The sequence below is a fragment of the Winogradskyella aurantiaca genome, from assembly GCF_003362725.1.
Classification (GTDB): Bacteria; Bacteroidota; Bacteroidia; order Flavobacteriales; family Flavobacteriaceae; genus Winogradskyella_A; species Winogradskyella_A aurantiaca.
Map to the genome: position 1 here is coordinate 230,687 of NZ_QKTV01000004.1, position 82,026 is coordinate 312,712.

Genomic DNA, 82,026 nt, shown 5'->3' on the forward strand with positions numbered 1-82,026 from the left:
CTCTCTTACATGAGGCTCTAATTCACTCATTTCAGCAACACCCCCTGCGTTATCAGCAATTGGTCCAAAAGCATCAATAGCCAATTGCATCGCCGTTGTTGCCATCATTGCAGAAGCTGCTAGTGCTACACCATAGAATCCAGCTAAAGCATAGGATCCAAAAATTGCCGCAGCAAATAATATAACTGAAGCAAATGTTGATTTCATTCCAACAGCCAAACCAGCTATAATGTTGGTCGCTGCACCAGTAGAACTATTCTGAACAATATCCAGTACAGGCTTCTTCCCTAGAGATGTATAATGAGCTGTTACCATGGAAATTAAGGCTCCTACGGCTAATCCTATCATGGCGGCATAGAACACATGACGCGAGGGAATTTCCTTGATTCCCTCACCAAAGAAATTCATTTGCATAGTTTCAGGTAGCATCCAGCTGATTAAAAACCAACTAGCAATGAGCGTAATGATAATGGCAGCCCAGTTTCCTGTATCCAGTGCTTTTTGAACTTGCGCTTCCTTAGCGTCATTACTTGATATTCTCACCATAAATGTACCAATAATTGACGCTAGAATTCCAACTCCGGCAATGACCAATGGTAATAAAATTGGACCCATCCCATTAAAAGACTCTAACACGGTTCCACTGTCAGCCATATCCTTAATGATATAGTTACCTAATACCATTGCGGCTAATACAGTAGCTACATAAGAACCAAACAAATCAGCACCCATACCAGCAACATCACCTACATTGTCTCCTACGTTATCTGCAATGGTAGCAGGATTTCTCGGGTCGTCCTCTGGAATACCAGCTTCTACCTTACCTACTAAGTCGGCACCAACATCCGCAGCTTTGGTATAAATACCTCCACCAACTCTAGCAAATAAAGCAATTGACTCTGCCCCTAATGAGAACCCTGCTAGAGCCTCAAGAGCAATCGTCATTTCATTATAAAAACTTGCCTCACCAGTCACAAACATTTTTAAGAACAGGAAGAAAAATAAACTAAGGCCTAATACGGCTAATCCAGCCACACCAAGTCCCATAACTGTTCCTCCTCCAAATGACACTTTTAAGGCTTGTGGCAAACTTGTTTTTGCTGCCTCTGCAGTTCTTGCATTGGCATCAGTAGCAATGCGCATACCAATGTTCCCTGCAAGTGCCGAAAAGAACGCACCAAAAATAAAAGCTATGATTATAATCCAGTGTGTTGTTGGCACTATGTAAGAGATTACACCTAAAGCAACAGCTGCTATAACCACAAAAACAAGCAACAATCTGTATTCGGCCCCAAGGAATGCCAAAGCACCCTCCTTAATCGCTTTTGAGATGTTTTGCATTTTTTCATTTCCACCATCTTGCTTTTTTACCCAAGACATTTTAATAAACATAAAAAGCAATCCTAAAATTGCTAATGCCATTGGAACAAAAATCATGTTTGATTCCATATTCTGTTGTTTGATTTGATTTATAAATTTTGCTGCGCAAAAGTAAGCATTTGAACCTTAATAGAAAAACCCTTTCAATATCGTATTGAAAGGGTTTTTAATATGCTGTAATTGACATTACTAAATAGTAAAATGACCTTTATTTTTATGCTCACTATTTTCATAGCGTTCAATACATTTCTTTACAATTTCAGTAGCTTCCTTAGCATTACCCCAACCTCCGACATCTACTTTTTTCTTTTCTAGATCTTTATATACCTGAAAAAAATGAGTGATCTCATCCAATCGGTGTGGGTTTAAATCTCCAATATCTTTTTTCAGACTCCATATTGGATCTGAAACAGCAACACACACAATCTTTTCATCAGGTCCTTTTTCATCAGCCATATGAAACACACCTATGGGCTTCACCTCCATAACGCACATTGGAAAGGTGGGTTCATGTCCAAGCACCAAAACATCTAACGGGTCACCATCTAAGGCTAAGGTTTTTGGAATGAATCCATAATCCCCTGGATACATCATCGATGAGAAAAGCATTCGGTCAAATCGAATCTTCCTTAAATCAAAATCGTATTCGTATTTATTTCTACTTCCCTTTGGGATCTCAATTAAGACGTCAAATGTAATATGTGCGCTCATAGTAGTTGGAAATTTGTGGGGTAAAGATAGGATTAAAAGCTAAATCCAAAACCGAGGGTCATCCCAAATTTCCGTGCATTTGGATTGTCCAAATAGTTCCCTCTAAAATTAAAGTCAATTCTGAAAATTTTAAAAATATTGTCAATACCTACACTGTATTCGTAATAAATATCCTGATCAGGAGCTTGTAAATCAATTTGCGCTGGATTATCTGTTGTATTTAAAGCAATGTTCTCATCGGATAACTGCCCCCAAACTCCTCTAAAACCAACAACAGTTCTCAAGTTCCATTTTTTAATAAAAGGTATCCTTGAAAATAGACGTCCATTAAAGTTGTGTTCAATATGGAAGGACCCATAGGTATCTGTCACAAACTCATAAAAATCCAATTGTGGAAAGCTGTTATAAATACTGAAGTAGGTCTGATTACCAGGAACCACACTTAACAAAGCTAAGGACACCGGGCCAAATGTTTTACCAATTTCAACAGATGACGTTAACCGACCAAAACCACCAACTTGCCAAGGTTGGAAATAGGAAAACTGAAGTTTTGTATAGTCGAAATTACTATCAAACACACCCCTAAACCCTTGACTTATTTGAAAAAACAATCGTGCGTAGTCAAAGTTTTTTTCCTTGCGCTCCACTCCATACCCTGTCATTTCTCTTTTAGGTAAAAAGGCAAATGAAAGTCGTGTTTCGAATTGTCGTGTTTCAGAAGATACTCCAGTGGGTGAAAACGGATCATTATAATCCAGACTAAATGTTGGAGAAGCAGAACTAATAGTTCTGTAACTGGAGTTGAATCTAAATCCAAAGTTCTTGACGGGCTCCATTTCAAACCCTAAAGTGCCTAAATTTATATTAGAAAGTTTATCGTTAGTATTGGCCGTAAAGACTGCATTAGAAGCAATGGACCTCCCCAGGACATCATTAGAACTCGTTAAATTGGCACCAAGCTGCTCGATATCGCGCCTTTGACCCCCAAAAATGATCAAACGATTCTTTTTGTTTAACAACCATTTCCCAGAAACACCATACTTAAACTTCTGGTCCTTAAACCCATAAGCGACAAAACCCTCAAGTCGCCATAAATCATTTTGACCAAAGTATGTTCTTCCTCCTACTCTTAATCGTAGTCCTTCAATATCATTATAACCCCAGGTATTAAATATTGGACCATAGTCCAGATTAAGCTCAGGAAATTCATAATAACCAGAAGATAAAACGGATCCAATATTATAAAGGCGACGAAAAGCTCTAACAGTAGTCAAGGTATCTAGCATCTTGTAAACTCCCTGTTCATCCTTGTTTAAAGCTTCCAGTCTGTTAACATCCCAAAAGTCATCATCTCTATTATAAACACTTTCGTCATAGTCAAAGACCTTTTCATCATAGAACTCGGGATCTTTGGGTTGATCAAATATATAATTGTCATATAAGGTTGTTCGCTTTCCATAAACACCTCTGGATTTCTCACGTTTATTCAGAGCAAAATCTGACAAGAAATAGTCTCGTTTTAGCAAAAAAACTGAGTCATTTAATACTTCAAATTCTTGCTCAATATAAATCTCTTTTACCCAATTGATATTAGCACTTTTGGTTGCCTGAAGATTGATTTCCTTGATAGCAAATGTGGAGTCATTTACCCAAAAGTCACCCTTAAAGGTTAATTCGCTCTTTCGTCTTGGGTAATAGACTATGTTGTAACACCATTTATTATCAATGAAGGCACTGTCTACTAAAACGTAGTTATAGGTGTTTATTCCTGTACGACCAATTGGACTCACGAAACTCTTATCAAAGAATTCTAAATAATTATTGTAGACATCATAATCAGAATATAAATCGTCTATGAAATCAATAATAGTCTGATTATTACTAAAGCCTGAATTTTTATTACCAAGTAGTTGCTCTCGTTCTTTATTAATTAAATTATCCCCAGAGACTCTATTAACCGACTCATTTAAGAAAATTGGTAGATAGGTTTTTCCAGTGATTCTCGAGGTATCTATTTCCTCAAAAATAAATTCCATACCCTTAAAAATCCTGCTCTTGATAACAGAACTATCTATGGTATTAAGATCAAACTCTACCTTTTCGTATTTATCATACTGATACTGCTTGAATTGTTTGAGACCATTCTGCCGTTTTCGAGACCAGATTTTCTTAAGGATTGCAATAGCAGGGTTCTCAGATTCTTTCTTAGATTGTTTCCCAGACACAATAACCACCTCATCCAGTGATGCTGCTTGCTCAGGAAGTATAATATTTAAATCGTAATTTACCTTTTTGGTCAGTGGTATTTCCTTAGTCTCATATCCGATAAAAGAAATAACAAGAACATCCCAGCGATTTTCGGATTCCAAATAGAAACGTCCATTCTCATTAGTGGTAGTCCCCTCCGTAGAACCTTTGAAAAGCACATTGGCGAAAGCAACAGGCACATTATTCTGATCGAAAACGTATCCACCTACTTTCGTCTGAGCTAAGCTCACCGGTGCCAGTAAAAGGAAGAATAAAAAAGAATAAATCAGTTTCATAACAAAAAAGCCTCATCAGATACCACATTCTCAAATCATGGTATCAAATGAAGCTTTAATAACGTAAAAATACGTGCAATATTTACTTATACATCACTTTTTTAACGGCTTTAATCACGTCATTTGAGTTTGGAAGCCATTCTTCAAGAAGTACCGGTGAATATGGAGCTGGTGTATCAGCTGTATTTAGTTTTACAACAGGCGCATCCAAGTAATCAAATGCTTCGGACTGCACCAAATAGGTGATCTCTGTTGCCACGTTACCAAATGGCCAAGCTTCTTCAAGGACTACTAAACGATTTGTCTTTTTTACCGACTCAACTATGGCTTTTCTATCCATGGGTCGAACAGTTCTAAGATCAATAATTTCACAAGAAATACCTTCTTTCTCCAATTGATCAGCTGCCTTATAAGCCTCTTTGATAATTTTACCAAATGATACTATGGTAACATCTTTACCTTCACGTTTAATCTCGGCGACACCGATAGGAAGCGTATATTCTCCTTCAGGAACCTCCCCCTTATCACCGTACATTTGCTCACTCTCCATAAAGATAACAGGATCGTCATCCCTAATTGCAGATTTTAAAAGACCCTTAGCATCATATGGATTTGAAGGCACTATCACTTTCAGCCCTGGTGTATTAGCAAACCAATTTTCAAATGCCTGAGAATGGGTCGCCGCTAACTGACCTGCTGAAGCCGTTGGACCTCTAAATACAATTGGACATTTAAACTGGCCACCTGACATTTGGCGGATTTTTGCAGCATTATTAATAATCTGATCGATCCCAACTAATGAGAAGTTAAATGTCATGTACTCCACAATGGGTCTATTTCCGGTCATTGTTGATCCAATCGCAATACCTGCAAATCCAAGCTCGGCAATTGGCGTATCAATAACGCGCTTCGGTCCAAACTCATCCAACATGCCTTTGGATGCCTTGTAGGCACCGTTATATTCAGCTACTTCTTCACCCATTAAATAAATGCTCTCATCTCTGCGCATTTCTTCACTCATAGCCTCAGCTATAGCTTCTCTGAATTGAATAGTTTTCATTGATTCATTTTTAAGCGTAGCAAAAATAGGAATAATTCATTAGTCTTATAGTAAAAAAATAGCTGTAATAATGGTGAATCTTACTAGTCCTAATCCTTGACTGGTCTAACATTGGCATTAAATGAATCTACTCAAGATATAGGGTATGGATTGCCTTCCAATATATTTAGATATTCTTAATTTTAGCGGTTTAAATTTTTAATTCTGCAATTCAAATAGGTATTTTTAACGAATATGAAAAAAATACTATGCGTGCATAGTAAAATCGAAATAAAATATTTAACTTCGTATCCGCTAAAAAATTAAGTAAATAAACAAGAAAACATATGAAAATTTTAGTCTGTATAAGTCATGTTCCTGACACCACGTCTAAGATTAATTTTACTGAAAATGACACCAAATTCGATACGAATGGAGTTCAATTTGTAATTAATCCAAACGACGAATTTGGTCTAACAAGAGCTATGTGGTTTAAAGAAAAACAAGGTGCCTCAGTTGATGTTGTTAATGTAGGAGGGCCTGAAACGGAACCAACATTAAGAAAAGCGTTAGCGATTGGCGCTGATACAGCCATAAGAGTTAATACACCAGCAACCGACGGATTTGCAGTAGCAAAACAACTTGCTGAAGTTGTTAAAAACGGTGGCTATGATTTAGTCATTGCAGGAAGAGAATCTATAGACTATAATGGGGGTATGGTTCCAGGAATGTTAGCTGCCATGATAGATGCCAACTTTGTAACCAATTGTATAGGGCTTGAAATAGACGGTAATTCGGCTAATGCCGTACGTGAAATTGATGGAGGTAAAGAGACGGTCTCCACATCGCTACCTTTGGTAATTGGAGGTCAAAAAGGATTGGTAGAAGAGTCTGATCTTAGGATTCCAAATATGCGTGGTATTATGATGGCCAGAAAAAAACCTCTATCAGTTGTTGAGCCTGCTGCGGCTTCAGACGAAACTTCTGTTCAAAGCTTTGAAAAACCAGCCCCAAAAGGTGCTGTAAAGTTAGTGGATGCAGAGAATATTGATGAACTAATTAATTTACTGCATAACGAAGCAAAAGTCATATAACCTCAATTTTAAAAAAATATCATGTCAATTTTAGTATATACCGAAACAGAAAAAGGAAAGTTTAAGAAAGCTGCTTATGAAGCAGTGTCTTATGCCAAAGCTATTGCAGATAAAATGGGTTCAACAGTAACGGCTGTTGCTGTTAATTCAGAAAATCCAGAAGAGTTGGGGACTTATGGAGCAAGCAAAGTACTTAACGTGGTTAATGATTCACTGAACACCTTTAACGCCAAACCATATGCAAGTGTTGTTTCCAGTGCAGCGCAGAATGAAAATGCACAAGTAGTTGTCATTAGTTCTAGTGCAGACAGTCGCTATCTAGCGCCTCTTTTAGCTGTGTCGTTGGAAGCTGGCTATGTCTCTAACGTGGTAGAAGTCCCGTCAAGTACTTCTCCGTTTGTTGTTAAACGAACAGCATTTACAAATAAAGCCTTTGCAAACACAGAAATTACCACAGCAACCAAATTAATTGGTCTGTCCAGTAACGCCTTTGGTTTAGTTGAATCTTCAACAAGCTGCGAGGTTGTTGAATTTAATCCAGAAGTACCTAGTTCAGGAATAACTGTAGAATCAGTAGATAAAGCAACGGATAAGGTTACCATTGCAGATGCTGATATTGTAGTTTCAGGAGGACGCGGATTAAAAGGTCCTGAAAATTGGGGTCTCGTTGAAGATCTTGCCGAGGTTCTTGGAGCGGCCACGGCTTGCTCAAAACCAGTGTCTGATCTTGGATGGAGGTCTCATAGCGAACACGTTGGTCAAACGGGTAAACCAGTGGCATCCAACCTATATATTGCCATTGGGATATCAGGTGCTATTCAGCACTTGGCTGGTATCAATTCCTCAAAGGTTAAGGTGGTTATTAATACAGATCCTGAAGCACCATTTTTCAAAGCAGCTGACTATGGTATTGTTGGTGACGCCTTTGAAGTAGTGCCTGTTTTAACGGAGAAATTAAAAGCTTTTAAGGCCCAGAACGCTTAGCAAATATTTTGTGATACTTAGTAGAACTGCTTAAATTAGCATTAAGTCGAATAAGGATGAATTCGATTTGGTAAAGTCCTAATTTAAGCAGTTCTTTACGTTTTATTGTTTATGAGCTTGGTAAGATTAAATATTAAAGGCATCTCCTACAGCCAAACCCAAAATGGTGCTTATGCCTTAATCTTAAATGAAGTTGACGGAGATAGAAAACTTCCAATCGTTATTGGGGCTTTTGAGGCGCAATCAATTGCTATTGCTCTTGAAAAAGAAATAAAGCCACCCAGACCCTTAACACATGATTTATTTAAGAGCTTTGCTGATAGATTTGAAATTATAGTGAAACAGGTTATCATCCACAAACTAGTGGATGGTGTATTTTACTCAAGTTTGATTTGCGAACGCGATGGTGTTGAAGAAATTATTGATGCCAGAACGAGCGATGCTATAGCTTTAGCACTACGGTTTAAAGCACCAATTTTCACCTATAAAAATATATTGGATAAGGCAGGTATCTATCTTAAGGTAAATCCTAAAAAAGACGAAGACGAAGAAGATACAATTTTGGTTGATGATATTGTTGCTGAAGAAATTGAATCAGCAACAGCTCCTGAGGCCAATTATAGCGATAAGACTATAGACGAACTACATCAGTTACTTGAAGAAGCCGTGTTAAATGAAGATTACGAAACGGCTGCGAAAATTAGGGATGAAATTTCCAAACGCTAATCTCTACTCATGACGCGATTTCTAACAGCTTTTTGTCTATCCCTATTTTGGTTTCAAGTTAGTAGTGGACAAAACATTGAAGGAACGTGGAATTTTGAATCTATTACCGATAGTTCTGATATTGAGCTGTATCCCATAACCTCAAATGATTCACTTGTTATAAATGCCGGGAATTTTATCTATCATTTAGATTCTAAAAATCTCAACGCCAAGGGTCACTACCTTTATCAAAATAAGTTACTTGTATTTTACTATACCGAACCTAAGGATACAGTAAGAACCTATGTGGTTGATCAGCTTTCCGAATCGTCTCTAGTTTTGAGAGAAAACTCGATAAGTTATGAGTTCAAAAAACCGGAAGTTATTCTGAGTAATCAAACAGAAACTATCCCAGATAATAGTATTATTAAAAGCAAGGGCTTTTCAATGACTTCTTTATGGAGGGGTGGGTTAGGCATGGTTGTTTTAATTCTCATCGCCTTTCTGTTAAGTGCCAATAGAAAAGCTATTAATTGGAGAACGGTTAGCTTAGGCTTACTCACTCAGTTAATCCTAGCCATTGGAGTATTAAAGGTCCCGGCTGTTCAGGTTGTTTTTGAATGGATTGGTCAGAGATTTGTTGACATTCTTGATTTTACTATGGCGGGTACAAAATTCTTATTTGCCTCTTTTAGCACAAATGAAATAGCAGATTCCCTTATAACCTTTGCAATTTCAATTCTACCGACCATTATTTTCTTTTCTGCTTTAACTTCGGTTCTGTTCTATTTAGGAATCATTCAAAAAGTTGTAAAGGCTATGGCCTGGTTGCTGACCAAGCTACTTCATATTTCAGGTGCCGAAAGTCTAAGCGTGGCTGGAAATATTTTTTTAGGTCAAACTGAATCGCCATTGATGATTAAAGCCTATTTAGAAAAAATGACCAAGTCAGAAATTCTTTTAGTCATGATTGGTGGTATGGCTACTGTGGCTGGCGGAGTTCTGGCAGCATACATTGGCTTTTTAGGGGGTGAAGATGAAGCGATGCGCGTTTTTTATGCCAAGCATCTACTAACAGCATCTGTGATGGCAGCACCAGGAGCTGTAGTTATTTCTAAAATGCTATACCCTCAACAAGAGCCCATTGAGTCTGATGTGGAGGTGAGTAAAGAGTTAATTGGATCCAATATTTTAGATGCCATAGCTAACGGCACCACTGAAGGATTGAAGTTAGCCGTAAATGTCGGAGCCATGTTGTTGGTGTTTCTCGCATTTATCGCCATGATAAATGGCATTTTTGGATGGATTGGTGGTGTATTTGGAATCAACTCCTGGATTGCTAATAATACGTCGTTTGATAGCCTATCTCTCGAGTTTTTGCTGGGTTATTTATTTGCCCCATTAATGTGGCTGATTGGAGTAGCCAAAGAAGATATCACCTTAATGGGTCAGCTTATAGGTATAAAACTGGCCGCAAGTGAATTTGTAGGTTACATACAATTAGCGGAGTTAAAAGACATCTCAAATGGAATCCATTTAAAATACGAGAAGTCCATAATTATGGCTACATATATGTTATGTGGGTTTGCCAATTTCGCCTCCATTGGAATTCAAATCGGGGGTATTGGATCGCTAGCTCCCGGACAACGTAAAACTCTTTCGGAATTCGGTATCAAAGCGCTGATTGGAGGTACAATGGCTTCTTTACTTTCAGCTACTATTGCAGGAATGATTATTGGCTAATTTACCAACAGATAGTTAATAACTTTTCTTCTCCTTGCCGCCACTTAAGAAATTAATGGAGGGCTTTTTTTCTATTTTCGCTATACTGATATAAATGAAATTCTTCACAAATTTTATACAATAATATGCAGCAGTATCATGATTTAGTGCGCCATGTCTTAGAACATGGAAATCAAAAAGGAGATCGGACAGGTACAGGAACACTAAGCGTTTTTGGTTATCAAATGCGTTTTGACTTGAGTGAAGGCTTTCCTATGGTAACTACTAAAAAACTTCATTTAAAATCCATTATTCATGAGTTGTTATGGTTCTTAAACGGTGATACCAACATAAGTTACTTGCAAGAAAACGGAGTAAGAATATGGAATGAATGGGCCGATGACAATGGAGACCTAGGTCCTGTTTATGGCTACCAATGGCGCAATTGGAATGGTGAAGAAATAGATCAAATCAAGGAAGTCATTTCTAGCTTAAAAAACAATCCAAATAGCAGACGCATGTTAGTGTCGGCCTGGAATCCATCTGTATTGCCTAATACCGGTATCTCATTTTCTGAAAATGTAGCCAATGGCAAGGCGGCCTTACCTCCCTGTCATGCATTTTTTCAATTTTACGTTGCCGATGGAAAATTATCATGTCAATTGTACCAGCGCAGTGCAGATATCTTTCTTGGAGTTCCCTTTAATATAGCTTCTTATGCGTTGCTAACGATGATGATGGCTCAGGTCTGTGGTTACCAAGCAGGTGATTTTATTCACACCTTTGGTGATGCACATATTTACAACAATCATATCGAGCAATTGGAGTTGCAACTGTCCAGAGACATTCGTCCACTTCCAACCATGAAAATAAATCCTGAGATCAAAAGTATTTTTGATTTTACTTTTGATGATTTTGAATTACTTAATTACAACCCACATCCACACATTAAAGGAGCGGTTGCCGTGTAGTATGATTCGAGCTATTTCATTAGTTCTATTTTTTCTTTCTTTCGGCTTCTCATTCAGTCAAGATAATGTACCCCTAGTTTTTAAAGGATGTGAGACTGCTGAAAATCAAGAAAATTGTAGTATTCTGCAACTTGCAAAAATAATAAGAAGTCATCTGAATTCTGCGATTCTACCTTATGAGTTAGCAGAGAATGAAGACCTTACTTTATCCTTACGCTTAGCTTTTTACGATGACGGAAGCATTAGAGATAATTGGTCTATCATCTATAATTCAGTTGAAAATAGTCATGAAGAATTTGAACCAATACTTACCATGATTCCGGTAACCTTGACTGCTATTAAATCTAAAGATGAAAATAGATTAAGTAGTTTTTCAGGATTCTTCACATTTAAAAAAAATAATGGCCGCTATAAAGTGACAGCGGTTTCAAATGAAGCACAAGAACAATTCAAGATCATTGAAAAAGTGCCTATTGTAAAAGGTTGCAAGCCTAAATGGAGTAATGAAAAAATAGTTAAGTGTAATAATAAAAAAATCAATACCTATTTTGAGTCAAATTTTAAATTAGAGAATTTGGATTTCAAATACTATGTTGAAGGTGAAATTATTAGTGCTAAGGTTTACTTTTTTATCGAAACAGACCGCAGTATTTCAATTTCAAAGATTGAGGCTCCAGAGGAAACTTTTACCAACGAAATTCGTCGTGTTATAGAAAATTACAAGGCAATTGAAACACCTGGATTCATTGGTTCTAAAGGGGTCAGGGTACCTTACAGCCTCCCTATTCAAATGGTCTATCATAAATGATTATTTTTGGTATTCCACTCCATTTCAGATGAATCGAAAAACTACCAGAACTAGACATCTTATATTACTCTTTCTTTTAATGAGTGTTGGTACTGTCTTAATAATCCAAACCAAATCAGATGTCATTTCCATTGATATCCCAAGTGTTAAAAACGCCAAATCACTTTATGAAATATCCGAATATAATACAGAACGTTACCTCTACGAATATTACCGTCAAGCCAATACGCAAACCGGAAAGATTCCTTATGATCAAAAAGAATTAGAATTAACGGAAGCACAGTTTCGTTTAAACACCCCTTCAACGAATAGACAGGCCATTTCTATCGATTACCAATCCAGAGGTCCTTCGAATCTAGGTGGCCGAGCGCGAGCCTTGGTCATAGATAAAAGTGATCCCTCTGAAAATACAATTCTCGCCGGGGGTGTCAGTGGTGGTGTATTTAGAACAACTGATGGCGGTGCCAATTGGGTCAAGGTATCCCCTAATGATGCTGTATTTAATGTTACAACCATTGCACAGGATCCCAGAAGTGGTTTCGAAAACATCTGGTATTATGGAACTGGAGAATTTATTGGAAACAGTGCCAGTCTCAGTGGGGCCATATATAGAGGTCAAGGAATCTGGAAATCCATAGATGGTGGAATCACCTGGAACCAAATGCCTGGAACCAATTCAGATTTCACCGCTTTTGATTCCGATTTTGATTATGTGTTTAGATTAGCGGTTCATCCAGTGACAGGTGATCTTTATGCAGCCTGCTTAAAAAATATATTACGCTATAATGGTGCTTCATGGGTATCTGAACTAGAGGACCCATTAAGCAGTACTAACCTCAACCAATCCTCCGATGTAGTTATTACCGGTTCGGGACGGGTGTATCTGTCTTATGGTGGTGGAAATAGCTCCAACGTAGAAGGAGTGTGGACTTCCTCAAACGGCATTGGTAATTGGACACGTATCAATAATGGCAGCTTTACTCCAACCGGTAGACTAATTCTAGGTTTGGCCCCATCTAACCAAAATAAATTATACTGCTTTTATTATAACGGTAACGGTCCAGATTCTAATAACTTCAACAATAATTGCCCAGTTACCCCAGGACAGGAAGTAGACCTATGGCTTTGGGATCAGAGTACTGAAGATTTTACAAATTTCTCAGATCGATTGGCATATGAAGGGGGCTGCTCGATCTTTAATGACCCTTTTACTACATTTTCTGGTTACACTATGAGTATTGCAGTTAAACCAGACGACGAAAATTTTGTGGTAATTGGAGGATCAAATGCCTATAAAATTGGAGATATTACAAACACCAATACCCGTTTTCAACGAATCGGTGGCTATGTCAGCTCAACTTCTTATGGCTTATATGATTTAGCTGGGGATCCTCACCATCCCGATTTGCATGTATTTGCCTTTAGCAATAACAATCCTAATATTATGTATTCTGCATCTGATGGCGGCATTCATAAAACAAACAATATCCTTGCCTCTACTGTTGGATGGGAAAATTTAAATAATAGCTTTCAAACCTATCAGTATTATCATGTGACTCTTAATCAGCAAGCAGGGTCCGACTTAGTTCTAGGTGGGACACAGGATAATGGTACATCTGTAGGTGGGACTGACTTTAATTTTGGAACCATTTCGGATCTAACAAGTCAGATTCAGTTTCTTTCTGGAGACGGAGTAGCTGTTGCCATTGCAAATGATGGCTGTGGTGGAAACCCCACATACTATATGGGAGTACAAAATGGCACGATCTATAGGGTTTGTAATCAATTTGATCTTATTACTCCCAACAACTCCCAAAGTCAGTTTGTGACATATTTCTACATGGATGAAACGGCCGATAATGTTCTGTATTACGCTGGTCTTGGAAATCTATTTCGCACAACTGACGCAGCCAATGTAACACCTAATTCATGGGTCAATTTAGGTTCATTGGCAGTCATAGGTGCTAATGATCGCATCCAGCGACTAGCAGCATCTTTGGGTACATATAACCCAACAAATAGCTATTTATTAATTGGTGGTGATGAAGGACGTATATTGCGACTTGACGATCCAAGAAATAGTATCACCATTGGATCTGCCATTGATATAACACCAGAAGGTGCGGCCATTGGTTTTCCTTCAATAGTCACAGGGTTAGCCGTGCATCCCAGCAACAATGATATTGTTATGGCCACTTACTCCAATTACGGAAACGAAAGTATATTTATTACAACAAACGCCACTAGCCCCAATCCAAGTTGGACCTTGGTTGAACGGAATTTAGCTGCATTTTCTATCCGATCTGCTGCCATCATTGAAAATGAAGGTGACGTTCTTTATCTGGTAGGTACAGCAAGAGGTCTTTATAGCTCAACTGATCCCTTTTCCACAGATTGGCAATTGGAAGCTGCTAACGATATTGGAATAGCCTTAATCAGCGATTTGGATTACCGAGATACAGATAGTCATTTTTTAATTGGAACTCACGGAAATGGGATGTATGAAGGTATCCCTTCGCAGACTTTAGGTACTGCCACACTAGAGCCCAACCAATGGGCTGTGTATCCAAACCCAACCACTGATCTGATTCATTTTAAGGGTAAATCCGATCTGACTGGGTCAAGCTTTGTTATATACGATATCAATGGAAGGCAAGTGGATCAAGGTCAAATAAAAGACAATTCTATCGTGGTTTCTCGTCTTAAGGAAGGTCTTTATTTTATCGACGCCGAAGTATCTACTGGAAAATTCCAGACAAAATTTATTAAGCAATAAAAAACGCCCATGAAACATGGGCGTTTAAAAGCTTTTCCTCAGAGTACTTACTATAGATTCAATACTCCGTTTTCTGCAGCTGCAAAGTCATTCCAAGCAAAAGCATCTGCCTGCTCATCATTGATGTAGTTACCATCAACAACATACCTAAACTCATAAGAAGCTTCACTTGCTAAATCAACGGTTCCTTTAAACGTCCCATTCTTTAACTTTTTTAATTCTGTAGCTTCTGTATCCCACTCGTTAAAAGTTCCAACAACGGCTACACTGTTAGCCTCTTTTGCAGGTACAGAAAATGTAACTTTACATACTGGCTTGCTCTTTAAATACTGCTTTTTAATTGCCATAATGATAGATTTAATTATGGGTTAAATGTATAAAAGAAAATATCCAAGAAAGACCTTGAATTACCTTAAAATGAAAGAATTATCAATTTGGTAAAATATGGCTTACTTTTATTTAAAGATGGTAAAAAAAGGAGTGCTTTTTTAGAGTGTTCTTAATGAAAAAACAATGGTAAAATAGCTGATTTTCAACTACATCGTTTGCGATATTTTGAAACATTTATAAGCTTTATTCCTAGCAATCGTTTTAGTGAAAAAAACTTACCTTTAAAATTAAAATAGAAGCATGTTTGGACGTAAAAAAAAGACTCCAGAAATAGACAAAGAACAACTCGAACTTATCGAATACGCTCAAAAAAGGATCCGTAAAAAAAAGCGTGTCTACAGTCATTTTATTTTGTTCTTAATAGGGTCCATTTTTGTAATATTAGCAAATACTGTTTTAGGGATAGGCAAGGACTTTAAGATAGCAGGTGTTGATTGGTTTGTCCTTGTAATTATCGTATGGCTATTCTTTTTAGCTTATCACATCTTTAAGGTTTTTGTTACCAATCGATTCATGGGTAAGGACTGGGAAAAAAAACAGCTAGAAAAGCTAGTCGCAAAACAACAACGTCGCATTGAAAAAATCAAAACAAGACTTGAAAAAGAGGCCACTGTTATCGCTGAAAGCGAATTTAATGACGAACAAAAAACGATACCTGAATCTAATGCTTTAAATAAAAACCTTACCCTGATTGCAGCAGCCGGTGAGGACAATTCTCTGGGTAAAGACAATGACCTCATTTGGCATTTAAGTGATGATCTTAAACGATTTAAATCTTTAACTAATGGGCATACCATCATTATGGGAAGAAAAACATTTGAAAGCTTCCCTAAACCTTTACCTAATAGAACACATATTGTTATTACTAGAAACAAAGATTATGCCGTTCCTGATGGAGTTCTTATTACTCACTCATTAAAAGAAGCCATTGAACTCATCGGGGCCGACGAACAGCCCTTTGTTATTGGTGGGGGTGAAATTTATAAGCAAGCGCTACCCTTGGTGGATAAAATCGAATTAACACGAGTCCACCATGAATTTGAGAATGCCGATACTTTTTTACCGGTGATTGATGAATCTATTTGGAAAGAGGTCAATAGAACCACGCATGATGCCGATGATAAGCATGAATATGCCTTTTCTTTTATAACATATGAACGTAGGTAGGCATACATTGATTTTATTTCTATTTTTACCGACCAAAATAGCATTGACATGAAGTCATACATTTTTCCCGGTCAAGGGGCACAGTTTTCTGGAATGGGGCTTGATTTGTACGAGCAATTCCCATTAGCTCAGGAACATTTTGAAAAAGCCAATAGCATACTTGGTTTTAATATTACAGACGTCATGTTTGAAGGGTCTGCTGAAGATCTAAAAGAAACTAAAGTCACTCAACCGGCCATATTTTTACATTCAGTGATACTGGCCAAAGTATTAGGAGAGTCTTTTCAACCAGAAATGGTTGCAGGGCATTCTTTAGGTGAATTCTCTGCTCTTGTAGCCAATGGAGCTTTAACTTTTGAAGATGGCTTAAAATTAGTCTCTCAAAGAGCACAGGCTATGCAGAAAGCATGTGAGCTCAAACCAGGAACCATGGCAGCCGTTTTGGGATTGGATGACGCCATTGTTGAAGAAGTTTGTGCCAACACACCAGGCATCGTTGTTGCCGCTAATTACAACTGCCCAGGTCAACTCGTTATATCAGGTGAAGTTGAAGCTATTAATTCAGCTTGTGAGACTCTTAAAGAAAAGGGGGCTCGACGTGCATTGGTACTTCCTGTTGGAGGTGCTTTCCACTCCCCTTTGATGGAGCCAGCAAGAGAAGAATTGGCTGCTGCTATTGATGGGACAGAATTTAGCACACCAAATTGTCCTATTTATCAAAATGTTACTGCCAGTGCCATTTCAGACCCTGATGCTATAAAGGCCAATTTAATAAGTCAGTTAACCGCACCTGTTAAATGGACACAATCAGTTCAGCAAATGATTGCAGATGGCGCCACCCTTTTCACCGAAGTCGGACCTGGTAAAGTGCTGCAAGGATTGGTCAAAAAAATAGAGCGCTCCGCTGAAGTAGCGTCAGCTCAAATTGAATCTTAAATTTTAGAAGTTGAATAGAACTTTATTTATTGGACTCCTTGTAATTCTCAACATAGCTATTGATCAAATCTCGAAAGTGTGGGTACGGGCCAATTTTGCCTATGGAGAAACTAAATCCATTATTGGAGATGCCTTTATTATGCAATATGTAGAAAATAAAGGCGCATTTCTTGGTATGGGATCGGACCTTAATCCAACGCTTCGATTAGTATTTCTCTTAGTCCTACCAATTTTAGTGTTGGGCTATGTCGCCTACTACATTTTAAAACACAAAGAGTTAGATAGAATGAGTTTGATTGCCTTTTGCTGTATCATAGGAGGCGGTATTGCAAATGTCTTTGACAGAATTGTACTAGGATCTGTTACCGACTTTTTCTACATCGATCTTGGTGGTGTTTTTAGAACGGGCATTTTCAATATTGCCGATATGTCCGTGACAGCTGGTATGATTATGCTACTAATCGCCAGCTTTAGATCTGGCAAAAAAAAGAGTCTTCAATCTGAAGACTCTTAATAAATCATTTTGCTTGCTAGAGGATTAGCGTTAATTCTTATATACCATTCCTTCCTTCATAACAAAGGTTACTGATTCCATAGTTGTTATGTCCTTTGTTGGATCAGTGTCCACTGCGACGATATCTGCAATAAAACCTTCTTTAATTTGTCCAATCTGGTCTGCCATATTTAAAATTTCAGCATTAACAATAGTAGCACTTTGAATTGCCTCCATCGCCGGCATTCCAGCTTCTACCATATACTTAAACTCCCTTCCATTTTCACCATGTTTAAACACACCTGCGTCAGTACCAAAAGCAATGGCCACACCTTTTTCGTAGGCTCTACTGAATGTCCCCTGTATTTGTGGGCCAACCGCTAAGGCCTTTGGCACCACTATCTCTGGATAGAAGCCTTTAATTTTTGCCTTTTCCTCAACCTCTTTTCCCGCCGTAATAGTGGGCACTAAAAAAGCCTTATTTTTAATCATTAAGGCCATGGTTTCATCACTCATATAAGTACCGTGCTCAATGGTCTTTACCCCACCAATAACAGCGCGTTGCATACCTTGATCGCCATGAGCATGTGCAGCCACATGCATCCCATAGTCCTTTGCGGTTTTACAGATTTCCTCAATTTCTTCAATGGTGAACTGAGCGTTATCTCCACTTTTCGCCACACTAAGAACTCCACCTGTAGCCGTGATTTTAATAACGTCGGCACCATTCTTATAACGTTGTCTTACCGCTTTCTTCGCATCCTCAACACTATTAACAATTCCATCTTTGGGTCCGGGGTCCCCCATTACCTTTTTGTTGCCTCCATTTGTGAGATCACCATGCCCCCCAGTAGAAGCAATAAACTGACCCGCTGTAAAAATTCTAGGTCCTGCAATCTTACCTTTATTAATGGCATCTCTAACCGAAATATTGACTCCCTGACCCCCTAAATCTCTAACCGTGGTGAATCCAGCCATAAGGGTGGATTTAGCGTAACCTACAGCATTTAGTGCAACATCAGCTTCATTGAGTATGTATCCATTAAGTCTGGTATTAGCACTAAACTGTTCTTCAATATGTACATGCATATCTATTAAGCCAGGCATAACAGTTTGAGTCTTCAAGTCTATCACAAGATTATCCTTAGAATCAGGATCTATGAACCCAGAACTTACAGACTTTATCTGATTACCCTCAACAATAATGGTTTGATTTTTTAGAATGGTTCCAGCCTCAGTATCAATAAGCTGACCACAATAAATATAGGTCTGTTGCGCCACTACGCTCCATACAGAGCATAACAGCACGAGCTGTATAAAAACTTTCATAAATGTATTATTTGGTTGTTAGTTTCTAATCTTCTGCTCCCATTTCCAGGCAGATGCCATGGCATCATCCAAACTTAATTGAGTTTCCCAGCCAAGAACATTTTTAGCTCTCGAGGTTTCTGCGTAAGCTGATACCACATCACCAGTCCTTCTGTCTGTAATTTCATAGCGTAATTTTTCTCCTGAAACGCGCTCAAAAGAGTCAATTACTTCAAGAACAGAGCTCCCCTTTCCAGTTCCCAAATTAAAAACCTCAAGATTGGATTCTTGCTGATTATTCAAAAGTCTCTCTAAAGCCACAACATGGGCCTTTGCTAAATCCACCACATGAATATAATCCCTTATACAGGTACCATCAGGCGTAGGATAATCCCCTCCAAAGACACTCAATTTTTCTCGTAAACCCATAGCTGTTTGTGTAATGAACGGCACCAAATTCTGAGGAACTCCTAAAGGCAATTCTCCGATTTCAGCAGAAGGATGAGCCCCAATTGGATTGAAGTATCTTAAGGCAACCGCCTTAAAATCATTATTAATGTTACAGACATCACTGATAATTTCCTCGCCAATTTGCTTGGTATTGCCATAAGGAGATTCAGCAGGTTTTACCGCAGCATTTTCAGTTATTGGTAATTCATCAGCCTCCCCGTAAACAGTACATGACGAACTAAAAATAAAATTCTTATTCTTTAATTTAATTAGTTCCTCCAGAAGATACACTAATGAATTAATATTGTTTTTATAATACTTGAGAGGGTGTTGCACACTTTCACCCACTGCTTTATTGGCTGCAAAATGAATGACTCCAGCCAAATCTGGGTGCTCAGCACAAAGCACTTCTATAGCAGTTTTATATTTGAGGTCTAGTTCGTAAAATTCTGGTTTAACTCCAGTAATTCTGGTAATACCATCCAATACATCGCGACTTGAATTCTCAAGATTATCAACAATTAGAACTTCATAACCTTCTTTTTGAAGTTCTACTACTGTATGTGATCCAATAAATCCAAGCCCTCCGGTAACTAATACTTTCATAAAAATTTAGGCATCAATAAAATCCAACACCGTTTGAGTGATAAAGCTAATTTGCTCATCATCTAATTCTGTATGCATAGGTAAAGAAATAACAGAATCTACCAAATGATTGGTAACTTCAAAATCAGATTCCACATAGCGCTCATCTTGATAAGCCTTTTGCAAGTGTAGTGGTATTGGGTAGTAAACTCCACAAGGAATTCCATTAGCGTTTAAATGTGCTGCTAAGGCATCTCGGTCAACATCTTTCAAAACCAAGGTATATTGATGAAACACATGACAATCGCAAGTGTCGCAAATACCCTTACATTCTTCTTTACCTGATGGAATTGTAATTTTAGGATGATCTCTAAAAATAGCATTGTATTTTCTAGCGGCATTTCGTCTCGCATCATTGTAGTTATCCAAATGCTCTAACTTGGCATCCAATACAGCCGCTTGAATAGAATCTAATCTAGAATTTACACCAACGACATCATGATGATACCGTTTGTACATTCCATGATTAACAATACCTCGAATGGTATGGGCTAACTCGTCGTCATTTGTAAAAATAGCCCCACCATCTCCGTAACAACCAAGGTTTTTAGATGGAAAGAACGATGTAGAGGCCACATGCCCAATGACACCGGTTTTTGTTTTAGACCCGTCGGCATGTGTATAACTGGCACCTATTCCCTGAGCATTGTCTTCAATAACAAACAGATTGTGTTCTTTAGCTAAAGCCATTAATGGATCCATATCCGCTGCCAAGCCAAATAAGTGCACTGGGACAATTGCTTTTGTCTTCGGTGTTATGGCCTTTTTAACCGCGTCAATGTCAATATTAAAAGTCACAGGGTCGACATCCACTAAAACGGGTGTCAAATTCAGGAGAGCAATTACTTCAACTGTGGCTGCAAAAGTGAAGTCCGCAGTAATAACTTCGTCACCAGGCTCTAAACCTAAGCCCATCATACAGATCTGTAAAGCATCTGTTCCATTAGCACAAGGAATCACATGCTTAACATTCAAATAGGTTTCTAAATTTTCTTGAAACTGGTGTACCTTTGGTCCGTTGATAAAGGCTGCACTATTTAATACCTCCTCAATCGAAGGGTCAACAACATCTTTTATTTTAGCATATTGACCTTGAAGATCAACCATTTGAATTTTTTTCATTCGTCTGTATTTTGATGAAATTTGACCGTTTAGAACGGTTAAACGAAAATACAAAATTGTAAGTCCAGCGCCAATGGAAATAATCTAAAGTGGTTATTTTAGCATAAACAGATATCACTTGAGATCGCTTTATTCAATTGGAATTTACATTCTGGGCTTTTTTCTTAAGCTACTAGCACCATTTAATAAAAAAATTGAACTTGGTGTAAAGGGAAGAAAACAATCCTTTGATTTACTAAGGCAACAACTCAAAGATGATAAACCAAAAATGTGGTTTCATTGTGCTTCACTTGGGGAGTATGAACAGGGGCTTCCTGTTTTTGAGGCCTTAAAACAAAAATACACTGAATATCAAGTCGTGTTGACTTTTTTCTCACCCTCAGGTTATGAAATCAAAAAAGACAATTCGGTTGGAGATATTGTAATTTATTTACCTCTTGATACGTTAAGGAACGCTAAAAGATTTATTGAATTAGTGTCTCCTGAAATTGTTGTATTTACTAAATATGATGTTTGGCCTAATTATCTTTTATCACTTGGACTAATTGATACTAAGGCCTATCTCATTTCTGCTTTATTCAGACCTAATCAGCCTTACTTTCAATGGTACGGAAGTTTTATGAAGAATGCTTTAAAATCATTTGAGCATATTTTTACTCAAAATGAGGATTCCAAAAAACTACTCAATGCAGCAGGATTTAAAAATGTAAGTATATCTGGAGACACCCGATTTGATAGGGTTAGTACCCAGTTATCAATGAACAATTCAGTTAATTTTGTTGAGGCATTTAAACAAGGTGATTTATTAGTAGTTTTTGGTAGTTCCTGGCCGGATGACGACAAGCTGTTTTTACCCTTTATTAATGCGTCTTCAAATGAAAAGGTTAAATATTTAATTGCTCCTCACAATATATCAGAGAAATACACGAGTAACCTTAAAAATCAAATTAAGAAAAAGACCGTAGCCTTTAGTGATTTAGAGGCCACTGGAAGCGACTCATTAAAAGATTTTGAAGTATTTATATTAGATACGATAGGCTACTTAAGTAAGGTATATAGCTACGCCGATATTGCCTACGTTGGTGGAGCAGCTGGTCACACAGGGCTTCATAACATATTGGAACCAGCTGTATTTGGAATTCCTATACTCTTTGGGAAGAATTATGGGAAATTTCCTGAAGCTTCAGATCTAATTAAAATCAATGGAGCCGATTCTATTAGTACGACTACTCAATTATCTGAATCATTGGATACGCTGCTAACCAAGGATGAATTAAGAATGCACAAGGGGCAGATAAACGCTAATTATATTAAGAAAAATGCTGGTAGTATCGATACCATCATAGACTATCTTTCTTAACATCCATTAAATTATAGTTTCTCCCTTAAGTAACGCACTTTTAATTCTATTTAAGGACTGTTTTTCTCTCAATGTCTTATCCTTAGATAAGATTTTACCTAATAAATTCATTGAGGCTTTGCCCATATCTTCGGCGCGTTGATAAATCACCGCCATCTCAGGATTGGTTAGAATTTGAGTTGAGGGACTCCCAAATCCTACCACCGAAACATCATTAGGAATAGTCTTTCCACCCTCCTTTAAATAGTTTAATGCTATGACTCCAGTAAGGTGGTCTATTGAAATTATAGCATCAGCTTGTGGATTGTTATCTAGAAATGTACCTATACTTTTTCTTAGGTCCGACTCTCTGTTAAGATTTAATACACTGGCTGTTAGATCATGCTCCTTTAAAGCCTCTTCGTAGCCTTCAATTCTACGTTTACCCACACTCAAATCCTCGATGTTGCTTAGCAGTAAAATATGTTTACGATGTTCCTTTTCGATCAGGTGTTTCACCACATCATAAACCGATTGAAAATCATCAACCAACACATAGTGCCCTTTAAATGAAGGGATGGATCTATCGAATAATACCACAGGTAAATTTTGAAGTTTTAATTCTACCAAATGTTTGTTATAGTCTTTGATTTGGGTTTCTTCAGATAAAGCGATGACAAAGCCATCAACACTACCATTAGAGAGTAATTCCACACTGCGAATTTCTTTGTCTAGAGATTCATCAGACAAACAAACAATGATATCATAGTCGCTCACGGCGGCCTCCTGCTCAATTCCGTGAAGTGCTTCCGCAAAAAAAGGATTTAAAACCGTTGGTATAATAACACCAATTGTTTTAGTTTGGTTGGCTTTTAATTGTTGTGCAATGCGGTTAGGACGATAATTAAGCTCCTTAGCCAACTCCAGGATTCTGGTTTTAGTGCGTTCTCCAATTTCCGGGCTATCGTTGAGTGCCTTGGAGACCGTAGACACCGAAACATTTAAGATTTTTGCGAGTTCTTTTAAGGTGACCATGGTTTTAACTATTTTTTTATTTGTTCAATTGCTAAAGAGACTTCCTCTACCGGTAATTTACAAGTTCCATTAACGCACACATAAATATAGGTGCTATTCTCGACAAACTTATTTTTAAGCAATGGCAAATCACTTTCTACTGTTGATCCAGAAATAATTTTATTAGGCAAGTAGGCTTCATTCAACTCTATAATTATGGCCTTACTATCTTCACCCGATACTGCAATCTCATAAAAAGGATTCGAAAAATTGAGTGAATGATTCAACCAATTCGCGTAAGAACTCGGTGAATTCTTAAATTCTGAGCTTATTATCGAAAGCATTTTAGAAGACCGATCTAAAAAATCTCTATTCGCATAGTAATGACCAAGCTTTAATAAATTTTGAGCCATAACAGAATTTGATGATGGAATCACATTATCAAAGGTTTCAGTTTTCCGGACAATTAGTTCTTTATCAAGACTTGAAGTAAAATAGAATAGACCATTTTCATTCGAAAAATGAATGATTGCATAATCCACTAACATCTTTGATGTGTCTAACCATTTAGGATCTAAAGTCACCTCATAAAGACTTAAAAACGCATCAATTGTAAATGCGTAATCCTCCAAAAATCCATTTATTGATTTTTCGCCATCCTTATAAACATGATACATTTGTCCATTATCCAAGACTTGATTTACCATTATGAAATTTGCATTCTGTAAAGCCATGTCAAGGTAATGTGACTCTCCAAAGGCTTTATAAGCACTAATATATGCCTTCAGCATCATAGCATTCCAGGAGCTTAGAATCTTATCATCTAAGTTCGGACGATTTCGCAGATTTCGATGCGGAAGAAGTTTATCTTTCCATTTTTGGATTAACTTCTTAAGTTCGGACTCAGTCAGATCAAATTTAGCAGCAAATTCGTTATCTGGAATTGACTTGAATAAAACAAATCTGTCTTCTTCCCATTTTGTTGATTCATTTAAATTAAAGTACTCTTTGAATAAATCTGTATCAGATTTCAGGAGATTCTCTAGTTCGGTCTCATTCCATGTGTAAAACGCTCCCTCTATTTTAGAATCTTCCGTATCCCTGCTATCGGCATCTAATGAAGAATAGAATGCTCCAATGTCATTAGTCAACTCTTTTTCAACAAATGCCAGGGTCTCTCTTACCACTTCTTTATAGGATTCTTTACCGGTTAGCTGATAGGCCTCCGAATATGTTTGGATAAGAAGAGCATTATCGTAGAGCATTTTCTCAAAATGCGGGATATGCCAATTTTCATCTACACTATATCTCGCAAATCCACCACCTAATTGATCATAAATACCGCCGTTTTTCATTAGGTCCAAAGTCCTAACCACAAATTCCCTAAGCTCGACATCATTAAATTGATAAGAATATCTTAAAAGGTAAGACAGTAAAGTAGGCATAGGAAACTTTGGAGCTCCTTTAAGACCACCGTTATCTTGATCTAAACTATTTTCTAACAAGTCTGTTATGTCTTTAATTTCTGATGCCGTTATTAAAGACGTTTCTTTATTGGGAGATACTAATGCTAAGCTATTGACCCCTTCCATTAGGTTCTCTGCAAATGCGACCATTTTTGAAGGGTCTCGATCATAGAGTACTGATAATTCTTCAAGTGCCTTTAGCCATTGGTTCTTGCTAAAATACGTACCACCAAAAACTGGACGTCCATCTGGTAAGGCCACTACGTTCAATGGCCAACCCCCTCCGCCAGTCATAAGTTGAACCGCACTCATATACACCTGATCTACATCTGGACGTTCTTCCCGATCAACTTTTATACTAACAAACTTTTCATTCATCAAACTAGCGACCGAATCATTCTCAAAACTTTCTTCTTCCATGACATGACACCAATGACAAGAAGAATAACCAATGGAAATAACAATCAGCTTATTCTCGTCTACAGCTTGCTTTAGAGTTGATTCCGCCCACGGCTTCCAATTTACTGGGTTATAGGCATGCTGCAATAAGTAAGGGCTAGTCTCATTGATAAGATCATTCGGTATCTGAGAAACTTCGACCTCTTTATCCTTATTTGAGGAACCACAAGCAACAATTAGTAGTAGAGTAAAAGCAGATATTGCAATTGAAGAAAATGATTTCAAGGCATTCATAAGACTCAAAAATAAATCATGAAAAAACATAAAAAAAGCGTGTTTGACACAAACACGCTTTTGAAAAATGCTATAAATGCATTACTCTTTTACTAATCTCAAATTTTTTGAAGCTTCTACACCTTGAATCTTAGCAAAGTAAACTCCAGATTTTAGGTTGGACCCATCGATTGTAAAATCATTCATCGCAGGGCTCATATTAATAACTTCTTTTCCAAGAATATCATAAACCGTTACATTCTCAACAAGAGTAGAACTATTGACATTCCATAATCCATTAGTTGGATTAGGATAAATTTTAAATCTATCTTGAGTAAACTGGTCCGTACTTAACAATTGATTATTATGAAAATAGATGTTATCAAAATAAATTGCATCAAATAATGCGCCTCCAGCACCAGAAGCAACCATAACCAATTGACTTAATACTGCTCTAAGAGAAGCTGGGTTAGAAATTCCACCACCTGCTTCACCAACATTAAATTGGGAAATTTCAATATCTAAAGAATTCCATTGCCCTTCCGCACCTGGTCCAAATGAATGGATTGCTGCATTAGTTTCACCAGTCAAATGCCCAGCTGAATGATTGGACAATTTAGGATTCATCACCCCGCCTGTTGGAGTTCCTACAACCCAATAGTCCATGTGGAAGTGAGTCATTTGTGAAGCATCTGTTCCAACCTCTAAGTTAAAGCCCATGAAATTATCACCGCTGTACTGTATACCCCAATATTCATCGCCATCAACAGTTCCTGTTGAAGCTGTTGAAGTATTAGCGGGAACATCAAAATTTGTAGCCGTTAAAGCTTGACTTCCTGCATATGCACCACTATAAACATTAACAACATCTTCTGCTGCTCTTGCAGGTGGAGTAGGTGCAGCTACTGTAGGAGTGGCTGGAGGATCTGGACAAGCATTGGGGCAAGACCCACCGCAATCAACACCCTCTTCATCGCCATCCTGAATACCGTTATCACATGACGGCCCGCTGGAAATAGCATCACCGGCATAGGAAGTGACATCATCGATGTAGGTAGTTGTCATTAAAGCTGAGTTTTGTCCGCAGCCAGCACACCATCCATCTACATTAGTGTCTAAATTAAATAAAGGGAAGAAAACTATACTGGAAAATTGATCAACAGGAGGATTATATCCAGGCTGGCCTAAGTCAGCACCAACAGTAAAATCTGCGGTCATTGTTTCCCAACCAGTTCCTCCGTGTGAGACAGAGGTCTTAGATTCATCTGCCGTTGTCGAACCGAGGTCACCATCAGCCAATTTCACTAAAAATCTTCTGGGGGTATCTGAATACAACTGAAATGTGACTATTTTGTTTGTCCCAACACCTGTAGTTTCGTCACGCATGTCAATTTTATTGTTCTGCATAAGCAATTTTGCACCTTGCCAAGGCTGACCTGCAGCCGCTGTAATTAATTCCAAAGACTTGGTGCCCGAACTAGCTTGAGTTGTAGAACTTGCATCCGCTGATGCACCGCCATTATCGTCAAACCAAGTGACAGATGGTTCAGTCCCCTCAAAGTCTTCTAAAACCACCTGAGAGAAACTCAGAGCAGACATCAAAAGACAGAGTAAAAAAGTAATTTTTTTCATGTTTAATTTGTATAAGTTAATTTTTCTTTAAAAATAGATAAATATAGGCCATATAATAGGCGTATAATACCTATACACAACCCATACAAATAGCTAATTTTGCAATAAATTAAGGATAATTTTTAGTTTTTGCTAATTTTTAAAGATGAAGATTGCTAAAAACTAAAATCTATAAGAATCTAGATTCGAATAAATACGGAAATTCGTTTTTTTTAATATTTGAATATGTAGGGCTTTGAATTATTATTAGTAACCACTAAGTGCGGACTATTTTTTATACTTATTCTCTCTACATTTCTACTATCCTCCGGTACATAGAAACCGCTTTCAAGTGGAGGAATAAATTCAAAAGAATTTTTCCCTTTTCCTAATAAAATGGCTCCATAACCAGCATCATAACGCGTAGTTTCCACCTCTACACCATAATGATTCCCTGCTACAAGAATATCCATTTTACCATCACCATTAAAATCTTCAACTACGGCAGATTTAATTGGAGAAATCTGCACTTCATTTGGTAATGCTAACTGGGTGAATGATTCTCCTTCATTAATTAAAATTGTACTAGAGAAATCTTTGATTTCATATACAACAGCATCCTCAATTTTATCTTCTGGCAGAATGTCTATCAAATTAGAGGACGCAAAGCTATGGTAGTCTTTAAATTTTTCAGAGACATAGGGCATTTGCTGGCTTGTGCATTCCCGACCCCTAACTGGTACATAATCATCTTTGTAGAACTTTGCCAATACTACATCATTTGTTCCATTTTGATCAAAATCATTGGCATACACCTTGAAGGGATGTTCCTCTGAAGCTTTAAATTTGTTATTTAGTCCAAGATTACCAATTACATAATCCTGATCACCATCCCCATCCAGATCTCCTTTGGTGATCGACCACCAAATTCCTCGTGTATCACTTAGACCAAACTCTAATGAAACATCCTCAAAATCCCCACCCTCATTTTCCAATAAAGTGATATTCATCCATTCTCCTACTATAATCAAATCCTCATCTCCATCAGAATCAAAATCAGTAAACTCAGCATCTGTAACCATACCCAAATTACTAAGCCTAGGCGCATTTTGTGATTCAACAAATTTTCCATTGTTATTGATCAGAAGGTAACTAGTTGCTGGAAACGCATATTTTCCAGAAATAAGTCGTGTTCCAACAAAGATATCAAGATCACCATCGCTATCGACATCTGCAGTCTTTACGCAACCCGAGCTTTCAAAAATTTCTGGTAAAACCTCAACACTTTTTGAGAATTGTCCATAACCATCGTTAATGTATAATCTGTCTTGAAGTAGTGGATGTCCTTGATCATATTCATTACCACCGCTCGCCACATATAAATCCAAGTCATTGTCACTGTCCACATCGATGAAAAGACAACCCATATCCTCAGACATTCTATCTCTAGTCCAAGGTTGGGACTCACTTAATCGGAAATTTCCATTACCGTTTTGAATATAGAGTTCACCACTTTGTCCAAGCGCCCCCCCAATAAATATATCTTCCAAACCATCACCATTGACGTCGGCCACACTTGAAAAAGGTCCATTCTCAGAAAGTTTATGTGGTAAAAGAATTTGTTCCTGAAAATCATTATGCAAGTTCTCTTTATGTTCATAATTTAACCCTACCTTGCCTGTAGGAATTGATGCAAATAGAGTTTCTGCAGTAGTCTTAGTCCTTTCTTCAAACGATGCATTTGAATGATTAACTTCAATTTCTTGGTTGGCCGTAATTTCTCGAAGAACATTCACTTTACCGTCAAACCAATATACTTTGAGGCTATCAATCTTAGTTTGCTTACCAAGACCAAAGAAGGCCTTGCTATCAACAGAAGATATAAAACCTCTTGTTAAAACATTTTCAACTACCTGAATGTCATCTTTATAATAAATTTCAGCTCTTGCACCAATACCAAACACATTTTTTTCTGGGCCATTAAAACTAACCGTTAGAAAATTTCCGTTTGATTTATTCTTGTAAATAAAGGCAGGAGAATCTATGTTGTTCGTCACCACATCCAAATCACCATCATTATCCAAATCTCCATAGGCCATGCCGTTAGAAAAACTTGGGGTTCCAAATCCCCAATCCTCAGTAACCTTTCTAAACTTGTGCTCTCCTATATTTTTAAAAGCATAATTAGAAACAGGCTGGGATGGTGTTTCCTGGCTCAATTTAAATAAATCCTCTGCAGTAGAATTTTTGCCCAAATTTTGAACCTTGTTTCTATAATCATTATTATCAACATCCTTCTTAATTCCATTTGACACAATAATGTCTTTTAGACCATCATTATCCAAATCAACCAATAAGCTTGCCCAACTCCAATCTGTGTATGAAATACCAGCCATATTTCCAATATCTGAAAACGTGCCCATTCCGTTATTAATTTGGAGTGTATTGGCCATATATTGGTAATGGGCTCCTGCATCTACCATTGCCTCAAACGCTTCTGTACTCATTGAGGCCATGTTTGTTTTAGAACGGTAATGGTCCTCCGGCGTCATGTCTGTTGTAATCAAATCGATTAGCCCGTCATTATTAATATCACCAGTATCTGAACCCATACTCAATTGAGTAATATGCTTTAATTTTTCATTAATTACGTTTGTAAAGGTCCCATCACCATTATTGTAATACATGAAATCAGGCTCGGCGTAATCATTAGCTACATATAAATCCATCCATCCATCATTATTGAAATCTGAAGCATTGACGCTTAACCCATAAGCAATATCTTGAGAAATTCCAGATTCCAAGGATACATTTTTATAATAACCATTGTCATTCCTATATAACCGATCCTTAAAAAACTTAAATTGATTTTGAGGAATTTTATTTAATAACAAAACCTTTTTATCTGCTACCTGATTAACCTGGTACATGTCCAAGTCACCATCATTATCCATATCAAAAAACACAGCTTGAGTTGAAAACCCAACATCCGCGAGTCCATATTTTTGAGCAGACTCTGTAAAGGTCAAATCACGATTATTTATGAAAAGTTGATTTTGTCGGTCACTAGGTTTTGCCGAAATTCCATTTCGGCTAACATAAATATCCAGGTAACCATCGGCATTAACATCTGCCATGGTAACTCCCCACGTCCAACCTGAGTTTCTTGCAATTCTTGATTCTTTAGTAATGTCTTCAAACTTAAATTCTCCTTTATTTAGAAATAATCGGTCCTCAACCTGATTTCCTCCAAAAAATATATCGGGCAATCCATCATTATTGATATCACCTATAGCTACTCCTGAACCAACATACATTTGGCTATAGTAGTAATGATTAAAATAGGTGGATTCCCTTATGGTATTTTCAAAATCTATTCCTGTCTGGTCTGCTGCTAACAATTCAAAACCACCAATTAACTCAGATGGATATAAATCTCTTTTTGGACTCTTTGAACATGAGTTTAGAACAATCAAACTTATCACTATGGATAGAAAAAATGGGACACTCTTCATCATTAATCTAGTTTTTCATTGACTGCTAAATATACTGAATTACACCTGTTATAATCATAAAAAAAGCCTATTTACTAATTAATAAATAGGCTTAACTATTGTGACTAATTCTCAAAACTTCAATTCCTCATGCTTGTCCCAAAGCCCCCAATAAGCTCCAACATCACCTTCAGCGCCTACCTTCCATGACTCATCAAATGACGAAAAATAGAAGATATCAATATCATCTGCTTTGGACCAGGCCTGTGTGTTTATAAAATAGGTCATGGCATTCACATCTGAAGGTTCAGAACTTCGTAATGCTTCACCCATGTTCGGCCAACCGGTTTCCGTAATAATTACCTTTTTACCTTTTCCAGCTCCGACCGCCTGTGCAAACATATTCTGCATATGGTTCAAGGAGTACTCTATAGGACAACCCTCCCAAAAAGGGTAGCAATTACTCAAAATCACATCACTGATCTCAACCAATTCGGGATGCGCAGAGAATTCATAATAGGCATCTACATAACCAACAGGAATCCCAGGAATGGCATCTTTAACCCTTTGAATATATCCTAGTAATTGTTCCAGAGTTAAATCGTTTCGGTACAACACCTCATTTCCAACAGCAGCAATATCCACAACACCCTCACGCGCTAGTTGTATTAAACCCTCAATTTCCTTTTCATTATCCTCCATATCGTCACCTAACCAGGCTCCAACCATAGTCTTTAAGCCATGTTTATGCGCCATTCTCGGTACATGCTCATTTCCTTCAATACAAGAAAATGATCGTACCCATTTGGTATAAGGTTTCATGATTTTAATGCGTCTCTCAACCTGCTCAATAGTAATAACGTCGCCTGGGCTTTGCCCATCCTCATACATACTAAAACACAAACCATGCATTCCTGAATCCAGTGTTTTTCTCCACAATGCTTTTAACTCTTCTAGTGAGTACCCTGATAAGTCTAAGGCACCCTGCTGCTTAAACTTTAAAACTTCTTCGTTAAAAAAACGATCGTATCTATAAGACATATTTTTAAATTATAACTTTCCTCTTCGTTCTATTAGTTTTGCTTTAATCTCACGCGCGCGCTCTTCATTGAGGCTGTATTTCCACATAACCCAAACCGCAAGTGCTGCGGTCAAAGAAGGCACAATGATATCGGCAATTCTTAAATTATTCATAGTTTCAAGTGACTGTTCCGTCACATTTGGATCAAATCCAACAATTTTTAAAATAACCCCACCAAGCACCAACGCAATGGATTGGCCAATTTTTACCATCAACCAGTAGATGGCACCAAAGGTGCCCTCTTTACGAGGCATGCCATTTTCCAATTCATCCAAATCACAGACGTCTGCGGTCATACTCATCATAAGTGTGAACAATCCTCCCATTCCAAAAGCGAACAACGGGATTGGTACAAATATTAGCCATGGGATTTCGCTACCTGGATCAATACTAAACCAGGACATCCCTATAGAATCTAAAACAGGGTTAAGTGATTCAAAAATAGATCCAACACCCGCGTTTAAACTTTGACCCAAACTTGTTTGTGCAAATTGTGCATTCAAATCCTTATCAAAGCCCCACCATTTTAATACGTATCCGATTATTGATAATACAGTTGAAATAATAAATGCGTTCTTCTTTCCCCATCTATTGGCCATTCTTGAAATAATAGGAATGACAATAAATGCTGTAATCATTGCATTTATGGTATTAAACCATGCTGGCCATGTACCAGCTAATTCATAGCTCCCGCTATACATGTAAAATACAATTATAAAAACACCAAAAGCAGCTACTAACTGGAACCCATTAAACACCAAAAAAGTTGCTCCACAGAGTTTCATAAAGGGTTTGTTTTTGGATACTTGTAAAATACCCTGCCATAAATCTTTTAGGTTACTGACCAGTGATTTCAAATTAATCTCTTTACGATTCTCCATGTTGGCCGAATCAATTCCTCGACAAAAAATTGCTGGTAATATTCCAAATACAATACACATAGCTCCTACAATTAAGGCCATGGTGCGAACACCTTCTGTTTGTGTGTTAAAGGTGTTACTATCGGGAATTATCACATACAACCAGGGCACAATCATCCAGGCAATTTGTCCCATGGTGTTTGAGAACGCCATTAGTCGTGTGCGCTCATTATAATCAGGTGTCATCTCGTAACCAAGTCCAACTAAGGGTGTAGCGAACATTGTGTTTCCAATAAGGAATAGCAATTGCAACACCATCACATGCCAAATGATGTATGATTGTGAGGCATTATCATCTATCTGCCACATCAGGAAAAACAAAATTCCGCTAATGATTGCCCCAACAAAAATATAAGGTCTTCGTCTTCCCCATTTAGACTTGGTATTGTCTGAAATGAAGCCCATAATTGGATCTGTTATGGAATCGAAAATTCTTGGCAACCCTCCTAATAATCCAGCCCAAAGAGGGTCTACCCCCCATGCGGTTAAAAGAAAAAATTGAATAAATACACCTAGTGTACCAGGTAAAATATTTAGAATAAAGTGTCCAGCACCGAAGGCGGCCTTTTGGCCAACAGGCACTTTGTCTCTGGAAGCTGTTTCTATTTGCGACATAGTTTAGTTAGTTAATTGCATCAAGTTTTAGGACGATTTAGGGATGTTTATCGTTTGTATGGCCTTGGCATCTATTTCTAGACTCACAATCTGACCATTAAGACTAAGCTGAAATGCTTTTTTATTCTCATTATCGTTAAAGACTACTACGGCTATTGAACCATCAGGATTTTGTACTGCAGTAATCATTAAACTAGATTCTTTAGAAGTACTAATATCAATTACCTGAGCCCCTGGCCTAATGAATTTGCTAAAATGGGTCATGGTGTAATAAAGCGGTGTATAGTAGACCTCATCGGCGTCTGGATCAACTATAACTGGTGCTACACACCAATTTTTAAACCAGTTAGGACCCCCCTGACGATCTAATACCATATTCCAATCTACCCAGCCATCAACCCAGTTATTAAGGCAACCAATAATATCTCTGGCATATCTGTATACAGGCACATATTTTGGATGCAAGTATTTCTTATCCTCTGGAGCCCAATCGAAACCCCAATCCGTTGCCTCTTTGCTCCAGTACCAATTGTCATCTTTCCATTTGGGTACTTCTGCATCCACACATGCTTCTGTTTGAATTAAATACTTATTGGGAACCTTTCGGTGTGCATACTGTAACTCTTCGGGGAAATAATCATAGGTACTCTCATACCAATGAATGGCAGTACCAGCATAATATTTTGAAGAGATCTCGTCTCGATACATTTCGTCTACCCATTCTTTTAAGTCGGCACGATTTTGATCATACCCTAGAATAACCAAGTCCCCTTTACCATCGGCTTCAAGCCTAGGACCTAGATGATTGGATACAAAATCCGTCATCTCTTCAGGTGTAAAATGCATACTCTCCCAATTGTTTCCGTTTCCTAGTGGTTCATTTATGACTGTAAACCCCCAAATGTCTATACCTTCTGCTTTGTATGCATCAACATATTTGGAAAAAAACAACGCCCAGGTATCATTGTACTCTGGTAATAATTTACCACCAACATAGTTCTTATTATCTTTCATCCATGGTGGCGCTGTCCAGGGCGATGCAAAAATTCTAAAGCCATCCTCAGAAGCCGCTTGTGCTTCTTTTATAAATGGAATTAAATCATCTTTATCTTCGTCTATATTGAAATGCTCAAGCTTTACATCATCTTCAACCGGAGCATAGGAATAATTAGACACTGAAAAATCACAAGAATTCATATGAGTCCTTGTTAACGAATAATTGGAACCTTCCTTTGAAAAATAGGCTTTAATAATTTCGTTTCTGTTTTCCGTACTCAACTGGTTGAGGAGATGAGCAGAAGCTTCTGTAAAGGCACCTCCAAAGCCAGTAATAGTTTGATATGTCTTATTCGTATTAAGTGTTAACATAAGATCAGGTTCCTGCTCAGTATTAGGTTGGACTCTGGTTAACTTATTACCAGCAGCTGATGTTTCGTAAACCTCTATTTCTAATTCCTGTGTACTGTCATTACAACTCATAATAACTAATGATATGACCAGACTAATTAATTGAACCCTATATCTCATTTATCATCTTATTTGATCCTTACTCCTGTACGACCACTTTGGGTGGAACCAATACTTCTTTCATTAAACTGTCTAAATTACCGTTGTAGGTCTTACGGATCTTATTTCCATCTCTCGTTAATCCATCAAACACATTTTTATCCACAAGATCCCAAATTGGATATTTAGCTTCTGCTTCAATTGTGAATAAACCGAAATGGTTTTCTGAGCCTTTAGGATTATTTCCATCCTTCCACTTTTCATTAAATGCCTCAAAGTAAAAACAAGAAATACCTACTGAATTGGTCCATTCCCGCATATGTCTGTAATACAAGCCTTGCTTATATTCGTCTGTAGCTTTAGAACCCTTAGGTCCATAATACCCAGTTGATACACTTGCCCATCCTGTTTCACCAATGTGTATTGGCTTGTCAACCCCTAGGCTTTTCATATAAGATCTTACACTGTCAACTTGTTTGACGGCAAAGTCTTTAGCTCTCAGCATAGCATTTTGGATTTGTTGGATAGAATCTAATTCCTCTTGTTCATCAGGAACAAACCAAAAGTCAGGATTATAGTGTGTATTATGGTACGGATATGTATGCATAGAGATGTAATCCACAGCCTTTATCAATGCTTCTAATTCTGGAGTATGATATGAAGTATCACCACCACCCCAAGATGAAAAATCGTCGGAAGATGTAATCCACAAATCTTTTGGCAATTCACCTTTTAACTTCAAGTCCTGGAGGTGATTAACCCATTTAAGAATAACACCAGGCTGCACATAATAGCTGGTAGCCCATTTTACCATAGCTTCATTTCCAACAGCCAGCACCTTAACAATGTCGGGATATTTATTTACCAGGTTAACCGCCCTTTGAATTTCATTGGCATTATCCGGGCTTTCAACATTATGATCAGGTAACTTATCAGTCCAAGCATTTAAACAGTCTATCCAGGCACCAAGCATTACATACATTTCAAATCCGGGATCCTCTATTTTAATTTGCTTTATAGCCTCCAAAAGATTAGCCGCATGAGGAAGTTGAACATTATAGGTCCTCAAGATTCGGATACCCATTGCATGGAGAATATGCATGTCTTGCTTAAGCTGCTCAATAGTTGGTTGACGCTCTCTAGTTCGTTCTCTATATCCTCCGTAAGAAATAGCTAGGTAATTGGAATCACCTAAAATATCAGCGGCAGTCTTTTCTAGTTTCATTTGCATTTTTTTTGGGGATTCATTCTGTTTTTTGCAGCCTACGGACATGACGAGTAGGAAACTAACAAGTATGAAATAGGCTCTACATTTCATCATTTCAATTTTGTCTCATTAACATTTACTACCAGATGCGTAATTTCACCACCTCTGTTAAAAATCAAATCACTTAAGTCGTTAGAAAGTGTTTGACCATGAATAATTGTGGTTTCATGATCTTTGGTCACAATATGGATCTGATCTGCATCACTTAGCTTGTACATTACTGGAATCTGACAATATGTAAAAGCCATCATCCCAGAACTCAATTGCAATTGCTTCTCTGAGCCATTAACATCGATATAATTAAACGTTTTATCTTCTTGTATAAATTCATTTCGTCTCAGCAGGCACGGATTAAAGCTAATCTGGCCCTTAGAAACAAAAACACCTAATTCTCCAATCCTTGAAAGGATATCCTCCTTAACTTGACCTGTCATGCCCGGTTGCTGAGCTCCTTTCGTAAAAGGTGTATGAGAATACGGGTCTGTAGGAAATGCACCATAAAGTGAGGCTGGTTTATGCACTCCTATGCCTTCATTGATTTCATAATAATGCTCCAATAATTTACCAACAACAACCTCTGAAGCCTCTTCTCTTATGGCTCTTAAACAACATTCTTGCACAGCTAGCAATAATTTGGACACCATGTGCCAGTAGATAGAGCCGAGTCCTTCATATCCATAAAAAGTTCCTGATCTTCCAGTAAATGCTTTGTGGTTAAATACTTTTTCAAAAATGCTGAGAATCAAATCTCTTTCTTTTACCGCCAATGGCTGGTAATCACTACCAGCTAGGGCATCAATGGCTATTTCAAGGTCTTTAGCGTTATTAAAATTTCCATTAAAATGGAAACCGCCAAAAACATCCTTTTTTATAATACTATGATTATTATCTGATAATAAGGATTGTAATAATTGAGATGATAACACATCAGATTCTTCTACAGAATTACGCTCTAGGAACCCGGGTAACTGCTTGTTTGGGTAGAGCAAATAGCTATATTGATCTGGTCTGAAAAGAGCGCTTGCCTTTAAAGCATCTAACGCATCAAGTGCTTGCTGAGATGATAAATATCCTGAGCTCAAAACGGCAACTTGTCCTTCGAGCATTTCTTCCAAATAATCAATTTCTACAGCAGTGTTATCTTTAGACGACATGAGGTTGTAGGCATGATACATGCCGTCCTCTCGTCTATTGGCCTCAATAGATTGGTTCAAATACTCCAATAATACCCCACTAAAGTTTCTAAGATCTTTTAATTCTATGGCCTCCTTAGAACCTGAAAAATGGTTCTTATAGACGTCCATTCTATAGTTAGATGCACTCTCACCAAGACCCTTTAACACTAACATACGGTCTTCATCTGTGATGGTTCTATTCAAAACATCCTGATGACTGACTAAGGTTTGATGAATTTCTGAATAGAATTGTTTTAATTCTGTACTTATCATAACTGATGTTACTTCAACATCTGCTAATAAGTCCTTCATGTATGCCATAAAGCGTCTCAAATAACAAAGGGTAACCATAGAGACCCCATTACCGACTAAAGCATTATTGGCATCATTCCATTCTGGGCGCTGGGTATTCATCCATATACCTCCTTCTAAAATTAAGTTGGAGGTTTTAGCCAGAACCGTTGCTAGTATCTTTTCTATAAAGTTGACTCTATGAATATCTTTGGATTGATTAACAAGAAGTGCACCATCAGCCCCAATACTATCTCTGTTGCTACGAATCTCTAAATCCAATTTATAGTCAAACTCAATAGTATCTTTTGGATTTTTAAGCAGATCTTCAAAAGACTTTATCTTATAAGGAACATTGGCATAAACAAAGATATCTTGACTAAAATAGCTGGTAAGTTTGTCCTTATGTCGGTCCTTAATTATCTCCAAAAACTTCAACAAGTATATAATTTGATGATCACCCCAATAACCAATGTATGACCATGGATCATGCTCCTCAATAATCTCCCAGTCAAAACCATCTTTCGTCACCCGGTAAGGATTGTATCCATCAAATGTTGTAGCATTTAAAAACTTGTGAATCATGCCCTCAACAAATTGAGGAAACGAATGCGCCAAAGCTTCCCAGTTTTGAAAAATATCACGCCAATTACCCTCATAATCCAAAACCTTAGACCCATCTATTTCATCCTTAGTATTTATAGAAAACTTATTCCATGGACGTGATGGATCTCCGTGGCGTCTACTAAATTTTAAAGGAAGGTATTCGAAGCATAATCTCTTAAAATCAGGATCGATAATAGCCTTTGTTTTTGATAACAATTCCTGAAGTGTGAAGGTAATTGGGAGGTCAGATAAAAACGCTTTCTGATTTTCAAAAACCGTTTTGTTTGCTTTAGCGATATATCTTTTAAAGTCCCAGGATTCTATATAATAGTTAAAATCAAAAATACCCCCTCTCATTATATTGAAAAGTGTATTCGCATAGTGTCTGGTATCTCTCAATCTGTCTGCAGAGTATTGTATTCCATCAGATGACGCTACTAGCTGTTTTAGACGCTCAGTACCTTGTTCGATCTCGTTTTTTATTTGATCCTCAATGGCATCATTGGACTTTAAAACTTGAATTAAACTGGCAATTGCCGACTGGTCCTTGTTAACATCGGCTCCAATCATCCAACTTTTAACCTGTTTATTAGATAAATTGAACGAAGACTGTACTAAAAAAGCTCCTTTTTCTGCTTTTACATCGACTTCCAAATTAACTTCACCACTATGCCTAAATTGATCTACCTGAAGTGATGATAGCAAATAAGTAGGATTTGGCATCCCTCGATGCCATGCCACATTAGCCTTCAATGCCTCACTAGGTTCAGCCTTATCGACGATAATAGAACTTAGGGCAAATACCCCTAGTCCAACTGAAGGTACTAACTCACTGCGCTTATAGGCATCTACAAGATTGCTTCTTTGTACCTGAAGATTTTCTGAAACCCCATAAGGCATAATATTCTGAATTCCGTCAAGGATGCTTATGTCTTTGGAGATATCATCCAGATTGTTCAATTCCGCTTTTCGAATAAACCCAAAGGTTTCACTAGAATTCCACTCATAAACAAATGCTAATCCAAGCGTTTGATTAACCTCTTCGAATCGAACTTTATTTCCAAAAACATTCTTATAAAGGTTTCTGGTGATGTCAAAGTTATTTTCGGTCCGTACTGAAAAGGGTTCCCATATCATTGTGGAATCATGATGACTTGTTCTTATCAGTGTCTTACTACCAGTGGTTTCAACAGCTTCTAAAATCTTGTCGTCAGTGTAGTATGGAAAGAAGGAATAATCACTGTTTTTACGACCAGCGGATAATGCCCCATTACTTCCTATAAACATCCAATGATTAGAATCACTTACGATACTCATCAAGAATGTTCTCATTTCATCGACATGAGTAATTTTAAAAAAATCCTCACCGTTAATTTTAACTTTGGATAATTGACTCTCCATAGTAACATCTGTTATTGTTTCCTTGACATTGGTCAAAAGAATATCATTCATCATTTTTAAAAAACTCAGTTTGGGAAAAAGGCCTATCAAGATCGAGAAGGACCCGTCCTGATAGGTTTAGTAGGTATTTACACTATTTTAGTTATAGACGCGTACGTAATCTACTTCCATTGTTTGAGGAAAAACCGTGTCAGCTCCAACTGACCCAACAAACGTACCTCCAACGGCTACATTTAGGATGATATAGAATTCATCATCAAATACCCACTCACCATCTACATCCTCAGGAGTTATTTGATTATAAAGAACATCATCTATATAATAGTTGATAAAGTTTGGCCCCCATTCTACACCGAATACATGGAATCCAGTATCAAGCCTATCATCGACTAGATCATAAGATTTGGTCACCGCATTTCCTCCAGAATACCCTGGCCCATGAACACTTCCATGGGTAATCGTTGGTTCCTGCCCCCGCATTTCCATAACATCTATTTCTCCAATCTGTGGCCAAATCTCGGTTCCGCCTTGATCATCACCTAACATCCAGAACGCTGGCCATAAGCCTTGACCCCATGGTAATTTAATTCGTGCCTCAAATCTTCCGTACTGACGTTGAAATTTATTCTTAGTTTGAATTCTCGCAGAGGTATATGGTGAGCCCTCAAATTGCTCACGTCTAGCGATAATTTTTAGCACACCATCTTCTACGATGACATTCTCCGGTCTATCTGTATAGTATTGTTGTTCATTGTTACCCCAACCCGGGATACCTTCTGCAGCTCCATTTCCTATATCAAAATTCCACAACTCTGAATCCGGGGAACCATTAGCCCCAAAACCTTCATCTAAAACAAGATTTGTATAATGGTTAATTACTTGTTGGTTCTCGTCTGTATTACATCCAACGGTCAAAAAGACCAATCCAATAGCCGCAATCAAGGCCATATTGAATTTCTTCATTTTCATAAATTTCATTTTTCTTTTCATTGCTTTAATCATTTAAGACTTGTATATCATCAAAATAATAAGTGCTTCCATCCCCGGCTACCCCATCTATGAACTCGAAGAAGGTGATAAATCGTTGATAATCCAATTCAGGATTATATACTGGACCGAAATCAAACTCCAATTCCACCCATTCATTAGCCACCGGAACATTAGCGTCAACGAAGACCTGATTGCCTCCACCAGCAGTTTCTAATGCGAACCTAACAGGAATATTTGCCTTGGGGGACCATACTTTTACTCTTAATTTCTGTGAACTGCTAAAGTCAATTGGCGCATCTAGATCCAAGAAGGTACCAGCAAAGAACTGCGCCCCATTGGTTTTAGTTGTCCTCATTATTGTGGCCGTTGGATTAAGACCTGACTGATCAGGATTCGCTTCAATAGCCGATTCGGCACCTTCGAATGCTACAAAATTATAGGTCACATTTGTAGACTCAAATCCTAGAGGAAGCTCTGCTTGTGTGGCGGCTGAATCATCAACATTTGGTGTTGGGTCCAATACTTCCTGATAATAATAGATATTATCTGTATATATGTTTGTAATAGTAGCATCAGAAATAAAGAAAAATAAACCAACCGCATCCCTTTCTGTCAATCCGCTAAAATTGCCAAGTGGAATATCAAACCCTTTCCATTCATTAGTTGCTAATTCAGAAGCAGTAATAGTGTAATCCCCTGATAACTCATCATCGGTACCAACATCATTAAGTATTTGTAATCTAATAAAATCACTTGGCTCAATTTCCTCCTGAACATTGATATCAACATGAACATGAGTCATTTGATTCGTATTTATTGGAGCAACATTTAAGAATGTTCCAATACCAACGAAGTTCAGCTCGGTATAATTAATGACTTGTTCTCCATTGATTGTCAGTGGAGGCGCCCCACCTTGAGTAGTCTGAAATGGGGCAAAGAACCCATTGTAATAGTCTACAGGTACATTAGTATAGGCATCACTAAAAACTGAAATAACATTATCCGGATTCCGATCTGGCGCTGGAGCATGAACAAATTCACCCAGCGATTCCAAAGTTAGGGAACCCTCTGCTTCAAGCCCATTGATCGTTGCCGTTATAACTGTTGTACCAGTTCCTGAAATACTTATAGTTCCGTTAGAATCAACATTAGCCACTGAAGTATTTGAAGATGAAAATTCATAATAAGCAGGGAACGGAAAAACAGTAATATCCTGACCATTCGCCAGATTAAATGTTTCCTCCAAACCATCGACCTGTCTGCTCGAGCCAATAAATGTTTGTTCAATCAAATCCTGACCTCTAAATATTTTTGGTCTAGGTTGTGCAATTGTACCCAATTTCTCAAACTGAATGTCATCAAACCAGATGGTATATCCTGCCCCACCATTGTCTCGCGTTCCACCTGAGTACCAAAACATACCTCTCTCTTGTGTTAGCTTGGATGCGTCCGGTAAAGGGATTGTATATTTAGTCCATTGTGTACTAACAGATAATGGACCTGCATTCACTTGATAGGTGTTAGAATTAAAATCCTGACCAAAACCAACCTCATCAAAAATAACTCCTCGAGAAGCCCTAGCATAAAAGGTCAGTGCGTCAAACCCACTCAAATCTCGACCAGCACCATCTATTCTTAAAATAGCCCCAGCATAGGTCCCTGAGGCATTATCTGGATTTGGCACATCAACTCGATATGATGCAGAACTCTCAAAGCCTTCACTTTGATCTCTTGAAAAGGCTTCAAAATAGGAATCAGCAAATGGAAGGTAAAAGTCTTCACCCATACCAACAAAATTATCTATAAACACACGTCCCTCTCTAGAAAAACTAGCAGGTACGGCTTGATCTGAAATTTCACGCTCACAAGACAATAACATTAACAATGCCATTGCTAAAAAACCAACTTTAAGTCCTGATATCTTTACTATTTCTTTCATTGCTAATTTTTTTATCGTCCAATATTTATGTGAATGTAGGTTCTAATTTCCCACTCCGAACCATTTGGAAATCCAACCGGGCTAAGTGGTGGTACTGGAGGAAATGTATCTGGTGGTACTGCCGTTGGTAAGTATCTATTAGAAAATTCATCCAATGATCTCCATGTCCCTCTAAGTCCAATAGTGGTACTTGGCAAAATAAACCAGTCTGGCTTCCCAATTGAAGTGGACAAATCTAACATAAGTTGCAGGGGAAATGTTAAGTTGAAATCTCTATGGTAATCGTAAGGTCCCCAATCGTTGACTTTAACATGGGCATTTAAACGCATTTGTTTGTAGAGCGATTCTACATTAAATCCAAATCGGTTAATAGTTCTTGGGCTATCACCGTTGGCCTGTCCATTACCAAAATATAAGTTTCCAATAATTCCTAGGTCTGGGCTTAGTTTAGATACCATCCTAGAATGTACTTCCCACAAATCTTGAGCTGGAGTTGAATTAGCAAAAGCAAAAATGGTACGATCGGCAAGGAAACCGATATGTGCATCCATTGTGGTAGGTAAATGTCTGTAAACGAAACCAAGATTCATTGCGAATTTTGCATCCTCAGAACGACTGTTATCCCATTGATACATCCATGTCCCAGGGGTTGGATCAAATGTCAAAAGCAATTCAGCTGCCGTTGTTTCGCGATTACCTCTCACAGAAAAGGGATCATCCAAAATATTACGCAATCTTCCCGGTGGGTTAATCCCCTGAGGCATAGCAGCTACTAAGGGCTTTTGATACATGAAATTTGGAGCTATTTGAAAATTATCAAAAGAATAGGTAAAACCAGTTAAAACGTGTGTTTGGTTACCACTACCTGTATCTTTTAGCTTCCATCCTGTATAAGTTAAAGTTGCATCGGCCCCTCCATTGGCAACTAATCCATAAATACCACCTTGTGCATACCAATTGAATTTTCCACCTTCATAGGTTATTTTGGCTTTACCTCCCCAATTGTCCTTCGACTGGATACGGTCTTCAACCACATTGCCGCTAGCATCAACATCCTGATAGCTAATTCCATTAACTGGGCTACCAGACCAAATCCCACCAAGGGTTATTCCTACCTTGCCAAATTCTCTATTAACTGCCACAGTTGCCCGTTCTTGAGGCCAGGGTGGAATAATACCAGAACGTGTTTGATTTGGATCTAACAATCGTCTTCCATTTTCATCAAGACGAACTCTTGTATCTACGTCTCTATTGTAGATAGCAGCAATATCAAATTTCCCATGTTTCTTATGGTACTTTAAAAACCAGGTTGGATTGGCACCCCACCATAATTGCGGACCATAGGCAAATTTAAAGCCATCTAATGCCCGTTTTCCGGTTAACTCTGCTCCATTAATTTCACCCCCATAAATATCGAGATTTGGACCATAATTAGCCTCTGGATACAAACCAAAAAAGTCTCCTTCATATCCCCAGTGATAGTGACCCGTTCTGTAGAAGTATTTAAGATTAAAGTCTTTAGCATCCCACTCGAGGTCTGCTTGATAAATATTAACATTATTAACATCCTGGAGGGTCACTTCTCCTTGATCGGTCTCAATGGTAACAATACGTGCTCTATTTTCGTAAAATATCTCATCAATGGGATTTTGAGCCACATTATTGATGAAGTTAACCACCATATTGGCCCGTAGATTTTCAGCAGGGTTTGCTTCAACCCCAACAAAAAAGGACTGCATATGATCAAATCCTAATTGATTTGGAAATACATCTCTATTAGGATCAGGGTTATCTGGCGTTGTGATAAGCGAACCACCAGTATTAAATGTAGTAAGCTTAGCCGTAAACTGACTAAGCCTAATTAATTTTGAGTCGTTGCCTTCTAACGCGGCCTTATCGCCGCGTGCCTTCAAAACCGCGTCCATGAGATTAATATTCTTAAAATAATTCTCAATGAACTCATTGGTCACTCCATCTTCATAAGGATTTAATTTATGTGCTTCCTGCAAAGCATAATATGCCGCTCTGGGAAAAAGTTCATAAAGACCTCTGGAATTCGTTGGCCCTTTGGCACAAACCCCAAACCACTCTTCATTCATATTGTTTTCGCCTGGTACTAAATCTATTGGATAACCACCATTGGCCCATGACGCATTATTATCATGTCTATCTGCATTTTCGCGGTCATCAAATCCAAATTTCCACCAGCCGTCGCTAAATTGAAAGGTAAAACCACCTATGGAATTTCCTGCTTTTCCTAATCCAGCAGCATTCTGGTATATTTCCTTCCAATTTCCCACCATGTAGTAGGCCTGTGCTTTTTGATCTTCTTTGTTCTCTTTTGCATTGTAAGCATCAGCCCCAAACTCAGTAAACATAAGTGGCATATCCAATTTTTCTTTTACCACATCAAACATGTCACCAAATGAGACCCCACGGTAAGTATTAGTTCCATAAATATCGACGTCTGGACACTCCTCAGCTATAATATCTATAAAAAGAACATCCCCGTTACATATAGCTACGGGATGTGAGTTGTCAATTGCCTTCATGGCCACTGCTGCCTCATTCATTAATTTGTACATAGGGCGACCACGTTTCTCACCTATAAAAGCTTTTTCCTCTTCATCATCAGGAAAATCTTCGGTTTCGGCACCCTGCCAGAATAAACCGTAGTTATTCTCATTTCCTAAAAGGTACATCAATAATCCAGGTGTATCTTTATAGGCTAAGGCCAACTCCTTCATGTCGTTCATTAACAAATCCATTGTTTTCTGATCGTCGTAAATAGTCACAGGAGTCCAAACACCATCAATAGTAAGGCCGTATCTACCAAACGAATGATTTAACATGGTGTATATGCCGTATTCCTCATAAATGTATTTGATCCATCTTGCTGGTACTCCAGTGTATTGGCGAACTACATTAACTCCCATATTTTTTAATAAGGACATTTCTGTATCCAGACCTGCTTTAATAACATCGTCAGATTTTTTCCAAAACTGAGCATCAACTGTATTGGTTCCAATAGGGATATAATCCCAATTCATACCATTAATCATAAAGTCTTTCCCATCTACTACAAGTCTATGGCCACTAGGGTCAGATACCACTTTAACCATATTCTTCTGTGCACTTGCAACAGTGACAAAAACTAATAGGGGGAGTATTAGAAGAAGTTTTTTCATATTAATTTTTTTGCTTGGAGGATTAATTAAGTGTTCTTCAATTTATGTATTTATCAGGTATTCCCACATAAGAATAACTTATACATAATATAAGTCTTGTTTTTTTAAGGATTTGACAATTTAATCACAAGATGCCGGTGTTGTTGAAAATCTGAAATACCAGGCCAAATTACCATCGATTCCATCATCGCAACGCACCCATAATTCATCATTTGAAATTTCAAGAATTTCATATTCAGAGGCTGTAACGTAATAGCTCATGAAATTATCTCCGCTAAATAGAAGTCTTGTTTCTCTAGGAACCAATGTCGCATCTTCAGGTAATTGACTCCAATCAATTGCTGAAGGTGATAAGCCCACTATGCTTGTGCCAGAGGTATCAAACTCGTAACATCCTTCATCTCCACCACCAACAATGCCAGTATGGCCACCATTGATAAACGTCTCACCGTTATTGTTGAGTACATAGGTTAGTACGTTACCATCTGGTAATAAAGTGAATGTTAATTCATCTGTATAAAAGCAATGCAGATCTTCACCCGGCTCGCCACAGTATGTTCCCGGGGGAGCCGCGAAAAAGGCAGGGAAATAAAACTGAGAGGGCTGTCCATTAATCTCAATATCAAATGCCTCAGAAGGTCCAACACCAAGGTGTCCATTAGCGGCCGAAGCAACGTACCATGTCTTTGAGTATGGCTCGTCCACATCAATAATATCATTGCCATCTTCATCTTGGGTTAGAGGTGCTCCTGTTAAAAATGAACGGGCCTCAACATCATCGAAAGCACTAAATACAGTAACCTCAAAAGTTTCGGAGGATGTTATGCCTCCAGTCCCTGATGCAATAGCTGTAACAACATAGGTGTTAACACCCTGAACCACGTATCTATGGCTAATTTCGCCATTATCTGCTAATTGCATGCCAGAACCATCACCAAATGTGAATCTATAAGCCAATGCATTGTCTGCTGATAATTCAAAATTGACCACACCAGAACCATCACCGAATGGGTTCTCGTCATCCTGACCCACAATTTGAACGTCCAATTGTAAATTGGTAGGTGTTGTTACAGGTCCAAAAGTTTTGTCTTCATCTTGACAACCCGTGACTAGAATTAACAAAAATAAACTACTTAATATTATATTTAATTTTCTCATGTTAAACGTGTTAAAATGATAATCTCTTTTGATTAAACTTAGTTGATTGACAATACGACATTATCAATATTAACCATCCCTACTTCGGCCCCAACATCAAAAAGGACGCGTGCATCTGGTGCACCAAACCCATCGGCTGGGAGAGTAAGAGTATAATTGGTAACTGTAGGTGTAATATTTACTGGTTCACTATTATTGGAGAAATCACCACCACTTAATCCAATACCTGCAATAATGGACCTATTGACATCGGACCAGGCATCAAACGTTAGGGTATAGGTTTCACCTTGAATGATTTCTAGCTTTTGGCTAACATTCACTGAAAATGGTTGACCTGCAGACGTCACATCAACTGAATAATACGTGTTTCCACCAACTGTAACTACGGGAGCCGGGGCAGTATCATCCACACCAACAATCCAAGGGTCTGCTCCTGCTTCAAAATCTCCGTTAACTAAGAGATTATCTACAAAAACCTTAAGTGACACATTATCAATATTTACTACTCCAACTTCAGCACCAACATCGAATAATACTCTAGCGTCTGGCGCTCCAAAACCGCCAGCGGTCAAGGTTAAACTATAGTTTGTGACATTAGTTGTGATATTAACAGGTTCACTGTTATTAGAAAAATCACCACCACTTAATCCAATTCCTGCGATAATTGATCGATCAACATTGGACCAGGCGTCAAACGTTAGCACGTAGGTTTCACCCTCGATAATTTCCAATTTCTGACTAACATTTACTGAGAAAGGCTGACCAGCTGATGTTACGTCAACTGAGTAGTAGGTATTACCCCCAACAGTCACCACTGGAGCCGGGGCATTGTCATCCACTCCAACAATCCAAGGATCAGCACCCAATTCAAAATCACCATTTTCTAAAAGACCATCATCAAATGGAGGTCCTGTTGGTTCTCTTGAGAAATATAGGTTATCAATAAAAATAGTTGCTCGATTCCCAAGAGCATCAAATAGTAATTGGGTTACTTGAGACCGATCCATATCATAATCATCAAGTGAGAAAACCACACTTACCCATTCATTTTGAACCACTTCATCAACAGCAATAATATCTTCTTCAACTGGATCTACTGCTGTATTTACAATTTTAAATCCTAAGGTAGTAGCATCTGTAGTCCAGTAATCAAAATGTACAAAATCCATTCCCGTTAGGTCTGTAGGATTTCCATAGTCTGTCACAATACCTGTAAATGCCATTTCTGTGTACTTAATGGTATTATTACCATCGATTTGAATTTCTTCAAATCCAGAATCGGACCATTCCGTTGGGAATTCGTTAGTGGTTATTGGTGTATAAGAGTCACTATATATAGCAATAACATCATCAGGTTGGGCAGTTGGATTAGGTGCTGCTTCCAAAGGTTCATTAATTTCAATAACCTCAAAGTTCTCTTCATAAACTGTGGTCTCTTCAGCAGCACTGTAAGCTGTTACTACAACATTATAGAACCCTCCTGCAGCATACTCATAGATGATTTCATCCCCCATATTCGCACTTTGAATATCGGACCCATCACCAAAATCAACTTCGTAAAAAATTCCAAAATCAGCTGTTGCGCTTACTCTAACGGTCTTGGATACTCCTGGAATGTTCTCTAAAACCACCTCTAAATTCTGTGGTGGAATAAAGGCCACTACCAATTCGCGTTCTAATCGAGTTGTCAGTCCATTTATACCGGTTGCCGTAAGAACCACCGTATAAACACCCTCCTCATAAACATGAAGGGCTGTATTTCCTGTGTTGAGGGTTTCCATTTCAGAACCATCACCAAAATCAATATCAAATTTGGCCGCGTTTTCTGCGCTAGGGTTAATAAATACCAATCCTGTATTATCAGGTACTACCCTGAATAAAACATCTACATTAGATGGTGCTTCTACGCTATTAATGAAATCAGTAGAACGGTCTTCGCTGTCGCATCCTGCCAGTAGGATTAAACCTAAAAAGGCAATAAAATATGTTATTCTTTTCATCATTCTTTTTTTAATATCCTGGATTCTGTTCCCAATTATTGCCTGCTAATTCAATTTCTATTCTTGGAATTGGAAAAAGCTCATTCTTACCTGGTGTAAACCCTGGAATGGCATTAGCTGCTCTTCCAGTTCTCACCAAATCAAAGAAATGATGGCCTTCCCCTACCAATTCTACACGACGTTCTCGATAGATAGCGTTCGTTAAAGCGTTACCTACTACATTAAGATTGCTATCCGAATTTCCAAATGCGCGTTCTCTCACACGGTTTAAATATTCCAACGCTCTAGAATCACTAATACCACCTCTATTTAAAGCCTCAGCAGCTAAGAGTAAAACCTCAGCAAAACGTATTGCGCGGTAGTTATTAGGATTAGTAAGGTTGGCATCTGGTGTATTTAAATCACCTTCTTGTCTTGCAATATATTTTCTGTTAAAATATCCTGTGTGCTCATGACCAGTACTAAACGTTGCTCCAGTTTCTGCTGCCCACGCATCAATATTTAAAATTGCTATATCGCGTCTGTTGTCCCCAAGCTCGAAGGCATCATAGGCGTTTTGGGTAGGTACATTAAAACTAAAACCAGATTCAAATAATGGTCCTGAATAATTTCTGATTCCATTAAAGCCTACAGCAATATTTCCTTCACTACATTGTAGACAACCAAATCCTGCGCCTTCCTCATCTGTATATTGAACTTCAAAAACAGATTCTACATTGTTTTCATTATCATTTTCGAACATTGTACTGTAATCGGAAAGTAATTGGTAAGGCCCATTATTAATAAGGTCCTCCAATACAGTAGCAGCTTCCGAAAATTTCTCTTGATAGATATATACCTTTCCTAATAATGCCTGAGCAGAGCCTTTAGTAGCCCGACCCACATCCGTTTGGACATAAGGCATGTTCGCTTCAGCATAAATTAGATCAGCCTCAATTTGCGCATACACTTCGGCTTTTGGGTTTCGAACAAGATCAAATTGTTCACCAAAGACAACACGCTTATCGACTACAAGAGGCACATCACCAAAGAATTTAACCAATTCGAAATAATAATAAGCTCTCAAAAAACGCGTCTGTGCAATGACATTCTCTTTACCCTCAAAATCAGTCTTATCTTGAAACTCCATGATAAAGTTAGCCCGGTTAACACCAGCGAACATCCATCCCCATATATCTCGTAACTGCTGATTCTCATCCGTATGAATCATGTCATCAATTTCCTGAATACCTGGAGTATCATTAGCACTTTCACCACCGGCGAGCGTATTATTAGAGGCGATATCGCCTAACATTACATTGAGATAGGTAGTTTGTAATAGATCATATGCTCCAATTAATGCATTCTGGTAATCCTGCTCCGAGTTAAAGAAGGTTTCTGAACTTGGAAATTGTGGATCAACATCTACAAAACTGTCGCTACAAGAGGCAATCAAAAACATTGCCGCGATTAGATATGTTATTCTCGTCTTCATTTTGAATTAAAATTTTAAGTTAACACCTAACAACCATTGACGGGGATTTGGATAAAATCCATTGTCAATTCCGGCGCCTATAGCACCACCACTACTTGTTGTAGGGTCATATCCTTGATATTTTGTTAATGTAAATAGATTTTGAACGGACACATAAAATCTCAATTTTGAGATTGTAGAATCCTCTAAGGAAGAATCAGATAAACTGTATCCTAACTGTAAATTCTGCATTCTTACAAATGAACCATCTTCAACGAAGAAATCAGAGAACAAATTGTTGGAATTGGCTCCAATTGTAGCCCTAGGAAACGAATTAGAGGTACCTTCTCCTGTCCAACGGTCTAAATAATAGACCGATCTATTTGTATTTGGCTGAAAACGCTCGTAGTTTCTAACAATATCGTTACCGATTTGGGAAAATACGTAACCAATTAAATCAAAATTCTTGAATTCAAAATTAAAATTGAATCCCATAGTTAAATCAGGAATAGGATCCCCTACATACGTTCTATCATTGTCATCGATAACGCCGTCATTATTTAGATCCACGAATATGAGATCTCCTGGTTTAACATTATCATTTATAGTTACAGAGTTATCCACCTGCTCTTGATTTTGGTATATTCCTGCAGTTCTAAATCCTCTGAAATAACCTATAGGTTGACCAACTTCCATTCTAGCAATTGGGTCTTGCCCTACGTTGAAGTTCCCGGCGGCTATAAAATCTCCCTCAGCATTTACACGAGTTACCTCATTGCTAATGGTGGTCAAATTATAACGTAATGACATTTTAAAGTCATCATTAAAATCTTCGGAATAACCAATAGCAAATTCAAAACCTTGGTTCTCTATAGTCCCCGCATTAATTATTGGTGGTCCTGCTCCTGGAGCACTTGCGCCTAGAGTTCCACTAACTTGTGGTTGAAATAATAAGTCTACAGTTCTACGGATGTAATAATCCATAGTTATATCAAACTTGTTTTGGAAAAATCTTGTGTCCAGACCAACGTCAAAGGTTTGCTGTTGCTCCCATCTTATATCTGGATTAGCAACCAATCCCGTAGCTTGTCCATTAACAATTTGACCATTTAATACATAGGTCGCTTCTCCGTCTAAATTGGATGAAAATGCAAAAGCAGCAATTCTGTCATTACCAAGTATACCATATGATGCTCTCAATTTCATGAAGTCGAAGAAATTACTGTCGCTCATAAAAGATTCGTCTGACATCACCCAACCTGCTGAGAACGATGGGAAGTATCCAAAGCGATTGTTAGGACCAAAGGCCGTTGAACCATCACGTCTAATCAAAGCAGAGAACAAGTACTTACCTTTATAATCATACTGGACTCTTGCAAAATAAGAGAGGAGTCTGCTATCAAAAAATGGATCTTCGGGTAAATTTCTAAATCGACGCTGAACCTCAGCAGCATTTTCAATGCTAGCATTAGCCACAGTGTTCCCAGGTATATCAAATCCTATTAAACCGCTGAAAAATCCTTGGGTTCTAAATACAGACATACCCAATAGTACCTTGAGGTTATGCGTATCGTCAAAAATACGTTCGTACTTTAAGAAAGCATCAAAAGTATAATCCTTAAAAATATCCTTGAAATCAGACAATTCGTTCCGATCAACATTAAAGACCTTTCCACTACCATAATTGCGCTCTGGTCTAAAGACCTTATTGGTCACTTCAGAATAATTAAACTGAATGTTAGTTTGAGCTGTAAAGTAATCCAAGAAGTTATACTGCAATCCACCTACACCTGAGATTCTATTGGTTTGAGTCCGGTTATAGGTATCATTAATTTGCGCTAGTGGATTGATTACCTCATTCCCTAAGCCCTCAGCAAGAGTGTATGCTCCATTCTCCTGTCTAACAGGAAGTGTTGGATCCATATTTAAGGCATTATACAAGACAGACCCAATAGCGTTTTCACTGAGATTATTTTTATTAGTATAGTTCCAAATTATCCCAGCATTGGCTTTAAGGTTCTCAAGAATGTCATAACTATAATTTAAACTTTGCGTCAAACGAGTGAAGTTGGATTTACTTCCTCCAACAATACCGTCTTGAGTAAAGAATGAGGTTCCATAGGCATAAGTCGACTTTTCACCACCACCACGCATATTTAAGGATGTATTTGCGATTGGTGCTGTTTGAAACACCTCGCGTTGCCAATTGGTTCCTTGACCAAGACCTGACACATCTGGAAATCTTGGTGGTTGACCATCAGCTGCGTAGGCTTCATTTGTATACAGAGCGTACTCTGTGGCATTTAGAACCGGTATCTCTCTGGTTGTTTCCTGCACTCCACCCCAAACATTAATGTCCACTTGAAGCGGCATGCTTTTTCTACCAGTTTTTGTTTTTATAAGAATAACCCCGTTAGCGGCTCTCACACCATAGATACCAGCTGTTGCATCTTTCAATACATTGACACTTTCAATATCTGCTGGGTTAAGAACACTCAGGTCTTCGATAACATTCCCATCAACTAAGATTAGCGGTCTATTATCTCCATTGGTTGAAATACCACGAATATTGATGGTTAATCCTGCACCCGGAGAACCAGATGTGGAGGTAATATTTACACCAGTGACTTGACCTTGCAGTGCTTGTTCGACTCGCGTTGGTTTTAACTCATCTATTGTTTCACTGGACACTACTGAAACTGCCCCGGTAACTTCTTTCTTGGTTTGAGTTCCATAACCTATGACAACTATTTCGTTTAGTGCCTCCGCATCTTCTTCCAAAACAATATCCAATCGATCAGCATTCAAGACTGTTACCTCCTTGGTCCTGAAACCTAAATACGATATCACTAAAGTCGAATTAACAGAAACATCTTCTAACACATAATTACCATCAAAATCGGTTGAGGTACCCTTAGTAGTGTTTTTTACAATAATGTTTACTCCTGGAAGCGGTTGTCCAGTAGTGGCATCTGTTACTGTACCAGTTACTGTAACATTCTGTGCTGTTAATCCCCAACAGAACATCACCAGTAAAAGGCCTAATAATTTTGAGTTCATATAATTAATCTTAAAAATCTTTTAAAACTATATCACTACATTGTTAATTCCTCATTTTTGGTCTATACAATTATTATACAACGCAAAATAAAAGGGGCTTTATTACGGATTTCGTAATCAAAGGCCTGAAAACATTAACATTAGCTTAACTTAAAAATACACTACTACAACGTTGTAGTTACTGCCTTAACTTAAATGTAGTGTTTTTGTATAGGTGATAATTCAAGTTGTATAGGTTTTAGATTTGAAGAATATAATCTGTAAGATTTACATCGTGCTCTAAAGACATCTTCTTTCGCAACCTATAACGCTTAACTTCCACACTTTTATGGCTAATATTCAATAAAGGTGCAATTTCTTTTGAGGATAAGTTTAAGCGTAAATAAGCACATAAACGCAGGTCATTAGATGTAAGATTAGGGTGCTTAGATTTAACACTCTTTAAAAATTCCTTATCTGCATTATTAAAGGCTTCTTCAAATACCTTCCAATCCGCTGTTGTATTTAACTGCCGGTTTATTAACCGCACAACATCCTTAATATCTTTCAAAGAATTCACTTTACCAAGTTGATTTTTAATATCATTTAAAACCTCGTTCTTTTGGATCAGGTTCATGGTTGACAGTCCAAGTTCTCTATTTTTATTTTCTATGTCTAGTTGTAAATTTTCATTTCTAAATTGCATAATCTGTTGTTGAGATTCCAATTCTTTAATCTCAAGCTCCCTTTCTTTGGCAATTATTAAACGTCGTCTTTGCTTTTTATAATACCCTCTATACATGCTGTGAATAATAAAGCCTATAACTAGCGTCAATATCAAATAACCTATTATAGCCATGTGACTCAAATACCAAGGTTTTAAAATAGTAAATTGATACGAAGCAATTTTATTATTTATTTGATTACCAATCTTTGATCGTACTTCAAATTGGTACTTCCCAAAGGACAAATTTTCAAAAGAAGCAGTTGATATTTCACTCCAAGAGGTCCACTCATCATAATATCCTACTAACCTATAACTGAATTGGGCGTGCGCGAAAATATCATAAACAGGAGTATAAAATGAAAACTCAAAAGAGTTACTATCACCTGAAAACTCGATCCCCTTTGTAAAATCCACTTGGCGTGAAGATTCACCCAGCACATTGGTAACTATAGCATCTATGACTACATTAGTTTCACCTATTTGACCCAACGAGGTATCTATTGTTAAATATCCTTCAGTAGTGCCAATTAAATATCTGCTTTCTGACAATTCAAGAATGTGCTCATATCCAGATTTAGTAGCCCTTTTGTTTAAAGGTAATGCCAAGTTTGATATGGTTATGTCTCCTGTTAAATTATCTGGTTCTATACAACTAAAACCATTTTCTGAAGCATACCATAATTTTGATCCATCATCAGTTACCATCAGTTTACCCGAAACATATGGAGAATATGCCATTAATTTTGAAAACAACGAATCATATTCAAACCTCCTTACAATTTGATTATACTTATAAATGCCGCTATTGGAACCAAAATAGATACGGTCCTTATACTTTACAATACTGGAATTTACAGCCTCTCCTAAGCTATCTCTGGATATTGTCTTTATTGCTGAATATGAGTCGTCAATACTCAAATAGTAAATGCCCTTGTACTCATGACTAACGACTAAATTTCGGTCTTCAAGAAATTCAAAATACCTCGTGGAGGTATCAAAGCCTTCAATTTTGTTCCGCATCGACCATACCCCATTTTTATTTTGTAGAACATACAACCCATTGTAATTACCCTGTATGATGAGATTTGGATTGTCTGGGATTATCTTAAAATCCCAAGCGCCTTGAACAGAAGAAATACGACTTACACTTCCTTGCTTATCAATAATAAATGTACCCCGATCATGTCCACAAAAAAGAACACCATCCAATTCTTTAAGACCCCAAACCTGTCCTTCAGTACCCTCAACCAATTCAAAACTATGCTCTTGATTTTTCTTAAAAAGCCCTTGATTGGTGCCTAAAAACAAGGTGTTATTATATTGGACCGCTGCATACAAAGTACCAAGCACACCGTCCTGATCATAATATACTTTGAACTGAGAATTAAAATTAATAACAGAAATTCCATTATCCATTGCCAACCATATGTTACCAAGACTATCTTCAAACACATCAAGAACCGTATTATTACTTAAGCCATTAGTTTGATTAATTTGGTAGATCAAATTATCTGAGCCATCAAATAACATTAAACCATTTGATATGGTTCCAATTGCATATTGATCCTTGGATAATTGTTGCCCACTATAAATACTCTTAGAATTTACAACAGCATTAATTCCACAGTTTGATTTTGCGACCTTGTTCTCATTTAATTCGAAAACCCCGTTGTTTTGGGTAATAAAAAACCATATGTTTTCACGTTTAAAGACATCAACCAATACCTCCGACTTTAATGATGGATGGTCTGTTAAGAGCATCTCTTGTCCATTTTCTATTATAAACACCCCCTGATCTATCTTTTGAAAAATAATAGTGTCATCAATAAGAACCATTTCTGTAAGTGTCGTCTCTGAATCAATAATATTGACCCTTTCAAGTTCTTCATTGATGATGTAGATTCTATCTAAGGACTGAAAAACCAACCATTGGCCCATTGTAGCAATACCCCAAAACTCTTCGTCTTCAAGGGGGACCAATTTAAACTTGTCCATTAAGGAGCTATAGACTAAGGCACCGGTTTCAGTGCGATCCCAATATCCAAAATCTCCATAAAAACCTGAATAGATCCTTTCACCCTGAGCTAAAACAGAGCGCATTATAGATTGGTTAGGAGTAGGGTACAAACGCCATTTAGAACCGTTATAAGAAAGTAATCCTTTGTTATTGGCTACATAAATAATATTGTTGGAATCCTGTGTTATATCCCAATTTTGGTCACCACCAGAATAATCTTGAGGGTAAAACGATTGTAGTGGAGGTAATTCTTGAGCTCGAATTTGAAATAAACTAAAACATGCAAAAAGAAGAAACGTGTAGATTCTCATCATTTAGCTAAAATAGGATAACGATCAATTATTAACAAAAGGAGAAAAATCATCAATTGCCTTTGCATCAAAAAAGTGGGTCTTATCAATTGTATCCCCTTCTGATGAATCGTAGTCCATGATTATTTTCCATTGTGCATATTGTTTTTTAAATAAAACATGAAATTGCCCATAAAAATAGCTTTGGTTTCCCTCTTTGTCAGTAATACTCAATTGATAGACCCCTCGCTCACTGGCTATATTAGCATTGTTGATACGTTCAAAAAAACGCAATTCAATATGGCGTGTTTCGTTACGTGATGTAATGGCCTGAAAGTTGGACTTGTAACTGTTAATGTAAGCATCATAATCACTTATTCTCGCACCACCAGAAATACGGACTAGATCCTCAGCATGAATTTTAGCCATGTACGTATAATCTAATGAATCAAAAGCCCTGTAAAAATCAGCCCATACTAAGTTGATCTCATCTAATACTTCAGAAGACGTGTTTTGTCCGTTAGCAAAAGAAAGGAAACTAATGCACCAAATTATGAGTAGTTGTTTTTTCATAAAAGCTATTTGGTACTGAAGATAAAACAAAAAAGCCAGAACATAGGTTCTGGCTTTTTATCTGTACTGAAGGCGGGACTTGAACCCGCACGGCCATAATGGCCATTGGATTTTAAGTCCAACGTGTCTACCAATTCCACCACTTCAGCAACTTGTTACACGACTGCAACTAATCTTATTGTGAGCGAAAGACGGGATTTGAACCCGCGACCCTCACCTTGGCAAGGTGATGCTCTACCCCTGAGCTACTTTCGCAATATGTAATGAACTTCGCTTTAAAAGCGGATGCAAATTTAAGCTTTTTATAATAAAAGCAAAGATTTTTAGATAATAAATACGGATTTATTAGGCCTGCTTTTTCTTGACCAGCATTCGTTTGATTTCGTTGAGCTTCATTAAAGCTTCCACTGGAGTGAGAGTATTAATATCTGTATTAACAATCTCATCTTTAATGGAATCTAACAGAGGGTCATCCAATTGAAAGAAACTTAATTGCATGTCGTTATTAAGTTCTTGAATAGACTCTTTATGATCATCAGTAGCGTGAGACTGTTCTAACTTTTTTAGGATTTTTTGAGCCTTTACAATTACCTGACTAGGCATTCCTGCCATCTTTGCTACATGAATTCCAAAAGAGTGCTCACTTCCGCCTTCGACTAGTTTCCTTAAAAACAAGACATTGTCTTTAAGTTCTTTTACAGCAACATTGTAATTTTTAATACGCTCGAAGGTATTGGTCATTTCATTTAACTCATGGTAATGTGTTGCAAACAATGTCTTAGCTCTAGCAGGATGTTCATGCAAATACTCACTTATGGACCAGGCAATTGAAATACCATCATAAGTACTTGTACCACGCCCAATCTCATCTAAAAGCACCAGACTTCGCTCGGATAAGTTGTTTAGGATGGAGGCCGTTTCATTCATCTCTACCATAAATGTAGATTCCCCCATAGAAATATTATCGCTAGCTCCGACACGGGTAAATATTTTATCAACAATACCAATTTTAGCAGAATCTGCAGGCACATAACTCCCCATTTGTGCTAATAGCACTATTAAGGCAGTTTGCCTTAAAATGGCAGATTTACCAGACATATTAGGCCCAGTAATCATAATCATTTGCTGCTCATCCCTATCAAGAAATACATCGTTGGCAATGTAGGTCTCACCCAATTTCAATTGTCGCTCAATTACGGGATGTCTTCCACTTTTAATAGCTATGGTATGTGACAGATTGATTTCAGGTCGATGATAGTTACATTTTTTAGCCAACTGTGTAAACCCGGCCAAAACGTCAACCTCAGCAATAATTTTTGCATTGATTTGAACCTGAGAAATATACTGCTGCAACCAGTGAACTAACTCGTCATAAAGTTGCTGTTCAAGTATTGTAATTCGTTCTTCAGCTCCAAGAATTTTGGACTCATAGGTTTTTAATTCTTCTGTTATGTAACGTTCAGCATTGACGAGGGTTTGCTTTCTAACCCAATTCTCAGGAACCTTATCTCTATGGGTGTTTCTTACTTCAAGGTAATAACCAAAAACATTATTTGATGAAATCTTGAGACTTGGTATCCCCGTAGCTTCAGACTCTCGAGTTACCAAATCGTCTAAATAGGTTTTTCCTGATTTTGAGATTTGCCGTAACTCATCCAATTCCTGGGAAAACCCATCTGCAATGGCTTGCCCTTTTTGAATATTCACAGGAGCCTCTTCAAACAAGGTTTGTTTTATTCGCTCACATAATTCTGTACAATCCACCAACTCTCCTCCTAATTGGCTCAAAACATCATTGGAACTTGAACTAAGTTGCGCCTTAACAGGATCTATAGCCTCCAGAGAATTCTTAAGTTGAATGGCTTCTCGTGGCTGTATTTTTGAAGTGGCTACTTTTGAAATGAGACGTTCTATATCACCAATTTTTTTCAGCTGATGACCAATAAGTTCATAGAGGTTTTGCTCAATAATAAAACTGTCAATAACGTTATGACGTTTTACTATTTCTATTTCGTCCTTTAGAGGTAGGGCCAGCCAACGTTTAAGTAGCCGACTCCCCATGGACGTTTTTGTGTGATCAATGACATCTAACAAGGTAGTAGCTTGCAAATGAGGTGACTGATACAATTCTAAATTACGAATCGTGAACCTGTCCATCCATACATAAGCATCTCTCTCAATACGACGGATATTGATAATATGGGATAAACGATGATGTTGGGTTTCATTTAAATAGTGAAGAATAGCACCCGCAGCAATAACCCCTTCAAATAAGTCATGAATGCCAAATCCCTTTAATGAATTTACTTTAAAATGCTTGATCAGAGTTTCATTAGCATAATCTGCTTGAAAAATCCAATCTTCAAGGGTATATAAGTGTCCACCATACTCAAATATTCCCTCAAACTCACGCTTAGCCTTTTTGGAGATAATAACCTCCTTTGGAGAAAAGTTTTGGAGTAATTTATCTATATATTCCGCATTTCCCTGTGAGGTTAAAAATTCTCCAGTTGAAATATCAAGAAATGCAATTCCTAATCGGTGGTCCTCCATATAAATGGACCCTAGGAAGTTATTAGATTTAGAATTTAAAATATCATCATTTAGTGCAAGGCCTGGCGTAATCAGCTCTGTAACGCCTCGTTTTACAATAGTTTTGGTCTGCCTAGGATCTTCTAATTGATCGCAAATAGCAACACGTTCCCCTGCCTTCACTAACTTTGGCAAATAGGTGTTTAAAGCATGGTATGGAAAACCAGCCAAGGCGGTTTCCCCTTCTGTTCCTGCTGCTTTCTTAGTGAGAATAATGTCAAGAATGGCGGCCGTTTTAACAGCATCAGGCCCAAAGGTTTCATAAAAATCACCTACTCTAAATAACAACAAGGCATCTGGATATTTAGCTTTGATGCTATTATATTGCTTCATTAGGGGTGTTTCTTTCTTCGTCTTCTTTGCCAACTTGTTTTAGTTTTAAACTTTATTTTTGCTCTAAATGAATTCAACTAAATTAACCATTTACCTAAGTTGCCCCCCTAATAGATTGTATAAGTTATCTACAAAATCAGGAAGATTTCAACATGCGAAAGCTAAAAAATAGTGAACTAAACAGATTGGAAATTGCGGACTTTAAAAAAACCGCCAAAACACCTATTATTATAATTTTAGATAACATCAGGAGTCTTAATAATATTGGATCAGTGTTCAGAAGTTCGGATGCTTTTCTTATTAAGAAGATTTATCTGTGTGGCATCACTGCCACACCACCTAATAATGAGATTAGAAAAACAGCACTTGGCAGCACAAATTCAGTAGATTGGGAATACGCTGAAGACACTATTGAGGTCGTTAAAATGCTTCAACAAAAAGGAACGATAGTGTGTTCCATTGAACAAGCAGATAAAGCACTTATGCTAAACGAATTTCAGCCCGATGATTCGAAAGAATACGCCTTCGTATTTGGAAATGAGGTAAAAGGGGTTTCTCAGGAGGTAGTCAGTGCTTCTGACTTTGTCATAGAGATCCCACAATTTGGAACCAAACACTCACTAAATATTTCAGTGAGTGCTGGGGTTGTCATTTGGGATGTGTTTTCAAAAATGAAGCATTAAGTCTTTCTTAAAAATGCATCGATCTCAGACAGAATCCAGATAAAATCTTTTCTGTTTTTTACAAAATCTTTATTGGATACATCTAAAACTAGAACCTTTAGATCCGTCTGATTTTTAAGAAACTTAAGATAGCCTTTTTGAATCTTGTTTAAGTAGTCGACTGAGATTTCTTGTTCATACTCACGCCCACGTTTTTTAATGTTCTCTATCAAGGTTGGACTATTCTGAAACAAATAGACATAAAGATTAGGTCTAGGTAGATCTTTGAACATTTGATAGAATAAGGTTCTGTAAAGTCTAAACTCTTCTTGCGATAATGTAATTTCTGAAAAAATCAAGGATTTGAAGACGTAGTAATCACTTACTAAAAACTCCTTGAAGAGACTTAATTGACCCAAGTCCTCTGTTATTTGCTGATACCGATCTGCTAAAAAGGACATTTCAAGGGTAAATGCATAGCGCTCTGGATCCTTATAAAATTTAGGCAAAAAAGGATTGTCCGCAAAGCGCTCAAGTATTAATTGACCATTGAACTCTGACGAGATCAAATGAGCCAGACTTGTTTTTCCAGATCCTATGTTACCTTCTATAGCCAAATAATCTAACTTAGGAAATTGACTGCTTAAACCCGGAGGTTTTAATTCCTCGTTAGTAGGTTCAATCGGTGTTTTATCATCACAAGACTCCAATAACTCTAATATGGTTTTTCCGGTTATAGGATCAATGAAATCAATCGCAATTTCACATAAGGGTTGTAACACAAATCGCCTCTCCCTAAGTCTTGGATGCGGTATTTTTAATTCTGAATAATCAAGACACAGGTTCTCATAAAATAAAATATCCAGGTCAATTACTCGAGATGTATATCCATCAATAGATTTTTGTGCACGCCCCAATTCCGTTTCAATATGTTGTAATTTTTCAAGTAATTCCTCTGGACCAAGGGTAGTTTGTAATGTGCAACAAACGTTATAAAATTTTGGTCCTTCAAACCCAAAAGCTGTAGTCTCATAGACCGCTGAAATGGCACTTACTTGCCCTACTTTGGTATGCAATGCGTTAAGAGCAGATTGAAGAAAATGTAGACGCTTCCCCAGATTGCTTCCTAATCCTATATGTACAACATGCCTTTCCAATTTGGTGCGCAAATTAATTAAACAAAATTTAAAGCCTTATCTTTACTTCAACAATTTATCAGCCTTAATGCCCTTAAAAGACAAGCTCCTTGCCCATCGTATCTACCTGTTTTTAGGAGCTCTTTTTATAACCTCCTTAGTCGTTTCAAATCTTATTTTTCAGAAATTCTTTTACTGGTATCCCATAGGGTCAGAAATATTTGGGACAAAATTATTTGAAATCTCAGTGGGGATCTTACCTTATCCAATTACCTTCTTAATTACGGATCTAATCAGCGAAATCTATGGTAAGAAACGGGCCAATGATATAGTTATAGCTGGAATATTTGCTTCCTTTTTTTCAATGTTAATTATTTACACGGCAAACGCAGTGCCTGCAACGGAATGGTCGCCGGTTGACAATGAACTTTTCAGTACCGTTTTTGGGAGTACAGCAATTGCGGTATTTGCTTCAATGATGGCGTATTTGTTAGCTCAATTCTTTGATATACACATTTATCATTTTTGGAAAAAAATCACAAAAGGCAAACATCTTTGGTTAAGAAATAACTTCTCTACCTTCTCTTCTCAATTTGTAGATACAGCTACCGTTTTGCTGCTACTTTGTAGTTTTGGTAAAATTGAATGGGAACGCTTTACGGGTCTTCTTGTGGCAGGTTTCTTGTTTAAAGTTCTTATAGCTGCTTTTGATACACCGTTTTTATATCTAGGCGTTTACATTTTTAGAAAACGTTTTAGTTTGAAAGTAAATGAGGAAATTGACCTCAATTAAAAAGCGGCTTAACGCCGCTCCTTAATCATTGCTTATCTGTAATTTTCTCTTTCATAAGGGACCTTTATCGGTCGATCTTCATAGAAATGATCGAACGTTTTGTCCGTTGTGTAGTTATCTGTCAAAACCTTGTACACCATTATAACAACCATTACCTGACCTAATACAGTCAAATAAAAGACCCAGTTGAAGGGTAAACTCATTGCGCTCATGATCGTCACCGTTATAAGTAACAGCGTTGTAATAACAACATATATCATTGGCGAGTGTTTCAATTTTTGATTTTGTTTAAATATATATAATAATACTTAAACAAAATTACTTTTAACGTTGCTCTAACACTCTAACTAGCTTAATGATTTCATTTTAATTCACTTGAATCCGAACTATCATCCCTTCGTTGGATCGTACGTTGAACACCGTTTCATCTTCAAAAAGTAAATACTGACCCTTAATTCCTTTTAATCGTCCCATATATGAATCTTGCTTCCTCAAGTTCAGGGGTTTAGGTTTGGCAGGATACTGTTCAACAGGGAAATGCAGATGCAATTCTTCTCGAGACTCTAAATAAAAGTCAGACACCTCTTCTGGTAGATATTGTTTAAGTTCCTGCCTTACAGCTAACAAGTCGGCATCCTCCACCTGATTTGTTACCATTCTCCTCCAATTGGTTTTGTCTGATATATGGGCTTTTAGAGCCACTTCAGTGATCCCAGCCAAGTATCGATTTGGAACCTCGATAATTTCCAGGGCTTCATGAGCCCCTTGATCAATCCACCTTGTTGGTACCTGTTGCTTTCGTGTGACACCCACCTTGACATTGCTGGAATTGGCTAAATAGACAATGTGTGGTTGCAATTGTACCTTCCTTTCATATTCCAAATCCCTATCCTCGATTCCTAAATGCGCTTTACTAAGCTCTGGACGCATGATCCAATCACCCGCCACGGGTTGTTCAAAAAAACAGCTCCTACAGAAGCCCTGTCTAAAAATTTCTTTATGTAAACCACAACTCAAACATTGCTCACCTGTCATCTCAAATCTGAGTTCTTTATTTATAAGTTGATTTATATGAAGAAAGTCATTCTCAAAGACCAAATAATACTGAATTGGGTCTTTAAATTCAGTCTGCATTTTAGTCAATACGCCTTCGTAAACCATAAAAGAAATTTCTTATTTTTAGCGACATAAAGATAGCTATTCCATGCCAATTCCTATTGTCAATTCTATAGTATCCTGGTTTCTTAAAAAGCGATTTCATCAAATCGATTTTTTTCTAAAATATCCAAATGAGGTACAGTCTGAATTGCTTCAAAACTTGCTGCATTTGGCAAAACATACCGAAATAGGGAAACAGTTCGACTTTGCCTCTATACATAGCTATGAAGAATTTGCTCAACGGCTTCCGATTGTAAGTTATGAGGAAGTTCAACCCCTTATTGAGCGCAGTCGTCTTGGTGAGCAGAATATTCTTTGGCCCAAACCTATAAAGTGGTTTGCTAAATCCAGTGGTACCACCAACGCAAAAAGTAAATTCATTCCTGTAACTACAGACTCACTTGAAGATTGCCACTATGCCGCCAGTAAAGATTTGCTGTGTATGTACCTCAATAATAATGAAAACTCGCAGCTTTTCACTGGAAAGAGTCTTAGACTGGGTGGAAGTAAAGAATTGTACAAGGAAAATGGTACCGTTTTTGGGGATTTAAGTGCCATTCTTATTGACAATATGCCGTTCTGGGCAGAATTTAGCAGTACCCCGAGTAGTAAGGTTTCATTAATGAGTGAGTGGGAAGAGAAAATGGCTGCTATAGTAAATGAAACTGTTGAAGATAATGTTACTAGTCTTGCCGGAGTTCCTTCTTGGATGTTGGTACTGCTTCAGCACGTGCTTGAAACAACGGGCAAAACCAATCTCCTTGATATTTGGCCAAATCTAGAGGTGTATTTTCACGGTGGAGTGAGCTTTCATCCTTATATTGAACAGTATCGGTCTATCATTCCTGACCCCAGTTTCAAATATTATGAAATATATAATGCTTCAGAAGGATTTTTTGCGATTCAGGATCAAAACTACACCGGTGATCTTTTATTAATGCTGGACTATGGTATTTTTTACGAGTTTATACCTATGGACGGATATGGTACTGATGATCAAAAAGTAATTCCCTTAAGTGACGTCAAACTTAACACCAATTACGCTATGATCATTACTACCAATGCGGGATTATGGCGATATAAAATTGGCGATACAATTCGATTCACATCTCTAAAACCCCATCGCATTAAAGTTTCAGGTAGAACAAAACACTATATTAATGCATTTGGTGAGGAATTGATTATTGAAAATGCAGAAGACGCTCTTAAAAAAGTATGCAAACGCACAGGAGCAGAAATTGTTGACTATACCGCCGCACCAATTTACATGAGTGGCAAAAGTAAAGGGGCCCACGAATGGTTAATTGAGTTTAAATCAGAACCCGAAGACCTCAGTTATTTTCGGGATTTATTAGACAACACACTAAAGTCATTAAACTCAGATTACGAGGCAAAACGGTATAACAATATGACTTTGAATCCTCCTAGAATCAATATTGCAAAACCTAATTTATTCTATTATTGGCTAAAGAAGCATCACAAACTTGGTGGCCAACATAAGGTTCCAAGACTTTCTAATAACAGAACCCTACTTGACGAGCTATTAAAGATGAATATGTAGTCTCTGTTCATCGGAAAAAATAGCAAGTTCCTTTTTAAAATCGTATAAATACTGGTCTTTGTCTAAAAGATGTCTGGATAATTCACTCCAGAAATGAATCCTATTATATTAGCATCATCATCTTCAAAAAAGTCGAAAAAAATCAGCTTTATTAATATTAATCCATTATAAAATTAATAGCCACGCACCTCTTGCGAGATCGTGGCTATTATATTTTAGTTTATTGCTGTTTTTAAGAAACAGCCTTTAACTTCTTAAGGGTGCTTTTCGACAATTTATCTTCAGCATAAGATTTAGTCACGTTAAGCTTGGTTTCTTCAGAACCTGGTAGATTAAACATCGCATCCGTTAGAATCTCTTCACAAAGAGATCGTAAACCTCTGGCTCCAAGTTTATATTCAACAGCCTTTTTCACAATAAAATCTAAAGCTCCGTCGGTAACACTTAGTTCCACATCATCCATAGAAAACAGCTTTTTATACTGCTTGATTATGGCATTTTTTGGTTCGGTTAGGATAGCTCTCAAGGTATTTGCATCCAATGGATCCATGTGAGTTAATACTGGGAGTCTTCCAATAATCTCAGGAATTAACCCAAAATCTTTTAAATCTCTTGGCGTTATGTACTGCAGAATATTAGAGTTATCTACGGTTTCTCCTTTATTGATAGAACTATATCCAATAGCCTGCATGTTCAAGCGCTTGGTGATTACGCGCTCTATTCCATCAAAGGCACCACCAGCTATAAATAGGATGTTCTCTGTATTAACTTCAATAAATTTCTGATCTGGATGTTTACGCCCACCTTTTGGTGGTACATTAACAACGGTTCCTTCCAATAACTTTAACAACGCCTGTTGAACCCCCTCACCTGATACGTCTCTGGTTATAGATGGATTATCACTTTTTCTAGCGATTTTATCTATCTCATCTATAAAGACAATACCACGTTCTGCCTTCTCAAGGTTATAATCAGCTGCTTGAAGTAATCGTGTTAAGATACTTTCTACATCTTCACCAACATATCCCGCCTCAGTTAAAACTGTTGCGTCAACAATTGCCAGAGGTACGTTAAGCATTCTTGCAATGGTTTTTGCCATTAAAGTTTTACCAGTACCTGTCTGACCAACCATGATGATATTACTTTTCTGTATTTCTATATCATCATCCGTTGGAGCCTGAAGCAACCGTTTGTAATGATTGTATACTGCAACCGACATGATTCGCTTGGTATACTCCTGACCAATAATGTACTCGTCCAGAAAACTCTTAATGGCTTTTGGTTTTTTAAGCATGAGTTCTGCAGATAAATCTGCACCCTTATTTTGCTTAGATTCTTCCAGAACAATCCCATAAGCCTGCTCGATACATCTGTCACAGATATGGGCATCCAATCCAGCAATCAATAATTTGGTTTCAGATTTTTTTCTACCACAAAAGGAGCATTCTAATTCTTCTTTGGCCATACTTTTAATTTATTGTTCGTTGCTTAGGTCGCAATTTACCTGAATTACTTGCGCTCTAAAACCTCATCAATCATACCGTAATCCTTAGCTTCGTCAGATTTCATCCAATAATCTCTATCAGAATCTTTCTCTACTTGATCATAGGGTTTACCAGAATGATTAGAAATGATGGTATATAGTTCTTCTTTTACCTTAATTGTTTCTCTCACAGCAATTTCCATATCAGACACTTGACCCTGAGTACCACTCATTGGTTGGTGAATCATAACTCTAGAGTGCTTGAGAGCAGATCGTTTTCCGGCTTCCCCAGCGCATAACAATACAGCAGCCATTGACGCTGCGATACCTGTACAAATAGTTGCCACATCTGGCTTTACAAACTGCATAGTGTCATAAATACCTAGTCCTGCATAGACGCTTCCACCTGGAGAGTTAATATAAATCTGGATGTCTTTTGATGAATCAACACTTTGTAAAAACAATAATTGTGCTTGTATAATGTTAGCCACTTGATCATTAACACCTGTGCCTAAAAAGATAATACGATCCATCATTAGTCGTGAAAACACATCCATTGCCACGGCATTCATCTGGCGTTCTTCAATAATATTAGGAGTTAAATTAGTAGGGTACATACTGGTTATGATACTGTCATAATATGTACTGCTAACTCCCTGGTCTTTTATCGCGAATTTCTCAAATTCTTTGGCGTAGTTCATTCTAAATATTTGGTTTTATTTTTAATAATTAAGGCTCAAAAACCAACGGTTTTCAAGCCTTAAAGATACTAATTTATTAACAGATGATTACTTGTACACTTCCTTTACAAAATCATCGTAACTAACTTCTTTCACCTTGAGTTTCAATTCTTTCTTAAAGAGGTCTAAAAGCTTCTTACTCATAAGTTGCTCGTTCAATCGCTTAACTTCATCCTGATTAGACAGTATTCTAGCAGCAATTCCTTCTAATTCTTCTTCAGACGGATTCATCTGACCAAATTGAGCCATTTGTCCTTTGATCATTTCCATGGCAAATGCCTTTAATTCATCGAATTGATTCTGTAATTCGAAATTCTCAACAAGCTTTCCTTCAATCAACTGATATCGCATACTCTTTTCAGACTTTACGTATTCTTCTTGAGCCTGCTCAGGGGTCATTGCTTCTTCACCAGCCGTTTGCATCCATTTCTGAAGAAAATCTGCAGGAAGATCAAACTTGGTATTCTCAATTAAATACTCAGTAGCATCGTTTAACAACTTCTGCTCACTTTGCTGGGCAAATTGCTTTTCTGAATCTTCCTTAATTCTATCTTTTAATTCGGTCACCGTTGTTACCTTACCGTCACCAAACAACTTATTGAACAGGTCTTGATCCAAATCTGCTAATTCACGCGTGTTGATTTCTGACACCTCCAAAGACACTTCAATATTTAAATCTTTAGCCTGGTCTCTTTCTACCTTAAGAAAGGTTACCAAATCAAGTTCATCCTTGAATAAATTCTTAGTTTTTAAGGTTATTACATCACCAACTTTTGCGCCAATGAACTTCTTAATATTGGTCTTACCCTTTATCTTATCTAACTCAAAAGTGGCTACGTTTTCAATACCAGCTTCTTCATTTGCAAACTTTCCAGTAATCTCTGAATTTTCTTCAATGGACTCCTGAGAAATCAACTTCCCATATTGCTTTTGAATATGCTCAACCTGATTATCAATCATTTCCTTGGTGGCAACAATATTGTATTGGGTGATGGCCTTCTTATTCTTCAAGCTTACCTCAAATTTTGGCGCCAACCCTAGTTCAAACTCAAAAGAAAAGGCATCAGAGTCCCAGTTTAGATCGTCTTGAGGTTTTGGTAGAGGATTTCCTAAAACATCTAATTTTTCTTCAACCAAATATTTACCAAGAGCGTCTTGTAATAATTTATTGACCTCGTCCACCAAAACAGCCTTTCCATACTGCTTTTTCACCATTGACATTGGCACATGCCCTTTTCTGAAACCGGGAATGTTTGCTGATTTTCGGTAATCAGATAGTACTTTTTCAACCTTATCCGTATAGTCTTCTTTAGAAATATCAACTGTTACTACAGCATTTAAATCATCAATGTTTTCTCTTGTAATATTCATTTGTAATACAATCTAAAATTGGCCTGCAAAAATACAACATTTTTCACAACCCAACAACAGATTAAACCGTTGAATCTAAGTTACTTTTCTTCCGTTTTAAAAACAGAAAATAATAAGGCTTCTGAAATAGCTAAAAGGATACTAAATACTATGGCGCTCCAGACACCATCCACGCTAAATCCAGGAACAAGAGAATTAGCTAATAAGATGATAAAGGCATTAATAAAAAGTAGAAAAATCCCAAAAGTAATTACCGTTACAGGTAAGGTTAAAATAATTAAAATAGGCTTTATAAAAAGATTTAAAACCGCAAGTACTACCGCAACAATAATAGCAGTTAAGTAACTACCAACGTATACACCGCTTAAAATATTGGCTAGTACTACAACTGCAATTGCACTTAATAGTGTTCTTAGTAATAAGTTCATACCCTGTAATTCTCACCTAAATATAGGTAAATATGTTAAACGAACTTACTCACAGCAGTGTAAAACTCTTGGGGATTCTCTGCATGTAACCAATGGCCAGCATTGCTAATTGTGACGATTTTAGAATTAGGAAAATGTTGCTTGATGAGTGCCTCATCTGCAAACTGTATGTATTCTGATTTGTCACCTCTTAGGAACAGCGTTGGCCCTGAAAAAAGTGATGATTTATCAAGTGCTTCACCCACCTCTTCCACATTCTCTTTTAGTACTGGAAGATTAATTCTTAACCCAAGAACTCCCTTTTCAACCCAATACAAATTCTTAAGTAAGAATTGACGCGTACCGATTTCAGTAACATACTTACTCAACTCTATATCAGCCTCGTAACGTGTACTTATTGTTGTGAAATCCAATGCTGAAAGACCTTTAAGAATGGCATCATGATGTACTGGATAGAATCTAGGTGAGATGTCAGCAACAAGAAGTTTAGAAACTTTAGTAGGATAGGAAGTTGCAAAGTTCATAGCCGTTTTACCTCCCATTGAGTGCCCTAATAAAGTCACCTCATCTAAAGTGTTTGAATTTATGTATTCCAATAAATCCTGCGCCATTATATCATAGTTAAATTCATTTGAATGAGTACTTCTTCCATGATTTCGCTGATCGACTAAATGAACCTGATATCCTAAATTAGCAAAACGACGCCCAAGGGTTTTCCAATTGTCTCCCATCCCTAAAAATCCATGAAGGATTATGAAAGGGCTCCCCTCTCCTATGACATTAGCATGTAATTTCATTGCAAGCGATGTAAATACATTTGTACAACATTTTCAATACCAAAATAAAGGCTTTCCGAAATCAAGGAATGACCGATAGACACCTCGAGTAAGCCCTCAATATTCTCTCTAAAAAACCGGATATTCTCAAGAGAAAGATCATGACCTGCATTAACACCTAATCCAATTGAGTTGGCCAGTTGAGCGCATTTGGCATACGGCTCTATTGCAGAAGTATTGCCTTGAGCAAATTGTTGTGCATAATCTTCGGTGTAAAGTTCAATACGGTCCGTTCCCACTTCTTTAGCACCTTCAACCTTTTTTAAATCCGGATCCAGGAATATAGAAGTCCTAATCCCTTTTGAATTAAACTCAGCAACCATTTCTTTTAAGAAAGATTTATGCTTGAGGGTATCCCATCCAGCGTTTGACGTTATAGCGTCTTCAGCATCCGGCACCAAAGTTACCTGTGTAGGCTTAATACTGCTAACCAAATCTACGAAAGAAGGAATCGGATTGCCCTCAATATTATACTCAGTAGTAACCACTTGTTTTAAATCCCTGGCATCTGCGTACCGTATATGACGTTCGTCTGGTCGTGGGTGCACCGTTATTCCTTGTGCCCCAAAGCCTTCTACATCTTGAGCAAACTTCAAAAGATTTGGCACATCGCCGCCACGGCTATTTCGCAGTGTCGCTATTTTATTAATGTTCACACTTAACTTAGTCATACCCTGAATAATTTGAAGTGCAAAAATACAAAGGCCTAAGTGCTTTACTGACGATATTATGATAAATTTGTAGTAGAAAAGGAGGGCCATGCAATTAGAGAATTTTATTATCAACGATATTAAACCTGTAGATTTAACTGAAACGGTTGGTGAGTTACAGCAGTCTTTTAATCAATTGACCTATTCGCATATTCCAGTGCAACAAGATGGAGTCTATTTAGGCTGTATATCAGAAACTGATGCTCATTGCTTTGATGCTAATGAAAGCATTAATGAACTTCGTTATGCAGCTGAAGGGTTTTTTGTAAAGTCAACGACGAATTGGTTAGATGTATTAGAGGCATTTGCTCAAAACAACACCAACATCATGCCTGTTTTGGACGTTTCGGATAATAGGTATTTAGGCTATTATGAGTTAAATGACTTCATTCATCTGTTTCATGAAACCCCATTTTTATCAGAACCTGGAGGAATTGTTATAATCGAAAAGGGTATAAAAGATTACTCCTTTAGTGAGATTGCACAGATTGTTGAGTCCAATAATGCAAAGCTCTTTGGCGCCTTTATTTCTAAAATTGATAGTGATTTAGTTCAAATTACACTGAAAATAGGCGATAGTGGTATTAACGACATTCTCCAAACATTTAGGAGATATAGTTATGAAATCGTTGCAGGACACGAGCAAGATGATTATATCGAAAGTCTAAGAGACCGCTCGAAGTATTTGGATAAATATCTCAACATTTGAATATGAAGGTTGCTATATATGGTCAAATTCAAAACGACCTCAATACCCATACATTTCATTCACTGGTTTCTATTTTAAAGAGCTATGATGTAACTGTATTAGTTGAACAAAATTTTTATAACCTCATGAGTGCTGATGAGCCCTTTGAGACCTATAAAGAACTAGACAGCAGTTACTCGTTATTAATAAGCATTGGCGGTGATGGCACTATATTAAGAGCAGTTACTTTAATTAGAAATTCCGGTATTCCTATTGTTGGGATTAATACCGGTAGACTAGGTTTCTTAGCTACGATATCACTTGATCAATTTGAAACCTCTATAGAACAATTGCTAAATGGAAATTACCAACTATCAAAACGTCGCCTGTTAAGCGTTTCTACGTCAATACCTAACAAAGATATTGAACACACCAATTTTGCACTAAACGAAATAACTGTAAGCAGAAAAAATACAACTTCGATGATTACTGTCGAAACCCACTTAAACTCTGAGTATTTAACTTCATATTGGGCCGACGGGCTCATATTATCTACCCCAACGGGTTCAACAGGATATTCGTTAAGTTGCGGAGGACCCGTAATTACTCCTGAATCTAAAAACTTTGTTTTAACACCTATCGCGCCTCATAATTTAAATGCTAGGCCTTTAGTAATTAATGACGATACAATTGTAAAGCTAAAAGTTACTGGAAGAGAGAAAGAGTATTTAATATCCTTAGATTCAAGAATTGTTACGCTTCCAAATGTCTGTGTTGTAACTGTAAAAAAAGCTGAATTTTATATAAATCTGGTTGAATTGGAAGACAAGAGCTTTCTTAAAACAATCAGGAAAAAACTACTTTGGGGAGAGGACCAGCGGAATTAAACAATAAAAACAGTCATTATTAGTTAAAAGCTAAGACCTTTTAGTGTCAAATTATTATCAGCTTATCATAATTATTATATTTGCAAACTTTTAACAATCAATGCGTCACGTCATCCTAGTTTTTACGGTATTTATGGTCTCTCATATATCACACTCTCAAATTTATGAAGTTGGTGTTTTTGGCGGAGGCAGTAATGTTATTGGCGACGTAGGATCAACGCAGTACATTAACCCAAATTCTCTTGCTTTTGGTGCTATAGCTAAATGGAACAGAAGTCCAAGACACTCCTTTAGAGCATCTGTTATCTTTTCAAAATTACAAGGTAAAGATTCGAAGTCTGGTGATCCGAGAAGACAACAGCGAAATTACGATTTTGAAACCCAGTCTGTAGAAATCTCTGGAGGTATGGAATTTACATTTCTGGACTTTGACCTTCATGATTCAGCTTTAAAAGTCACACCATATTTATACACAGGTATTACTGCGTTGCATCACGATAATTATTTTTTTGATGCAAACGGTATATATACCTCAGAAAATACCAGTAGTTGGGCTTGGGGTATTCCAATGGTAGTTGGTGTAAAAGCCAATATTACTACGCACTTTATTTTAGCTTTAGAGGTTGGCTTTAGATATACATTTTCCGATGAAATTGACGGCAGTGTTCCTGATAGTCCCGAACGAAGTAATCTAAGTTTTGGCAATACAAATAGTAATGACTGGTATAATCTTACGGGATTAACTTTAACTTATACCTTTGGACGACGACCATGTTATTGTAATTTCTAATTATGACCTTAAAGGACCAAATAAATAAAACCAAGCTCCCAGCACATATCGCCATTATTATGGATGGTAATGGGCGTTGGGCTAAGCAAAAGGGAATGGTCCGGGTATTTGGTCATGAAAATGGCACAAAGGCAGTACGTCAAGCTGTTGAAGCAAGTGCTGAAATTGGAATTAAAAACTTAACACTTTACGCATTCTCGACTGAAAATTGGAATCGACCTAAACTCGAGGTCCAAACCTTGATGAAATTGCTAGTAAAGTCGTTAAAAAAAGAAATCAAGACCCTTCAGGATAACAAAATTAAGCTTCAAGCAATCGGTCATTTGGAGGATTTACCAAAAAATGCGATTGCAGAGCTTAGATATGTTATCGATCAAACTAAGAATAATGAGAATATGACATTAACCTTGGCTTTAAGTTACGGAAGTCGTGATGAAATTGTTAAAGCCTTTAAAGATATTTCAACTAAAGTTAAAAATAACATAATTTCAGTTGACACTATAGACGAATCCATTATAAATAAGCATCTTTACACGCAAAATTTACCAGATGTTGACCTACTAATCAGGACTAGTGGCGAGCACCGAATTAGTAACTTTTTATTATGGCAAATCGCCTACGCTGAATTGTATTTTACAGATATTTTATGGCCAGACTTTGCGAAGGAAGACCTATATGAGGCCATATTAAATTATCAAAATAGAGAACGTAGATTTGGAAAGACTAGCGAACAACTTACCTCTTAATATAACATCACTCTTAAAGCACTTTGTAATGACACTATTTTTTATGGTGTCATTAGTTGTTTCTGCACAATCCACCATTTCCAATTTGGGTGAAAAGTATACCATTAGAGATATAATTGTTACTGGTAACACATCTTTTAACGCCAATACTATTATTACATTCTCTAGACTTAGAAAAGGGGATGAGATTGTAATTGGTGGCGAAAAAATTGGTGCTGCCGTAACCAAACTCTGGGGTTCAAATTTGTTTAGTAATATTGATATTTACCTCACTAATATTGAGGGTAATTTAGCTGATGTCGAAATTTACATTCTAGACTTACCCGAATTACGTGAGATAACATTGGAGGGAGTTAAAAAAGGTAAAATTGAAGAAACCCTTAATGAAAACAACCTTAAAGCCGGTGTTAAGGTTACAGAAAACCTCATTGCTACCACAAGAAACTACCTTACAGAAAAATATCAAAAGAAGGGTTTTTATAACACCAAAGTAAATATCATCACGAGAGAAGTACAGGACTCTGTTGAAAAACAGCGGGTTGATATGTTTGTTGGTGTTGATAAGGGTGAAAAGGTTAAGGTGAAATCCATTACCATTAATGGTAATAATCGCTTGTCAGACAGCAAGGTGAGAGGTGCTATGAAGAACACGAAAAAGAAGATGCTTTTACGTTTCTACAAGCGGTCTAAATACGTTGAAGAGGATTATCAAGAAGATTTAAAAAATATCATTGACTTATACAAAGAAAACGGATATCGCGATGCACGTATTTTAAGTGACTCACTAATTGTTCATGATAAGAAGAATATCTCATTGGTTATAAACCTTGATGAAGGAGAACAATATCGCTATGGTAAAATTGACTTTGTAGGAAATACAGTTTTCGGTGATGAAACCTTAGGCGCCATTTTGGGTATTGGATCGGGTGATACCTATAACGGTGTAGAATTAAGACAGCGTATCATGGATGATAGTAAACCAGATGCTCTTGACCTGACAAATTTGTATCAGAACAATGGTTATATGTTTTCTCAGATTAATGCTGTGGAGGTTAGTGCAGAAGGCAACACAATTGATTTAGAGGTGCGAATTATTGAAGGTAAGCCTGCTTATTTTAATAATGTGACTATTACTGGAAACGATGTTACCAACGACAGAGTAATCTATCGTGAGATCAGAACAAGACCTGGTGATCTTTATAGTAAGGCTAATATCATTAGAACAATACGAGAATTAGGTGCACTCGGATTCTTTGACCCACAGCAACTAACACCTAATATTACAAATCCTAACCCAGTTGATGGCACACTTGACATTGAATATGCAGTTGTAGAAGCAGGATCAAGTCAAATTGAGCTCCAAGGAGGATACGGAGGCGGAGGTTTTATTGGAACTTTAGGACTTTCCTTTAATAATTTTTCAATTAAGAACATATTTAATAAGGAGGCCTATACACCTGTTCCAAGAGGAGATGGACAAAGTCTTGCTCTGAGGCTTCAAGTGAGTCAGTTTTTTCAAACGTTTAGCTTTTCATTTGCCGAGCCATGGTTTGGCGGTAGAAAACCAACCCAACTGTCAACATCCTTATCCTATTCGAGGCAGTTTTTATTCGATCCTATATCTCGAAATGCCGATAGAGACCGGAGTTTTAATATTATAGGAATTACATTTGGTAAGTCCAATCGATTATCAGACCCTGATGATTATTTTGTACTATCTCAAGCACTGAGTTTTCAAAACTATGATTTAAATAACTACAGAACACAGTTATTTACATTTGAAAATGGCTACTCCAATAACCTTTCCTACACCATAGCATTGAACAGAAACAACACCTATACAGATCCAGTTTATCCATTAGGAGGTTCTAATTTTCTGGTATCACTTAAGTTTTCTCCCCCGTATTCCTTATTTGACGGAAGAGATTATAAAGCCCTTGCTGAGGAACGTGAATTACTAGATCCAGGAGATCCTGATGATCTTACACGTATTGCTCAGATTGACCAGCAACGTTTTGATTGGTTGGAATTCTACAAGGTTAAATTTAAGTTTGATTGGTATCAGGAATTGGCAAAAAAATTAGTACTCAGACCAAGTATCGAATTTGGGTTCCTCGGTGCTTACAATCAAGACAGAGGAGTAATTCCATTTGAACGCTTCTTCTTAGGAGGTGATGGACTTGGTAATTTCGCACTAGACGGAAGAGAAGTAATTCAGCTACGAGGATACCCTAACCAATCCTTATCAACAGTAGATGGAAGTTCTATATACAACAAATTTTCGCTGGAACTCAGATATCCAATAACATTGGGGGCTCAAGCCAAGATTTATGGATTGACCTTTTTAGAAGGGGGATCCTCATTTGTAGATTTCAAAAATTTTAGTCCGTTTAGATTAAACAGATCTGCTGGTTTAGGGTTACGTGTATTCATGCCAGCATTTGGATTATTAGGTATTGATTTTGGTTATGGATTTGATCCATTACCAGGATTAACACAACCTAATGGATGGGAAACACACTTTATAATTGGACAGCAGTTTTAAGTTTGGCACGGTATTTTCTTAGGTCAGACTGTGGTTTTCAAGTTGATGCCAAAATTTTTAATGATTTATTTCGTTAATTTGATGTATAATTGCACCGTCTTTTACCTATGGGATCACATTTGTTTTGCTTTTACGGTGCGCAGGCTAAATCAACAATGAAAATAACTAAGTACAACGTTCTTTTTTTATTATTCTTTTTTGCATGCTTTTGCAATACCCTTAAGGCTCAAAAGAGTATACGAATTGGCTATATTGACACTGAATACATTTTAGAAAATATTCCCGATTATCAGGAGGCTACAAGACAATTGGATCAGCGAATCGCCAAATGGAAAACGGAGGCTGAAACCAAACTCAAGGATATTGAGCAAAAGAAAAAACAGCTTGAAAACGAAAGTGTATTACTGACGAAGGAGTTGTATGACGAACGAATGGAAGAAATTGCTTTTGAAGAAGCTGAAGTATTAAATTTTCAGGAAAAACGATTTGGACCAAACGGCGATGTGTTCTTACAAAAACGCCAACTTATGCAGCCGATCCAAGATCAAATTTATGCTGCCGTTCAAGACATAGCAGATCGCAGAAAGTATGATTTTATTTTTGATAAAAACTCAGATTTTTTGATGCTCTACTCGGCCGAGCGTTATGATATAAGTGATTTAGTAATTAGAACCATAACACGCGCTGATCGACGGAAGCAAGCTAATAGTTTTGATGAACGCAAAGCGTTGAGAGAAGAAGAAGCTATCGATTCAAAGACCTTTGAGGAAATTGAACGAGAAACTGAAATTGCCACACAGCAAGCAAAAAGAGACAGTCTACTTTCAGACAGACGTGCTCAAAGAGAAGCGGACCTTGCTGAACGAAAACGTCTTCAGGATTCAGCCAGAGAGGCTAGGAAAGCAGAAGCTCAAGCAAGACGCCAAAAAGCATTGGATGAGCGCAATGCAAGAAACAATCCTGTAGAACAGAAAGATTCTGTGTCATCAGATGCAGCAGGAAAAGCGGCTGTAGGTGCTGCTGCAACGTTACCACCAGCAGGTTCTGATGCTAAATCCGTTGGTAAAGAAGCAACGAATAAAGCATCCTCAGAGGCCGAATCAACAGAAAAAACAGCAGCGCAACTTCAAGAAGAAAGAAGACAACAAAAGCTACAAGAACGTGAAGAACGTCGAAAAGCTCTTGAGGAACGAAAAAAGAAAATTTTGGAACAACGACAAAAAGCAAGAGACGAGCGCGCTTTAAAAGCTAAGAGAGCTGATTCAATTGCCAAGGCCAAGAAAGAGGCGGAGAAGAAGGAAAAAGAGGAAAATGAAGAAGAGAATGTTGAAAACGATAATTAATAATAACTAGTAAATAACAATTAATATATAACAAGTAATACACGAAGAAATGAAACAATTTAAATCATTAGTATTTGCAACGTTGCTTTTTGTTGGGGCAGTAAGTTTTAGTGGAGCGCAGAGTAAAATTGCACATATTAACACTCAGGAGCTGATTGAAGCAATGCCGGAAATGAAGACCGCTGAGGCTGAAATACAAAAATTGGGTAAGACTTACGAAGCTGAAATTCAAGCTTCTCTTACTGAACTTCAAAATAAGGCTAAGCAATACCAAGCTGAAGCGGAAGCGCAAACGCAAGAGGAAAATGAAAAGCGTGCTGTAGAAATAGATGGAATGCGTCAAAGTATTGCACAATATCAGCAACAAGCACAGCAGGATATTGAAAAGAAAAAGTTTGAATTACTAAAACCAATTACAGATAAAGCCAAAGCTGCAATTCAAAAAGTGGCTAGAGCTCAAGGGTTCCAATATGTCATTGATTCAACCGAAGGTGGTGGAGTAATCCTAGCTGATGGAAAAGATCTTTTGGCTGATGTAAAAAAAGAATTAGGATTTTAAGCAATTGAATAAATTCCTTTGAAGCCACTCCAATCGGAGTGGCTTTTTTTATTTTTACATGATGACAAAACCCATTGGTATTTTCGATTCTGGCGTTGGCGGTACTTCTATCCTCGAAGAAATTCATGACTTGCTTCCCAACGAAAACATTATCTACTTGGCAGACAGTAAGAACGCTCCATATGGTGACAGATCATCTGAGGAGATTAAAGAACTAAGTATTAAGAATACAGAATTCTTATTAGCAAGAGAATGTAAAATTATAGTTGTAGCATGCAATACAGCCACCACTAACGCCATTGATAACCTTAGGTCACAATATGAACTCCCATTTGTAGGAATAGAACCAGCTATTAAACCAGCTGCCTTACATACAAAAACCAATACCATCGGGATCCTGGCAACTAAGGGAACTTTGAGTAGTCGTTTATTTCACAAAACATCTAATCTTTTTGCCAGCGATATTGAAGTTATCGAACAAATTGGTGAGGGAATCGTGAGACTCATTGAAGAGGGTCTGTTAGAGTCGCAAGAAATGGTTGATCTCCTACAGACCTACTTGGACCCTATGATAACAGCAAATATTGATTATTTAGTGCTTGGATGTACCCACTACAGTTATCTTATCCCTTTACTAACAAAGTTACTGCCACAGAGTGTCACCATAATCGATTCTGGCGAAGCCGTGGCCCGGCAGACAAAACATCTTCTCAGAAAGAATGGATTACTGTCAAATTCTACCAAAAAAGGAACGGTTTCCCTGCTAACAAATGGTAATCCTGAAATTATAAAGACAATTACCCGACATAAATATCAAGTAACCCAAGAAAGGTTTTAAACCCTATGCCAGGTAAATTAGTTTTTGTTTACAACGCAGATTCTGGAATATTAAATGCAGTCATGGACTCGGCGCACAAATTAATAAGTCCATCTACCTATTCTTGTAGTCTTTGTGCTCTTACCTATCACACCTTTGGAGAAAAGAAACTCTGGAAGAAATTCCGCAAAGAAAGTTCTTTAGAATTGGATTTTCTGCATAAAGATGAATTTGAAAATAAATATCCAGATCAGAATCACGAATTACCAGTCATTTTCTATGAAGAAGATTCAGACCTTACTATGATTATGACAAATAAAGAATTGAATAGCACAAAAGATTTAAGAAGTTTAATCGAAACCCTTACTCAGAGGTATCAAACCAACTTGAATAGGTAACGTAATTATTGGCTATTCTGTCGATTTCACCTGATAATAATTCCGGACTCACATCTTTGATCTTCTTAGCTGGGGTGCCAGCATATATACTTCCAGCTTCCACATAAGTTCCTTTAGTAACAACAGCACCTGCCGCAATTATAGAATTACTTTCAATAATACAGTCATCCATAACAATACTTCCCATTCCAATAAGAACATTGTCCTTAATAGTGCAACCGTGAATAATGGCATTATGGCCAACAGAAACATTATCACCAATATTAGTGGGTGACTTCTGATATGTGGCGTGAATAACAGCCCCATCCTGAATATTCACTTTATTACCAATTTTAATGTAATGCACGTCACCTCTAATCACCGCGTTAAACCAAACACTGCATTGCATCCCCAAAGATACTTCTCCTACTATAGTAGCATTTTCGGCTATAAAACAATCGGATGGAATAACTGGAAATTGACCTTTAACGGGAAGAATAACCGGCATAACTGAAACTAAAATTGTGAATAATACTTAATTAACGGCTGGACAGTTACACTCAAATTTCTTTCTTCTACAACCAAAGTTGTAACCTAGTGTAAGTTGATGGAATCCACCCGTATTAAAATTCACCGTATTGGCTTGATAGGTATAGGTATAAGCAAAAACAAATTGCTTGTAATCAATTCCTAGAAAAGGCGTAATGCCTTGAAAATTTTCACCAGCTGCCTGATCACCACCAAGGACATTAGCGCTATCTAATGCCAACCTATAAGATAATCCACCCCAGACTTTTCCAAAATTCATTTCTTTATATGCCTTAAAATTAAAATCAAAAGAACTTTCGGAAGTAGCGTCTCGCCTCATAAACATAATGGATGGCTCGTAACTCCACTCACTGCCATATTTATTTATTACATAACCAGCTGATACTAGATATGTTCTCAAATTTCTAAACTCTAAACCTTGTTCATTAAAATTAATACCATCGTTCTCAAGTAAATTTTTTACTGTCGCATGGGCGTAGAAATCTAAATAATGATAAGAAAAGCCAACATCTATATTGAAGTTTGTTGCCGATTGTACCTGACCAGATACAATCTGATCAAAATCACCTGGGGCAAGCCAAGATGTTTCGTCTACCGTATATTGTAAAAACCCTGCATTGATACCGAAGGACAACATATTAAGATCGATTTCATTTCTTGAAAACATCAAATGGTAAGCGAAAGAAGCATATCCTCCTATAGTTGAATGGTAACCATTTTCGTCATTGAAGAAAATACCACCAATACCAACAGGACCTTCACCAACACGACCATTAGCACTTACCGTTTGTAAATTTGGAGCATTATCCACACCAAACCACTGGTTTCTTGCTGTTAGTCTTATCTTAGCACAATTAGCAACACCAGCCATAGACGGGTGTATTAAATAATAATTATCTGTCAAATAATCTGAATAAACTGGAACCCCCTCTTGTGCAAATCCGAACGAAGTAGTGAGGGTGATTAATGCTATTAACCAATACTTTTTAAACATAATAATTAGCGTTTCAAGGTAAAATGGGCTTTAAATATTTTGGGGTCCCCTGTCCGTGGTTCTGTATAGTTCACCGTAAACCAGTAATCATCACTTGGCATACGACTTCCATTGTAGGTGCCATCCCAGCCTGGCCCTGTTGGACTCAGCTCTACCAGGAGTTTCCCGTATCTGTCAAAGATATAAATTTTTGCATTAGCTTGATTGTCTATCCCACTTATCTGCCATAGCTCATTGTTGCCATCTCCATTGGGCGTAAAGTAGCGTGGATAGTCCATTACCGTTACCGTCACACTTACCAATCCACATCCATTTCTATCTCTGGCCGTAATCACATGCTCCCCTATTGTCACATTTGTAAATGTGCCCTCTTCTTGCCATGGTCCATTATCCAGACTGTACTCATACACCCCTATTCCCGTGGCCATAGCCTCGATCATATGGTTGCTTGAAAAGGCCTCTGTGGTTACCTCTGCTGTCAACTCTGGTAGATCACTATCAATCACTACCGTACTAAAACTACTGCTACAATTGGTCACCTGCGAACTGCCTATGTCGGTGATTACCACCTCATAGTCCCCGCTCTGGGTTGCTATAATACTCGGTGCTATCTCATCCACCAACAGATCCCCATTGTAATACCAGTCAAATCGGTACTGTGTTCCTGATAATCCTGTGTCTATCACCGGCGGGGTTACCACTACCTCGGTCCCATTGGTTGTCGCACATAAGACATATCTATCTTCCAGTACGCTCTCTGGTAAGAGATTCACCTGTAAGGTCAACTCGCCTACATCAAAACAAATATCTGGGGCTATCACATTACTCACTCGGGTATAGATCACCTGTGGG

General features: G+C 37.5%; 61 protein-coding genes and 2 tRNA genes (1 of these 63 running past the window's edge). 23 read left to right on the top strand and 40 right to left on the bottom strand.

Going from position 1 to position 82,026, the window contains the following annotated elements; genetic code table 11:
- The 4 genes from DN064_RS08820 to DN064_RS08835 form a co-directional block, all read right to left on the bottom strand.
- A protein-coding gene (locus DN064_RS08820; protein ID WP_115462271.1) for a sodium-translocating pyrophosphatase crosses the window boundary here: on the bottom strand, nucleotides 1–1,449 show its 5' portion. The gene continues 945 nt to the left of window position 1, outside the view; only the first 1,449 of its 2,394 coding nucleotides appear in the window; the start codon lies at nucleotides 1,447–1,449; its stop codon lies beyond the left edge, outside the window.
- Nucleotides 1,450–1,569: 120 nt separating this feature from the next.
- Complete coding sequence (locus DN064_RS08825) at nucleotides 1,570–2,091, bottom strand: inorganic diphosphatase (protein ID WP_115462272.1); 522 nt, start codon at nucleotides 2,089–2,091, stop codon at nucleotides 1,570–1,572.
- 32 nt (nucleotides 2,092–2,123) lie between these two features.
- Nucleotides 2,124–4,634 carry a DUF5686 and carboxypeptidase-like regulatory domain-containing protein gene (locus DN064_RS08830; protein WP_115462273.1) on the bottom strand — a complete coding sequence of 837 codons (2,511 nt, stop codon included), beginning with the start codon at nucleotides 4,632–4,634 and terminating at the stop codon, nucleotides 2,124–2,126.
- An 82-nt stretch (nucleotides 4,635–4,716) separates the two neighbouring features.
- Entirely contained in the window at nucleotides 4,717–5,694 is a 978-nt protein-coding gene (locus DN064_RS08835) for a pyruvate dehydrogenase complex E1 component subunit beta (RefSeq protein ID WP_115462274.1), read from the bottom strand.
- Nucleotides 5,695–6,020: 326 nt separating this feature from the next.
- Here DN064_RS08835 and DN064_RS08840 point away from each other — a divergent pair, with 326 nt between their 5' ends.
- The 7 genes from DN064_RS08840 (at nucleotide 6,021) to DN064_RS08870 (ending at nucleotide 14,733) form a co-directional block, all read left to right on the top strand.
- Entirely contained in the window at nucleotides 6,021–6,767 is a 747-nt protein-coding gene (locus DN064_RS08840; protein WP_115462275.1) for an electron transfer flavoprotein subunit beta/FixA family protein, read from the top strand.
- A gap of 21 nt (nucleotides 6,768–6,788) precedes the next feature.
- Nucleotides 6,789–7,751 carry an electron transfer flavoprotein subunit alpha/FixB family protein gene (locus tag DN064_RS08845; protein ID WP_115462276.1) on the top strand — a complete coding sequence of 321 codons (963 nt, stop codon included), beginning with the start codon at nucleotides 6,789–6,791 and terminating at the stop codon, nucleotides 7,749–7,751.
- Nucleotides 7,752–7,862: 111 nt separating this feature from the next.
- Nucleotides 7,863–8,477 (top strand): bifunctional nuclease family protein, encoded by a 615-nt coding sequence (locus DN064_RS08850; protein WP_115462277.1) that lies wholly within the window; start codon nucleotides 7,863–7,865, stop codon nucleotides 8,475–8,477.
- A 9-nt stretch (nucleotides 8,478–8,486) separates the two neighbouring features.
- A complete protein-coding gene (locus tag DN064_RS08855) occupies nucleotides 8,487–10,199 on the top strand; it encodes a NupC/NupG family nucleoside CNT transporter (RefSeq protein WP_115462278.1) in 1,713 nt (570 codons plus the stop codon).
- 125 nt (nucleotides 10,200–10,324) lie between these two features.
- Nucleotides 10,325–11,149 (top strand): thymidylate synthase, encoded by an 825-nt coding sequence (locus DN064_RS08860; protein WP_115462279.1) that lies wholly within the window; start codon nucleotides 10,325–10,327, stop codon nucleotides 11,147–11,149.
- 1 nt (nucleotide 11,150) lies between these two features.
- Nucleotides 11,151–11,957 carry a hypothetical protein gene (locus DN064_RS08865; protein WP_115462280.1) on the top strand — a complete coding sequence of 269 codons (807 nt, stop codon included), beginning with the start codon at nucleotides 11,151–11,153 and terminating at the stop codon, nucleotides 11,955–11,957.
- A 28-nt stretch (nucleotides 11,958–11,985) separates the two neighbouring features.
- Nucleotides 11,986–14,733 carry a T9SS type A sorting domain-containing protein gene (locus tag DN064_RS08870; protein ID WP_115462281.1) on the top strand — a complete coding sequence of 916 codons (2,748 nt, stop codon included), beginning with the start codon at nucleotides 11,986–11,988 and terminating at the stop codon, nucleotides 14,731–14,733.
- Nucleotides 14,734–14,783: 50 nt separating this feature from the next.
- Here DN064_RS08870 and DN064_RS08875 read toward each other — a convergent pair whose 3' ends face one another.
- On the bottom strand, nucleotides 14,784–15,080 hold the full coding sequence (locus DN064_RS08875; protein ID WP_115462282.1) for an isoamylase early set domain-containing protein: 297 nt from the start codon (nucleotides 15,078–15,080) through the stop codon (nucleotides 14,784–14,786).
- Nucleotides 15,081–15,363: 283 nt separating this feature from the next.
- Here DN064_RS08875 and DN064_RS08880 point away from each other — a divergent pair, with 283 nt between their 5' ends.
- Genes DN064_RS08880 through lspA form a run of 3 tightly spaced genes read left to right on the top strand, consistent with a single transcriptional unit; the run spans nucleotide 15,364 to nucleotide 17,740 of the window.
- Entirely contained in the window at nucleotides 15,364–16,290 is a 927-nt protein-coding gene (locus DN064_RS08880) for a dihydrofolate reductase (protein WP_115462283.1), read from the top strand.
- A 48-nt stretch (nucleotides 16,291–16,338) separates the two neighbouring features.
- Complete coding sequence (gene fabD / locus DN064_RS08885; protein ID WP_115462284.1) at nucleotides 16,339–17,226, top strand: ACP S-malonyltransferase; 888 nt, start codon at nucleotides 16,339–16,341, stop codon at nucleotides 17,224–17,226.
- Nucleotides 17,227–17,236: 10 nt separating this feature from the next.
- Nucleotides 17,237–17,740 carry a signal peptidase II gene (gene lspA, locus DN064_RS08890; protein ID WP_115462285.1) on the top strand — a complete coding sequence of 168 codons (504 nt, stop codon included), beginning with the start codon at nucleotides 17,237–17,239 and terminating at the stop codon, nucleotides 17,738–17,740.
- A gap of 30 nt (nucleotides 17,741–17,770) precedes the next feature.
- Here the strand turns inward: lspA and DN064_RS08895 are convergent, their stop codons facing one another.
- From DN064_RS08895 to DN064_RS08905, 3 genes are read right to left on the bottom strand one after another with little or no spacing between them, the layout of a single operon-like run.
- Nucleotides 17,771–19,048: a metal-dependent hydrolase family protein gene (locus tag DN064_RS08895; RefSeq protein ID WP_115462286.1), complete on the bottom strand. Its 1,278-nt coding sequence runs from the start codon at nucleotides 19,046–19,048 to the stop codon at nucleotides 17,771–17,773.
- Between the two features lie 18 nt (nucleotides 19,049–19,066).
- Nucleotides 19,067–20,083 (bottom strand): UDP-glucose 4-epimerase GalE, encoded by a 1,017-nt coding sequence (galE, locus tag DN064_RS08900; protein ID WP_115462287.1) that lies wholly within the window; start codon nucleotides 20,081–20,083, stop codon nucleotides 19,067–19,069.
- A 6-nt stretch (nucleotides 20,084–20,089) separates the two neighbouring features.
- On the bottom strand, nucleotides 20,090–21,244 hold the full coding sequence (locus DN064_RS08905; protein WP_115462288.1) for a DegT/DnrJ/EryC1/StrS family aminotransferase: 1,155 nt from the start codon (nucleotides 21,242–21,244) through the stop codon (nucleotides 20,090–20,092).
- A 118-nt stretch (nucleotides 21,245–21,362) separates the two neighbouring features.
- On the opposite strand from DN064_RS08905, the gene DN064_RS08910 reads away from it, so the two are divergent.
- A complete protein-coding gene (locus tag DN064_RS08910) occupies nucleotides 21,363–22,604 on the top strand; it encodes a 3-deoxy-D-manno-octulosonic acid transferase (RefSeq protein ID WP_115462289.1) in 1,242 nt (413 codons plus the stop codon).
- A 6-nt stretch (nucleotides 22,605–22,610) separates the two neighbouring features.
- On the opposite strand, the gene DN064_RS08915 is transcribed toward DN064_RS08910, so the two are convergent.
- The 21 genes from DN064_RS08915 to mutS all read right to left on the bottom strand — a co-directional run bounded on the left by DN064_RS08915 (nucleotide 22,611) and on the right by mutS (nucleotide 60,034).
- Entirely contained in the window at nucleotides 22,611–23,618 is a 1,008-nt protein-coding gene (locus DN064_RS08915) for a LacI family DNA-binding transcriptional regulator (RefSeq protein ID WP_115462290.1), read from the bottom strand.
- A gap of 8 nt (nucleotides 23,619–23,626) precedes the next feature.
- The gene (locus DN064_RS08920) at nucleotides 23,627–25,756 is read right to left on the bottom strand and encodes a thioredoxin domain-containing protein (RefSeq protein ID WP_115462344.1); all 2,130 of its coding nucleotides are present in this window, start codon (nucleotides 25,754–25,756) and stop codon (nucleotides 23,627–23,629) included.
- 81 nt (nucleotides 25,757–25,837) lie between these two features.
- Nucleotides 25,838–27,367 (bottom strand): T9SS type A sorting domain-containing protein, encoded by a 1,530-nt coding sequence (locus DN064_RS08925; RefSeq protein WP_115462291.1) that lies wholly within the window; start codon nucleotides 27,365–27,367, stop codon nucleotides 25,838–25,840.
- A gap of 212 nt (nucleotides 27,368–27,579) precedes the next feature.
- Entirely contained in the window at nucleotides 27,580–30,864 is a 3,285-nt protein-coding gene (locus DN064_RS08930; RefSeq protein ID WP_115462292.1) for a VCBS repeat-containing protein, read from the bottom strand.
- 108 nt (nucleotides 30,865–30,972) lie between these two features.
- Entirely contained in the window at nucleotides 30,973–31,881 is a 909-nt protein-coding gene (locus tag DN064_RS14275; RefSeq protein ID WP_232827456.1) for a glycoside hydrolase family 17 protein, read from the bottom strand.
- A gap of 9 nt (nucleotides 31,882–31,890) precedes the next feature.
- Nucleotides 31,891–33,456, bottom strand: a complete 1,566-nt coding sequence (locus tag DN064_RS14280) for an MFS transporter (RefSeq protein ID WP_232827457.1) — start codon at nucleotides 33,454–33,456, stop codon at nucleotides 31,891–31,893.
- A gap of 27 nt (nucleotides 33,457–33,483) precedes the next feature.
- Nucleotides 33,484–34,983, bottom strand: coding sequence for a glycoside hydrolase family 30 protein (locus DN064_RS08940; protein WP_115462293.1), 1,500 nt, complete (start codon nucleotides 34,981–34,983; stop codon nucleotides 33,484–33,486).
- Nucleotides 34,984–35,002: 19 nt separating this feature from the next.
- The gene (locus DN064_RS08945; protein ID WP_115462294.1) at nucleotides 35,003–36,280 is read right to left on the bottom strand and encodes a glycosyl hydrolase family 17 protein; all 1,278 of its coding nucleotides are present in this window, start codon (nucleotides 36,278–36,280) and stop codon (nucleotides 35,003–35,005) included.
- Nucleotides 36,280–39,756: a hypothetical protein gene (locus DN064_RS08950; protein ID WP_317047365.1), complete on the bottom strand. Its 3,477-nt coding sequence runs from the start codon at nucleotides 39,754–39,756 to the stop codon at nucleotides 36,280–36,282. The genes DN064_RS08945 and DN064_RS08950 overlap by 1 nt, the downstream gene beginning before the upstream one ends.
- An 84-nt stretch (nucleotides 39,757–39,840) precedes the next feature.
- A complete protein-coding gene (locus DN064_RS08955; protein ID WP_232827459.1) occupies nucleotides 39,841–40,692 on the bottom strand; it encodes a glycoside hydrolase family 16 protein in 852 nt (283 codons plus the stop codon).
- Nucleotides 40,693–40,696: 4 nt separating this feature from the next.
- Nucleotides 40,697–42,631: a carbohydrate-binding protein gene (locus DN064_RS08960; protein WP_198659428.1), complete on the bottom strand. Its 1,935-nt coding sequence runs from the start codon at nucleotides 42,629–42,631 to the stop codon at nucleotides 40,697–40,699.
- 11 nt (nucleotides 42,632–42,642) lie between these two features.
- Nucleotides 42,643–45,819, bottom strand: coding sequence for a glycoside hydrolase 5 family protein (locus DN064_RS08965; protein WP_115462297.1), 3,177 nt, complete (start codon nucleotides 45,817–45,819; stop codon nucleotides 42,643–42,645).
- 120 nt (nucleotides 45,820–45,939) lie between these two features.
- Nucleotides 45,940–46,977: a PKD domain-containing protein gene (locus tag DN064_RS08970; RefSeq protein WP_115462298.1), complete on the bottom strand. Its 1,038-nt coding sequence runs from the start codon at nucleotides 46,975–46,977 to the stop codon at nucleotides 45,940–45,942.
- A 38-nt stretch (nucleotides 46,978–47,015) separates the two neighbouring features.
- Nucleotides 47,016–48,977 (bottom strand): carbohydrate binding domain-containing protein, encoded by a 1,962-nt coding sequence (locus tag DN064_RS14285; RefSeq protein WP_232827460.1) that lies wholly within the window; start codon nucleotides 48,975–48,977, stop codon nucleotides 47,016–47,018.
- 10 nt (nucleotides 48,978–48,987) lie between these two features.
- Nucleotides 48,988–50,451, bottom strand: coding sequence for a RagB/SusD family nutrient uptake outer membrane protein (locus tag DN064_RS08980; protein ID WP_115462299.1), 1,464 nt, complete (start codon nucleotides 50,449–50,451; stop codon nucleotides 48,988–48,990).
- Nucleotides 50,452–50,457: 6 nt separating this feature from the next.
- Nucleotides 50,458–53,490: a SusC/RagA family TonB-linked outer membrane protein gene (locus DN064_RS08985; RefSeq protein WP_115462300.1), complete on the bottom strand. Its 3,033-nt coding sequence runs from the start codon at nucleotides 53,488–53,490 to the stop codon at nucleotides 50,458–50,460.
- Between the two features lie 238 nt (nucleotides 53,491–53,728).
- The gene (locus tag DN064_RS08990; protein ID WP_115462301.1) at nucleotides 53,729–56,527 is read right to left on the bottom strand and encodes a triple tyrosine motif-containing protein; all 2,799 of its coding nucleotides are present in this window, start codon (nucleotides 56,525–56,527) and stop codon (nucleotides 53,729–53,731) included.
- Nucleotides 56,528–56,548: 21 nt separating this feature from the next.
- Nucleotides 56,549–57,076, bottom strand: coding sequence for a YybH family protein (locus tag DN064_RS08995; protein WP_115462302.1), 528 nt, complete (start codon nucleotides 57,074–57,076; stop codon nucleotides 56,549–56,551).
- 64 nt (nucleotides 57,077–57,140) lie between these two features.
- A tRNA-Leu gene (locus DN064_RS09000) sits at nucleotides 57,141–57,225 on the bottom strand.
- A 34-nt stretch (nucleotides 57,226–57,259) separates the two neighbouring features.
- Nucleotides 57,260–57,331 (bottom strand) — tRNA-Gly (locus DN064_RS09005).
- Between the two features lie 90 nt (nucleotides 57,332–57,421).
- The gene (gene mutS / locus DN064_RS09010) at nucleotides 57,422–60,034 is read right to left on the bottom strand and encodes a DNA mismatch repair protein MutS (RefSeq protein WP_115462303.1); all 2,613 of its coding nucleotides are present in this window, start codon (nucleotides 60,032–60,034) and stop codon (nucleotides 57,422–57,424) included.
- Nucleotides 60,035–60,153: 119 nt separating this feature from the next.
- Here mutS and DN064_RS09015 point away from each other — a divergent pair, with 119 nt between their 5' ends.
- Nucleotides 60,154–60,684 (top strand): RNA methyltransferase, encoded by a 531-nt coding sequence (locus tag DN064_RS09015; protein WP_115462304.1) that lies wholly within the window; start codon nucleotides 60,154–60,156, stop codon nucleotides 60,682–60,684.
- On the opposite strand, the gene folK is transcribed toward DN064_RS09015, so the two are convergent.
- Nucleotides 60,681–61,820 (bottom strand): 2-amino-4-hydroxy-6-hydroxymethyldihydropteridine diphosphokinase, encoded by a 1,140-nt coding sequence (folK, locus tag DN064_RS09020; protein ID WP_115462345.1) that lies wholly within the window; start codon nucleotides 61,818–61,820, stop codon nucleotides 60,681–60,683. The genes DN064_RS09015 and folK overlap by 4 nt on opposite strands.
- Nucleotides 61,821–61,887: 67 nt before the next feature.
- Here folK and DN064_RS09025 point away from each other — a divergent pair, with 67 nt between their 5' ends.
- Nucleotides 61,888–62,592, top strand: a complete 705-nt coding sequence (locus DN064_RS09025) for a queuosine precursor transporter (RefSeq protein WP_115462305.1) — start codon at nucleotides 61,888–61,890, stop codon at nucleotides 62,590–62,592.
- A gap of 366 nt (nucleotides 62,593–62,958) precedes the next feature.
- Here the strand turns inward: DN064_RS09025 and DN064_RS09035 are convergent, their stop codons facing one another.
- Nucleotides 62,959–63,753 (bottom strand): DUF2797 domain-containing protein, encoded by a 795-nt coding sequence (locus tag DN064_RS09035; protein WP_115462307.1) that lies wholly within the window; start codon nucleotides 63,751–63,753, stop codon nucleotides 62,959–62,961.
- 43 nt (nucleotides 63,754–63,796) lie between these two features.
- Here DN064_RS09035 and DN064_RS09040 point away from each other — a divergent pair, with 43 nt between their 5' ends.
- Nucleotides 63,797–65,311, top strand: coding sequence for a GH3 auxin-responsive promoter family protein (locus DN064_RS09040; RefSeq protein WP_115462308.1), 1,515 nt, complete (start codon nucleotides 63,797–63,799; stop codon nucleotides 65,309–65,311).
- Nucleotides 65,312–65,543: 232 nt separating this feature from the next.
- Here the strand turns inward: DN064_RS09040 and clpX are convergent, their stop codons facing one another.
- The 6 genes from clpX to DN064_RS09070 form a co-directional block, all read right to left on the bottom strand.
- Nucleotides 65,544–66,776, bottom strand: coding sequence for an ATP-dependent Clp protease ATP-binding subunit ClpX (gene clpX, locus DN064_RS09045; RefSeq protein WP_115462309.1), 1,233 nt, complete (start codon nucleotides 66,774–66,776; stop codon nucleotides 65,544–65,546).
- A 44-nt stretch (nucleotides 66,777–66,820) separates the two neighbouring features.
- Nucleotides 66,821–67,495: an ATP-dependent Clp endopeptidase proteolytic subunit ClpP gene (gene clpP / locus DN064_RS09050; protein WP_115462310.1), complete on the bottom strand. Its 675-nt coding sequence runs from the start codon at nucleotides 67,493–67,495 to the stop codon at nucleotides 66,821–66,823.
- Between the two features lie 87 nt (nucleotides 67,496–67,582).
- Nucleotides 67,583–68,905: a trigger factor gene (tig, locus tag DN064_RS09055; protein ID WP_115462311.1), complete on the bottom strand. Its 1,323-nt coding sequence runs from the start codon at nucleotides 68,903–68,905 to the stop codon at nucleotides 67,583–67,585.
- An 80-nt stretch (nucleotides 68,906–68,985) separates the two neighbouring features.
- Nucleotides 68,986–69,333 carry a phage holin family protein gene (locus DN064_RS09060; protein ID WP_115462312.1) on the bottom strand — a complete coding sequence of 116 codons (348 nt, stop codon included), beginning with the start codon at nucleotides 69,331–69,333 and terminating at the stop codon, nucleotides 68,986–68,988.
- Nucleotides 69,334–69,368: 35 nt separating this feature from the next.
- Nucleotides 69,369–70,130 carry an alpha/beta fold hydrolase gene (locus DN064_RS09065; protein ID WP_115462313.1) on the bottom strand — a complete coding sequence of 254 codons (762 nt, stop codon included), beginning with the start codon at nucleotides 70,128–70,130 and terminating at the stop codon, nucleotides 69,369–69,371.
- Nucleotides 70,127–70,840: a pyridoxine 5'-phosphate synthase gene (locus tag DN064_RS09070; protein WP_115462346.1), complete on the bottom strand. Its 714-nt coding sequence runs from the start codon at nucleotides 70,838–70,840 to the stop codon at nucleotides 70,127–70,129. Before DN064_RS09070 ends, DN064_RS09065 begins: the two co-directional genes overlap by 4 nt.
- A gap of 88 nt (nucleotides 70,841–70,928) precedes the next feature.
- Here DN064_RS09070 and DN064_RS09075 point away from each other — a divergent pair, with 88 nt between their 5' ends.
- From DN064_RS09075 to DN064_RS09115, 9 genes are all read left to right on the top strand, one after another.
- Nucleotides 70,929–71,588: a CBS domain-containing protein gene (locus tag DN064_RS09075; protein ID WP_115462314.1), complete on the top strand. Its 660-nt coding sequence runs from the start codon at nucleotides 70,929–70,931 to the stop codon at nucleotides 71,586–71,588.
- A 2-nt stretch (nucleotides 71,589–71,590) separates the two neighbouring features.
- Complete coding sequence (locus tag DN064_RS09080; RefSeq protein ID WP_115462315.1) at nucleotides 71,591–72,454, top strand: NAD kinase; 864 nt, start codon at nucleotides 71,591–71,593, stop codon at nucleotides 72,452–72,454.
- Between the two features lie 100 nt (nucleotides 72,455–72,554).
- Nucleotides 72,555–73,244, top strand: coding sequence for a type IX secretion system protein PorG (gene porG / locus DN064_RS09085; RefSeq protein ID WP_115462316.1), 690 nt, complete (start codon nucleotides 72,555–72,557; stop codon nucleotides 73,242–73,244).
- 2 nt (nucleotides 73,245–73,246) lie between these two features.
- Entirely contained in the window at nucleotides 73,247–73,990 is a 744-nt protein-coding gene (locus tag DN064_RS09090) for an isoprenyl transferase (protein WP_115462317.1), read from the top strand.
- A 28-nt stretch (nucleotides 73,991–74,018) separates the two neighbouring features.
- Nucleotides 74,019–76,535 carry a BamA/OMP85 family outer membrane protein gene (locus DN064_RS09095; RefSeq protein ID WP_115462318.1) on the top strand — a complete coding sequence of 839 codons (2,517 nt, stop codon included), beginning with the start codon at nucleotides 74,019–74,021 and terminating at the stop codon, nucleotides 76,533–76,535.
- A gap of 155 nt (nucleotides 76,536–76,690) precedes the next feature.
- Nucleotides 76,691–77,878 (top strand): OmpH family outer membrane protein, encoded by a 1,188-nt coding sequence (locus tag DN064_RS09100; RefSeq protein WP_115462319.1) that lies wholly within the window; start codon nucleotides 76,691–76,693, stop codon nucleotides 77,876–77,878.
- Between the two features lie 49 nt (nucleotides 77,879–77,927).
- Nucleotides 77,928–78,437 (top strand): OmpH family outer membrane protein, encoded by a 510-nt coding sequence (locus DN064_RS09105; protein ID WP_115462320.1) that lies wholly within the window; start codon nucleotides 77,928–77,930, stop codon nucleotides 78,435–78,437.
- 58 nt (nucleotides 78,438–78,495) lie between these two features.
- A complete protein-coding gene (gene murI, locus DN064_RS09110; protein ID WP_115462321.1) occupies nucleotides 78,496–79,275 on the top strand; it encodes a glutamate racemase in 780 nt (259 codons plus the stop codon).
- A gap of 5 nt (nucleotides 79,276–79,280) precedes the next feature.
- Nucleotides 79,281–79,652 carry a GTPase gene (locus tag DN064_RS09115; protein WP_115462322.1) on the top strand — a complete coding sequence of 124 codons (372 nt, stop codon included), beginning with the start codon at nucleotides 79,281–79,283 and terminating at the stop codon, nucleotides 79,650–79,652.
- Here DN064_RS09115 and DN064_RS09120 read toward each other — a convergent pair.
- From DN064_RS09120 to DN064_RS09130, 3 genes are all read right to left on the bottom strand, one after another.
- Nucleotides 79,618–80,139 carry a gamma carbonic anhydrase family protein gene (locus DN064_RS09120; protein ID WP_115462323.1) on the bottom strand — a complete coding sequence of 174 codons (522 nt, stop codon included), beginning with the start codon at nucleotides 80,137–80,139 and terminating at the stop codon, nucleotides 79,618–79,620. The two genes, DN064_RS09115 and DN064_RS09120, sit on opposite strands and share 35 nt — an antisense overlap.
- Nucleotides 80,140–80,166: 27 nt before the next feature.
- Nucleotides 80,167–81,177 carry a PorP/SprF family type IX secretion system membrane protein gene (locus DN064_RS09125; RefSeq protein WP_449441485.1) on the bottom strand — a complete coding sequence of 337 codons (1,011 nt, stop codon included), beginning with the start codon at nucleotides 81,175–81,177 and terminating at the stop codon, nucleotides 80,167–80,169.
- A 2-nt stretch (nucleotides 81,178–81,179) separates the two neighbouring features.
- Nucleotides 81,180–82,026, bottom strand: an 847-nt coding sequence (locus tag DN064_RS09130; protein WP_232827461.1) for a T9SS type B sorting domain-containing protein, incomplete at its 5' end; no start/stop codon positions are given.

Bases quoted from the DNA above. Each gene is read 5' to 3' on its own strand.
- DN064_RS14285 (WP_232827460.1), bottom strand. From the start codon at position 48,977: ATGAAAAGAATAACATATTTTATTGCCTTTTTAGGTTTAATCCTACTG.
- DN064_RS08960 (WP_198659428.1), bottom strand. From the start codon at position 42,631: ATGAAAGAAATAGTAAAGATATCAGGACTTAAAGTTGGTTTTTTAGCA.
- DN064_RS08840 (WP_115462275.1), top strand. From the start codon at position 6,021: ATGAAAATTTTAGTCTGTATAAGTCATGTTCCTGACACCACGTCTAAG.
- DN064_RS08940 (WP_115462293.1), bottom strand. From the start codon at position 34,983: ATGAGATATAGGGTTCAATTAATTAGTCTGGTCATATCATTAGTTATT.
- DN064_RS09080 (WP_115462315.1), top strand. From the start codon at position 71,591: ATGAAGGTTGCTATATATGGTCAAATTCAAAACGACCTCAATACCCAT.
- DN064_RS08915 (WP_115462290.1), bottom strand. From the start codon at position 23,618: ATGGTCACCTTAAAAGAACTCGCAAAAATCTTAAATGTTTCGGTGTCT.
- DN064_RS09040 (WP_115462308.1), top strand. From the start codon at position 63,797: ATGCCAATTCCTATTGTCAATTCTATAGTATCCTGGTTTCTTAAAAAG.
- DN064_RS08905 (WP_115462288.1), bottom strand. From the start codon at position 21,244: ATGAAAAAAATTCAAATGGTTGATCTTCAAGGTCAATATGCTAAAATA.
- DN064_RS08865 (WP_115462280.1), top strand. From the start codon at position 11,151: ATGATTCGAGCTATTTCATTAGTTCTATTTTTTCTTTCTTTCGGCTTC.
- DN064_RS08845 (WP_115462276.1), top strand. From the start codon at position 6,789: ATGTCAATTTTAGTATATACCGAAACAGAAAAAGGAAAGTTTAAGAAA.
- DN064_RS09120 (WP_115462323.1), bottom strand. From the start codon at position 80,139: ATGCCGGTTATTCTTCCCGTTAAAGGTCAATTTCCAGTTATTCCATCC.
- porG (WP_115462316.1), top strand. From the start codon at position 72,555: ATGCGTCACGTCATCCTAGTTTTTACGGTATTTATGGTCTCTCATATA.
- DN064_RS14280 (WP_232827457.1), bottom strand. From the start codon at position 33,456: ATGTCGCAAATAGAAACAGCTTCCAGAGACAAAGTGCCTGTTGGCCAA.
- DN064_RS08920 (WP_115462344.1), bottom strand. From the start codon at position 25,756: ATGAATGCCTTGAAATCATTTTCTTCAATTGCAATATCTGCTTTTACT.
- clpX (WP_115462309.1), bottom strand. From the start codon at position 66,776: ATGGCCAAAGAAGAATTAGAATGCTCCTTTTGTGGTAGAAAAAAATCT.
- DN064_RS08990 (WP_115462301.1), bottom strand. From the start codon at position 56,527: ATGATGAGAATCTACACGTTTCTTCTTTTTGCATGTTTTAGTTTATTT.
- DN064_RS08985 (WP_115462300.1), bottom strand. From the start codon at position 53,490: ATGAACTCAAAATTATTAGGCCTTTTACTGGTGATGTTCTGTTGGGGA.
- DN064_RS09060 (WP_115462312.1), bottom strand. From the start codon at position 69,333: ATGAACTTATTACTAAGAACACTATTAAGTGCAATTGCAGTTGTAGTA.
- fabD (WP_115462284.1), top strand. From the start codon at position 16,339: ATGAAGTCATACATTTTTCCCGGTCAAGGGGCACAGTTTTCTGGAATG.
- clpP (WP_115462310.1), bottom strand. From the start codon at position 67,495: ATGAACTACGCCAAAGAATTTGAGAAATTCGCGATAAAAGACCAGGGA.
- DN064_RS08870 (WP_115462281.1), top strand. From the start codon at position 11,986: ATGAATCGAAAAACTACCAGAACTAGACATCTTATATTACTCTTTCTT.
- DN064_RS08930 (WP_115462292.1), bottom strand. From the start codon at position 30,864: ATGATGAAGAGTGTCCCATTTTTTCTATCCATAGTGATAAGTTTGATT.
- DN064_RS14275 (WP_232827456.1), bottom strand. From the start codon at position 31,881: ATGTCTTATAGATACGATCGTTTTTTTAACGAAGAAGTTTTAAAGTTT.
- murI (WP_115462321.1), top strand. From the start codon at position 78,496: ATGATGACAAAACCCATTGGTATTTTCGATTCTGGCGTTGGCGGTACT.
- DN064_RS08860 (WP_115462279.1), top strand. From the start codon at position 10,325: ATGCAGCAGTATCATGATTTAGTGCGCCATGTCTTAGAACATGGAAAT.
- DN064_RS08925 (WP_115462291.1), bottom strand. From the start codon at position 27,367: ATGAAAAAAATTACTTTTTTACTCTGTCTTTTGATGTCTGCTCTGAGT.
- DN064_RS09095 (WP_115462318.1), top strand. From the start codon at position 74,019: ATGACACTATTTTTTATGGTGTCATTAGTTGTTTCTGCACAATCCACC.
- DN064_RS09100 (WP_115462319.1), top strand. From the start codon at position 76,691: ATGAAAATAACTAAGTACAACGTTCTTTTTTTATTATTCTTTTTTGCA.
- DN064_RS09015 (WP_115462304.1), top strand. From the start codon at position 60,154: ATGCGAAAGCTAAAAAATAGTGAACTAAACAGATTGGAAATTGCGGAC.
- DN064_RS08965 (WP_115462297.1), bottom strand. From the start codon at position 45,819: ATGAAAAAACTTCTTCTAATACTCCCCCTATTAGTTTTTGTCACTGTT.
- DN064_RS08830 (WP_115462273.1), bottom strand. From the start codon at position 4,634: ATGAAACTGATTTATTCTTTTTTATTCTTCCTTTTACTGGCACCGGTG.
- DN064_RS08895 (WP_115462286.1), bottom strand. From the start codon at position 19,048: ATGAAAGTTTTTATACAGCTCGTGCTGTTATGCTCTGTATGGAGCGTA.
- DN064_RS08945 (WP_115462294.1), bottom strand. From the start codon at position 36,280: ATGAAATGTAGAGCCTATTTCATACTTGTTAGTTTCCTACTCGTCATG.
- galE (WP_115462287.1), bottom strand. From the start codon at position 20,083: ATGAAAGTATTAGTTACCGGAGGGCTTGGATTTATTGGATCACATACA.
- DN064_RS09065 (WP_115462313.1), bottom strand. From the start codon at position 70,130: ATGAAATTACATGCTAATGTCATAGGAGAGGGGAGCCCTTTCATAATC.
- DN064_RS08875 (WP_115462282.1), bottom strand. From the start codon at position 15,080: ATGGCAATTAAAAAGCAGTATTTAAAGAGCAAGCCAGTATGTAAAGTT.
- DN064_RS09105 (WP_115462320.1), top strand. From the start codon at position 77,928: ATGAAACAATTTAAATCATTAGTATTTGCAACGTTGCTTTTTGTTGGG.
- DN064_RS08995 (WP_115462302.1), bottom strand. From the start codon at position 57,076: ATGAAAAAACAACTACTCATAATTTGGTGCATTAGTTTCCTTTCTTTT.
- DN064_RS08850 (WP_115462277.1), top strand. From the start codon at position 7,863: ATGAGCTTGGTAAGATTAAATATTAAAGGCATCTCCTACAGCCAAACC.
- DN064_RS08855 (WP_115462278.1), top strand. From the start codon at position 8,487: ATGACGCGATTTCTAACAGCTTTTTGTCTATCCCTATTTTGGTTTCAA.
- DN064_RS09090 (WP_115462317.1), top strand. From the start codon at position 73,247: ATGACCTTAAAGGACCAAATAAATAAAACCAAGCTCCCAGCACATATC.
- DN064_RS09070 (WP_115462346.1), bottom strand. From the start codon at position 70,840: ATGACTAAGTTAAGTGTGAACATTAATAAAATAGCGACACTGCGAAAT.
- tig (WP_115462311.1), bottom strand. From the start codon at position 68,905: ATGAATATTACAAGAGAAAACATTGATGATTTAAATGCTGTAGTAACA.
- DN064_RS09035 (WP_115462307.1), bottom strand. From the start codon at position 63,753: ATGGTTTACGAAGGCGTATTGACTAAAATGCAGACTGAATTTAAAGAC.
- DN064_RS08950 (WP_317047365.1), bottom strand. From the start codon at position 39,756: ATGATGAATGATATTCTTTTGACCAATGTCAAGGAAACAATAACAGAT.
- DN064_RS08955 (WP_232827459.1), bottom strand. From the start codon at position 40,692: ATGAAAAGAAAAATGAAATTTATGAAAATGAAGAAATTCAATATGGCC.
- DN064_RS09025 (WP_115462305.1), top strand. From the start codon at position 61,888: ATGCCCTTAAAAGACAAGCTCCTTGCCCATCGTATCTACCTGTTTTTA.
- DN064_RS09075 (WP_115462314.1), top strand. From the start codon at position 70,929: ATGCAATTAGAGAATTTTATTATCAACGATATTAAACCTGTAGATTTA.
- DN064_RS09115 (WP_115462322.1), top strand. From the start codon at position 79,281: ATGCCAGGTAAATTAGTTTTTGTTTACAACGCAGATTCTGGAATATTA.
- DN064_RS08980 (WP_115462299.1), bottom strand. From the start codon at position 50,451: ATGAAGACGAGAATAACATATCTAATCGCGGCAATGTTTTTGATTGCC.
- DN064_RS08880 (WP_115462283.1), top strand. From the start codon at position 15,364: ATGTTTGGACGTAAAAAAAAGACTCCAGAAATAGACAAAGAACAACTC.
- DN064_RS08970 (WP_115462298.1), bottom strand. From the start codon at position 46,977: ATGAGAAAATTAAATATAATATTAAGTAGTTTATTTTTGTTAATTCTA.
- DN064_RS08825 (WP_115462272.1), bottom strand. From the start codon at position 2,091: ATGAGCGCACATATTACATTTGACGTCTTAATTGAGATCCCAAAGGGA.
- DN064_RS08835 (WP_115462274.1), bottom strand. From the start codon at position 5,694: ATGAAAACTATTCAATTCAGAGAAGCTATAGCTGAGGCTATGAGTGAA.